Annotated in this window: 127 protein-coding genes and 4 tRNA genes (2 of these 131 cut by a window edge); 112 read left to right on the forward strand and 19 right to left on the reverse strand. The window is 53.9% G+C overall.

All coding sequences use genetic code 11. From position 1 onward, the window contains the following. The 10 genes from nifA to K6123_RS10020 all read left to right on the forward strand — a co-directional run. On the forward strand, positions 1 to 892 hold the 3' portion of the coding sequence (nifA, locus tag K6123_RS09975) for a nif-specific transcriptional activator NifA (protein ID WP_221797244.1). The gene continues 722 nt to the left of window position 1, outside the view; only the last 892 of its 1614 coding nucleotides appear in the window; its start codon lies beyond the left edge, outside the window; the stop codon is at positions 890 to 892. Between the two features lie 293 nt (positions 893 to 1185). Further along, entirely contained in the window at positions 1186 to 2691 is a 1506-nt protein-coding gene (gene nifB / locus K6123_RS09980; protein WP_221797246.1) for a nitrogenase cofactor biosynthesis protein NifB, read from the forward strand. An 11-nt stretch (positions 2692 to 2702) separates the two neighbouring features. After that, positions 2703 to 2981 (forward strand): 4Fe-4S binding protein, encoded by a 279-nt coding sequence (locus K6123_RS09985; RefSeq protein WP_221797248.1) that lies wholly within the window; start codon positions 2703 to 2705, stop codon positions 2979 to 2981. Positions 2982 to 2994: 13 nt separating this feature from the next. Beyond that, positions 2995 to 3474 (forward strand): ArsC/Spx/MgsR family protein, encoded by a 480-nt coding sequence (locus K6123_RS09990; RefSeq protein ID WP_221797250.1) that lies wholly within the window; start codon positions 2995 to 2997, stop codon positions 3472 to 3474. Next, positions 3471 to 4100 (forward strand): nitrogen fixation protein NifQ, encoded by a 630-nt coding sequence (locus K6123_RS09995; RefSeq protein ID WP_221797252.1) that lies wholly within the window; start codon positions 3471 to 3473, stop codon positions 4098 to 4100. The genes K6123_RS09990 and K6123_RS09995 overlap by 4 nt, the downstream gene beginning before the upstream one ends. A 30-nt stretch (positions 4101 to 4130) precedes the next feature. Continuing rightward, positions 4131 to 4913 (forward strand): rhodanese-like domain-containing protein, encoded by a 783-nt coding sequence (locus K6123_RS10000; RefSeq protein WP_221797254.1) that lies wholly within the window; start codon positions 4131 to 4133, stop codon positions 4911 to 4913. Between the two features lie 16 nt (positions 4914 to 4929). Beyond that, positions 4930 to 5262 carry a Grx4 family monothiol glutaredoxin gene (gene grxD / locus K6123_RS10005; RefSeq protein WP_221797256.1) on the forward strand — a complete coding sequence of 111 codons (333 nt, stop codon included), beginning with the start codon at positions 4930 to 4932 and terminating at the stop codon, positions 5260 to 5262. Beyond that, positions 5259 to 5525 (forward strand): BolA family protein, encoded by a 267-nt coding sequence (locus tag K6123_RS10010; protein WP_221797258.1) that lies wholly within the window; start codon positions 5259 to 5261, stop codon positions 5523 to 5525. Before grxD ends, K6123_RS10010 begins: the two co-directional genes overlap by 4 nt. Before the next feature lie 19 nt (positions 5526 to 5544). Next, a complete protein-coding gene (locus K6123_RS10015; protein WP_221797260.1) occupies positions 5545 to 6300 on the forward strand; it encodes a dinitrogenase iron-molybdenum cofactor biosynthesis protein in 756 nt (251 codons plus the stop codon). Positions 6301 to 6597: 297 nt separating this feature from the next. After that, on the forward strand, positions 6598 to 7161 hold the full coding sequence (locus K6123_RS10020; RefSeq protein WP_221797262.1) for a hypothetical protein: 564 nt from the start codon (positions 6598 to 6600) through the stop codon (positions 7159 to 7161). A 100-nt stretch (positions 7162 to 7261) separates the two neighbouring features. Here the strand turns inward: K6123_RS10020 and K6123_RS10025 are convergent, their stop codons facing one another. The 4 genes from K6123_RS10025 to K6123_RS10040 form a co-directional block, all read right to left on the reverse strand. After that, positions 7262 to 9016: a peptidoglycan-binding domain-containing protein gene (locus K6123_RS10025; protein WP_221797264.1), complete on the reverse strand. Its 1755-nt coding sequence runs from the start codon at positions 9014 to 9016 to the stop codon at positions 7262 to 7264. A gap of 22 nt (positions 9017 to 9038) precedes the next feature. Next, positions 9039 to 9377: a hypothetical protein gene (locus tag K6123_RS10030; RefSeq protein ID WP_221797266.1), complete on the reverse strand. Its 339-nt coding sequence runs from the start codon at positions 9375 to 9377 to the stop codon at positions 9039 to 9041. Positions 9378 to 9439: 62 nt separating this feature from the next. Next, positions 9440 to 10234 (reverse strand): lysozyme family protein, encoded by a 795-nt coding sequence (locus K6123_RS10035; protein ID WP_221797268.1) that lies wholly within the window; start codon positions 10232 to 10234, stop codon positions 9440 to 9442. Between the two features lie 253 nt (positions 10235 to 10487). Further along, complete coding sequence (locus K6123_RS10040) at positions 10488 to 11354, reverse strand: SIR2 family protein (RefSeq protein WP_221797270.1); 867 nt, start codon at positions 11352 to 11354, stop codon at positions 10488 to 10490. Positions 11355 to 11850: 496 nt separating this feature from the next. Here K6123_RS10040 and nifH point away from each other — a divergent pair, with 496 nt between their 5' ends. From nifH to K6123_RS10090, 10 genes are all read left to right on the forward strand, one after another. Further along, entirely contained in the window at positions 11851 to 12729 is an 879-nt protein-coding gene (nifH, locus tag K6123_RS10045) for a nitrogenase iron protein (RefSeq protein ID WP_221797272.1), read from the forward strand. A gap of 152 nt (positions 12730 to 12881) precedes the next feature. Further along, on the forward strand, positions 12882 to 14363 hold the full coding sequence (nifD, locus tag K6123_RS10050; protein ID WP_221797274.1) for a nitrogenase molybdenum-iron protein alpha chain: 1482 nt from the start codon (positions 12882 to 12884) through the stop codon (positions 14361 to 14363). A 109-nt stretch (positions 14364 to 14472) separates the two neighbouring features. Beyond that, entirely contained in the window at positions 14473 to 16044 is a 1572-nt protein-coding gene (gene nifK, locus K6123_RS10055; protein WP_221797276.1) for a nitrogenase molybdenum-iron protein subunit beta, read from the forward strand. Positions 16045 to 16280: 236 nt separating this feature from the next. Beyond that, complete coding sequence (gene nifT / locus K6123_RS10060) at positions 16281 to 16502, forward strand: putative nitrogen fixation protein NifT (protein WP_221797278.1); 222 nt, start codon at positions 16281 to 16283, stop codon at positions 16500 to 16502. 1 nt (position 16503) lies between these two features. Further along, entirely contained in the window at positions 16504 to 17214 is a 711-nt protein-coding gene (locus K6123_RS10065) for a NifB/NifX family molybdenum-iron cluster-binding protein (protein ID WP_221797280.1), read from the forward strand. Further along, positions 17211 to 17477 carry a hypothetical protein gene (locus K6123_RS10070; protein WP_221797282.1) on the forward strand — a complete coding sequence of 89 codons (267 nt, stop codon included), beginning with the start codon at positions 17211 to 17213 and terminating at the stop codon, positions 17475 to 17477. The genes K6123_RS10065 and K6123_RS10070 overlap by 4 nt, the downstream gene beginning before the upstream one ends. Positions 17478 to 17500: 23 nt before the next feature. After that, positions 17501 to 18244, forward strand: a complete 744-nt coding sequence (locus K6123_RS10075; RefSeq protein ID WP_221797285.1) for a 4Fe4S-binding leucine-rich repeat protein — start codon at positions 17501 to 17503, stop codon at positions 18242 to 18244. Next, on the forward strand, positions 18237 to 18626 hold the full coding sequence (locus K6123_RS10080; protein ID WP_221797287.1) for a NifB/NifX family molybdenum-iron cluster-binding protein: 390 nt from the start codon (positions 18237 to 18239) through the stop codon (positions 18624 to 18626). Before K6123_RS10075 ends, K6123_RS10080 begins: the two co-directional genes overlap by 8 nt. 53 nt (positions 18627 to 18679) lie before the next feature. Beyond that, a complete protein-coding gene (locus K6123_RS10085) occupies positions 18680 to 19096 on the forward strand; it encodes a hypothetical protein (RefSeq protein ID WP_221797289.1) in 417 nt (138 codons plus the stop codon). A 6-nt stretch (positions 19097 to 19102) separates the two neighbouring features. Further along, the gene (locus K6123_RS10090) at positions 19103 to 19609 is read left to right on the forward strand and encodes a hypothetical protein (RefSeq protein WP_221797290.1); all 507 of its coding nucleotides are present in this window, start codon (positions 19103 to 19105) and stop codon (positions 19607 to 19609) included. A 126-nt stretch (positions 19610 to 19735) separates the two neighbouring features. On the opposite strand, the gene K6123_RS10095 is transcribed toward K6123_RS10090, so the two are convergent. Continuing rightward, a complete protein-coding gene (locus K6123_RS10095; protein ID WP_221797292.1) occupies positions 19736 to 20218 on the reverse strand; it encodes a NifB/NifX family molybdenum-iron cluster-binding protein in 483 nt (160 codons plus the stop codon). A gap of 392 nt (positions 20219 to 20610) precedes the next feature. On the opposite strand from K6123_RS10095, the gene K6123_RS10100 reads away from it, so the two are divergent. Further along, the gene (locus tag K6123_RS10100; RefSeq protein ID WP_221797294.1) at positions 20611 to 21018 is read left to right on the forward strand and encodes a bacteriohemerythrin; all 408 of its coding nucleotides are present in this window, start codon (positions 20611 to 20613) and stop codon (positions 21016 to 21018) included. Continuing rightward, on the forward strand, positions 21015 to 21281 hold the full coding sequence (locus K6123_RS10105; RefSeq protein ID WP_221797295.1) for a hypothetical protein: 267 nt from the start codon (positions 21015 to 21017) through the stop codon (positions 21279 to 21281). Before K6123_RS10100 ends, K6123_RS10105 begins: the two co-directional genes overlap by 4 nt. Before the next feature lie 29 nt (positions 21282 to 21310). Here K6123_RS10105 and modC read toward each other — a convergent pair whose 3' ends face one another. Genes modC through K6123_RS10120 form a run of 3 tightly spaced genes read right to left on the reverse strand, consistent with a single transcriptional unit; the run spans position 21311 to position 23648 of the window. Continuing rightward, positions 21311 to 22474: a molybdenum ABC transporter ATP-binding protein gene (gene modC / locus K6123_RS10110; protein WP_246624726.1), complete on the reverse strand. Its 1164-nt coding sequence runs from the start codon at positions 22472 to 22474 to the stop codon at positions 21311 to 21313. Continuing rightward, positions 22465 to 23151 (reverse strand): molybdate ABC transporter permease subunit, encoded by a 687-nt coding sequence (modB, locus tag K6123_RS10115; protein ID WP_221797298.1) that lies wholly within the window; start codon positions 23149 to 23151, stop codon positions 22465 to 22467. The genes modC and modB overlap by 10 nt, the downstream gene beginning before the upstream one ends. A gap of 23 nt (positions 23152 to 23174) precedes the next feature. Then, positions 23175 to 23648, reverse strand: coding sequence for an ankyrin repeat domain-containing protein (locus K6123_RS10120; protein WP_221797300.1), 474 nt, complete (start codon positions 23646 to 23648; stop codon positions 23175 to 23177). Positions 23649 to 23930: 282 nt separating this feature from the next. On the opposite strand from K6123_RS10120, the gene K6123_RS10125 reads away from it, so the two are divergent. The 21 genes from K6123_RS10125 (at position 23931) to clpX (ending at position 41014) form a co-directional block, all read left to right on the forward strand. After that, complete coding sequence (locus K6123_RS10125; protein WP_221797302.1) at positions 23931 to 24185, forward strand: nitrogen fixation protein NifZ; 255 nt, start codon at positions 23931 to 23933, stop codon at positions 24183 to 24185. 58 nt (positions 24186 to 24243) lie between these two features. After that, complete coding sequence (locus K6123_RS10130; protein WP_221797304.1) at positions 24244 to 25848, forward strand: SagB/ThcOx family dehydrogenase; 1605 nt, start codon at positions 24244 to 24246, stop codon at positions 25846 to 25848. A 273-nt stretch (positions 25849 to 26121) separates the two neighbouring features. Further along, positions 26122 to 27594 carry a nitrogenase iron-molybdenum cofactor biosynthesis protein NifE gene (gene nifE / locus K6123_RS10135; RefSeq protein WP_221797306.1) on the forward strand — a complete coding sequence of 491 codons (1473 nt, stop codon included), beginning with the start codon at positions 26122 to 26124 and terminating at the stop codon, positions 27592 to 27594. Next, positions 27591 to 28985: a nitrogenase iron-molybdenum cofactor biosynthesis protein NifN gene (gene nifN, locus K6123_RS10140; protein ID WP_221797308.1), complete on the forward strand. Its 1395-nt coding sequence runs from the start codon at positions 27591 to 27593 to the stop codon at positions 28983 to 28985. The genes nifE and nifN overlap by 4 nt, the downstream gene beginning before the upstream one ends. Positions 28986 to 29007: 22 nt before the next feature. Then, a complete protein-coding gene (locus K6123_RS10145; protein WP_221797310.1) occupies positions 29008 to 29478 on the forward strand; it encodes a NifB/NifX family molybdenum-iron cluster-binding protein in 471 nt (156 codons plus the stop codon). A gap of 47 nt (positions 29479 to 29525) precedes the next feature. Further along, positions 29526 to 29990 (forward strand): NifX-associated nitrogen fixation protein, encoded by a 465-nt coding sequence (locus K6123_RS10150; protein WP_221797313.1) that lies wholly within the window; start codon positions 29526 to 29528, stop codon positions 29988 to 29990. Between the two features lie 57 nt (positions 29991 to 30047). Continuing rightward, complete coding sequence (locus tag K6123_RS10155; protein ID WP_221797314.1) at positions 30048 to 30266, forward strand: CCE_0567 family metalloprotein; 219 nt, start codon at positions 30048 to 30050, stop codon at positions 30264 to 30266. Positions 30267 to 30453: 187 nt separating this feature from the next. Beyond that, positions 30454 to 30762, forward strand: a complete 309-nt coding sequence (gene fdxB, locus K6123_RS10160; protein ID WP_221797317.1) for a ferredoxin III, nif-specific — start codon at positions 30454 to 30456, stop codon at positions 30760 to 30762. A gap of 5 nt (positions 30763 to 30767) precedes the next feature. Then, positions 30768 to 31094: a (2Fe-2S) ferredoxin domain-containing protein gene (locus K6123_RS10165; protein ID WP_221797319.1), complete on the forward strand. Its 327-nt coding sequence runs from the start codon at positions 30768 to 30770 to the stop codon at positions 31092 to 31094. Continuing rightward, entirely contained in the window at positions 31091 to 31453 is a 363-nt protein-coding gene (locus K6123_RS10170) for a hypothetical protein (RefSeq protein WP_221797321.1), read from the forward strand. Before K6123_RS10165 ends, K6123_RS10170 begins: the two co-directional genes overlap by 4 nt. A 23-nt stretch (positions 31454 to 31476) precedes the next feature. After that, on the forward strand, positions 31477 to 32304 hold the full coding sequence (locus tag K6123_RS10175) for a Rossmann-like domain-containing protein (protein ID WP_221797323.1): 828 nt from the start codon (positions 31477 to 31479) through the stop codon (positions 32302 to 32304). Between the two features lie 495 nt (positions 32305 to 32799). Beyond that, a complete protein-coding gene (locus tag K6123_RS10180) occupies positions 32800 to 33123 on the forward strand; it encodes a HesB/IscA family protein (protein WP_221797325.1) in 324 nt (107 codons plus the stop codon). Between the two features lie 59 nt (positions 33124 to 33182). Then, positions 33183 to 34103, forward strand: a complete 921-nt coding sequence (nifU, locus tag K6123_RS10185) for a Fe-S cluster assembly protein NifU (RefSeq protein ID WP_221797327.1) — start codon at positions 33183 to 33185, stop codon at positions 34101 to 34103. 2 nt (positions 34104 to 34105) lie between these two features. After that, on the forward strand, positions 34106 to 35323 hold the full coding sequence (gene nifS, locus K6123_RS10190) for a cysteine desulfurase NifS (RefSeq protein WP_221797329.1): 1218 nt from the start codon (positions 34106 to 34108) through the stop codon (positions 35321 to 35323). Between the two features lie 45 nt (positions 35324 to 35368). After that, on the forward strand, positions 35369 to 36535 hold the full coding sequence (nifV, locus tag K6123_RS10195; protein ID WP_221797331.1) for a homocitrate synthase: 1167 nt from the start codon (positions 35369 to 35371) through the stop codon (positions 36533 to 36535). Beyond that, on the forward strand, positions 36508 to 37278 hold the full coding sequence (gene cysE, locus K6123_RS10200) for a serine O-acetyltransferase (RefSeq protein WP_221797332.1): 771 nt from the start codon (positions 36508 to 36510) through the stop codon (positions 37276 to 37278). Before nifV ends, cysE begins: the two co-directional genes overlap by 28 nt. A 41-nt stretch (positions 37279 to 37319) precedes the next feature. Then, positions 37320 to 37844 carry a hypothetical protein gene (locus K6123_RS10205; RefSeq protein ID WP_221797334.1) on the forward strand — a complete coding sequence of 175 codons (525 nt, stop codon included), beginning with the start codon at positions 37320 to 37322 and terminating at the stop codon, positions 37842 to 37844. Between the two features lie 112 nt (positions 37845 to 37956). Then, a complete protein-coding gene (gene nifW / locus K6123_RS10210) occupies positions 37957 to 38289 on the forward strand; it encodes a nitrogenase-stabilizing/protective protein NifW (RefSeq protein ID WP_221797336.1) in 333 nt (110 codons plus the stop codon). 42 nt (positions 38290 to 38331) lie between these two features. Continuing rightward, entirely contained in the window at positions 38332 to 38784 is a 453-nt protein-coding gene (locus tag K6123_RS10215) for a nitrogen fixation protein NifZ (protein WP_221797338.1), read from the forward strand. Continuing rightward, positions 38781 to 39668 carry a nitrogen fixation protein NifM gene (nifM, locus tag K6123_RS10220; RefSeq protein ID WP_221797340.1) on the forward strand — a complete coding sequence of 296 codons (888 nt, stop codon included), beginning with the start codon at positions 38781 to 38783 and terminating at the stop codon, positions 39666 to 39668. The genes K6123_RS10215 and nifM overlap by 4 nt, the downstream gene beginning before the upstream one ends. Beyond that, complete coding sequence (gene clpX / locus K6123_RS10225; protein ID WP_221797342.1) at positions 39668 to 41014, forward strand: ATP-dependent Clp protease ATP-binding subunit ClpX; 1347 nt, start codon at positions 39668 to 39670, stop codon at positions 41012 to 41014. Before nifM ends, clpX begins: the two co-directional genes overlap by 1 nt. 583 nt (positions 41015 to 41597) lie before the next feature. On the opposite strand, the gene K6123_RS10230 is transcribed toward clpX, so the two are convergent. After that, positions 41598 to 42143: a flavodoxin gene (locus K6123_RS10230; protein ID WP_221797344.1), complete on the reverse strand. Its 546-nt coding sequence runs from the start codon at positions 42141 to 42143 to the stop codon at positions 41598 to 41600. A gap of 319 nt (positions 42144 to 42462) precedes the next feature. Between K6123_RS10230 and K6123_RS10235 the strand changes: the two genes are divergently transcribed. Continuing rightward, positions 42463 to 43284 carry a TOBE domain-containing protein gene (locus K6123_RS10235; RefSeq protein WP_221797346.1) on the forward strand — a complete coding sequence of 274 codons (822 nt, stop codon included), beginning with the start codon at positions 42463 to 42465 and terminating at the stop codon, positions 43282 to 43284. 28 nt (positions 43285 to 43312) lie between these two features. On the opposite strand, the gene modA is transcribed toward K6123_RS10235, so the two are convergent. Beyond that, positions 43313 to 44062, reverse strand: coding sequence for a molybdate ABC transporter substrate-binding protein (gene modA, locus K6123_RS10240; RefSeq protein WP_221797347.1), 750 nt, complete (start codon positions 44060 to 44062; stop codon positions 43313 to 43315). Between the two features lie 115 nt (positions 44063 to 44177). On the opposite strand from modA, the gene K6123_RS10245 reads away from it, so the two are divergent. Beyond that, positions 44178 to 45296, forward strand: a complete 1119-nt coding sequence (locus K6123_RS10245; RefSeq protein WP_221797349.1) for a porin — start codon at positions 44178 to 44180, stop codon at positions 45294 to 45296. A gap of 454 nt (positions 45297 to 45750) precedes the next feature. On the opposite strand, the gene K6123_RS10250 is transcribed toward K6123_RS10245, so the two are convergent. Then, on the reverse strand, positions 45751 to 46746 hold the full coding sequence (locus K6123_RS10250) for an adenosine kinase (protein WP_221797352.1): 996 nt from the start codon (positions 46744 to 46746) through the stop codon (positions 45751 to 45753). A gap of 104 nt (positions 46747 to 46850) precedes the next feature. Here K6123_RS10250 and K6123_RS10255 point away from each other — a divergent pair, with 104 nt between their 5' ends. The 10 genes from K6123_RS10255 (at position 46851) to K6123_RS10300 (ending at position 54365) form a co-directional block, all read left to right on the forward strand. After that, complete coding sequence (locus K6123_RS10255; protein WP_343223981.1) at positions 46851 to 48041, forward strand: potassium channel family protein; 1191 nt, start codon at positions 46851 to 46853, stop codon at positions 48039 to 48041. Between the two features lie 113 nt (positions 48042 to 48154). Next, entirely contained in the window at positions 48155 to 48394 is a 240-nt protein-coding gene (locus K6123_RS10260) for a hypothetical protein (protein WP_221797353.1), read from the forward strand. Between the two features lie 172 nt (positions 48395 to 48566). Further along, complete coding sequence (gene birA, locus K6123_RS10265; RefSeq protein ID WP_221797355.1) at positions 48567 to 49523, forward strand: bifunctional biotin--[acetyl-CoA-carboxylase] ligase/biotin operon repressor BirA; 957 nt, start codon at positions 48567 to 48569, stop codon at positions 49521 to 49523. Then, positions 49504 to 50217: a type III pantothenate kinase gene (locus tag K6123_RS10270; protein WP_221797358.1), complete on the forward strand. Its 714-nt coding sequence runs from the start codon at positions 49504 to 49506 to the stop codon at positions 50215 to 50217. Before birA ends, K6123_RS10270 begins: the two co-directional genes overlap by 20 nt. Beyond that, positions 50190 to 50843 carry an SPOR domain-containing protein gene (locus K6123_RS10275; protein WP_221797360.1) on the forward strand — a complete coding sequence of 218 codons (654 nt, stop codon included), beginning with the start codon at positions 50190 to 50192 and terminating at the stop codon, positions 50841 to 50843. The genes K6123_RS10270 and K6123_RS10275 overlap by 28 nt, the downstream gene beginning before the upstream one ends. A 194-nt stretch (positions 50844 to 51037) precedes the next feature. Then, a tRNA-Tyr gene (locus K6123_RS10280) sits at positions 51038 to 51121 on the forward strand. Positions 51122 to 51197: 76 nt separating this feature from the next. Next, positions 51198 to 51271: transfer RNA gene (locus tag K6123_RS10285), tRNA-Gly, on the forward strand. Positions 51272 to 51317: 46 nt separating this feature from the next. After that, a tRNA-Thr gene (locus K6123_RS10290) sits at positions 51318 to 51393 on the forward strand. A gap of 92 nt (positions 51394 to 51485) precedes the next feature. Further along, a complete protein-coding gene (gene tuf, locus K6123_RS10295; RefSeq protein ID WP_221797361.1) occupies positions 51486 to 52709 on the forward strand; it encodes an elongation factor Tu in 1224 nt (407 codons plus the stop codon). Positions 52710 to 52856: 147 nt separating this feature from the next. Beyond that, positions 52857 to 54365, forward strand: a complete 1509-nt coding sequence (locus tag K6123_RS10300; protein WP_221797363.1) for a lipid A-modifier LpxR family protein — start codon at positions 52857 to 52859, stop codon at positions 54363 to 54365. An 80-nt stretch (positions 54366 to 54445) separates the two neighbouring features. Here K6123_RS10300 and fusA (K6123_RS10305) read toward each other — a convergent pair whose 3' ends face one another. After that, complete coding sequence (fusA, locus tag K6123_RS10305; RefSeq protein WP_221797365.1) at positions 54446 to 56536, reverse strand: elongation factor G; 2091 nt, start codon at positions 56534 to 56536, stop codon at positions 54446 to 54448. Positions 56537 to 56895: 359 nt separating this feature from the next. Here fusA (K6123_RS10305) and K6123_RS10310 point away from each other — a divergent pair. From K6123_RS10310 to rplQ, 41 genes are all read left to right on the forward strand, one after another. Then, a tRNA-Trp gene (locus K6123_RS10310) sits at positions 56896 to 56971 on the forward strand. 52 nt (positions 56972 to 57023) lie between these two features. Then, entirely contained in the window at positions 57024 to 57392 is a 369-nt protein-coding gene (secE, locus tag K6123_RS10315) for a preprotein translocase subunit SecE (protein ID WP_221797367.1), read from the forward strand. A 7-nt stretch (positions 57393 to 57399) separates the two neighbouring features. Beyond that, entirely contained in the window at positions 57400 to 57936 is a 537-nt protein-coding gene (nusG, locus tag K6123_RS10320; RefSeq protein WP_221797369.1) for a transcription termination/antitermination protein NusG, read from the forward strand. Positions 57937 to 58005: 69 nt separating this feature from the next. After that, positions 58006 to 58440, forward strand: a complete 435-nt coding sequence (gene rplK, locus K6123_RS10325) for a 50S ribosomal protein L11 (protein WP_221797371.1) — start codon at positions 58006 to 58008, stop codon at positions 58438 to 58440. Next, positions 58440 to 59135, forward strand: coding sequence for a 50S ribosomal protein L1 (gene rplA / locus K6123_RS10330; protein WP_221797373.1), 696 nt, complete (start codon positions 58440 to 58442; stop codon positions 59133 to 59135). Before rplK ends, rplA begins: the two co-directional genes overlap by 1 nt. Before the next feature lie 190 nt (positions 59136 to 59325). Beyond that, positions 59326 to 59820 carry a 50S ribosomal protein L10 gene (gene rplJ, locus K6123_RS10335; protein WP_221797375.1) on the forward strand — a complete coding sequence of 165 codons (495 nt, stop codon included), beginning with the start codon at positions 59326 to 59328 and terminating at the stop codon, positions 59818 to 59820. Between the two features lie 63 nt (positions 59821 to 59883). Beyond that, positions 59884 to 60255, forward strand: coding sequence for a 50S ribosomal protein L7/L12 (gene rplL / locus K6123_RS10340; protein ID WP_221797377.1), 372 nt, complete (start codon positions 59884 to 59886; stop codon positions 60253 to 60255). Positions 60256 to 60453: 198 nt separating this feature from the next. Then, entirely contained in the window at positions 60454 to 64530 is a 4077-nt protein-coding gene (gene rpoB, locus K6123_RS10345) for a DNA-directed RNA polymerase subunit beta (RefSeq protein WP_221797379.1), read from the forward strand. Between the two features lie 76 nt (positions 64531 to 64606). Further along, positions 64607 to 68827, forward strand: a complete 4221-nt coding sequence (rpoC, locus tag K6123_RS10350; protein ID WP_221797381.1) for a DNA-directed RNA polymerase subunit beta' — start codon at positions 64607 to 64609, stop codon at positions 68825 to 68827. A 170-nt stretch (positions 68828 to 68997) separates the two neighbouring features. Then, a complete protein-coding gene (gene rpsL, locus K6123_RS10355; protein ID WP_221797383.1) occupies positions 68998 to 69372 on the forward strand; it encodes a 30S ribosomal protein S12 in 375 nt (124 codons plus the stop codon). Positions 69373 to 69484: 112 nt separating this feature from the next. Then, positions 69485 to 69955: a 30S ribosomal protein S7 gene (gene rpsG, locus K6123_RS10360; protein WP_221797385.1), complete on the forward strand. Its 471-nt coding sequence runs from the start codon at positions 69485 to 69487 to the stop codon at positions 69953 to 69955. 19 nt (positions 69956 to 69974) lie between these two features. Continuing rightward, positions 69975 to 72077 carry an elongation factor G gene (gene fusA / locus K6123_RS10365; protein ID WP_221797387.1) on the forward strand — a complete coding sequence of 701 codons (2103 nt, stop codon included), beginning with the start codon at positions 69975 to 69977 and terminating at the stop codon, positions 72075 to 72077. A gap of 29 nt (positions 72078 to 72106) precedes the next feature. Continuing rightward, positions 72107 to 73330, forward strand: coding sequence for an elongation factor Tu (gene tuf, locus K6123_RS10370; RefSeq protein ID WP_221797361.1), 1224 nt, complete (start codon positions 72107 to 72109; stop codon positions 73328 to 73330). A gap of 209 nt (positions 73331 to 73539) precedes the next feature. Continuing rightward, complete coding sequence (gene rpsJ, locus K6123_RS10375; RefSeq protein ID WP_036535225.1) at positions 73540 to 73848, forward strand: 30S ribosomal protein S10; 309 nt, start codon at positions 73540 to 73542, stop codon at positions 73846 to 73848. 106 nt (positions 73849 to 73954) lie between these two features. Then, positions 73955 to 74587, forward strand: a complete 633-nt coding sequence (gene rplC / locus K6123_RS10380) for a 50S ribosomal protein L3 (protein ID WP_221797389.1) — start codon at positions 73955 to 73957, stop codon at positions 74585 to 74587. Between the two features lie 3 nt (positions 74588 to 74590). After that, the gene (gene rplD, locus K6123_RS10385; protein ID WP_221797391.1) at positions 74591 to 75193 is read left to right on the forward strand and encodes a 50S ribosomal protein L4; all 603 of its coding nucleotides are present in this window, start codon (positions 74591 to 74593) and stop codon (positions 75191 to 75193) included. After that, complete coding sequence (gene rplW / locus K6123_RS10390; RefSeq protein ID WP_221797393.1) at positions 75190 to 75486, forward strand: 50S ribosomal protein L23; 297 nt, start codon at positions 75190 to 75192, stop codon at positions 75484 to 75486. Before rplD ends, rplW begins: the two co-directional genes overlap by 4 nt. Positions 75487 to 75498: 12 nt before the next feature. Continuing rightward, complete coding sequence (gene rplB, locus K6123_RS10395) at positions 75499 to 76326, forward strand: 50S ribosomal protein L2 (protein WP_221797395.1); 828 nt, start codon at positions 75499 to 75501, stop codon at positions 76324 to 76326. A gap of 17 nt (positions 76327 to 76343) precedes the next feature. After that, positions 76344 to 76619, forward strand: a complete 276-nt coding sequence (gene rpsS, locus K6123_RS10400; protein ID WP_221797397.1) for a 30S ribosomal protein S19 — start codon at positions 76344 to 76346, stop codon at positions 76617 to 76619. 14 nt (positions 76620 to 76633) lie between these two features. Continuing rightward, positions 76634 to 76969, forward strand: coding sequence for a 50S ribosomal protein L22 (gene rplV / locus K6123_RS10405; RefSeq protein WP_221797399.1), 336 nt, complete (start codon positions 76634 to 76636; stop codon positions 76967 to 76969). A gap of 11 nt (positions 76970 to 76980) precedes the next feature. Then, positions 76981 to 77673 carry a 30S ribosomal protein S3 gene (rpsC, locus tag K6123_RS10410; RefSeq protein WP_221797401.1) on the forward strand — a complete coding sequence of 231 codons (693 nt, stop codon included), beginning with the start codon at positions 76981 to 76983 and terminating at the stop codon, positions 77671 to 77673. 12 nt (positions 77674 to 77685) lie between these two features. Then, entirely contained in the window at positions 77686 to 78099 is a 414-nt protein-coding gene (rplP, locus tag K6123_RS10415; protein WP_221797403.1) for a 50S ribosomal protein L16, read from the forward strand. Then, on the forward strand, positions 78099 to 78290 hold the full coding sequence (rpmC, locus tag K6123_RS10420; RefSeq protein WP_221797405.1) for a 50S ribosomal protein L29: 192 nt from the start codon (positions 78099 to 78101) through the stop codon (positions 78288 to 78290). Before rplP ends, rpmC begins: the two co-directional genes overlap by 1 nt. A 2-nt stretch (positions 78291 to 78292) precedes the next feature. Further along, the gene (gene rpsQ, locus K6123_RS10425; protein WP_221797407.1) at positions 78293 to 78559 is read left to right on the forward strand and encodes a 30S ribosomal protein S17; all 267 of its coding nucleotides are present in this window, start codon (positions 78293 to 78295) and stop codon (positions 78557 to 78559) included. Positions 78560 to 78590: 31 nt separating this feature from the next. Beyond that, the gene (rplN, locus tag K6123_RS10430) at positions 78591 to 78959 is read left to right on the forward strand and encodes a 50S ribosomal protein L14 (protein ID WP_221797409.1); all 369 of its coding nucleotides are present in this window, start codon (positions 78591 to 78593) and stop codon (positions 78957 to 78959) included. 15 nt (positions 78960 to 78974) lie between these two features. Continuing rightward, entirely contained in the window at positions 78975 to 79289 is a 315-nt protein-coding gene (rplX, locus tag K6123_RS10435) for a 50S ribosomal protein L24 (protein WP_221797411.1), read from the forward strand. A gap of 18 nt (positions 79290 to 79307) precedes the next feature. Then, a complete protein-coding gene (gene rplE, locus K6123_RS10440) occupies positions 79308 to 79847 on the forward strand; it encodes a 50S ribosomal protein L5 (protein WP_221797413.1) in 540 nt (179 codons plus the stop codon). Between the two features lie 10 nt (positions 79848 to 79857). Beyond that, positions 79858 to 80163, forward strand: coding sequence for a 30S ribosomal protein S14 (rpsN, locus tag K6123_RS10445; RefSeq protein ID WP_221797416.1), 306 nt, complete (start codon positions 79858 to 79860; stop codon positions 80161 to 80163). 80 nt (positions 80164 to 80243) lie between these two features. After that, positions 80244 to 80636 (forward strand): 30S ribosomal protein S8, encoded by a 393-nt coding sequence (gene rpsH / locus K6123_RS10450; protein WP_221797418.1) that lies wholly within the window; start codon positions 80244 to 80246, stop codon positions 80634 to 80636. A 10-nt stretch (positions 80637 to 80646) separates the two neighbouring features. After that, positions 80647 to 81183, forward strand: a complete 537-nt coding sequence (gene rplF, locus K6123_RS10455) for a 50S ribosomal protein L6 (protein ID WP_221797420.1) — start codon at positions 80647 to 80649, stop codon at positions 81181 to 81183. A gap of 10 nt (positions 81184 to 81193) precedes the next feature. Then, a complete protein-coding gene (rplR, locus tag K6123_RS10460; protein WP_221797422.1) occupies positions 81194 to 81544 on the forward strand; it encodes a 50S ribosomal protein L18 in 351 nt (116 codons plus the stop codon). Positions 81545 to 81556: 12 nt separating this feature from the next. Then, the gene (gene rpsE, locus K6123_RS10465; RefSeq protein WP_221797424.1) at positions 81557 to 82081 is read left to right on the forward strand and encodes a 30S ribosomal protein S5; all 525 of its coding nucleotides are present in this window, start codon (positions 81557 to 81559) and stop codon (positions 82079 to 82081) included. A 5-nt stretch (positions 82082 to 82086) separates the two neighbouring features. Next, entirely contained in the window at positions 82087 to 82272 is a 186-nt protein-coding gene (gene rpmD, locus K6123_RS10470; protein ID WP_028293130.1) for a 50S ribosomal protein L30, read from the forward strand. 1 nt (position 82273) lies between these two features. Further along, positions 82274 to 82708, forward strand: a complete 435-nt coding sequence (gene rplO, locus K6123_RS10475) for a 50S ribosomal protein L15 (RefSeq protein WP_221797427.1) — start codon at positions 82274 to 82276, stop codon at positions 82706 to 82708. Further along, positions 82708 to 84033 carry a preprotein translocase subunit SecY gene (secY, locus tag K6123_RS10480; protein ID WP_221797428.1) on the forward strand — a complete coding sequence of 442 codons (1326 nt, stop codon included), beginning with the start codon at positions 82708 to 82710 and terminating at the stop codon, positions 84031 to 84033. Before rplO ends, secY begins: the two co-directional genes overlap by 1 nt. 20 nt (positions 84034 to 84053) lie before the next feature. Beyond that, on the forward strand, positions 84054 to 84167 hold the full coding sequence (gene rpmJ, locus K6123_RS10485) for a 50S ribosomal protein L36 (RefSeq protein WP_084644941.1): 114 nt from the start codon (positions 84054 to 84056) through the stop codon (positions 84165 to 84167). A 103-nt stretch (positions 84168 to 84270) separates the two neighbouring features. After that, on the forward strand, positions 84271 to 84627 hold the full coding sequence (gene rpsM / locus K6123_RS10490) for a 30S ribosomal protein S13 (protein ID WP_221797430.1): 357 nt from the start codon (positions 84271 to 84273) through the stop codon (positions 84625 to 84627). Between the two features lie 70 nt (positions 84628 to 84697). Beyond that, on the forward strand, positions 84698 to 85087 hold the full coding sequence (gene rpsK / locus K6123_RS10495) for a 30S ribosomal protein S11 (RefSeq protein ID WP_028293134.1): 390 nt from the start codon (positions 84698 to 84700) through the stop codon (positions 85085 to 85087). A gap of 13 nt (positions 85088 to 85100) precedes the next feature. Beyond that, positions 85101 to 85721: a 30S ribosomal protein S4 gene (gene rpsD / locus K6123_RS10500; RefSeq protein ID WP_221797432.1), complete on the forward strand. Its 621-nt coding sequence runs from the start codon at positions 85101 to 85103 to the stop codon at positions 85719 to 85721. Positions 85722 to 85742: 21 nt separating this feature from the next. Then, positions 85743 to 86744, forward strand: a complete 1002-nt coding sequence (locus K6123_RS10505; protein WP_221797435.1) for a DNA-directed RNA polymerase subunit alpha — start codon at positions 85743 to 85745, stop codon at positions 86742 to 86744. Between the two features lie 31 nt (positions 86745 to 86775). Next, positions 86776 to 87186, forward strand: coding sequence for a 50S ribosomal protein L17 (gene rplQ, locus K6123_RS10510; RefSeq protein WP_221797436.1), 411 nt, complete (start codon positions 86776 to 86778; stop codon positions 87184 to 87186). Positions 87187 to 87429: 243 nt separating this feature from the next. On the opposite strand, the gene K6123_RS10515 is transcribed toward rplQ, so the two are convergent. Continuing rightward, positions 87430 to 88791: a leucyl aminopeptidase family protein gene (locus K6123_RS10515; protein WP_221797438.1), complete on the reverse strand. Its 1362-nt coding sequence runs from the start codon at positions 88789 to 88791 to the stop codon at positions 87430 to 87432. A 243-nt stretch (positions 88792 to 89034) separates the two neighbouring features. Between K6123_RS10515 and K6123_RS10520 the strand changes: the two genes are divergently transcribed. The 3 genes from K6123_RS10520 to K6123_RS10530 all read left to right on the forward strand — a co-directional run bounded on the left by K6123_RS10520 (position 89035) and on the right by K6123_RS10530 (position 91655). Continuing rightward, entirely contained in the window at positions 89035 to 89448 is a 414-nt protein-coding gene (locus K6123_RS10520) for a YeeE/YedE family protein (RefSeq protein WP_221797440.1), read from the forward strand. After that, positions 89445 to 89876 carry a DUF6691 family protein gene (locus K6123_RS10525; protein WP_221797442.1) on the forward strand — a complete coding sequence of 144 codons (432 nt, stop codon included), beginning with the start codon at positions 89445 to 89447 and terminating at the stop codon, positions 89874 to 89876. The genes K6123_RS10520 and K6123_RS10525 overlap by 4 nt, the downstream gene beginning before the upstream one ends. Before the next feature lie 144 nt (positions 89877 to 90020). Further along, positions 90021 to 91655, forward strand: a complete 1635-nt coding sequence (locus K6123_RS10530; protein WP_221797444.1) for an alkaline phosphatase D family protein — start codon at positions 90021 to 90023, stop codon at positions 91653 to 91655. 14 nt (positions 91656 to 91669) lie between these two features. Here the strand turns inward: K6123_RS10530 and K6123_RS10535 are convergent, their stop codons facing one another. Beyond that, positions 91670 to 92584, reverse strand: a complete 915-nt coding sequence (locus tag K6123_RS10535; protein WP_221797446.1) for an alpha/beta fold hydrolase — start codon at positions 92582 to 92584, stop codon at positions 91670 to 91672. Between the two features lie 129 nt (positions 92585 to 92713). Here K6123_RS10535 and K6123_RS10540 point away from each other — a divergent pair, with 129 nt between their 5' ends. The 4 genes from K6123_RS10540 to K6123_RS10555 all read left to right on the forward strand — a co-directional run bounded on the left by K6123_RS10540 (position 92714) and on the right by K6123_RS10555 (position 96195). Then, complete coding sequence (locus K6123_RS10540; protein ID WP_221797447.1) at positions 92714 to 93652, forward strand: SPFH domain-containing protein; 939 nt, start codon at positions 92714 to 92716, stop codon at positions 93650 to 93652. An 81-nt stretch (positions 93653 to 93733) separates the two neighbouring features. Next, positions 93734 to 94189, forward strand: coding sequence for an NfeD family protein (locus K6123_RS10545; protein ID WP_221797449.1), 456 nt, complete (start codon positions 93734 to 93736; stop codon positions 94187 to 94189). After that, positions 94182 to 95183, forward strand: coding sequence for an RluA family pseudouridine synthase (locus K6123_RS10550; RefSeq protein WP_221797451.1), 1002 nt, complete (start codon positions 94182 to 94184; stop codon positions 95181 to 95183). The genes K6123_RS10545 and K6123_RS10550 overlap by 8 nt, the downstream gene beginning before the upstream one ends. Before the next feature lie 205 nt (positions 95184 to 95388). Further along, positions 95389 to 96195, forward strand: a complete 807-nt coding sequence (locus K6123_RS10555; protein ID WP_221797453.1) for a ComEA family DNA-binding protein — start codon at positions 95389 to 95391, stop codon at positions 96193 to 96195. Between the two features lie 80 nt (positions 96196 to 96275). Here the strand turns inward: K6123_RS10555 and K6123_RS10560 are convergent, their stop codons facing one another. Next, a complete protein-coding gene (locus K6123_RS10560; protein ID WP_221797455.1) occupies positions 96276 to 97271 on the reverse strand; it encodes a glutathione S-transferase family protein in 996 nt (331 codons plus the stop codon). 260 nt (positions 97272 to 97531) lie between these two features. Here K6123_RS10560 and K6123_RS23455 point away from each other — a divergent pair, with 260 nt between their 5' ends. From K6123_RS23455 to K6123_RS10580, 4 genes are read left to right on the forward strand one after another with little or no spacing between them, the layout of a single operon-like run. Further along, positions 97532 to 97771, forward strand: a complete 240-nt coding sequence (locus K6123_RS23455; RefSeq protein ID WP_221797457.1) for a DUF4266 domain-containing protein — start codon at positions 97532 to 97534, stop codon at positions 97769 to 97771. Continuing rightward, entirely contained in the window at positions 97762 to 98928 is a 1167-nt protein-coding gene (locus K6123_RS10570; protein ID WP_221797459.1) for a DUF3570 domain-containing protein, read from the forward strand. The genes K6123_RS23455 and K6123_RS10570 overlap by 10 nt, the downstream gene beginning before the upstream one ends. Positions 98929 to 98974: 46 nt before the next feature. Further along, positions 98975 to 99460 carry a TlpA family protein disulfide reductase gene (locus K6123_RS10575; protein ID WP_221797461.1) on the forward strand — a complete coding sequence of 162 codons (486 nt, stop codon included), beginning with the start codon at positions 98975 to 98977 and terminating at the stop codon, positions 99458 to 99460. After that, entirely contained in the window at positions 99457 to 100626 is a 1170-nt protein-coding gene (locus K6123_RS10580; protein WP_221797463.1) for an FAD:protein FMN transferase, read from the forward strand. Before K6123_RS10575 ends, K6123_RS10580 begins: the two co-directional genes overlap by 4 nt. 281 nt (positions 100627 to 100907) lie before the next feature. Here the strand turns inward: K6123_RS10580 and exaC are convergent, their stop codons facing one another. Further along, positions 100908 to 102428 carry an acetaldehyde dehydrogenase ExaC gene (exaC, locus tag K6123_RS10585; RefSeq protein ID WP_221797465.1) on the reverse strand — a complete coding sequence of 507 codons (1521 nt, stop codon included), beginning with the start codon at positions 102426 to 102428 and terminating at the stop codon, positions 100908 to 100910. A 372-nt stretch (positions 102429 to 102800) separates the two neighbouring features. On the opposite strand from exaC, the gene K6123_RS10590 reads away from it, so the two are divergent. From K6123_RS10590 to K6123_RS10610, 5 genes are all read left to right on the forward strand, one after another. Beyond that, positions 102801 to 103892, forward strand: a complete 1092-nt coding sequence (locus K6123_RS10590) for a type I glyceraldehyde-3-phosphate dehydrogenase (RefSeq protein WP_221797467.1) — start codon at positions 102801 to 102803, stop codon at positions 103890 to 103892. An 83-nt stretch (positions 103893 to 103975) separates the two neighbouring features. Then, on the forward strand, positions 103976 to 105136 hold the full coding sequence (locus K6123_RS10595; protein ID WP_221797469.1) for a phosphoglycerate kinase: 1161 nt from the start codon (positions 103976 to 103978) through the stop codon (positions 105134 to 105136). A gap of 75 nt (positions 105137 to 105211) precedes the next feature. Beyond that, positions 105212 to 106276 carry a class II fructose-bisphosphate aldolase gene (gene fba / locus K6123_RS10600; protein ID WP_221797471.1) on the forward strand — a complete coding sequence of 355 codons (1065 nt, stop codon included), beginning with the start codon at positions 105212 to 105214 and terminating at the stop codon, positions 106274 to 106276. A 196-nt stretch (positions 106277 to 106472) separates the two neighbouring features. Then, complete coding sequence (locus tag K6123_RS10605) at positions 106473 to 108326, forward strand: diguanylate cyclase (RefSeq protein ID WP_221797473.1); 1854 nt, start codon at positions 106473 to 106475, stop codon at positions 108324 to 108326. A gap of 117 nt (positions 108327 to 108443) precedes the next feature. Continuing rightward, the gene (locus K6123_RS10610) at positions 108444 to 109013 is read left to right on the forward strand and encodes a hypothetical protein (RefSeq protein WP_221797475.1); all 570 of its coding nucleotides are present in this window, start codon (positions 108444 to 108446) and stop codon (positions 109011 to 109013) included. Positions 109014 to 109112: 99 nt separating this feature from the next. Here the strand turns inward: K6123_RS10610 and K6123_RS10615 are convergent, their stop codons facing one another. The 3 genes from K6123_RS10615 to K6123_RS10625 form a co-directional block, all read right to left on the reverse strand. After that, entirely contained in the window at positions 109113 to 109541 is a 429-nt protein-coding gene (locus K6123_RS10615; protein WP_221797476.1) for a SufE family protein, read from the reverse strand. A 9-nt stretch (positions 109542 to 109550) separates the two neighbouring features. Continuing rightward, positions 109551 to 110768, reverse strand: a complete 1218-nt coding sequence (dapC, locus tag K6123_RS10620; protein WP_221797478.1) for a succinyldiaminopimelate transaminase — start codon at positions 110766 to 110768, stop codon at positions 109551 to 109553. 235 nt (positions 110769 to 111003) lie between these two features. After that, positions 111004 to 111067, reverse strand: the end of a protein-coding gene (locus tag K6123_RS10625; protein WP_221797480.1) for a Tim44 domain-containing protein. It continues 824 nt past the right edge of the window; 64 of the gene's 888 nt are visible here — the last part of the coding sequence; its start codon lies beyond the right edge, outside the window — the gene reads right to left on this strand; it ends in the stop codon at positions 111004 to 111006.

The raw sequence follows: 111067 nt of genomic DNA on the forward strand, positions 1-111067 counted from the left end.
CGGTACCGGTAAGGAACTGATCGCCAACGCCATTCACTACAACTCGCCGCGGGCACACCAGTCGTTTGTCTGTCTCAACTGTGCCTCGCTACCTGAGAACCTGCTGGAATCGGAACTGTTCGGCCATGAAAAAGGCGCTTTCACCAATGCCGTGAAACAACGCAAGGGCCGTTTCGAGCAGGCCAATGGTGGCACCCTGTTCCTCGACGAGATTGGTGAAATTTCACCACTGTTCCAGGCCAAGCTGCTGCGGGTCTTGCAGGAAGGCGAACTGGAGCGGGTCGGCGGTAGCCAGACTATCAAGGTCGATGTGCGGATTGTCGCGGCGACCAACCGTAACCTGGCTGACGAAGTGGAAAAGGGCAAGTTCCGCGAGGACTTGTACTACCGCCTCAACGTCATGGCGATTCGTTTGCCACCACTGCGTGAGCGACTGGTCGACGTGCCGGAATTGTCGAGCTTCCTGCTCAGCAATATCGCCAAGAGCCAGGGCCGAGACCTGCGTTTGACCGACAACGCCCTGCGGATGTTGATGGGGCACGACTGGCCGGGCAACGTACGGGAACTGGAAAACTGTCTCGAACGGGCAGCCGTAATGACCGAAGGTAACGTGATTGATACCGACGCCATTGCCCTGCCGGTGAGCCACAGATCCAACAACCCGCTGGCATCCCCGGCGGCAGCAGCCTCCACCATGAGCAGCAGCTCGGTGGCTCCGGCACCACAATCGATTGATCTGAATAACCCGGATATGGACGAACGTGAACGCCTGATCGCTGCGCTCGAACAAACCGGCTGGGTGCAGGCCAAGGCGGCCCGCTTGCTGGGCATGACGCCACGGCAGATTGCCTACCGGATCCAGACCATGAAGATCAACGTCCGCAAGCTGTAGAACTATCGTTGTCCTGACGTGTTGTCACGCTCCGGCGTGGCAACACGTCAACCCTGCCAGATCCCGCTCGCAAACTCTGCTCCGAATCCGCTTACAAGCCCCCTGACGACAAACCTGCCTTTGTCCCCTACATCACAAAAAGCCCCACGTTTGTGTTGTTTTAAACCCGACAATTAGTTGTAACATTTATAAAAAAGTCAATAAAAACAATGGCTTGTAAATAGGCACCGGCATTGCAACGGATGTTTGACCGTGACTAGAAGGGTACTCACCCGCAGCAGAGGAGCTGACCCATGGAACTCAACGTGATTGGACAAGACGACCATCAAGATACCGGAAGTAGCTGTTCTTCCGGTTCCTGTGGCAGCAGTAATGACCAGATGGGCCATTTGCCGCAAGAGATCAAGGACAAGGTAAAGAACCACCCTTGCTATTCGGAAGAAGCTCACCATTACTTCGCCCGCATGCACGTTGCTGTAGCGCCTGCCTGTAACATCCAGTGCCACTACTGCAACCGCAAGTACGACTGTTCAAACGAATCCCGTCCAGGTGTTGTTTCCGAACTGCTGACTCCGGAAGAAGCAGTCATGAAAACCAAGGCGGTAGCGGCCAACATTCCGCAAATGACCGTACTGGGCATTGCCGGTCCTGGTGACCCGCTGGCCAACCCGGAACGTACTTTCAGTACTTTCCGCATGCTCAGCGAGCAGGCTCCGGACATCAAACTGTGTGTGTCTACCAATGGTCTGGCGCTGCCGGATGCTGTCGAAGAACTGTCCAAGCACAACATCGATCACGTCACCATCACCATCAACACCGTTGATCCTGAAATTGGTGCCAAGATCTACCCATGGATCTACTGGAACAACAAGCGCATTCACGGTGTGAAAGGCGCCAAGATCCTCATCCAGCAACAGCAGAAAGGTCTCGAAATGCTGGTTGCCAAGGGCATTCTGGTGAAAGTGAACTCGGTGATGATTCCCGGTGTAAACGACGAGCACCTGAAAGAAGTGTCCCGCATTGTGAAGTCTAAAGGCGCTTTCCTGCACAACGTGATGCCACTGATCTCCGAAGCTGAACACGGCACTTTCTATGGTGTCATGGGACAGCGTGGTCCTGAGCCGGAAGAACTGCAGGATCTGCAGGACGCCTGTGCCGGTGACATGAACATGATGCGTCACTGCCGTCAGTGCCGTGCCGACGCCGTTGGCCTGCTGGGCGAAGACCGTGGTGAGGAATTCACCATGGACAAAATCGCCGCCATGGACATCGACTATGACGCTGCGATGAAAAAACGCGCCGTGATCCACCAGGGCATTCTCGAAGAGCTGGATGAAAAAGAAGCCAAGCGTGCCCGTCTGGCCAGTGCCTCTGTTCCGGCTGCTGCCAAGCCTGACACCCGTCCGGTACTGATGGCTGTGGCTACCAGTGGTGGTGGTCTGATCAACCAGCACTTTGGTCACGCCACCGAATTCCTGGTGTACGAAGTGTCACCAAACGGTGTGCGTTTCATCAGTCACCGCAAGGTTGACCAGTACTGCATCGGTGGCGACACCTGCGGCGAGAAAGAAAGTGCGCTGTCCGGCTCCATCCGTGCCCTCAAAGGCTGTGAAGCTGTGCTGTGTTCGAAGATTGGTTACGAGCCATGGTCACTGCTGGAAGACGCTGGAATCCAGCCAAACGGCGAGCATGCAATGGAGCCAATCGAAGAAGCCATCCTGGCTGTTTATGAAGAAATGCGTGTCGATGGTCGTCTGGATGCGACTCCGGCTCACGTTGCTGAACTGGCCAAGGCTTAAGGAGACTCACCATGGCGCTGTCAATTGTCGATTCTTGCGTGAACTGCTGGGCCTGTTACGACGTCTGCCCCAGCGAAGCGATTTACGAGAGCAAACCCCACTTCAAGATCAATGCCCGCAAGTGCACTGAGTGTGAGGGTGATTACGATCAGCCGCAGTGCGCCAGCATCTGCCCGATCGAAGAAGCCATTCTCGACGCCAGTGGCGCACCGATGAATGCTCTCGGCACGCTGACCGGCATTCCGCCGGAAAAAATGGCGGAAGCCATGCGCGAAATCCAGTCACGCTGAGAGTGAGATTGTGATGGAAAAGGTCATGTTTTTTGGCAAACCCGGATGCAAGACCAACCGTCGCCAGCGCGCCATTCTGCGGGATTCAGGCGTGGAGTTGCAGGAATTCGACCTGCTCACCACGTCCTGGACGCCATCCAAACTGAAGCCCTACCTGAAGGGGCTGGATGTCGCAGACTGGTTCAACCGGGCAGCTCCGGCTGTCCGGGATGGCGCGATCGACGTGGAGTCCTTGTCCCCCGCGGATGCCCTGAATCTGCTGTGTCTGCAACCCATCCTGATACACCGGCCACTGCTGCGTAGCGGCAGTTGGTACAGCTGTGGATTTGATCGCCAGCAACTCGAAACCGTGCTCGGTGTCGAGCTGGCAAACCCCGACGGCGAGCCTGATGAAGGCTGTCGCCACCCACTTCACGGGACCACAAGTGGTGGTCAAGGCCAGTGCGGCAGCAGTGCCGCCCGCAAGCAAACAGAGATGGAGGAATCGCTGTGAATGCTGTCGCCCAATTTCGTCACACCCTGTGGTCATTCAAACCCCTGGTAGCCGTAATGTCAGGCAAGAGCCATAGCGCCGAACAGTTCGGCCACAATCAGAACTGGTTTATGCAAATCCAGCGTAGCCAGCGCCGGGGCATTACCAGCCTGCCACACTTTCTTGGTCTTAAACCGGCTGAATTTCACTGGATGAGCCGTGGCCGTCACTATCGCATCAGCCATGAACTGGCCCATGACCAGCAGGCCGACCAGCAACTGATGGCCGACGACCTGCGCCAGCAATTGCTGCAGATGCGCGAAGACGAATGGCTGGAGCTGCGTAACCTGATGCTCAGTCATCGTGCTGGTGTCTGTGACAGCGAAGTCGTGATGGCCGACATCGTTGCCGCCGCCTGCCTCGGTGGTACGCACCTGTGGAAAGACCTTGGCATGTCTGATCGCCAGCAGCTCAACCTGCTGCTGAGTCGCAACTTCCCGTCGCTGGCGTCCCGTAACGACCGTGACATGAAGTGGAAAAAATTCTTTTACAAACAGCTTTGCGAGCTTGGCGGCGGTTACGTTTGCCGTGCCCCCAGCTGTGATGTCTGCAGCGCTTACAGCGACTGCTTTGGCCCTGAAGACTGATAACCGTTTGAGAGTGAGAGAGGTGACACCATGAAGTGGACCCAGGTATCGATTGAAGAAGCTGAACAGATGTTGGAAAACCACGACGTGTTGCTGCTGGATATGCGAGATCACCTCTCATACCTGGCTGGCCATCACCGTCGCGCCATTCATCTCAATGATATGAACCTGAAAGCGTTGCTGAAGCATACCGCCCGATCTGTGCCGGTGCTGATCTACTGCTACCACGGTCACCGTAGCCAGGATATGGCACAGCTGTTCAGTGATTTTGGTTTTACCAGCTGTTACAGCCTGAAGGGCGGTTACGAAGCCTGGTATCCAGAGTTCTGTATGGCCGAGCGTGAACTCAGTGATGAGCTGATCGAATGGCAGCTGTGGAATCACTTTGATCCGGAAAACCTCGATCACCGTGCGGATAACAACGAAACCGCGCTGATGCGGCTGTGCCGTGAAGGCAATGCCGACCTGGCGCTGGAGCTGGTCGAAGCCGGTGCCACGCTGCAACTGATCAATGAAGACGGCAACAATGCCCTATGGATGGCAGTGCAAAGTGGTAATGAACTGCTGGTGGAAGCACTGCTGCGCGCCGGTACGCCGATTGATCAGCAAAACGACAATGGTGCCACCGTGCTGATGCTGGCGATGACCATGGACATGCCGGTAATGGTGCGACTGCTGTTGGCTTCTGGAGCAAACACCGAACTGACCACGGTCGACGGTTTCCGCGCTGAAGATGCTGCGGTCAGCAAACGGGTACTGAATCAATTGAAAGGCTGGAACAGCTACCAGCCACAACAATCACGAGCCGCCTGAGGCCAGGGAGAGAGTCATGAACAAGCCAGATTTCGAGGCATTGATCCGCAAGCAAATCGCTGACAACGCCATCATCCTGTACATGAAAGGCGTTCCGGAAGCACCTGAGTGTGGTTTCTCTGCGGCAGCAGTGAAAGCCCTGGGCGCAGTGGGTGCCGAGTTTGCCTACGTTAATATCCTCGCCAACCCATCCATTCGTGAGCGTTTGCCAAAAGTCTCCGGCTGGCCGACTTTCCCGCAGCTGTTCATCAAGGGTGAACTGATTGGTGGTAGCGACATCGTTGTTAACATGGCGGCCGACGGTTCCCTTAAAACGGCCGTTGCCGAAGCGCAGGGAGCCAGTGCATGAACCCGCAAGACGTTCAGGAGCGCCTGTTGGGCGCTTTCCCGGATGCACAGGTTGAGATCGCCGGTGCTGACTGTAATTTTTCAGTGTCATTGGTGACCAGCCAGTTTGAAGGCTTGCGTCCGGTGCAGCGTCAGCAGCAGGTGCTGGCGTTGTTTCAACCAGAGCTGTCTGATGGTCGGTTGCATGCCCTCACCATCAGCGCCAGCACTCCTGCCGAACAAGCGGCCCGCCAAGCGCCGGCCGACGGCCTGATTCAACTTTAATCCGCACTGGAGGTGCCTTATGGAAGCTGCTCTTTCTCCAACCCCTGCAGCCCAGCCAGTTCCGTCGATCACTCGTGAAGCCGCCTTGCGTATTGCCATGGCGGCACGGGCGTTGCCGGAAGAAATCAGTGTTGGCCAGTTGCTGGAAATTCTGGCGCGCCGGATTGATGGCGAACTGAATGAAACTTCCCTGACCACGATTACCGTCACAGATCTGAAAACCGGTTTTGGCAGTGCTGACGGTGAAGAAGATGGTGAAGACATCAGCATGGGTCTGCCCGCCATCAAGGAAGCTGTGCGCATCCTGTGGGGCGAGGTCAATGACGACGATCTGCCGAAACCACGCCCTGAGCTGGCCGATATTCCGGGATCTATCCGGGTAGCTGTTGCTTCCAACCAGGCTGAACAGATCAATGGTCACTTTGGTTCCTGTGTCCGTTTTCTGGTTTACCAGCTGGCACCGGAAAGCTGCGAGCTGGTTGATATCCGTTCCGCGCTGGAAGCTGATTTGTCAGACGACCGTAATGCCTTCCGCGCCAACCTGATCAAGGATTGCCAGGTGATGTATGTGCAATCCATTGGTGGCCCGGCTGCCGCCAAGGTGGTCCGTACCGGTATCTATCCGATCAAGGTCAAGGAAGCTTGTGAAGCCCGTGAAGAACTGGCGCGCCTGCAAAGTGTGATGGGCACCAACCCGCCACCCTGGCTGGCCAAGATTCTCGGTGTGGAAACCGGCGTTAGCGCCCGTTTTGGTCAGCTGGTTGAAGAAGACTGATCACGATTGATCAAAAGCTTGATCTGAATCAGGGACCATCCGTTTGCTTGCCAGGCTGTTATGCCGGGGGAGCAGACCGATGGTCCTTGTCGTTTTGGCGACAATCACGAATTCGTCGCAATTGTCGCCAAAATGCCCCGCCAAAACTGTTGCAAAACCGACAAAATTCCCCGAAAAACCTCATGTTGAATTTCTAGCTCATTGAAATATAAAGGTTTTTTTAAATAAGCCGCTTGGGCTTGATTCTTGAAACAGTGATTTCAGCACGATGTTTTCAACCCAAGACAGGACTAAGCCATGCTGCTCAATACCTACAAAGAGAACCAAAAGCTGTTTTACATTAACTTCCTGGAGTCCACTCCATCAGGTAGCTCACTGGCTTACCGTGGTGACCTGGTACTGATCCAGGGTGAAGTGGGTGATGACAAGGGCCACCTGATGCCACCTAAAGCGGTAGTGCGTGAATCCGTGATTCTGGCAGGCGACAAGATCGACATGCTGATCGGTGGTCTGGACAAGATGGAACTGCTGCCACTGCTGCTGGACGCCTACAAGGCCGATTTCGCCGCTGACATGAAGAGCATTCTGTTTGTGGTGAACCTGACCAAGCCGGTACAGGTAGCTATTGAGGGTATCAACCTGATCCTGATCCCACTGGTTCAGGGTGTGCCATGGAACGAAGCGATGGAAGAACTGGCACTCGAAAAGAGTGATTTCAAAGGTCAGACTCCAGCTGAAAAACTGGAAACCATGCTGGCTGAACTGGCTGGCTACAAGCCAAAGAAATACGCCGAAGTCAGCCTCGAAGAAGCGCTGGGCATGACCAACAACGCCGTCCGCGAAACTCACGGCGCGCTGTAAGTCCTGATCCTGTTGGTGGTTGTGCGACACTCCTCCTCTGGCAGCGCCCGCTGTCAGTGGTCGCCAATCACCGGCTGCTGTTCCCTTCTGAAAACTCCGTTCAGCCAAAGATTTGCTGGTACAAATCACTTTCATCGGCCGCTAACAGGCCTTCAATTGCCAACACCTGATGACGAATCGTTGCAGCTTGTTCGGCCAGTCGTGTCAGGGCAAACATGCCCAACAGCCAGTTCGCAGTCAGCCAATTCGTCAATAGTTGACGAGTGATCTGCGCCAGCGCCGCGATAATACGGCAGCTGGCTTGATATAAACCGGACCACTGGCCAGCTTTTGCGATGGCTCGTTTATGTTGGGCGACGCTGGCATTGCCATCAAGCAGCTGGCATTGATCAAAATCGCTGCTCTGGAAATACCAGACGACCCCTGCGGTACTTTGAGGGCCAGCCTGTTGTGGGCCGGTCAGCAGCCAATAATCAACCGAACGCTGGATAATACGCATGGTGGCAGCAACGTAGCGGAATGCCTCACGGGCCCTGTTGGCAATATAACGAGCGGCATTTTTCAGATGTTGCAGCAATTGTTTGCCGCTGTTGCCAAGGCTGCGCCAAAGCCAGCCAGTCGCCCGTTTAATGCCGTCCCAGATACGGCTGGCTGTCGCCTTGATTGTGTCGCCCAGAGTTTGTAGCAGGCTGGGGTGTTGTTGTAGCTGTTGCTGTAGTTGTTGCTGCAATGACTCAGCTAGCGGCGGCTTGCCGGCCCCCTGTTTGGATGCCTGTTCGGAGGCCTGCTGAAAGGCAATAAACAACGACTGGTCGATTTTGCTGGATTGCTGCTGAGTAGCAGCTCTGCTGATCTTGTTGTTACAACTGTCGGTGAGGTTACGAAATTGCTGAATGGCAGACTGCAGCCGTTGGCGGACATCCAGATTGACCTGATTGGCGGCAGATCGCAGCCGCTGTTTGCCGTGGCCAATGGGCTTGCTGGTACGACCCGCTGGCGCCTGCGGCTCGAAAGGGTGCTCGCCGGGTTGGATATCGAGGCCATTCAGCCAAAGTTCGATCACAGCGACAGCACTGATGGGCCGGGTGAAGTCGCCGGTCGGATTCTGGTGACTGAAAAACCGGTCATCTTGCTGGCTCAGACGACGGGTAATGTCATCCTGACCAAACAGGGGCTTGAGAAAAAAACGGATCAACCAGAGATGCAGGCTGGCGGAATCGTTCCAGTCGGGTTCAGGTATTGGTATTCCCAGCGCTTGCAGGAACTGGCGGCCCTGACGCAGCGCCAGAACGGTGTTGGGTAGTTGCCTGAGATCGTGATTCCCTTGCATGCCAGACGGCAGTTTGCCTGGCCGTTGTGGTAATAATCCCAACGCAAACAGCCGTAATCGCAGCGCCCGTGATAACGCGGCATTGATCCATCGACCATCTTGTCGCAATTGCAACAAGGCGGGATGCCAGCAGGCCGGGTCCTGATCTGCCTCAAAGCTGACCAGTTGCTCCAGCAAGCCCCAGGTAATATCACCGGCCCAGCCATCCTCGACAATCCCGGCATCACGCTGGAAGGCCTTGACGGCTTTTTGCAGCAAATTTGCTGAGGCTGTTTCACCAGTTTGCGGTTTAGCTGTGGGCTGGTTGAGGTAACCGAGCAAAAACAGCCGGGTCCACAGGGTTTGCTGGTAGGAGGCCGTGTAGGATTGGTTACGCAAGCTGGCGAGCTGAGGCTGAAAAACACCCAGTAAGTGTTGTTTGTCTGGTAACAGTTGTTGCTCGACGGCCAGATCCAGACCGCCAAACAAACTGCTTGGCAGATTACCGGGCGAACTGCCGGACGAAGTCGACGGTGCAGTGGTCATGGCGGCAGGCTCCGGTTTCAGATCAGAGCTTGATACCAAACAGATTCACCAGCATTTCGATGGTTTCCTGACGATTGCTGTGAGCGATTTGTACCAGATCGTTGTGGGCTGCCAGATCGTTTTCAGCGACTTCGTCATCCATATAGGTAACGATATCGCCATCGGCATCCATTTTGGTGTAGGCCAGTACCCTGGCGTTGACACTGGCTGCAGCTTTGACTGCGGCCATCACCTCGTCGAGCGTTTGTGGCTGGTTGTCGCCGGTTAGCTCAATCGTGCCCTTGAAGGTGGCGACTTCAACGCTGCTGAGGTCGGAAATGCTGTTTTTGAGGTTTTCGAGTGCGGTCTGGAAACTGGACATAAGATTCTCTATTGGTGGCTGGAACAGGGTTGGGGACAGCGCTGTTGAGTGGTTGTCGTAAATCAAACATGAATCAGTTCGTCGTCGTGGTAGCTCTGGCCATTGCCACTGAGAATCATCGCGGCTTCAGCATCCCGCCGTTTCAGCAAGCCAGCCAGGCCGCGGCCAGCCCAAATACTTTTCATGGCGATAATCTGGGCGGCGATGCGGTCACAGTCCTGTTGCTGTACCAGTTCGCGAATCAGCGACATTTCCTCACGATTGTTACCTTCGAGCGCCGTGCCGCGGTTGTAGACCAACGACAGCAGGGCCGTTTGAGTTGCGGGCGGCAGCTGTTCAACGCCAGGATAAGTGGTCAGTAACAGGCGGCCGTAATGGGGAATGGAGGTGCGGGTGAAGACATCGACGGCGGCTTGCCACGGAATCTGCAGATGTTTGAGTTTGTTACGTTGCTGGCTGGCCTGACGGCCGGTCAACTGACAGCAAGATGCCAGTTGATCAAGGCTGTCGCTGTTCAGCCTGGTGCCCCAGTCGCGGCGTAAATCCGCTTCGTGGCAATAACCGATGTCGTAACCAATACCAATGGTGATGCCGGATTGGCCACCGGGCCAGGTGGGGGATTGCAGATAATGTTGGTAATACTCCCGGCTGCTGACTTCAAAGCCAATGAGAGTGTCGATACCGCTTTTGGTCAGGGTCAGTCCCAGCGTACCGGTAGTGGCCGCAGGTTGCAGGCGGCTGTTGATACCCAGTGCCTGATCAATGGCATCAAGGGTGATATGACCGAGTACGCCATCGGCTTCACAGTCCAGCGTGCTTTGAATTCGCTTGAGTCTTTCCTTGATTGAGCTGGCCATACAATCAATCCCCGATTGTGGTGGTTGTGACAATGGTTTGGTTGTCAGCTCATATGTTTGACGGATTTTGATGACAGGTAAATGTCCGTCTGGGCCATCGCCGCTGGATCGGCAGGGTTGAGACAAAATGATCTATTGGAAAGCAGTGGCGGCTCTGGGTTGTTTTAAAGGATTGTCTGGTGGCTGAACGAAATGGGCAGAGCGGGGGAGTGCGACAGGGAAGTGGCTTCCCTGTCGTGGTATGGCGTAAAGCTTACACTGCTTCAGCCATGGCAATTTCCATCAGATCGGCCCAGTCGGCATCGATCACTTCGAGGTTTTTCTTGGCGCAGAAACGCTTTTCCTTGTCGGTGGCGTCTGGCAGCAACACCCAGCCTGCGGGTTCGCCGGCGGCGTAGATAATGTCGCTCAGTACCATGCGTTCAGTGTCGCGGGTCATGCGCATGCCCATAAACAGGTACTGTTTGCCCTGGCGGTAGTCCTTCAGGAACGAAGGAATCGCAAAACCGCCCATCAGCTCGGTGATGTAGTCAACATAGTCGGCATCTGAGGCAATGTAGTTGGCTTCCGGCAGTGGTGAGCCCATTGGCTTGAACAGTACCGGCAGGCTGGCATCAGCGCTGGCAGCAGTTACTTCCTTGTAGCCTTCCGGATAACCGCTGCCATCGTATTGGTAGATGCGGTAGCGATAGTCGGTGCCGGAAATACGGGCAACACCACAAATCAGCAGGTGTGGTTTGTCGGCCCACAACAGCTGCATCTGGGTATCACGGTTGATATCAACCATGTAGGGAATCTCACGTTCACCCAGCCATTGGTGCAAACGCGACGGACTCCATTGCTTGCCCAGATAGGTTTCGGTAAGGAAGCGTTCGATGAATTTACGGCCTTTCTTGTTCTCCAGATTCATCGCTGCGCGAGGGAATTCATACATCAGTCGCGGTGCCATTGGCTTGCCGTCGTTCATCGCCAGAATCAGGCTGTCACTGTCTGCAGGTATCGGATTTCCCGAGACTTTTTCGGTTACGCCGGTCAGGGCACCAGGTCCCAGATAGGGCACGATAGTGCCACTTTCAATACCTTGTACCAGTGTTGCCAGCAGCTCTGAAGGTGCAGTCATTGTTGATCTCCCTGTGCTATCTAAAGCAGTTGAATCATGAATTGTTGGTGTCACCACCAGCATCATTGCTACAGGTCAATTTCAATATACGTGCCGTTCCTGTATGGCCGCTTCATTCTGCCTTTCACCAGCCTGACGCTGCTTATAAGGGCCGTTGCCCTGTCTGCCTGCTACGCCAATGCGACCGCTGTGATATTTGCGACAAAGGCTGCGGAGCCAATAACCATATTGTTGTTGTGTGTATGACAAAGTGCAGGAATTGTCGTACAGAAAACCCGGGTTTAGCCCGGTCGATACCGGTCGTTAAAATTAAAATTCTTTAAAAAACAATAACTTAAAATTTTCATGCCGCTCTGGCACAAGGTTCGCAGTAGCTATCTCGTTGTTGGTAGGTGTGCAAGGAGAGCTGCACACCGCAACCGGAGCAAGCGGTTACCCGGCAATGCCTGCACTCGGAGGCAAAGGTCCCAGCCCTAACAATTAGGAGATACAGACTATGGCTATGCGTCAATGCGCCATTTACGGCAAAGGCGGTATCGGTAAGTCCACAACCACTCAGAACCTGGTAGCTGCTCTGGCAGAAGCCGGCAAAAAGGTAATGATCGTAGGTTGTGACCCAAAAGCAGACTCTACTCGTCTGATTCTGCACTCAAAAGCCCAGAACACCATCATGGAAATGGCTGCTGAAGCCGGTACCGTTGAGGATCTGGAACTGGAAGATGTACTGAAATCCGGTTACGGCGACGTTCGTTGTGTTGAATCTGGCGGTCCAGAGCCCGGTGTTGGTTGTGCTGGCCGTGGTGTAATCACTGCGATCAACTTCCTGGAAGAAGAAGGCGCATACGAAGACGATCTGGACTTCGTATTCTATGACGTACTGGGTGACGTTGTGTGTGGTGGTTTCGCCATGCCAATTCGTGAAAACAAGGCTCAGGAAATCTACATCGTTGTATCTGGTGAGATGATGGCTATGTACGCTGCCAACAACATCTCCAAAGGTATCGTGAAGTACGCAAACTCTGGCGGTGTGCGTCTGGCTGGCCTGATCTGTAACTCTCGTAACACTGACCGTGAAGACGAGCTGATCATCGCCCTGGCTGAGAAAATCGGCACCCAGATGATCCACTTCGTTCCACGTGACAACGTGGTACAGCGCGCCGAGATCCGTCGTATGACTGTGATCGAGTACGATCCATCCGCCAAGCAGGCTGATGAGTACCGTACCCTGGCTCAAAAAGTTATGGCTAACACCAACCTGGTGATTCCAAAGCCTGTAACTATGGATGAGCTGGAAGAGCTGCTGATGGAATTCGGCATCATGGAAGAAGAAGACGAATCAGTAGTTGGCAAGACCGCTGCTGAACTCGAAGGCTGATTTTAATCAGTCGGCGAGTTTGCCTCGCCACCGGATTTGTATCCTGGTGATGCGGATCCTGCTCGGGACGGGGTGGATTGACCCCGTCGGAATCCGGGGCCGTCCCCTCTGGCCCCGGTCTGCTACCCGTCAAAATTTGAAGGAGGCCCAAAATGGCCATGTCACGCGATGAAGTGGAATCGTTGATTCAGGAAGTGCTCGAGGTTTATCCGGAGAAAGCCCAGAAAAACCGTGAAAAGCACTTGACTCCAAACGATCCTGAATTGGAACAATCCAAGAAGTGCATCACTTCCAACAAAAAGTCCCTGCCAGGTGTTATGACCATTCGTGGTTGTGCCTACGCTGGTTCCAAGGGTGTGGTTTGGGGTCCTATCAAGGACATGATCCACATCTCTCACGGTCCGGTTGGTTGTGGCCAATACAGCCGCGCAGGTCGTCGTAACTACTACATCGGTACTACCGGTGTGAACACCTTCGTTACCATGAACTTTACTTCTGACTTCCAGGAGAAAGACATTGTATTCGGCGGTGACAAGAAGCTGGCTACCCTGATCGACGAAATCGAAACCCTGTTCCCGCTGAACAAGGGCATCTCCATTCAGTCCGAATGTCCAATCGGTCTGATCGGTGACGATATCGAAGCCGTTTCCAAGAAAAAATCTGCTGAGCACGGCAAGGTTGTAGTTCCGGTTCGTTGTGAAGGTTTCCGCGGCGTTTCCCAGTCTCTGGGTCACCACATTGCCAACGATGCTATCCGTGACTGGACTCTGGGCGCTCGTGACGACGACAACAGCTTCCCACAAACCGATTACGACGTAGCCATCATTGGTGACTACAACATCGGTGGTGACGCCTGGTCTTCCCGTATCCTGCTGGAAGAAATGGGTCTGCGTGTTGTTGCTCAATGGTCCGGTGACGGCACCATTGCTGAAATGGAACTGACTCCAAAGGTCAAGCTGAACCTGGTTCACTGCTACCGTTCCATGAACTACATCTCCCGTCACATGGAAGAGAAGTACAAGATTCCCTGGATGGAATACAACTTCTTCGGTCCAACCAAGACTGCTGAATCCCTGCGTGCAATCGCTGCCAAGTTTGACGAAAGCATCCAGGCCAAGTGTGAAGAAGTTATCGCCAAGTACCAGCCTGAATGGGAAGCCGTGGTTGCCAAGTACCGTCCACGTCTGGAAGGCAAGCGCGTAATGCTTTACATCGGCGGTCTGCGTCCACGTCACGTGATCGGCGCATACGAAGATCTGGGCATGGAAGTAGTTGGTACCGGTTATGAATTCGGTCACAACGATGACTACGACCGTACCCTGAAAGAAATGGGCGACGCTACCCTGCTGTACGATGACGTGACTGGCTACGAATTCGAAGAATTCGTTAAACGCGTCAAGCCTGACCTGATCGGTTCCGGCATCAAGGAAAAGTACATCTTCCAGAAAATGGGTGTGCCTTTCCGTCAGATGCACTCCTGGGATTATTCAGGCCCATACCATGGCTTCGATGGTTTCGCCATCTTCGCCCGCGATATGGACATGACCCTGAACAACCCATGCTGGGGACTCCTGCAGGCTCCATGGAAGAAGTCTACCGAAGCTGCTGATGAAGCAGTGGCGGCTTCTGCCTGATCCCGCACTGTTCCAGTAATGCAAGGACCTGGGTGCGCCTGATGGCGCACCCACAACCAAGCCAATTACCCGTCGGCCGCAGATGAGCGGGGCGGGAGGAGAGAGAACTATGAGCCAGTCAGTAGACAACATCATGCCAAGCTATCCTTTGTTTCGTGAAGACGAATACAAAGACATGCTGGCCAAGAAAAAGGCTGATTTCGAAGAAGCCCACACCCAGGAAAAAATCGACGAGACTTTCCTGTGGACCACTACTGAAGAGTACAAGGAGCTGAACTTCAAGCGTGAAGCTCTGACTGTTAACCCAGCCAAGGCCTGTCAGCCTCTGGGTGCCGTACTGTGCTCTCTGGGTTTCGAAAAAACCATGCCATACGTGCACGGTTCCCAGGGTTGTGTTGCTTACTTCCGTACCTACTTCAACCGTCACTTCAAGGAGCCGATCGCTTGTGTATCTGACTCCATGACTGAAGACGCTGCGGTATTCGGTGGTCAGCAAAACATGAAGGACGGTCTGGAAAACTGTAAGGCTATCTACAAGCCAGACATGATCGCGGTATCCACTACCTGTATGGCAGAGGTTATCGGTGACGACTTGAACGCCTTCATCAACAACTCCAAGAAAGAAGGTCATATTCCTCAGGAATATCCAACTCCTTTCGCCCACACGCCATCTTTCGTGGGTTCCCACGTAACTGGTTGGGACAACATGTTTGAGGGTATCGCGCGTTACTTCACCCTCAACTTCATGGAAGACAAGGTAGTTGGTTCCAACGGCAAGCTGAACCTGGTTCCTGGTTTTGAAACCTACCTGGGCAACTACCGTGTTATCAAGCGCATGATGAAGGAAATGGATGTTGACTTCACCCTGCTGTCTGACCCTGAAGAAATTCTGGATACCCCAGCTGACGGTACTTTCCGCATGTACGCTGGTGGTACTACCCAGGATGAAATCAAGGACGCGCCAAACGCCCTGAACACCATCCTGCTGCAACCAAACCAGCTGGTTAAGACCGAAAAATTCGCCAAGAACGTCTGGAAACACGAAGTTCCAAAGAACAAGATCCCAATGGGTCTGGCCTGGACCGACGAATTCCTGATGACTGTCAGCGAAATCACTGGCAAGCCAATTCCTGCCAGCCTGGAAAAAGAACGTGGTCGTCTGGTTGACATGATCACCGACTCCCACACCTGGCTGCACGGCAAGAAGTTTGCTCTGTGGGGCGACCCGGACTACGTGGAAGGTATGACCAAGTTCCTGCTGGAACTGGGTTGTGAGCCTACTCACATCCTTTCCAACAACGCCAACAAGCGTTGGAAGAAAATGATGGACGCCATGCTGGCCGAATACCCACAAGGTGCAGATTGTGAAGTTCACATTGGTAAAGACCTGTGGCACATGCGTTCCCTGGTATTCACCAACAAGCCTGACTTCATGATTGGTAACAGCTACGGCAAGTTCATCCAGCGTGACACCCTGTACAAAGGCAAAGAATTCGAAGTACCGCTGATCCGTATCGGCTTCCCGATCTTTGACCGTCACCACATGCATCGTCAAACCACTCTGGGTTACGAAGGTGCCATGCAGATCGTAACCACTCTGGTTAACTCTGTACTGGAACGCCTGGATGACGAGACTCGTGGCATGCAGACCACTGACTATAACTACGACCTGGTTCGCTAAGGCTTACCAAGGGGTTCAGCCAGTGATGGCGAAGGCCCTGACCGTGCTGGTAACGACACAGTTACCAGCACAGTCACAGTAGTTATTGAAACCGCGAGTCGCCACAAGCGCTCGTGGTTTTGTGGTTTCTGGAGGCTCTCCAGAGTTCATTGCCGGATCTGCAGGCAGTGAACTCTGGCCAGCCTGTGCCCGATTCAGGACGGCAACAACTTACTCACAGAAAAGAGGGATACCCCATGCCAAGCGTCATGCTGCGTGAAAACGACAAGGGCGAACTGACCCTGTATGTACCAAAGAAAGACCAGGAAGACGTTATCGCTTCCATCGAATTTGATACAGAGGATGCCTGGGGTGGTGAGCTGACCCTCGGCGATGGTTCCAGCTTTGTGATCGACAAGATGCCGGGCAAACCAGATCTGCCAATCACAGTACGAGCCAAACGCGGCGCCGAGGCCTGATATGAATCGGGTCCGCCCTCTCACTGACGATATGGCCCTGCGCATAGGCATGGCCCATCGATGCCTGCCGGGCGTGGAGCTGGATGAGTGGGTGGCTGTGGTGATTCGGGCGGTGGGGGTTCCCCTCAGCCCGGAGCGGGTCAAGCGCCTGCGACTCAAACGCTTGCGGCAGGCCGGTCGGCTGGTATTACGCAACCTGACCGATGATCAGCTGCGCAATGCCATGTCCAGTCTGCGTGGTCACGGGGTTGATCTGCGGGCAACCCTGCCGGCTGTAGAACCTTATCAGGACGGCGATATGCCAGGTTCGCTGCGGGCGGCCTGCGCTTCCAATCGTGGTGACCGCATTGATGCGCCGTTTGGCAATTGTGACCGTTTTTTGATCTATCAGGTGTCCGTACAGGAAATCCGCCTGATCGAGATCCGCGAAGTATCCGAACACTTGCGCGGCCATAGTCCACGCGAACGTTACGATGCCCGCACCGATATGCTGGCCGACTGCCAGCTGGTCTGCTCACTGACGCTGGGGGCTACCGCCGGTGCCAGCGTGGTCAGGGCCGGACTGCACCCGATCCGCACAGTGGCACCCAGACCAGCGCCGGAATTGTTGGCCGAGCTGCAGGAAGTCATGGCGGACAATCCGCCACCATGGATGGATAACCTCATGCGCGGTCAGACGCGCGAGCGAATCAAACAGGAGTCATGGGTATGATCAAATCAGACGATATTCTGGCCATGTGTGAGCTGGCCGATGAGATGGGCCTGAGTGAGCAGTTGATCAGCAAGCTGCGTGAAATCTATCCGGGCAAGGGCCTGACCTGGTGTTCGGAAGACGACATCAACCATGGCAAGCCCTACCTGGAACGCGACAAATACCTGGTGTACCTGGTCGATTCCAGAGATCACTGTTCAATTTTGACCAACGATGAAGAGATCGCCACCGGGGTGGTGTTTGCGGAATTGTATGAAGACTGAATTCCTGTGGCGGGAGGCCCAGCATGACTGATGATGTCGATCTCACTCCGGTAGGTAATTGCCGTACCTGTCGTTATCGCAGCAGCCTGCTGTTGTCCGGCCGCTGTGTCCCGGGCGATGTCTGCATTGCGGTGGACAGCGGTCGCCAGATGGACCGCTTCCTGAAGTTCAACCCGGAGCTGGCGGTGCAGTACCTTAACGACGGATTCTGGGAGCGTCGCGCCATTGCCGTGCGTTATTCGCCGCCGCAGGCGTTGGCCAGCATGATCCGTGATCCGGATGAAGCGGTGCGGCGGGCGGTTGCCTACCGGCTGCCACGGGAATCACTGGCATCGTTGATGAAGGACCCGGACCGGGAAGTGCGTATTACCGTCGCTGACCGCTTGCCGGTCGACCAGCTCGAACAGATGGCCGACGACCCTGACTATCTGGTACGCACCTATGTTGTTACCCGCTTGCCCGGTGGTCGGCTATTCCGCTTTATGCGTGACCGTGATCGTCAGGTGCGCAAACGGGTAGCCGAGCGGTTGCCGGAAGAAAGCCTGGTACTGATGGCTCACGACCCGGAACCGGAAGTCCGCCGCATTGTTGCCTCACGGCTCGAAGGCGACGACGTTATGGTGATGCTGAAAGACCCGGACTGGACCGTGCGTTTGTCAGCGGTGGAAAACGCTCCGCGTTCGGCCTTGCCTGGCTTGCTCAATGACGAAGACAGCGAAGTCCGTGAAGCGGCCGCGCGTTTGCTGGAAGATGCCGACAATGAGTGAGGCTGCCACTGACGCCGAACAGGGTGTGTTGGTAGCTATCTCCAGCAAGGACGGCATTGCCATTAACCAGCACTTTGGTCACGCCCGCGAATTTCGCATCTTCCGCTTGCTGGCCGACGGCTTCGAATACATCGACAAGCGCGAAGTGGCGCTTTATTGCGGTGGTCCGGGCAACGACAGTAAAGCGGCGATGGCGGATATTCTGACCACCATCAAGGATTGTGATCTGCTGCTGACGGCCAAGGCGGGTGATGGCCCGAAAGCCAAACTGGCCGCGATTGGCGTGACCGTGCTGGAAGACTTCGCCTACGAAGCCATCGACGATGGGATGCAGGCACTGTTGCAACGCTATCAGGCTGGCGAACTGGTCAGCGGATGCTGACCGTTCTGAATCAGTTGAAGTAAAACGTCGCAGTGACGGGGAAGGCAGGCAATATGACGACAGCAACCGCAATTCAGACCGATAGTGACGTGACTGCCCGGGTTCAACAGGTGCAGCACTGGCTGGAGCAGCAAACCCTCAGCCCGCCTGAGGTTGATTGTGCTACCGCCGTGATGCTGAAGATCCTCGATGGCAAATGCAAAATGGTCGAGGCGGAAAAGCCGATCATGGCCGAGCTTTATCAGCAGGTGCGTGAGTTGGCGGGGGTGCATCTGGGGGATGATATTCACCAGCGCATCGCTGCGGCCTTGCGGTTACAGCAGCTGGCCGAACTCGACGAGGCCATTCGTATGGAAATCTATGAAACCCGGGTACTGGCGGAAACCGCTATTTCCCGCCCGGTGATGAAAGGCTTCAAGGCGCGCTTGCGCAAAACCGGACTGTTGCCTCCCAAAACCTCTGCCGAGTAACACATCATGATCGTCAAAGACCTGTTTGCCGATGCGCCGCTGCCTGCGGACAAGGTTACCTCCATGGCGCTACAGCAATTGCTGCGGGAGCCCATCAACGTCAATGATGACTGGCAACGGGCTGAAAACCTGTTATTGCAGGTCGACCAGGCACTCGGCGGCCGTCTCGAAACCAAGGTGGCGCTCTACAAAATGTACGCCTACAGCAATCGTTTTGAACAGTCGTTCGAACTGATTCATCAGGTGTTGCAACAGGGTGGCGCAGCGATTGACTGGCCAGCCGACTGGCGTCAGCTGCCAGATCAGGCGGTTGATCGGGCGTTGATCAAAGGGCCATTGCGGCTGTATCTCTACAGCATGAAAGCACTCGGATTTGTGTCGCTGCGCAGTGGCCAGATCGAACAGGCGGTTGAAGTACTGAACAAGCTTGAGCTGCTGGACCCGGCCGATGAGGTGGGTGGCAGCGTGGTGCGTGGCATGGCGGAAAGCCTGCTTGAGGCGGAGCAGGACTAACAGCGCCAGGGAGTGCGGGCGTCCCACCCGCAGAAAGGCCATTATGCAGGCGGGACGCCTGCTCTCCTGATTCGGATACCTCGTATCCGGTATGGCAGGACCTGGTAATTGCTCAGTGTTGCTGCCTTAATCCCAGTTTTCTTCTTCCCAGGCTTCTTCAGCCATATCTTCAAAGCGTGATTCGCTGTTGTTGGCATTTTTGCCACGCATGATACGGGCCAGCCAGGGCTCGGCTTCGCCCTGTAATTGCGCCTGCAAGGCTTCAAGCAGCTCATCGACATCCGGGCCGCCACTCACCTTGATCGGGTTAATCCCCAGTGATACCAGCTGACGGGTAGCAGAGCCGCCAATCGAGCCACAATAGACCACGTCGGCACCGACCAGAAAGGCCATCTTCGGTTTCAGCTTGTCTTCGTTACCGTCTTTCTTCTCGTAGCCGAAGGATTTCTGGGCAATCAGCTCGGCCGAATCCGCCGTCACGGCGTATACAAAAAAAGCCTCTGCAGAACCAAAGTGCTGGTCCACCATATCGCCTTCCATCGAGGCGAACGCGACTTTGAGAGAAAGCGGTGACGCTTCCGCCTCGGCGATACAGGCAACATCATTCATAAACTGGCTCCCGGGAATTGATGATCAAACCGGGATGTTGCAAGTGGCGAACCAGATTGATTTCACTTTTGTCGCCTGTGGCGGCTTGCAGAAAATTATAAAAACCTTTTTTGTTTCAATAGCTTGTAAGAATTTAGCGGGTTTATTCCGGAGTCGTTGGCGAACAGCCGGAAAATTGTCGCAAGGCGCGGAGAGCAGATTGTCGGTTTTCTGTAATGTTTACGACAAATTATCTGGCTGGCCAGACCGGCTTTTTTAACCTTACGAATATCTGAAAGTAACCATATGATTTTTAAGGTTATTTGTGGCTGCTGCTAAATACAGGCAGGCGGCTGGTGCGTGCACGCTACTTGCAACCAGCAGTGCAGATATCCAGTAACGGGAAAACAAGAATGACTTCAACCACAGTGGTGGTGCCGCAACCCCTGACTGACGTAATTGCCCTGGGGCACGCTGATATTGATGGCGACCATGCTGAATTCAGCCGTTTGATCGAAGCCATCCGCAACGCGGACAATGCCGGTTTCAAGGAATTGTTCCTGGAATTGACCGAACATACGCTGGCCCATTTCGAACTCGAAAACCGGCTTATGGAAGCGGCCGGTTATCCTGCCCTGGGCGAGCATCGCGGCAATCATAACCGCGTTGCCGGTGAACTGACCCAGATGGCCGAGCGCGCCAGCAAGGGCCGGGTGATGTTCTGTCGCGCCTATGCGCTGGAGCAGTTACCGGAATGGTTCAACCTGCATATCCGTACCATGGATGCCGCCATGGTGAAATGGCTGGAGCAGCATTCATGAGCCAGCCTGCTGCCGACAGTTTGCATTACATCACCTTGCTGGAAGGCCGCTTGCAAGCGGCTGTGGAATTACGGCCGACACCGCTGGATGAACAATGGCTGTTACTGGTGAAACTGGTGTACGACGGTGATCCGGCCGGTACCGCCAGCTTTACCTTACATGGCCATACTCGCGAAGAAGCCGAGCACGTTGCTCGTCATATTGCCGACAATGATTATCTGATGAAGGAAATCGACGAATTTCTCTGGGGTGAAAGCGACTGACGAGTGTCAGTCGCCCGGTGGTGGCTGGTTTAGACCAACGCCGCTGATTTTACCTGCGCCCACACCTGTTTGCCGGGATGCAATTGCAGGTGGTCTACCGAACGGCGGGTCATCCGTGACAGCAGTGGGGTATCACCGGCTCGTACCCGCACCAGTGCCAGTCCTTCGTGTTTGTCGGTGTGGATGCTTTCCACCACCACCGGCCAGGCGTTGAGAATACTGGTGTCTTCATGACGGCTGTTAGAGAGACTGACATCGCGGGCCAGAATACGCGCCCGAATGGCGGCACCGAGCGGCTTGTCGTTATCCCGTAACCAAATATCGTGCTGCTCGGCAACACGGATGCAGGCCAGCTGCCATTGGCTGTCACGCTGTTCAATCACGCCTTCCAGTACCACCCCGGCTTCCTCACCCAGTTGCAGCGGAAAGTGCGGGTCAGCGAGGGTTTCTGCCAGCGTACCGTGGGCAACTGCCTGGCCCTGGTCCATCGCTACCAGATAGTCTGCCAGTCGCGCTACTTCCTGAATGGAGTGGGTGACGTACACCACTGGCAGGGCCAGCCCGGATTTCAGCCGTTCGAGATAGGGCAGAATCTCCTGCTTGCGTTGCTCGTCGAGCGATGCAAGCGGTTCATCCATTAACAGCAGTGATGGCTGGCTCAACAAGGCGCGGGCAATTGCCACCCGCTGACGCTCGCCGCCAGACAACTGCTGGGGATAACGTTTGAGGGTATGGCCGATGCCGAGCATCTCGATGATGTCGTCTTCAACCAGTAACGGCTTGCCGGAGTTTTGCAGCTGCCGCTGGTTCACCCGTTTAATGGCAAAGTCGAGGTTGCCGCGGGCGGTCAGGTGCTCGAATAAACTGGCTTCCTGAAACACGTAGGCCAGCGGCCGTTTATGGGTTGGCAGCCACTGGCGGCCTTGCTGCCAGATCTGCTCACCAAATTTCACTTCACCATCGGCTCGTTCAAGGCCAGCCAGACAACGCAGCAGGGTGGTTTTGCCCGAACCTGAGTGGCCAAACAGTACGCTGACACCCTGTGCTGGCAGGTTGAGTTTAACGTCGAGACAGAACTCGGCCCGTTGCAGTTGCAGCGCCAAAGACAGGCCGGGAGCGGATGGTGACGGTCTGCTCAGGCGCTGTTCCCGTGAGGCAGCAGCGACGCTGGACATTGGCATAATCAGGTCCATGAGCGACCTCCGGCAGGTTGGCGGATACCGTACAACAGCAGTAGGACCACAAATGAGAAACCGACCATCAAGGCCGACAGAATATGTGCCTGGGTGTAGTCGAGTGCTTCAACATGGTCGTAAATCTGCAGCGAAATCACCCGTGTCTCGTCCGGAATATTGCCGCCGATCATCAGTACCACGCCAAATTCGCCAACCGTATGAGCGAAGCCCAGTACCGCAGCGGTCAGAAAGCCGGACCGCGCCAGCGGCAGGGTGACCCGGAAAAAGGTGTCGAGCGGGCTGGCTCCCAGTGTGGCAGCGACTTCAGCCGGGCGGTTGCCCAGTGCTGCCAGGGCGTTCTGGATTGGCTGTACAACAAAAGGTAATGAATAGATCACCGAAGCCACCACCAGACCAGCAAAGGTAAACGGCAAGGTGCCGAGGCCAATCGACTCGGTGAATTTGCCAAGCGGGCCATGAGGGCCCATCGCAATCAGCAAATAAAAGCCCAACACGCTGGGCGGTAACACCAGTGGCAACGCCACGACGGCGTTGATAAAAGGGCGTGCACGACTGTTACTGCGTACCAGCCACAGCGCAATCGGCGTGGAGATCACCAGCAGGATCAGGGTCACCAGACTCGCCAGCTCCAGTGTCAGCCAGATAGCCGTAAAATCGGCTTCAGACAGTTCCATTCGCGAGGTCTCCCTTGAACAAATCAGCGGGCTGCTTTTAACAGCTTGAGACAATGGATATTAGCGGCCAGATCCAGTGCCGTGAAGCCATCGAGGGTTTCGGCCGAACTGTCAGCACCCGCTTCCAGCAGATATTGCACCCAGGGTGCCTTGCCAGAAGACGAGGCGTACATCAGTACTGAAGCGCCATTGTCGTTGAGATTGTCGATATCAATACCGGCCGCCAGTAATTGCTCGGCAACGTCCAGACTGTTGGCCACTACGGCAGCCCAGAGGGCATTGGTGCCATCCATATTTCGATGGTTGAGCGCGCAGGCCTGCGGTCCCAGCGCCAGTAATTCCAGCGTGATGGTGGCATCGCCGTTGCGGGCTGCACGGATCAGCGGGGTGTCCTGATACTGGCCGGTAGCGGCGGGCTGGTCGGGATTAAAACCCCATTCAATCATCCACTGGCGAGTGGCGTCTGACAGGGCGGTTGCTGCAGTTGCGGTATCCATAAAGCCTCCTGACTGGCAAAAGTTTTGCTCTGCATAGAGTGTTCCCGGCTGAAAATGGCTCGGGCGACACCAGCCAGAATCCATCAGGATTACCTTGGGTTTTGTCTAACTGTTTGTTTTATATGAAAAAATATAGGGCCCACAATTGTTGGATATACGACAAGGCAAAAATGCCGGGTTGTGGGTTGAAACCACCTCGCCAGACAATACCGTGCTTTTGTCGTGATCATGACAAGCCCGGCTGACGGCAGGCCCAGATGGATTTACCAGGAGAAATACCCGATGAGCAGACTGGAAAAAGGCGACGCCGTATTTGCCACTACCACCATCGTCAACGATGGTTCTGTACCCGGTTATCCGGAGCAACATGTGTTTGCCGAAGCGGGCAGCATGGGCATGCTGGTCAACACTGGCCACCTTGAAGAAGACCCGAACCAGGAAGTCTTGCTGGTGGCTTTTACAGACGCCGCCGGTAACCCGGCTCTGGTGACCTGCCTGCCTGATGAGGTCAGCGGCGAGCCAGTGGCAACCCACTAGTAGCCCACTACTGATAGCAGCTCACGACAGAACGAATCCATCACTGAAAGGATGCGTCATGACTTTTGTGCAGGACTACCACACGCTCAGCAAACACCGTTCAGACGGCTATGCGAAAGGGCCGGAAACCCTCGACTGGGACAGTCAGCCAGACCCGTTCCGCAGTTATGACGGTGCAGATCTGCGGCTGATGCCGTTACACAAGCAGCCTGGTGCGTTGCGTTGGCAGGACCTGTGGCAGGCCAACAAACCGGGGCAGCGCTCGCTCACCAGCCTGGCGGATCTGAGTGAACTGTTGCAGTGGTCACTGGCGTTGTCGGCCTGGAAACAATTCGGCAATGCCCGCTGGTCGCTGCGAGTGAATCCTTCCAGTGGCAACTTGCATCCCACTGAAAGCTGGCTGTTGCTGGCCAATATCGACGGTCTGGCCGACGGCATTTATCACTATCGGCCAGATTGCCATGGACTCGAATGGCGCTGTGGTTTCCGTACCCCGATGACCAGCAATGAGCCGCAGATTTTGATGGCCTTCAGTTCGGTGTTGTGGCGCGAAGGCTGGAAATACGGCGAGCGGGCCTGGCGTTATTGTCAGCACGATGTTGGTCATGCACTGGCAGCTGTGAATCTGGCGCTGGCAGCCATGGGCGCTGATCGTTCCGCCCTGCAACCGGTAGCGATTGCTGACGCGGAACTGGCCAGCCTGCTGGGACTTGATAGGCTGGAGGAGTTTCCCAGGGTTCATGAATACGAACATCCCGATTGTCTGGTCGCGCTGACAGTCGCCGATGTGGACGAATTTATCCAGCGAGCGGCGGCGGGCCAATGGCAGGGCAAGGCCAATGTGCTGGACCCCAAACCCATGTATCAGTGGCCTGTGCTGCAGCAAATGGCGGCCGCAGCGGAAGTTACAACGGCGGATTTACCCGCCTGGCTGGCAACCGTCGAGCCGGCGGTATGGCCCGCAGCCATGCCTGCCAGTGGTGCTTTGGCTGATGAGCCAGCCTCCAGCTTGCTGTTACAACGGCGTTCGGCCCAGCAATTCGACCCGCAGGGAATGATGCAGCAAACGGATTTTTTCACCTTGCTGGATCACCTGCTGTTACGGCCACAGCTGCCACCCTGGCAGTTGCTGCCGCTGCAACAGGGCGTTGAACTGGTGTTGTTTGTTCATCAGGTGGAGGGCCTGCCGTCCGGCCTCTATCTGCTGACTCGCGATCCTGCCAACCAGGCTGGTTTGCAGGCTTCGATGCGCGACCAGTTTGAATGGCAGAAGGTGGAATCCGCACCGGATCACCTGCCACTGTATCGTTTGCTGGCTGCTGGTACCCGCCGCACTGCAGCGCGCCTCAACTGTCAGCAAACGATTGGAGGCGACAGCTGTTTTACCGTTTCCATGTTGGCCAATTGTACGAATATCGACAAACAGCCCTGGCGTTATCGTCAACTGTATTGGCAGGCTGGCGCAATTGGCCAGCAGCTCTACCTGGAAGCGGAAGCCGCTGGCTTGCGAGGCACCGGCATCGGCTGCTTCTTTGACGACCCGGCACTTGAGTTACTGGGTTTGCCAGCTGATGGCGGCTGGCAGGTGTTGTATGGCTTCACTGTTGGTCTGCCGCTGATCGACCACCGCATTACCAGCTGGCGGCCCTACCAGAATCGTTGAGGGAATCGGGAGCAGGTTGGGCCGCGCAAGCTCGGATGTTGGAGGTAGGTTGGGCCGCGCCCAACATTTGCTGGGCATGGCCCAGCCTACAATAATATTTCCGTCTCCCTCCTGCTTTTTTGCAATTGTCATATCCCCTCCAAATCCCGCCGCTTGTCGGGTCTGCTACAAGTCTTTTTTCAATAAAATATAAATAAATCAATGGTTTGGGTGCTGGTATCGGTTTTGCCTTGGTTCTGTAACAAGACCGCAAATCAAGCCAAGGGGAAGCACATGAAGGCCAAAGACATTGCCGAGTTGATGGACGAGCCAGCCTGCAGCCACAACAAAAAGGAGAAATCCGGTTGTGCCAAGCCGACCCCGGGCGCTACTGACGGTGGCTGTGCCTTTGACGGTGCCCAGATTGCGCTGTTGCCAATCGCTGATGTCGCCCACGTTGTGCATGGTCCGATTGCCTGTGCCGGCAGCTCCTGGGATAACCGCGGTACCCGTTCCAGCGGCCCAACCCTTTACCGTATCGGTATGACCACTGACCTGACCGAACAGGACGTGATCATGGGCCGTGGTGAAAAACGACTGTTTCACTCCATCAAGCAAACCATCGAAACCCACAATCCGGCCGCCGTATTTGTTTACAACACCTGCGTGCCTGCGCTGATCGGCGATGACGTCGATGCGGTATGCAAGGCTGCTGAAGAGCGTTGGGGTGTACCCATAGTGCCGGTGGACGCGGCTGGTTTCTACGGCACCAAAAACCTGGGCAATCGCATTGCGGGTGAAGCCATGGTCAAGTACGTGATTGGCAGTCGTGAGCCAGAGCCACTGAAGCCTGAGTTGCTCAATCAGGGCAAAAAGATTCACGACGTTAACCTGATTGGCGAATACAACATTGCCGGTGAATTCTGGAACGTACTGCCACTGCTGGACGAGCTCGGTATCCGGGTGTTGTGCACCCTCTCCGGTGACGCCCGTTTCCACGAAGTGCAAACCATGCACCGCGCTGAAGTGAACATGATGGTGTGTTCGAAGGCGATGCTGAACGTTGCCCGCAAGCTGCAGGAGCGTTATGGCACACCGTGGTTTGAAGGCAGTTTCTACGGCATTACCGATACTTCCCAGGCACTGCGTGACTTTGCCCGGCTGATCAATGATGCGGATCTGACCGAACGCACTGAAGCCCTGATCACCCGTGAAGAAGCCCGCGTGCGAGTGCAGCTGGAGCCATGGCGCGAACGTCTGAATGGCAAGCGGGTGCTGCTGTATACCGGTGGTGTGAAGTCCTGGTCAGTGGTGTCTGCACTGCAGGATCTCGGCATGAAAGTGGTTGCCACCGGCACCAAGAAGTCCACCGAGGAAGATAAGGCACGGATTCGCGAAATCATGGGCGACGACGTCAAGATGCTGGATGGCGGCAGCCCCAAAGTGCTGCTGCAAACCGTTGCCGATTATCAGGCCGATATCCTGATTGCCGGTGGCCGCAACATGTACACCGCCCTGAAAGCCCGTATTCCTTTCCTCGATATCAACCAGGAACGTGAATTCGGCTACGCCGGTTATGTCGGCATGCTGGAGCTGGTGAAGCAGCTGGCATTGACACTGGAAAGCCCGGTCTGGCCAGCAGTACGCAAGTCCGCCCCATGGGAAACCGCGACGTCAGCCAAAGCGGTAGCTCTGACCGCGGTGGTTAACACCGACGAGGCCAGCGCCAATACTGACGAAGCTGATGACGTACGGGAGGCAGTATGAGCCAACAGGTCAAACGTCGCGCCAAGGCGCTGTCTGTCAGCCCGCTGAAAACCAGCCAGACCATAGGGGCCACCCTGGCATTTCTGGGGGTTAAACACGCGGTTCCGCTGATGCACGGATCGCAGGGCTGTACCGCGTTCGCCAAGGTGTTTTTTGTTCGTCACTTCCGTGAGCCTGTGCCGCTGCAAACCACGGCGATGGATCAGATTTCCTCCGTGATGGGTGCTGACGACAACATTGTCGAAGCACTCAAGATCATGTGTGAAAAGACCAGCCCAAAACTGATCGGGGTGGCCACCACGGGCCTGGCAGAAACCCAGGGCGCTGATATCAAGCAGGCGTTACATCGTTTCCGCAGCCAGTTCCCGCAGTACGACACCACCAAAGTGGTGATGGTTAACACCCCGGATTTTGCCGGCAGCTTTGAAAGTGGTTTCGCACTGGCAGTCAAAGGTTTGCTCGACACCATGGTGCCAACCGAACAGGCCCGCCCGGGCAGCCGCAAGCGCCAGGTTACCGTGCTCTGTGGTGCCAACCTGACCCCGGGTGATCTTGAATACCTGCACGACAGCATCAGCGCCTTTGGTTTACGGCCGCTGTTGGTGCCGGATCTGTCCGGCTCCCTCGATGGCCATCTGGATGATGGCAGTTTCAGCCCGGTGACCACTGGCGGTGTCAGCCTGGATGAACTGGCTGCTGCCGGTGACAGCTGCGCGGTGCTGGCTGTTGGTGAAAGTTTGCATGAAACCGCCAGCCATTTTGCCGAACGGGTCGGGTTGCCAGTCCATTGTTTTGGTCACCTGATTGGCCTGGATAGCGTCGACGAGTGGTTGATGACGCTGTCGCAACTGAGCGGTGAAAGTGTGCCTGAACGCTACCAGCGCCATCGCCGTCAGCTCCAGGACGCCATGCTCGACAGCCATTTCATGATTGGTTTTACCCGTGTGGCGGTTGCCGGTGACGGCGATCTGATTGCTGGTTTCAGCCGTTTGCTGCTGGGCATGGGCGCCGACGTCGTGACGGCTGTAGCGCCGGCCAACAATGCTGCGCTGAAGTCACTGGCGCACATCAATCCGATCATCGGCGACTTTGAAGAAGTCGAAAAAAGTGCCCTGGAAGGTAAGGCCCAGATACTGATCAGTAACAGTCATGGGGTCGAGAGCGCTCATCGTCTGGGTGTACCGATTCTGCGTGCCGGTTTCCCCCAATACGACATTCTGGGCGGTTTCCAGCGCTGCTGGTTTGGTTATCAGGGTACTTCCCAGGCCTTGTTTGATCTGGCCAATCTGAAATTGAGTGAGCACGAGGATGTGCAGCCGTACCACTCGATTTATTCCCAGAAACAGGATCAACCGGCACACGGTGCAGTGGCTGGCGCAGCGAGCCACTGAACACTGGCTGCAGGAGTTACTTATGACAATCACCCGCCAGCTCAAGGTGGTTGATGACCGGCCGGAACCAATTATCCGGGTGGCGTTTGCCAGCTCAGACCGTGTGGTGGTCGACCAGCACTTTGGCTCGGCGACGGCATTTGTATTTTACGGCCTTGATTTCGAGAAGGCCTGGTTGTTGCGGATTGCTGAATTCGAGCAGCCGGATATGGACAGCAACGAAGACAAGCTGGCCGACAAGATCGCCATGCTCGATGACTGCATTGCGGTCTACTGCCGCGCCTGTGGGGCTTCAGCAGTACGTCAGCTGATCAGCCACGGTGTGCAGCCGGTAAAAGTGTCTAACGATAGTGAGATTGCCGATCTGCTCGACAGCCTGTTGCAGGAGCTGCGCAGTGGCCCGGCGGGCTGGCTGGCGAAGGCCATGCGCAGCCGCACCTTGCCGATAGTGTCGCGTTTTGACGACATGGAAGCGGAAGGCTGGAGTGAATAATTCACCACGAACCCAGGTTCGTACAAGCAATTAAAAGAGAGCACAACATGACTGAAGAAACTCTTGTGGAAGCGCCAGTGAAGTCTTCCGAAATCGTATCTCAGATTGTGGTTCAGCTGCGTGCGATGGACAGCTACGGCACCTACGACACCTGGACCGACGAGAAAGTACTGTCGCCGATGATCCTGACCAAGGCTCAGCGTCGCGAAATCCCGGTGGTGGGTGATCCGGATGAAACCATCGTTTCCCGCATCAAGGCTTACTACAACGCTGTATCCACGCTGATTGAAAAAGAGTGTGGCCTGATGGCGGTGCCTATGATCAACCTGACTCACGAAGGTTTTGGCCGCGCCATTATCTGTGTTGGCAAGCTGATCGTGGTCGACAAAACCCTCCGTGACGTACACCGCTTCGGTTTTGACTCACTGGAAAAACTGGAAGAAGAAGTAACCAAGATGACTGACAAGGCGGTTGGCCTGGTTACCAGCTATCGCGAAGTTGCAACTCTGTAAGTCTTGCAGCCGGTCCCTTGCGGGACCGCGCCACCCAGCCAGCAACAGGAGCAAATCATGACCCCGGAAGAGCTGAAAACACTGAAGAAAAATGCCAGTGCCAAAAAGCGTATGGCCACCGAAGTGGCTTCGATGATCCACGATGTGGTGGAAGACACCTACTGGACTGATTACAACAAGTTGCCGGAAATGGCCCAGCAGGCAATTGAAGCCTGTGAAGCCTGGAAGGCGGCGCAAGCAGAATACGATCAGGCAGCCGCTGAAGAGACTGCCTGATTCATAACAGCACAGGCCCGGGCAAGGCACTGAGCAGCGCAGTGACCGGACGGGGAATCACCCGTCTGGCATTTATAAGGGGCAACAGACCCCGGCGCGACCGGTGTCGAACAGCAGTTCGACACCACCCCAACACCGTGAATGAACAGCGGCCAGCAGTACTGGCCTAATGAAGGAGAGATCGGCCATGGCTGACAGCATCACCGGCCGTACCCGTGGTGGTACGGAATGGACCCCTGAATTTGTAACTGCAATCAACCCAATGACCTGCATTGGTTGTGGCCGTTGTTACAAGGTTTGCCCGCGCGACGTATTCGATCTGGTTGATCGTGCCGACGTTATTGACGCGGAAGACGACGATGATTTTTACGATGACGACGACGAAATGAAGGTCATGACCATTGCCAACGCAGACGACTGCATTGGTTGTGTGTCTTGTGCCCGCGTTTGTCCGAAAAACTGTCACACCCATGAAGCCATGCCAGTAGCGGGGTAATCACCATGCCTAAACCAGAGATCCACGTATTCGCCTGTAGCCAGCAGCGTCCTGCCGGTCACCCACGTTCAAGCTGCGGTGAGAAAGGTGCTGGCGCCATGATGCAGGCGCTGTCTGAAAAACTGATTCAGAAAGGCCTGTTCAACAAGGTATCGCTGGTACCAACCGGTTGCCTGGGCCCTTGTCGCGCCGGTTCCAACCTGCTGGTGTATCCAGGTGGTACCCTCTACATGCAGGTCGGCGTGGAGGATCTGGACCAGATCATCGACCAGCACCTGATTGGTGGTGAGCCGGTAGTGGAAAAAATGGCACCGGATGAGGTGTGGATGTGAGCGCCGTGATTGAGCTCAGCAAGACCTTTCAGCGTCGCGCTGAGCGGGTACGCGACCAGCTCATTCAACCGGTGCAGGACATCGGCCTGGCACTCAAGGGCATTGATATGCCCTTTGCCGAAACGGAAGAACGGCGCGATCCGTACGACGGTAGCATTACCACCTACGGCTTCTGGCGGGATGCCAATGGTCAGCTGCTCGGGACGGTGCAAATCGACCAGAGCGGCCGGGTGTTTGCGGAATACGATGTGATTGCCAACCATCCGAACAAGGCTGGCTGGTTTATCGCCTCCGTCAGTGTTTGGGGTGGTGATGACAAACTGCAATCCGAACTGCAACTGATTCGTTTGCCTGAATGAGATTCGCATGACTGAGGTAACCCATGGCTGACCATCAAACTCTCTATCGGCTGATTCAGCAACGTGCTGAAGCCGTTGCAGACGGCTACTGTTTGCAGCAGGTGATGCAGGGTTTGAGTTGGAGCTATGTGGCCCTCAATCCAGTGGATCAACTATCGAGTGGGCCCGGTTTGGGTCTGTCGATGGCGCCCGCTCAGGTTGGATTGTGTTTCAGTGCCAGTCAGGCACCGCGCAATCTGCCCTGGCCGGGTAAACTCAGCGGCCGCAAGGCGGTTGAAATCCTGCCCTGGTTACAGGGCTGGAACCCCTGCGAAACGGTTATTAGTCTGGCAACCGCCAATGCCTTGTTGCAAATCGACAGCCCGGCACTGGCCGCCAGCAGCCCGATTACTGCCCATATCGAGCGTGCGATTCCAGGCAATCTGGCGGTCTTCGCCCATTTTGCGCCACAGTTGCAAGACGCCAATGTGGTGGTGATTGGTCGCTACCCCGGCATGAAGGTGTTTGCTGACCAGTTCAGCTATCACTGCATTGAACAGAATCCCAATGATGGTGAGCTGCCAGCCGCAGCGGCAGCAGAGTATTTGCCGGCTGCCGACTGGGTGTTTCTGACTGCCAGTTCTTTGGCCAACAAAACCTTGCCAACGCTGTTGTCGTATTGTCGTAATGCCAACACGGTGTTGTTGGGTCCCAGCCTGCCGTGGTTGCAGGAGTGGGCGGACTTTGGGGTGGATTACCTGGCCGGTGTGGTGGTGGAGGATTTCCCACAACTGCAAACCATTGTTGCGGAAGGTGGTGGCACCGGTATTTTTGAGCAGGCTGTCAGCTATCGGGTGGTTAAATTCAGCTAGATTTCAAAGCCGCTTATTTCAGGTCTTCCCGGCTCCGGCTTCCGACACTAACCAATCAATTTGTTGTAGGCTGGGCCTTGCCCGGCAAATGTTGGGCGCGGCCCAACCTACTTCCGATCTCCATGTAGTGGTTCAATAATCCCAACCCCTCGACTGAATTATCCCGCCTGCTGATCTGTCCCCAGCCCATTTGCCAACGTTTTTGAGCGCTGCCTGGTTTACTTCCGGACCCTTGTCCGATTGCTGTCACTGATACGACATTAGCCTTCGTTGCGGCCCCGGATGGTTTGTCGCAACTGCGACAAATTGACTCCAATCAGTCTCTTTCCTGACACCCCGACAGTGTGGCCAAAGGCTGTCAAGTAACTGAAATATATAGGAAAAATTTTGGCTCGAAGCGTGGCATATGGGTTGCAAAAACAGTCTCAGGGTAACACGCAGACGCCGTTTCAAAATGGCGCAGAACGATCGCAGTCGAGGCCAGAGGAGGCAGACATGATCAATCTAACAGATAGCGCAGTCAGCGCAGTTCGTCGCTTTATGGATAGCACCGCCACCCCGATGGCGGGTTTGCGTATCAAGGTTGAAGGGGGCGGCTGCTCAGGATTTCAGTATGGCATGAAGCTGGAAGAGCAAATCGCCGACGACGACCAGGTCGTTGAGTTTGATGGCCTGAAAGTGTTGCTGGACGTCAACAGTGCACCACTGCTGGAAGGCGTGACCGTCGATTTCCTCGATGGCCTGGAAGGCAGCGGTTTCAAATTTGAAAACCCGAACGCCAGCAATAGCTGCGGTTGTGGCAAGTCTTTCTCTTGTTAACCGCGACAGTCGATCAAAACCAAAACAGCAGCCAGCCGATTAGCACGAGGTAGAAAATCATGTGGGATTACTCAGAAAAGGTTACCGAACATTTTTACAACCCAAGAAACGCAGGCGCTGTTGATCAGGCCAACGCGGTGGGTGACGTTGGTTCCATCAGCTGTGGTGACGCCCTGCGTCTGACCCTGAAAGTGGATCCGGAAACTGACGTGATTCTGGACGCCGGTTTCCAGACATTCGGCTGCGGTTCTGCCATTGCCTCGTCTTCCGCTCTGACTGAAATGATCAAGGGCATGACTGTTGATGAAGCTCTGAAAATCAGCAACCAGGACATCGCCGATTACCTGGACGGCCTGCCACCGGAAAAAATGCACTGCTCTGTAATGGGTCGTGAAGCCCTGCAGGCGGCGGTTGCCAACTACCGTGGCGAAGAGTGGGTTGATGATCACGAAGAAGGTGCGCTGATTTGTAAGTGTTTCGCCATCGACGACGTGATGATTCGAGACACCATCCGTGCCAACAACCTCAGCACCGTTGAAGACGTGACCAACTACACCAAGGCCGGTGGCGGTTGTTCCTCTTGCCACGAAGGTATCGAGAACATCCTCAAGGAAGAAATGGAAGCTCGCGGTGAAGTCTTTATGCCAGGAGCCATTGGCAAGAAAGCCAAGGCCAAACCGGCAGCGGCTGCAACTGCTGAAGCCAAACCGGCTGGCAGCATGACTGCGGTACAACGCATTCTGAAAATCCAGCAGGTACTCGAAGGTCTGCGTCCAGCCCTGCAGGCAGACGGCGGCGACGTTGAGCTGATGGACATCGAAGGCAAGAACATCTACGTCAAGCTGGTTGGTGCCTGTAACGGTTGTCAGATGGCCGCCATGACACTGGGTGGCGTACAGCAGAAGCTGATCGAAGAACTGGGAGAATTCGTCAAGGTAATTCCTCATACCGAACGTCAACTGGTTGAGCTGGGAGTCTGATCATGAGCGAGCTGAAAGATATCTATCTGGATAACAACGCCACCACCCGTGTTGATCCTGCGGTTGTGGAAGCCATGCTGCCATTTTTCACCGAGCAGTTCGGCAACCCGTCTTCCATGCACAGCTTTGGTAACAAGGTGGGTCTGGCGCTGAAAAAAGCCCGTCAGCAGGTGCAGAACCTGTTGGGTGCCGAGCACGATTCAGAAATCGTCTTCACTTCCTGTGGTTCCGAGTCTGATTCCACCGCCATTCTGTCTGCCCTCAAGGCCCAGCCAGAGCGCAAGGAGATCATCACGACTGTGGTGGAACACCCGGCGGTTCTGAACCTGTGTGACTACCTGGAAACCGAAGGCTACACAGTGCATCGTCTGAAAGTCGACAAACAAGGTCGCCTCAACATGGACGAGTACAAGGCACTGTTGTCCGACAACGTTGCCGTGGTCAGTGTGATGTGGGCCAACAACGAAACCGGCACCATCTTCCCAGTACTGGAAATGGCGGAACTGGCTGATGAAGCCGGCATCCTGTTCCATACCGATGCGGTACAGGCGGTTGGCAAGATTCCAATGAATCTGCAGGACACCAGCATCCACATGCTGTCGCTGTCGGGCCACAAACTGCATGCACCTAAAGGTGTAGGCGTGCTGTATCTGCGTCGTGGGGTACGTTTCCGTCCACTGCTGCGTGGTGGACACCAGGAACGTGGTCGTCGTGCCGGTACTGAAAACGTTACCAGCATCATTGGTTTGGGTCTGGCCTGCGAACAAGCCATGCAGCACATGGAATACGAAAACACTGTGGTAGCCCAGCTGCGTGATCGACTGCAGGAAGGCATCCTGGCCAAGGTTCCGCACGCGTTTGCGACCGGTGACCTGACCAACCGTCTGCCGAACACCCTCAACATTGCTTTCGAATACATCGAAGGTGAGGCCATCCTGTTGTTGCTGAACAAGGCCGGTATCGCTGCTTCCAGTGGTTCTGCCTGTACTTCCGGCTCACTGGAACCTTCTCACGTGATGAAAGCGATGGGCATTCCTTATACCGCTGCCCACGGCACCATTCGTCTGTCTCTCAGCCGTTATACCACAGCTGAAGAAATCGAACGGGTGATCGAAGCCGTACCGCCAATCATTGAGAAGCTGCGCACGCTGTCTCCTTATTGGGGTGAGAACGGTCCGATCGAAAATCCGGAAGAAGCATTTGCGCCGGTATATGCCTGATCGTTTAGGGGCGAACAGGTATTGAACAGTGGCAGGAGTCGGGCGATGGCAGGCTTTGTAACGGTAAATGACACAACCTTGCGTGATGGTGAACAGAGCGCCGGGGTTGCTTTCAATCTGGAAGAAAAACTGGCGATTGCCAGTCAGCTTTCTGCCATGGGGGTACCCGAACTGGAAGTGGGTATTCCCGCCATGGGCAGTGAAGAGCAGGAAGTCATTCAGGAAATTGCCGCACTCAAGTTACCAAGCCAGTTGATGGCCTGGTGCCGGATGTCGCAGGACGACTTGCTGGCTGCTGCCAGCTTGCCGATCCCGCTGCTCGACCTGTCATTGCCGGTGTCTGACCAGCAATTGCAAAGCAAACTTGGCAAGGATCGCCAATGGGCCCTGCAGCAGGCGGACTGGACGATCCGCCGGGCGCTGGATATGGGCTTTGAAGTCTGTGTGGGTATGGAAGATGCCTCGCGGGCTGATATGGACTTTATTGCCCGACTGGCGGATGTCGCTGGCAAGGCTGGAGCCCGTCGGCTGCGCTTCGCCGACACGGTCGGCATCATGGAACCGTTCAGCATGCTGCAGAAAATGCAGTTGCTGCGCAGCCACACCAGCCTTGAGCTGGAAATGCATGCCCATGATGATTACGGCCTGGCGACGGCCAATACCCTGGCTGCCGTGGTCGGTGGTGCTACCCATATCAACACCACGGTGAATGGTCTGGGTGAGCGCGCCGGTAATGCGCCACTGGAAGAGTGTGTACTCGCTTTAAAGAATCTGCATGGCATCGAAACCGGTGTGGACACCTGTTCGATGGCAGCCATATCCCATCAGGTTGAGCTGGCCTCGGGACGTCATGTGAGCTGGAACAAAAGCATTGTGGGTGAAGGCGTGTTCACCCACGAAGCCGGTATCCATGTTGACGGCTTGTTGAAAGACCAGCGCAACTATCAGGGCCTGGACCCTGAACAGCTGGGGCGTCATCACTCGCTGGTACTGGGCAAACATTCCGGTAGCCAGGGACTGATTCGGGCCTATCAGGCGATTGGTATTGAACTGCAACCCTGGCAATTGCCGTTGCTGTTATCGCAGCTGCGGCAGTGGGTGACCCGTACCAAATGCAGCCCGAACGCACAGGAGCTTGAAGCCCTGTATGCCCAGCTGGAACACCTAGAAGGAGGCTATACCTCATGTCGAGCCCAGAGTCTCAGCGCCTGAACACCGGTTTCTGGCGTCAGTGTGCCGATGATATCAACAGCGTATTTGAACGCGATCCGGCTGCCCGTAACTGGCTGGAAGTGCTGCTGACCTATCCCGGTGTTCACGCGGTGCTGTTCTACCGTGTCAGCCACTGGTTATGGATCCGTAACTGGCGTTTCACTGCTCGCTGGCTGTCGTTCATGGCACGTATGTTCAGCAACGTTGATATCCATCCGGGGGCCCAGATCGGTTGCCGTTTCTTTATCGACCACGGCGCCTGTGTGGTGATTGGCGAAACCGCCGTGGTTGGTGATGACGTCACGCTTTATCACGGTGTCACCCTCGGTGGTACCAGCTGGAACAAGGGCAAGCGTCACCCGACCCTGGGGAATGGTGTGATGGTCGGAGCCGGTGCCAAGATCCTCGGCAACATTACTGTCAACGATGGTGCCCGTGTTGGAGCCAACTCGGTGGTGGTGGAAGACGTGCCGGAAGGCTGCACTGTGGTGGGCATTCCCGGCAAGGTAGTGCGGCTGCGCGAAGCAGGCAAGCTCAACCCGTACGGTATCGACCTGGATCACCATCTGATTCCTGACCCGGTTGGCAAGGCCATCAGCTGCATGCTCGAACGTATCGATGCACTGGAAGCCATGGTTACCCAACAGTCTGCTGAAGAACGCTACCGCGACTGCGAAGTGGATAACGACGTCTGTGAGAAGGAATGTCCGGGCGCTCGTATCGCCTCGGTAGTCAATCGATAAGTACAGGTGCCCTGTAGTTATGGGGCGGGGGTAGTGCCGGGATGGATTTACAGGATTTCAAGGGCCAGGACATGTACTTCGACGAGCCAATGGCGGCCGACGTTGAAGTCCTGCTGGATCTGGCGTCGAGCCTGTATGGCGACGGTGGTGCCGAGCAGCCACTGTTGCAGGCCCGCCAACTGGCGCCGGGCAACATGACCGTGCTGGTGGCCCTGTACCGTTTTTATTATTACCAGCACCGTCTGGCGGAATCCCTGATTGTCGCCCACGAGGTGATGAACCGGATTGCACCGGAAATCGGTTTTCCTGACCACTGGCGTGACCTCAGTGAGGAACACCTGGTTGAAGGGCTCGACAAGGCGTTCACCACAGTGCGGTTTTACCTGCTGGCGCTCAAGGGAGCGGCCTTCCTGAACCTGCGAATGGGTAATCGCCATGAGGCGGTGGGGATGCTCAACAAGCTGGTGCAGTTTGACAGCAAGGATCGCCTCGGTGCCCGTTCGTTATTGCAGATGGTTGGGCCAACCCTGGTGACCGAAGACGGCGCAGTTGCCGCGCTGCGCTAGCCAGTGTGAAGAATTACACAACAGCAAGACTCTGAAGCAACACCCAGTGACAACAGTCTGCTCCGCTTGAGCAGCAGTTGAAGTGCAAGATGACCTGATGAGGAAGAGAGCCATGACCGAAGATTTGACCCTGGATGAAGCGCTGGACGAACTGGTTTCGGCGGAAGATTTCCTCGAATACTTTGCCATTCCTTTTGATGCTGCCGTGGTACATGTGAACCGTTTGCACATCATGCAACGCTTCCATGACTACCTCAGCCAGAGCGGTGACTCGCTGGCGGAGTATGAAGATAACGAGGAATCCCTCAAGTCGGTTTACCAGGCTTTGTTGACCCGTGCCTATCAGGACTTTGTTGAGTCTGATGCGCTGACCGAAAAGGTCTTCAAGGTGTTCAAGATGCACGAACCACAGACCACCTTTGTGCCACTGGAATCACTCCTCTGAGTGAATGATGTTGACGGTCGCAAACGGAAGGAGAGCTAGCGCATGAAACCAGCCTATGAATATGGTGACGAAGTTCGGCTGATTCGTAACGTTCGCAACGATGGTACCTATCCGGGCAAGGATGTGGGCGAGCTGTTGATGCGCCGGGGAGCGGTCGGTGTCGTGTACGACGTTGGCACCTACCTGCAGGATCAGATGATTTACCGGGTGCATTTCCTCGACCACAACAAAACCGTTGGTTGTCGCGAAGAAGAGTTGATTCCGGCAGCGACGGTGTGGGTCGATAACCGCTACGAATTCCGCGAGAAAGTGGTATCACGAATTCCTCTGGCAGTGGCCGGTGAAGTTGTGGTGACAGCCGGAACCGAAGGCGAGATCGAAAAGGTCGTACGGGACAACACCAATGTGATGTACCACGTGCGCTTTGCAGGTCGTACTTTCCAGGTGCCGGAAGCGGCCCTTGGTGATGCCACCTCAGAGGAGGCACAAGCATGAATACTGTCGCACAACAAAGCAGCCCGGCTGTCAGTGGTTATCGGTTCCTGCGCATTGCCAGTGAAAAGTTTGGCTCTGCGCCGGAAGCCCTGTCAGCCCAGCAGCAACAGGAAGTTGCCCGTATTGCTGCCCATGAGCAGCAAATCGAAGCTGTGGTACTGGGTAGCCAGGAATCCCGTCAGGTGGTGATTCCGGCCAGCCAGGTTGAACTGGCGATGCAGCAGATTCGTGATCGTTATGAATCTGACGAAGCCTATGAGGATGCATTGGCGGCCATGGGCATGGAGCCGGATGATCTGCGCTACGAATTGGAGCGCAGCCTGCGGGTTGACGGCGTGCTGGAGCTGGTGGCCAGCAAAGCTGTGACTGTTGGTGAAACCGATGCCAAGCTCTACTACTACATGCATCAGGATCGTTTTGCGCGGCCAGAACGGCGCATTGCGCGGCATATTTTGCTGACGGTGAATCCGGATTTTGAAAACGGTGACGAAGCAACCGTTAGAAGCCGTGCCACAGAAATTTCAGAGCGTCTGCAACGCAAGCCGGAGCGTTTCGGTGAGCAGGCTCTCAAACATTCCGAATGCCCAACCAGTCTCAATGATGGAATTCTGGGTAATATTCCTCGTGGAGTGCTGTACGCCGAGCTGGAAAGCTGCCTGTTTGCCATGCAGGCTGGTGAAATTTCCGCGCCGGTACGTACCGAGCTGGGCTGGCATGTGCTGTATTGTGAATCCATTGAGGCCGCCGACATCATTCCGCTCCACGAAGCCTTGCCTGCCCTGACGGAAAAGCTGCAGCAACAGCAAAGCCGTCGGGCCCAGCGCCAATGGGTCGCCGAGCGCCTGCAGCAAACCCAGTCACGGACCCGACAGGAGAATCACTAATGACAATAACCACCAATGAAGTGCCTACCTGTTCCTTTTGTGGGGTAGAGAAATCCCCCCAGGTGCCACTGATTGCCGGTAACAATGGTCATATCTGCCAGCAGTGTGTGAAGCTGGCCTTTCAGGTTGTCAGCAGCTGGGGCCAACCGCAAACCTTGTCCGAGCCGGATCTGAAAACCCCGGTAGCGATCAAGGACTTCCTCGACAAATACATCATTGGTCAGGATGACGCCAAACGCACGTTGGCAGTCGCTGTGTTTAACCATTACCTGCGGCTGCGGATTCAGGGCAAAAGTGCCGATCTGACACTGGCCGCCGCCGACGATTCGGTTGAGCTGGAAAAATCCAACATCCTGATGGTAGGACCATCCGGTACCGGTAAAACCCTGCTGGTTAAAACCCTCGCCCGTATCATTGGCGTGCCCTTTATTGTCGGTGATGCCACCACGCTGACCCAGGCGGGTTACGTCGGCGAAGACGTTGACACCCTCTTGAAGCGTTTGCTGGATGCCGCCGAAGGCAATGTTGAAGCGGCCCAGTGGGGCATTATCTACATCGACGAAATCGACAAGCTGGCCAAGCGTGGCGGTGGCAACGTCGGAGTGCGTGATGTCTCCGGTGAAGGTGTACAGCAAGCCTTGCTGAAAATGGTTGAAGGCAGTGAATTCCGGGTTTCCCGTGGTGGCCGTCGTGAAGGCGGTGATGAAGTTACCGTTGATACACGTAACATCCTGTTCATGGTTGGCGGTGCTTTCCCGGGTCTGCAGGAACTGGTTGAACGCCGGCTGCATCCGCCGCGTACCGGCATTGGTTTTAACGCCGAGGTGAAAGAAGACGACAAGGGTTCTTCCACCAGTCAGCTGCTGGAAGCGCTGCAACCGGATGATTTGCTGCAGTTTGGCCTGATCCCTGAGTTTATCGGTCGTTTCCCGGTGATTACCTTCCTCAAGGACCTCGACGTCGAAAGCCTCAAACGCATTCTGCAGGAACCGCGCAACGCCCTGACCCGTCAGTACCGCCAATTGTTTGAGTACCAGAACGTCAGTCTCGACTTTACCGATGATGCGTTGACTCACATTGCTGAAGAAGCCGTCAAGCGTGGCACCGGTGCCCGTGGTCTGCGTGCCATGCTGGAGTCGCTATTGTTACCAACCATGTTTGAATTGCCATCTCAGCAAGGTTTGAAATCCTGCACCGTAACCCTCAAGGGCGAAGGTGACCAGGCTGCTATTGCCGTTGAAACCGAGGTGGATGAAAGCCTGACCGGCGAAAACGCTGCAGCAACTGACGGTGAACAAGCCAGTGAATCCAGCCCGGCGAAGGCTGATCTCAGCGCCAGTGTCTGAGTCAGACAGCTAAACTTCTTTCCTTCCGTGGGGGCTTCGGCCCCCTTTTTTTATGGCAGGCGTTTTGTAGCAATAATCATTGGGTAAAGGATTTTTCCAGGTGAATAGCTTTCGGGCTGAAAAGATAAGTGGTATTCAGTCTTTAAATTTTACCGGCGAATGGAGTTTATAATTCTGGTTTGAATCTGAATTTAAGCGGACGTGATACAAGTCAGTGAAAATCTGCCTTTTGTATTTTATTGCTGGATATAAATAGAAATTAATTGGTAAAAATTTTCAATTAAATGTCTGGCTTTTGAATTTATATGTTTTTTGAAAGGGTTTGGCTTGTGGTTGATAATTTGGTTGCCGCAGGTGTAAATAGTTAAAGCAATACGCCGTTAAATGAAAAAGTGGTTTAGAGAGGCAAGCGTTTTAACGATAAGTGCCAAAGACAGGAATATGCACAAACGCAAGAAAGCGATGTCCGACTTGAATGCAGGAAAGAAAATCAGTGGATAACAATCGCAAGGCAAAAAGAAAAAGGGCGTGCCCGGGGGAGGATCACGCCAAGCGAGGAGTCTACGGAGAAACGGTTACCTGATCAGGCAGGCAGGCCGAATTCACCGGCAATCATGGACAGCCATACGTTCAGGCGTTCTTCAGTCATGCCGGACTGGTTGTCCAGGTCGAGTGCAAGACCAACGAACTTGCCGTCTTCGCCAATGGCTTCGGAGTGTTCGAATTCGTAGCCTTCAGTTGGCCATGCGCCAATAACCTTGGCACCGCGCTCAGTAAAAAATTCGTGCAGTTCGCCCATGGCATCAAGGAATTCATCCGGGTAGCCAACCTGGTCACCCAGGCCATAGATGGCGATGGTTTTGCCGTCAAAACTGGCATCTTCCAGCTTCGGTAGAAATTCTTCCCAGCTTTCAGCGTCACAGTCAGAAGACAGGCCTGGCAGTTCACCTTCACCCAGGGTTGGGGTACCGATGATCAGGTATTCATAAGCCATGAAATCTTCTGCGCTGATGCGATTGACGTTCAGTGGTGCAGCGACCAATTCGTCGTCGTACTTCTTCTTGATCATCTTGGCCACTTTACGGGTTTTGCCAGTGTTGCTACCAAAGAAAAGTCCGATCTTTGCCATGGGTAATCTCCTTGCGACAGCGTTTGTTACATCAAACGGCCGATTTAGCTTGATTGAGTTGCTGGTTTAGCTAGTGCATGAGGCATGCCTATGGCGGATTGTTTGTAACTAATTGATTTTTATTGGATTTATTTTTTATGCCACGATTTTGTCGTGAATCGGACAGACATTTTCCGGGCTCAGTAATGCCGCTGTCGGGTTTGCTACAGGAATAAGAAGGGCATCAGACTGACATAGATAAAGGACTTTCCATGACATCTTTGCTCGACAGCGTCGGCGCATTTGGCAATAGTCAGGGGCAGTTAAAGAGGAAGCCAATATGACAGCAATAACAGAGCAGCCAGAGACCGCCAGTGAGCTGAAAGGCCAACTGTGGCTGGGCGAGCTGGGCAAGCGTGGACTGGCGGCAGAACAGATAGACCTGTTACAGGCGATTGAATCCACCGGCTCTATTTCAGCGGCTGCCAAGGCGGTTGGTATCAGCTACAAGACAGCCTGGGAGCGGGTCGACACCATGAACAACATGTCGCGTCAGCCGCTGGTGAGCCGAGCGGTGGGCGGTGCCAGGGGCGGTGGTACCGCGCTGACAGACTTTGGCCAGCAGATTGTCGCCGGCTTTGTTTCCTTGCAGGCAGCCCATCAGGAATTTCTGCAGCAACTCGGGCGCAAGGTGCAATCACTTAATGATGTGGCAGGATTTATGAGCAAGGGTTATCTGAAGACCAGCATTCGCAACCAGTTTCGTGGTGAAGTGGTGCGAGTTATCCAGGGTGCAGTTAACAACGAAGTGCACGTGAAGATTTCTCGTCATGACGACATGGTGGCCATCATCAGTGATGAAAGCTGTACGCTGCTGGGGTTGCAGCCGGGCGTTGAAGTTATGCTGTTGATTGAGCCGGGCAACATAATGTTGTCGCCGGACACCGCTGTGAAGGTCAGTGCCCGCAACCGTTTGACGGGGTGTGTCGCCCGTATCGTCAAGGGGGCGGTGAACAGTGATGTGGTGCTGGAGCTGGGTGATACCAAAACCCTGACAGTATCGGTAAGTAACGGCAGCCTGGCCGATCTGGCATTTGAAACTGGCCAGCTGGTAGCGGCCTTTTTCAAGGCCTCTAACGTTGTGCTGCTGACCGAAGGCTGACGTCAGATCAGCAGCAACAGAGCCTGGCTCAGCTGTCGAGGCTGTAGCCAAAGGCCAGAATTTGCTGTTTGGCAACTTCTGAACGGAGGTATTGCAACAGCCGTTTGGCGGCTGGTTTGTCCGCCGCAGATTTCAGCAATACGGCGTCCTGACGGATCGGGCTGTACATTGTTTCCGGCACCACCCAGCTGCTGCCGCTGATAATTTTACCGTCCTGCATGATTTGCGACATGGCCACAAAACCCAGTTGGGCGTTGCCGCTGGCGACGTATTGCCAGGCTTGATTGATGTTTTCACCCATCACCCAGCTACCCTTGCTGCCATTAAGCCCCAGTTTGTCCATCACTTCGGTGGCTGCTTCGCCATAAGGTGCCAGTCGAGGGTTGGCCAGCGACAGCTTGCTGTAGTCTGATTGCTTCAGTTTTTCTTCCACATTGACGCCGTTATCGGCAGACCAGAGCACCAGAGTGCCCTTAGCGTAGGTGAAGCGACTGCCGCTAACGGCATCACCGGACTCTTCCAGCGCAATCGGCTTTTTCTGATCGGCAGATAGGAAAATATCAAACGGTGCGCCATTACGGATTTGCGCCAGTAATTTGCCAGAAGAGCCGAATGACACTTTCACTTCATCACCGGTTTCCTGTTGATATTGCTCAACAATACGTTTCATGGGTGCTGTGAAATTGGCAGCTACAGCAACCATCAACTCGTCAGCCTGACTGATTGTGGCAGTACTGGCCAATATCAGGGTGGTTAATAGTTTTGTCCATTTTGTCATGAGTTAAAGCCCCTTAATCATGTGTGGGATTGACAGTGCTAACCGTTAGCATGTTCGCTATATATTACGGTATATAGCGAAATATACCCATATTTTTTAAATGGAGAAATTACCAATGCATTTATCCACTTTGGCCACTGTCACTTCCCTGGCCCTGGTTACTTTGGTTCCACAGCAAGCACAGGCACTTAAACTGCACGGCGATGAGCTGGAACTTTACGGCACCTTCCACATATCGGCGGACTATATGGATTCCGGCGTCAGTTCGGATGAGGTTAATACCGACAGCAAACTGACCGATGGCAGTCTGTCGATTTCATCCAACTCCTCGCATATTGGCCTGCGCGGCAAAATCGCCAGCACCCTGGAAGGCATTGATCTGATCTGGCAGCTGGAACAGAACCTGACGCTGGATGGCTCGTCGTCTGACACCTTCACCACCCGTAACAGTTACGCTGGTTTGGCCGGAGCCGACTGGTCAGTCAAGGCCGGTCGCTATGACACCCTGGCGAAGCGCATGTTTGTCGAGAACTCGATTTTCAAACACACGGTGGCGGACTACGGCATGATTCTGGGTGCTGCGTCTGGCAAGGGCGGCCTGATGAACAAACGGGCCGAGAACATGGTGCTGGGCGAATATCGCTTTGGCCTGGCGGATGGATCAATGCTGACACGCGCCATGTACTCGTCCGATGCTGACAAGTCATCCGGTACCACCGATGACAACGCCAACAAGATGCTGTCTGCCAGTTTGCAGTGGAGCAACAAGCAAACCCTGGTTGGGCTGGCCTGGGATCACTGGGGCGACTTGTCTGGCACCATGGGACCTGTGTCTCTCTGGCGTGCTGCTATCCGGCAGGATTTTGGCACACTGCGGGCTGTCGCCTTGCTGGAAAAAATCAGCGTTGACGAAGTGACTGACACTAACCGCATGCTGGACCGTGATGCCCGCGGCATTCAGCTGTCCTGGAAGCCGGGTGACTGGCAACTGATGGCACAATGGCTGAGTGCTTCCAGCTACAGCGGCAGCAGTGATACCGGCGCTCAGGCCTGGTCTGTGGGTGCTGTCTATCCAATCGCCAAAAAGAGCAACCTGTATCTGATGGCAACCAAAACTGATAACGAGGATGCAGCGACCTATCAGGGTGTTGATGGTACCCATGGCGATGAGTTGTCAGCGCTGGCGGGTGGTCAACCTAAAGCGGTCTCAGCGGGCTTTGTAGTTACCTTCTGATGGTTCTTTCTGAACCGTCGAACGGGCTGTGCACAGTGTGAGCTGTGCATAACTTGGCCTGTTTTGCCCCGGTGGAAAACTTCAGGGAAGTGGTCACGGCGTTCCGATTGGCATCTGAAAGTTGTCCTCAAGGATGAGGTGATGCTGCGGGGGACAATTCAGCTTTTTCCAAGTAATCAAACACTTGCCTGTCATCGTCTGAATAACCCGATGGCCAGATCAGAGGCAGTGGCAATGGCTGGTCTACATAACCAAATCATCTTTGTTGGCCGTGGACTTATTTTCAACCGTTGTATGAAGTTTCAATGACCGACTATCCACAGATTTTGTGGATAACTTTGGGTGTAAGCTGAAGAAAAAGTTCGTCGACCCAATAGCGGTACAGTGGTTTGTTTGTTTGGTTAAAAAATGATCAATCTCGCAGTGGTTGCCACTGCGAGACCAAATAGCGGGATCAGCCGTTCAGGTGTTGCTTCAGCGGTTCGTGCTGCTCAGCTTCCAGACGTGGGCCAAACTGGCTGACAATCTGGGCAGAGGCGGCAGAAGCCAAACGGCCGGCGGCGGCAAAATCATGACCATGGGTAATGGCGTAAAGAAATGCACCCGCAAACATGTCGCCAGCGCCGTTGGTGTCGCGGGCGGTCACTGCGTGTGGGGCAATCTGGTGCAAGGTGCTGCCATCCCAGGCAACTGCACCATCACTGCCACAGGTAATGGCGAAGTTGGCCGCTTTCTGTTTCAGGGCTTCCACGGCCTCTTCAACACTGGCCGTTTCGGTCAGCAGCATGGCTTCCTGTTCATTACAGAACAGCAGGTCAACGCCTTCGCCGAGGATTTCCAGAATGCCGTCGCGGAAGTATTGAACCATCGCCGGGTCGGAGCAGGTCATGGCAACCTTGACGTTGTGCTTGCGGGCCAGTTCACGTACCTGGATGGCGGCGGCGCGCGAGGTATCGCCGGTAACCAGATAACCTTCTATATAGACGTATTCAGAAGCGGCAATGGCGTCTTCGTGAATATGGCCTTCATGCAGCTCTGAAGTAATACCGAGGAAAGTGTTCATGGTGCGTTCGGCGTCGGGGGTGACCATTACCAGACATTTGCCAGTGGTTCCTTCTTCACGGTCGGCGCCCAGGTTGGTGGCAACACCGGCGGCCTGCAGGTCGCTGGCATAAAAATCACCAGACTCATCGTTGGCGACGTTACAGGTGTAGAAGGTTTTGGCGCCAAAATAGCTGGCACCAATAATGGTGTTGGCAGCACTGCCTCCACAGGCGCGCTTTTTCAGACCGTATTCATCCATTAACAGCGCCAGCAGTTGCTGCTGCTTTTCTTCATCGATCAGGGTCATCACACCTTTTTCGATACCGGCCTTCTCGAAGAAGGTGTCTTCTACTTCAAATTCCTTGTCGACCAGTGCGTTGCCGATGCCAAAAATGTGATAACCCATAATATGTCTCTTGCGGTTGGTGAATCGTGAGTGGCCAGTGTAACAAATTCAGCGGCCGGGGCATCGCCGCCAAATGGACAGCTCTGTGCCAGGATCCGACGCTGGTGGCTGAAATCATTTCGTCGGCGGGGGCTTGTGTATATCATGCCGCGATGAATTCTGTATCCCGCTTCATCAAGCATCATCAGCGTACCCGGCATGCGGTCTATCAGACCGAAGCCAACATTATCCGTTCGCTCAAGCGTACCGCTATGACGCTGGCCGGGCTGGTGCTGGTGCATACTGCTGCCATGGTGTGGCTGGAAGGACTGGGCTGGTGGCCAGCGTTCTGGCTCACCATGACGACGCTGACGACGGTGGGTTATGGTGACTTGTCGGCGCAGACACCGGCAGGCCAGCTGGCCACCATTCTGTTGATATACGGTGCCGGTATCACACTGATGACCTTTTTGGTCAGTGATTATGTTGATTACCGCATTGCCCGCCGGGAACGCATTCGCACAGGACACTGGGACTGGAACATGGCCGATCACATCCTCATCATCAATGCTCCCAAATACAACCGGGAAGCCTATTTCTGGCGCATGATCAGCCAGATACGCCAGAGCAAGGAATACGCCGATACGCCGATCATGTTGCTCAATGAAGAGTTCGCCGACGGTTTGCCCGACAGTCTGCGGCGCCTGGGCGTGGTGCATGTGAATGGACTGGCCAGTCGGCCGGATGATCTCAAGCGCGCCGGAGCCGAGCGTGCTTGCCACATCGTGGTGCTGGCGCGAGACGAATATTCCTCTGACAGTGACAGTTATACCTTTGATGTGTGTTACCGGTTGTTTGAACGCCATTTGGGGCCACGGGTGATTGCGGAGGTAGTGGAAGACGAGAACCGCGAGCGGCTGCGCGATCTGAAAATCAAAACCATGTTGCGGCCCATCCGTTCCTATCCGGAAATCATTGTGCGCTCAATGGTTGCTCCCGGTGTCGAACTGATTATTGAAGACATGTTTACCCACGCCAACGACCACACGGTGCGTTATCCGGTATGGCTGGAAGGTGAGCGCTGGGCAGACGTGGTCAACGCTGTGGTGCAGAGCAATCTCGGCACGCCGCTGGCGTATGTCAGCAAGGACGGTGTGGTTGCGCCGCATCCGGATGGTGATGATCGGGTGCACGCCCAGTCGATTCTGGTATTGGTACATACCGAAAAGGTGCCGTCGATCCGGGATATCCAGAGCGCCATCGAAATCCACTTCAACATGCGGCTGGCCGATATCGACAAGGATGAGCAGCCGTAACGATTGCTGGCTTTTGTTGGCAAGCTGACTTTCAGGCAGCTTTAACCGCTGTACCGCTTCCCGCCAGGCGTTACCCTGAGGATTGATCCACAGCGGCTGGCGGGGGATAGTCTATGGCACGTTATCGACGCACTTCCTTGGGGGCTCTGTGGATTGGCTTGCTGGTGGTTGTCGTGGCGAGTATTCACTCCCTGCAACAATCCTTGTTGGGCCCAGGCACGGTCGCTGCCTGTGATATTTGTATGGCGGCCGCTGAGCCGCCAGCCTGGATGCCGTTGTCGGTGATTGCGCTGGTCGCCTGGTTGCTGGATCTGTGGCCACAGATGTTGCTGCCGTTCTGGTTGACGCCTTGAGGAAGCCGCCTTGCTTATCTGGCTGGCGCCAGACAGCCACTGCTCATCACCGAATCAACATCCTCACTGCGGTTTGAATCCTGCCTTGCTGAACCGCAGTTTTTATTCACAACATTCGTGCCTTACGCCGCATCTGCTATAGTCGCCAGGTTATATACCCGGAGGCGAGTGGATGCTCAGTCAGTTACTGGCATTATTATCAGATGGTCGTTTTCATTCCGGTGATGATCTGGGCGAAGCCCTGGGCGTCAGTCGGGCGGCTGTCTGGAAGCACATGAAAAAGCTGGATGATCTGGATATCCCGTATTCATCCGTAAAAGGCAAAGGCTATCGCTTGCACGATGCTATCGAGTTGCTCGATGCCGAACGCATTGGTGCTGAACTCACTCACTCCATTGACTGCCTCGACATTCTGCTGGATGTGGATTCCACCAACAGCTGGCTGTTCGAACGGGCGCCAGATCATCTCGGCAAACGCTATGCGGTGTTGGCCGAGAAACAGAATCAGGGTAGAGGTCGTCGTGGGCGCCAGTGGGTCAGTCCGTTCGGCAAGAACATCTACCTGTCGTTTCTGGTGACGCTGCCGGGTAGCTTGCAGGACCAGGAAGGCCTGAGCCTGATGGTAGCGATTGCGGTCGAGCGGGCGCTGACCAAACTGGGTCTTGCTGGTATTGGTCTGAAGTGGCCCAACGATGTCTATCTGGATGGCAAAAAAGTCGCTGGTATCCTGCTTGAAGGACGTCAGACCCAGCCGGATTTTTGCCAGATTGTCGTAGGTATCGGCCTTAACGTGATGCTCAGTGAGCGCGATGCCGAACGCATTGATCAGCCGTGGGCAGCTTTGCGCCAATACCAGCCGCAAGTTTCGCGTAATCGGATTGCCGGTGTGCTGATTGATCAGCTCAACAGCATGGTGGACGATTTTAAACGTGACGGTTTTGAGCCCTGGGTTAAATACTGGGCTGATCGGGATGTTTTCTATCGCCGTGAAGTGTTGCTGTCCGGTGGTAATGAACACCGGGTCGGGGTGGTGAAGGGCGTTAATCGCAAGGGTGAGCTGTTGCTGCAAACCGAGCGTGGTATGGAAGTGGTAGTGGCTGGAGAGTTAAGTGTCCGTCCTGTTGATTGATGCCGGCAATAGCCGTATTAAATGGCGTTATCAGGATTCTGATGGCACCCGTGTGCTGGGCGGCTGTGACCACGCTGACGTGATCGAGCAATCCTGGCCGGAAGTTGCCCGGGTACTGGTTTCCAGCGTGCATGACAATCCCTGGCTGCGGGCGCAGCTGGAGCAGCAGTTTGGCAACTGCCTGGTTTGGTTGTCGCGGGCGCTGGAAGACTATCCGGATTTCGAACATTGTTACCCGCAACCGGGGCGACTCGGAGTGGATCGCTGGCTGGCTATGCTGGGCGCGCGTCAGCATCGTGATGGCAACCTGCTGGTGATTGATTCCGGTACGGCATTGACCATTGACCTGCTGTCCGACAGTAACCGCCATCTGGGCGGATATATTGTGCCGGGTCTCACACTGGCACAGCAGTCGCTCTGGCAAAATACCGAACGGGTTCGTCCCTATGCTGATGAAGTGCGCAGTGAGCACTTGCAGCCAGGTACGGATACGGTTGGCTGCGTCAGTGCCGGAGTGCGTTGCCAGCAAGTGGCGTTTGTCAGTCATGTCATTTCCAGTCACAGTCAATATCAGCCGTTTTTTACCGGCGGCGATGGCGAATGGCTGGCCAAAAACCTTGGCCACAGTTATTGGCCTGAACTTATCTTCGATGGATTGGATGCTCTATGCGCTGGATATTTTTCTGTCTGGTAGTGCTGAATCTGGCAGTCTTGCTGTTCTACTGGAATCAGTCAGAGGTTGCAGTGGTAACGGATCAGCCGTTGGAGCTGGCCAGTGGTCAGCGGCTGACGCTGATTTCTGAAGCGGCAGTGAGCCTGCCAAAGCGCAGCCAGCAAGTGGTCACAGAACAGAAGCAACAGCTCTGTTTTCTGCTCGGACCCTATCAGGATCAACTGGATGCCAATTATGCCCGCGCCCGGGCAACCTCACTGGGCATCGCTGGTGATACCGTGATCACGGAATTGCCAACCGATACGGCCAAGGAGTTTTGGGTCTACGTACCTCCCAGGGCCAGTCGGGAAGAAGCTCGCAAGGTCTTGCGTGAATTGCAGCAACGCAAGGTTGATAGTTACATCATCAATACCGGTGAGCTGGCTGACGGGATTTCACTGGGGCTGTTCCGCCAGCGTGAGTCAGCTGACCTGGTTGCCAGCAAGGTACGCAGCTTTAATATCCCGGTAGAAGTAAAAGCCAAGAACGAAATGCAGCAGGAGTTCTGGCTGCAGGTTGTTAACAAGCCGGACTTTGGAGACAAGCTGCGTGAGCGTATCAAGGCTGATGATGATGTTAGCTGGCAAATGACCGACTGCCTGCGTTGATTAACTGATTTTGCTATAGAAGAAGGAATAACCTTCTGGTTGGCTGTTATTTAACCAAAATGAAGTAAAAGCGCTAAGTTCATAAAAAATATAAAAAAAGTGTTGACGACCAAGGGTCTGAAACATATAGTACGCGCCATCAAAGCCGCAGCGGCAACGGCCAGCAGCTATAAACGTGGTTTTGAAAACAATTAGGTGGGGTTCCCGAGCGGCCAAAGGGATCAGACTGTAAATCTGACGCGAAAGCTTCGCTGGTTCGAATCCAGCCCCCACCACCATATTCAGAGTCATCGCCAGGGCGGTGTCTTCGGAGCGAGGCAAAAGCCTGCTGTTCCGGCGAAAGCCAAAAGGTTCGCGGGTATAGTTCAATGGTAGAACCTTAGCCTTCCAAGCTAATGATGCGGGTTCGATTCCCGCTACCCGCTCCAGAAAATTCAGTACTGCGGTAGTAAGGCTGAATTCAAAAGGTGTTTAGCTGATGTAGCTCAGTCGGTAGAGCGCATCCTTGGTAAGGATGAGGTCGGCAGTTCGATTCTGCCCATCAGCACCATTATTTTAAAGTGACAAAAAGGTAGGCATTAGGCCTGCCTTTTTGTGTATGTGTCGGTCTGAAATCTACCACCACGTAAGAGAGAGAAGGTCATGGCTAAGGAAACGTTTGAGCGTTCCAAACCCCACGTAAACGTAGGTACTATCGGTCACGTTGACCATGGTAAAACCACTCTGACAGCAGCGCTGACTCGCGTGTGCTCCGAAGTTTGGGGTGGCGCTGCCGTTGCTTTCGACGGTATCGACAATGCTCCAGAAGAGCGTGAGCGTGGTATCACCATCTCAACCTCTCACGTTGAGTACGAATCTCCAGTCCGTCACTACGCCCACGTAGACTGCCCAGGACACGCTGACTATGTAAAAAACATGATCACCGGTGCTGCTCAGATGGACGGCGCGATCCTGGTATGTGGCTCTACTGACGGCCCAATGCCTCAGACTCGTGAACACATCCTGCTGTCCCGTCAGGTAGGTGTACCTTACATCGTTGTATTCCTGAACAAGGCTGACCTGCTGGCTGAAGACTGCGGTGGTGCAGACACTGAAGAATACGCAGAGATGCTGGAACTGGTGGAAATGGAACTGCGTGACCTGCTGTCCGAATACGACTTCCCAGGCGACGACACTCCAATCATCCCAGGTTCTGCCCTGATGGCTCTGAACGGTGAAGACGAGAACGAAATGGGTACTACCGCTGTTAAGAAGCTGGTAGAAACCCTGGATAGCTACATCCCAGAACCAGAGCGTGCGATCGACGGTGCATTCATTATGCCTATCGAAGACGTATTCTCCATTCAGGGTCGTGGTACCGTTGTTACCGGTCGTGTTGAGCGCGGTATCGTTAAGACTGGTGAAGAAGTTGCGATCATCGGTATCAAAGACACCATCAAGACTACCTGTACCGGTGTTGAGATGTTCCGTAAGATTCTGGACGAAGGCCGTGCCGGTGAGAACGTTGGTGTTCTGCTGCGTGGTACCAAGCGTGACGAAGTAGAGCGTGGTCAGGTTCTGGCGAAGCCAGGTTCTATCACTCCTCACACCAAGTTCGAATCAGAAGTCTACGTACTGGGTAAAGATGAAGGTGGCCGTCATACTCCATTCTTCAAAGGTTACCGTCCACAGTTCTACTTCCGTACTACCGACGTAACTGGTGCGGTTGAGCTGCCAGAAGGCGTTGAGATGGTAATGCCAGGTGACAACGTTCAGCTGACTGTTACCCTGATCGCTCCAATCGCGATGGACGAAGGTCTGCGCTTCGCGATTCGTGAAGGTGGTCGTACCGTTGGCGCTGGCGTTGTAGCCAAAATCATCGAGTAATCTTTTGATTATTTGAGATTGCCTCAGAAAAAACCCGCTTCGGCGGGTTTTTTTGTGCCTGTTTGACGGCTTTTCGTATCTCTCTAATTGTTCTGAAATGTGCTCAAGATATCATTTTTGATCTTTTGATTTTTAAAGGATTAAAAATTGAGATCTTTTCTACTGTTACTTCTGTTTTTTTCTGATTTTGCAATTTCATTGGACGACAGTTATTCACTGTTGGGGTTGCTGGTAAAGGATGGCAACTTTGAGCGACGCTATGTGGATGATGTACCAAAGGTTTGGCAGAGCAGTATCCAGAATGATGCCCTGACAGGTGACAACATAACTGACCAGTATTTTACCAATGCCATTCAGCTGTCGGGCTATTCCAGCTTGCGCGAGGGCTTTCTGTATCAGTCCGGGCGTTTGTATGGCTTTCGCTGTGGGCCGGATGATGGCTCGGCGGACGACTATGCCGATTGTGATGATGCCCCTCGCAGCGGCTTGCAGAATCGCGATCTGAAGCTGGTTCGCTATGGCTATACCATGGCCCATGAGCTGTACACGCCCTATCAGGATGCAGGTGTCGGCAAGGTGGAGCACGAAGGTTACGAGCATATTGAAAATGCCGCCTATTATGATCGGCCTTTTGCGGCGTGGGCTTATTGGGGGCGTACCTTGCGGCTCGATGGCGTGGATGGCTATGACGACCATCAGTTGACCGTCGGGGTGGTTGGGCCGGCAGCCGCTGGTCGTTGGGTACAGGAAACGGCGCATCAATACCCATTCTCGGGTGCCTATCCGATTACGGGTTGGGAAACCCAGGTTGATAATCGCCTTGCGCTGCAATATTCCGGCAAGTTTGCAGCGCACTGGATTCATCAGGAGGGTCGTTTTGGCGAAGCCTATGTGAGTCATTTTCCATTTGTGGAGGCGGGTAGCATCATTAATCGGCTGGGCTACGGCGTTGAAGCGAGCTTGCTGGTGAGTGAGGGGCATGAATGCCGCCGTTATCGTTCCGGTGATCTGTTCTACATCAATACGCTGGCGCAGTCTTATGTTGCCTTGGACGACAAGCTGGCGGCTTATGCAGAGCAGTTGCGCGGTTACCTGGCGGCCAATCGAGTATCAGATTCAGTGCTCAAACACATGTTGGTGCTGGTTGATCGTATCGAGGCTTTTATCGCTGTCGATCATCCTCTGGCGGATGTTTATAGCGAGCTTGATGAGGTTCAGCATCAATTGGCGTTGTTAAATCAGCAGATGTCGGCAAGGGTTGTGAGTGCCTGTTTTCCGGCGGGCTGGTATAGCCGTCTGACGGCCAGTGTAACCGGGCACTATGTGATTAGTAATTATTTGCTGGAGGGTGGTATTCATATCCCGGCTGATACTGACCCGGACAGTGATCTGCAGATTATGCGTGAGGGTGGTACTCGCAATGTGCACCTGAAGCGCTGGATTGCATCGGCTTCTGTGGGGGTGATGGCGGGGTGGCAGGATCATTTTGGTATCGGTGCTCGCTATCACTATCGGACTGAAGAGACGCTGGAGCAGGTTGAGCAGCACCGCTGGGCGGAGTTTGTGATCGAGGGGAAGAGCAATTGGGCGGCGGCTTTTATTCCGTTGCTGATTGGTGGTCTGGCGCTTGCCAGAATGGACGAGTGGCCTGATTAGGTAGTTACGAACAGATATAAAAAAACCGCCCGAGGGCGGTTTTTTTATTGGGATGAGATTTCCATCCCGGGCAGACGATCTTACTTCTCGGCTGCTTTCTTGGCTTTGACGTCAGCGATGACCTTGTCAGCTACCTGTTGTGGGCATGGCAGGTAGTGAGAGAATTCCATCGAGAACTGGCCGCGACCAGAGGTAATGGTACGCAGGTGGCCGATGTAACCGAACATTTCAGACAGTGGTACGTCTGCCTTGACGCGGATACCGGTAGCACCACGTTCCTGGTCCTTGATCATGCCGCGACGACGGTTCAGGTCGCCGATTACGTCGCCCACGTTGTCCTCTGGGGAGAACACGTCAACTTTCATGATAGGTTCCAGCAGCTGGGCGCCAGCTTTTGGAATGGACTGACGGAAAGCACCTTTGGCAGCGATTTCGAAGGCAATCGCAGAGGAGTCAACCGCGTGGTAAGAACCGTCGAACAGTTCTACTTCAACGTCCAGTACCGGGAAGCCAGCCAGAACACCTTCGCCCATCATGGACTTGAAGCCTTTCTCAACGGCAGGCCAGAATTCTTTTGGTACGTTACCGCCCACAACGGAGGAGGTGAACTTGAAGCCAGTACCTGGCTCGGCAGGACGGATGCGGTAATCGATCTTACCGTACTGACCGGAACCACCAGACTGTTTCTTGTGGGTGTAGCTGTCTTCGACGGGCTTGGTGATGGTTTCACGGTAGGCAACCTGTGGCTGACCTACGATCAGTTCAACACCGTAGGTACGCTTCAGGATGTCTACCTTGATGTCCAGGTGCAGTTCGCCCATGCCTTTCAGGATGGTTTCACCAGAGTCTTCGTCGGTTTCAACCTGGAAGGTTGGATCTTCTGCAACCATCTTGCCGATGGCGATACCCATCTTGTCAACGCCGCCCTTGTCTTTAGGCTGAACAGCGATGGAGATAACTGGCTCAGGGAACACCATGGCTTCCAGGGTGCATGGGTTCTTTGGATCACACAGGGTATGACCGGTCTGAACGTTTTTCATGCCCACAATTGCCAGAATGTCACCGGCCTGAGCTGAGGTCAGTTCAGTTTTGTCATCCGCCTGCATCTCAACCATACGGCCGATACGCTCAGTTTTACCGGTGAAGCTGTTCAGGATGGTGTCACCCTTGTTCAGTTTGCCGGAGTAGATGCGGATAAAGGTCAGGGCGCCGAAACGGTCGTCCATGATCTTGAAGGCCAGGGCGCGGAAAGGCTCATCAGCTGAAACGATGGCTTTCTCGCCAGTTGGGTTGCCTTCTTCGTCGGTCAGATCCTGTGGATCGACTTCGGTTGGGTCTGGCAGATAGTCAACAACGGCGTCCAGTACCAGCTGAACACCCTTGTTCTTGAAGGCGGAGCCACAGTAGGTCGGGAAGAACGCCAGAGTGCGGGTGCCTTCACGGATGCAACGCTTGATGTCTTCAATGGAAGGTTCGGTACCTTCTTCCAGATATTCCATCAGCAGGTCTTCGTCCATCTCCAGAGCGGTTTCGATCAGCTCCTGACGGTACATCTCTGCATCGTCAACCATGTCGGCCGGGATGTCTTTAACTTCGTAGTTTTCTGGCAGGCCGGAATCATCCCATACGTAGGCTTTCTGGCTCAGCAGGTCAACAACACCAACAAATTCATCTTCACGACCGATTGGCAATACCATTACCAGTGGGCGTGCTGCCAGGACGTTTTTCACCTGGTCAACAACGCGGAAGAAGTCAGCACCCAGGCGGTCCAGCTTGTTGACGAAGATGATGCGGGATACTTCAGAGTCGTTCGCGTAGCGCCAGTTGGTCTCGGACTGAGGCTCAACACCGCCGGAACCACAGAATACGCCGATACCACCGTCCAATACTTTCAGGGAGCGGTAAACTTCTACGGTGAAGTCAACGTGTCCTGGGGTGTCAATTACGTTCAGGCGGTGGTTCTTCCACTCACAGGTTACGGCCGCAGACTGAATGGTGATGCCGCGCTCGGCTTCCTGTTCCATGAAGTCAGTGGTGGATTCACCGTCGTGTACCTCACCGGTCTTGTGGATTTTACCGGTGAGTTTGAGGATACGCTCGGTAGTTGTGGTTTTACCGGCGTCCACGTGGGCGAAGATGCCGATGTTACGGTATTTGGATAAGTCAGTCATAACTCACTCGATAAGCTAAGTGGAAAAACGGCCGGTAATTTACAGGTTTTTCACTCGTTTTTGATCACCCTGAGGACAGAAAACTGAAGAAAAGTTGGAAAATAGGCGGTTTTTTTTGCTATTTGGATAAATCTGCCCTGTAAATGTGTAGCCATATAAAGAAGAAACAGCATTAACAAAAACTTTTTTAAAATTTTCTGGCATTTATAAAAAGGTCTGTGTAATATCCGTTCCCGCTTGAGAGAGCAACTCCGCACAGCTGATTTCAAAGGTTGTCGTTTAGGGCGGAGAAAGTTTAGACAAAAGAGTTGAAACTGTCTCTGAATGCTGTATAGTGCAGCGCCCTTATAAAGTGTTATAGGCCAGTAGTTCAATTGGTAGAGCGTCGGTCTCCAAAACCGAAAGTTGGGGGTTCGAGTCCCTCCTGGCCTGCCAAATATCCTGGTGGCAGCTTCGGCTGCCATTTTTGGCTTCAGGGAAATAATTGATGAGCTCCGAAAGCAAAGCTGCAAGTTCTCCTGTGGACGTTCTCAAATGGCTGGTTGCTGTTGTGTTTCTGGCGGCGGCAGTCGTTGGTAACTACATGTATGCCGATATGCCATTGCTGTACCGCGTCCTGGCTGTGACCGTATTGATGTTGTGTGGTGCAGGTGCTGCATTGACAACCGCTCAGGGTAAGGCGTTTCGGGTGCTTCTTAAGGAAGCAAACGTAGAACGTCGTAAGGTCGTTTGGCCAACTCGTCAGGAAACTACACAAACAACCCTGATGATTCTGATTGTGGTTGTTGTTATGGGCCTGGCGCTGTGGGGGCTTGATTCCCTGCTGGGTTGGGCTGTTTCTGCACTGATTGGGTGAGGCAATTATGGCAATGCGTTGGTATGTGGTTCACGCCTATTCCGGTTACGAGAAGCGTGTCCAGTCAGCCCTGAAAGAGCGTATTGAGCGTCTTGGTATGCAGGATCAGTTCGGCGACGTGCTGGTGCCTACCGAGGAAGTGGTTGAGGTGCGCGACGGTAAGAAGCGCAAGAGTCAGCGTCGTTTCTATCCTGGCTATGTGCTGGTGCAGATGGAAATGAACGACGATACCTGGCATCTGGTCAAGCAAACTGATCGGGTGATGGGTTTTATCGGCGGTACTGCTGACAAGCCTGCTCCAATTACTGAAAAAGAAGCTGATGCCATTCTGCGTCGTGTTGAGGAAGGTGCTGATCGCCCAACTCACAAGACTATCTACGAACCGGGTGAAGTGGTTCGTGTTACAGATGGTCCGTTTGCTGACTTTAACGGCACGGTTGAGAGTGTGGACTACGAAAAGTCCCGTCTGCAGGTGGCTGTAACGATTTTTGGTCGCTCGACACCAGTCGAACTGGAATTTACCCAGGTCGAAAAGGCGAGTTAATACGAGTGCCCCGACCCTGGGTCGGGGCGGGGAGCCCGTCAGGGCGCTATTTACCCATTGGAGTAAATCATGGCTAAGAAAATTGAAGCCTATATCAAGTTGCAGGTTGCAGCTGGTAAAGCAAACCCAAGCCCCCCGGTAGGTCCGGCTCTGGGTCAAAAAGGTCTGAACATCATGGAATTCTGTAAAGCGTTTAACGCCCAGACTTCCCACCTGGAACCAGGTGCGCCAGTACCAGTTGTTATTACTGCGTACAGCGATCGTTCATTCACCTTCGAAATGAAGACTCCACCAGCTTCTTTCCTGCTGAAAAAAGCTGCTGGCATCACTTCTGGTTCTCCTCGTCCAAACACCCAGAAAGTGGGTACTGTGACTCGTGCACAGCTGGAAGAGATCGCTACCGCCAAAGCTCCTGACCTGACTGCTGCCGATATGGACGCAGCGGTACGTACTATCGCGGGTTCTGCTCGTGCTATGGGTCTGAACGTGGAAGGAGTTGAGTAATGGCCAAGTTGACCAAGCGTCAGAAGCTGATTGCTGAAAAAATTGATGCTCGCAAGGTTTACTCCTTTGCAGAGGCTGTTGCTGTGCTGGCTTCCCTGCCTGCAGCAAAATTCCGTGAGTCTGTAGACGTAGCGGTAAACCTGGGTATCGACGCACGTAAATCTGACCAGAACGTTCGTAGCTCTACTGTGCTGCCAAACGGTACTGGCAAGACCATGCGTGTTGCTGTGTTCACTCAGGGTGCCAACGCTGAAGCTGCCAAGGCAGCTGGTGCAGACGAAGTTGGTATGGAAGATCTGGCTGAAAAGATCAAGGGTGGCGATTTGGCGTTTGACGTTGTGATTGCTTCTCCAGACGCGATGCGCGTTGTTGGTCAGCTGGGTCAGGTGCTGGGTCCACGTGGCCTGATGCCAAACCCGAAAGTTGGTACTGTAACTCCAGATGTAGCCACTGCCGTGAAGAACGCCAAGGCTGGTCAGGTTCGTTACCGTAACGACAAGAACGGTATCATCCATACCACTATCGGTAAGGTTGATTTTGAAGCTGTTGCGCTGCAGGAAAACCTGACAGCTCTGCTGGCCGATTTGAAAAAAGCCAAGCCATCTTCCGCCAAGGGCGTTTACATGAAGAAGGTTACCATCTCTACCACGATGGGACCTGGCTTGGTTGTTGATCACTCCGCTCTGGATTTCTGATCAACATAAAAGTTCTTTGGGGCGGTGCGCCATTGGCGCGCGGCTATCAAAGACCGCAGGAGTGGAGTCTGGCTTGCCAGTCTCCACTTAATATTTCCTGCGTAGATGGTGAGTGGCCCCTTCAGATTTTCTGAATTGTCACTCCGAGAAGTGCTCTTTTGAGCATAACTTAACTTGTTAGGAGTTAATCGTGGCCTTAGGACTCGAAGATAAAAAAGCGATTGTCGCTGAAGTCCAGGAAGCGGCTCAAAGCGCTCTGTCTGCTGTTGTTGCGGATTCCCGCGGCGTAACAGTAGGCGCCATGACCTCTCTGCGTAAAGAAGCGCGTGCTGCTGGTGTATGGATGAAAGTCGTCCGTAACACCCTGGCCAAGCGTGCTGTTGAAGGTTCCAGCTTTGAGTGTCTGACTGACACCATGGTTGGTCCTACCCTGATTGCATTCTCTAACGAACACCCAGGTGCGGCTGCCCGTATCTTCAAAGAGTTCGCGAAGAAGAACGACAAGTTCGAAATCAAGGGTGGTGCCTTCGAAGGCAACGTGGTTTCCGTAGATATGCTGGCAACACTGCCGACCTACGACGAAGCCATCGCCAAGCTGATGAGCGTCATGAAAGAAGCTGCCGCTGGCAAACTGGTTCGTACTATTGCTGCAGTACGCGACCAGAAAGAACAAGAAGCCGCCTGATCGTTTCAGGCTGGCGACATCGATTTAACGAGCATTTAGCTCACATAATTCAGGAAAAGTCTCATGTCTCTGACAAAAGAAGATATCATCAACGCGATCGCTGAAATGTCTGTAATGGACGTTGTAGAACTGGTTTCTGCAATGGAAGAAAAATTCGGCGTTTCTGCAGCTGCAGCTGTAGTTGCTGGTCCAGCTGCTGGCGGCGACGCTGCTGCTGAAGTTCAGACTGAATTCGACGTAATTCTGTCTGGCGCTGGCGACAAGAAAGTTAACGTAATCAAGGCAGTACGTGAACTGACCGGTCTGGGCCTGAAAGAAGCCAAGGCTATGGTTGACGGTGCTCCTGCTACTGTTAAAGAAGGCGTTTCCAAAGAAGACGCTGACGCAGCTAAAGCCAAGCTGGAAGAAGCTGGTGCTATCGTCGAGATCAAGTAATCAGGATCTCTGCTTTACGCTGCTGCCGAAACTATCTACAGTTTTGGCACAGGGCTGACGGGAGAAATCTCGTCGGCCTTTTTCGCGTTATGGAAAACGTGGCTAAACTGGCATAACGCCAGGTTTCAACTTGCAAGGCAAGGCCTTGAACATCGGATCAACATCGATCTGGTCGAGGAAACAGTCCGGGGATAACTGATGGCTTACTCATATACTGAGAAAAAACGTATCCGTAAGGATTTCGGCAAGCTGCCGAACGTAATGGATGTGCCTTATTTGCTGGCCATTCAAATCGATTCTTACCAAAAGTTCCTGCAAAAGGGAAACAACGCTGAAGACCGCCTCGATGTAGGTCTGCATGCGGCATTCAAATCTGTATTTCCTATCATCAGCTATTCCGGAAATGCGGCTCTGGAATACGTAAGCTATCGCCTGGGTACCCCAACCTTCGACGAAAAAGAATGTATGCTGCGTGGCGTAACATACGCTGCGCCGCTGCGGGTCAAGGTGCGCCTGATCGTTTACGATAAAGAATCGTCTACCAAAGCGATCAAAGACATCAAAGAGCAAGAAGTTTACATGGGCGAAATGCCGCTGATGACCGATAACGGTACTTTTATCGTTAACGGTACCGAGCGTGTAATCGTGTCCCAGTTGCACCGTTCACCTGGTGTATTCTTCGACCATGACAAGGGTAAGACGCACTCTTCAGGCAAGCTGTTGTATAACGCTCGCGTGATTCCTTACCGTGGCTCATGGCTGGACTTCGAATTCGATCCAAAGGATCTGGTGTACGTTCGTATCGACCGTCGCCGCAAGCTGCCAGCATCTATTCTGCTGCGCGCGCTGGGTTACAGCACTGCTGAAATCCTCGAAACCTTCTTTGATAACGACGACTACCGCATTGTTGGCGGCGCTCTGAAGCTGAAGCTGATTCCATCACGCCTGCGTGGTGAAACTGCCCAGTTCGATATTCTCGACAATGACGGCAACGTGATTGTAGAAGCGGCTCGTCGTATCACTGCCCGTCATATTCGTCAGCTCGAAAAAGCCAACGTTCAGGATCTGGACGTACCGACTGAATACGTACTGGGCAAGGCCGTTGCCAAAGACATCATCGACTCCCGTACCGGTGAAGTACTGGCGACTGCCAACGCTGAAATCACAGCTGAATTGCTGGGTAAAATGGCGACTGCAGGCATTGAAAGCTTCCAGACCATTTACACCAACGAAATCGACTGCGGTTCTTTCCTGTCTGACACTCTGCGTATCGACCCAACCAGCAACCAGCTGGAATCCCTGGTCGAAATCTACCGTATGATGCGTCCTGGTGAGCCACCAACCAAGGAAAGCGCTGAAGCCCTGTTTGAAAACCTGTTCTTTACCGAAGAGCGTTACGACCTGTCTGCGGTTGGTCGTATGAAGTTCAACCGTCGTATCGGTCGTGAAGAGATTGTTGGTTCAGGCGTGCTGGATCGTGGCGATATCGTTGAGGTACTGCGTACCCTGATCGACATCCGTAACGGTAAAGGCATTGTCGACGACATCGACCACCTGGGTAACCGTCGTATCCGTTCTGTTGGCGAAATGGCCGAAAACCAGTTCCGCGTAGGTCTGGTGCGTGTTGAACGAGCAGTACGTGAGCGTCTGTCAATGGCAGAATCCGAAGGTCTGATGCCGCAGGATCTGATCAACGCCAAACCGGTTGCCGCTGCGGTGAAAGAATTCTTTGGTTCTTCCCAGCTGTCCCAGTTTATGGACCAGAACAACCCGCTGTCTGAGGTGACTCACAAGCGTCGTATTTCTGCCCTTGGCCCTGGCGGTTTGACCCGTGAACGTGCCGGCTTCGAAGTGCGTGACGTTCACGCCACTCACTACGGTCGTGTATGTCCAATTGAAACGCCTGAAGGTCCAAACATTGGTCTGATCAACTCACTGGCTTCCTATGCCCGTACCAACGAATACGGCTTCCTGGAATCGCCATACCGTATCGTTCAGGACGGTATTGTGACTGATGAGATCATTTACGTTTCTGCGATTGAAGAAGCGGATTACGTCATTGCACAGGCATCTGTTCCGACTGACGAAAACGGCCGTCTGCAGGGCGACCTGATTTCCGTTCGTCACAAGAACGAATTCACCATGATGTCGCCAGACAACGTAACCCTGCAGGATGTATCTCCGCAGCAGGTTGTGTCGATTGCGGCCTCGCTGATTCCGTTCCTCGAACACGATGACGCCAACCGCGCATTGATGGGTTCCAACATGCAGCGTCAGGCGGTTCCAACCCTGCGCTCCGAGAAGCCTCTGGTGGGTACCGGTATCGAACGTGCGGTAGCCGCTGACTCCGGTGTGTGTGTGGTTGCCAAGCGTGGTGGTGTGATCGATTCGGTTGATGCCGGTCGTATCGTTGTGAAGGTTAACGATGAAGAAACCGTTGCTGGTGAAGCCGGTGTAGATATCTACAACCTGACCAAATACACCCGTTCCAACCAGAACACCTGTATCAACCAGCGTCCGCTGGTGAAAGCCGGTGACATGGTTAACCGTGGCGACATCATGGCTGACGGTCCTTCCGTTGACCTTGGTGAGCTGGCACTGGGCCAGAACTTCCGTATCGCCTTCATGCCGTGGAACGGTTACAACTACGAAGACTCGATCCTGCTGTCCGAACGTGTTTCCCAGGAAGATCGTCTGACCACTATCCACATTCAGGAACTGACCTGTGTGGCACGTGACACCAAGCTGGGTGCGGAAGAGATCACTTCCGATATTCCAAACGTCGGTGAAGCGGCGCTGGCCAAGCTGGATGAGAGCGGTATCGTTTATATCGGTGCTGAAGTGAAGCCGGGCGACATTCTGGTCGGCAAGGTAACACCGAAAGGTGAAACCCAGCTGACTCCGGAAGAAAAACTGTTGCGTGCCATTTTCGGTGAGAAAGCTTCTGACGTTAAGGATACTTCCCTGCGCGTGAAGACCGGTACTACCGGTACGGTTATCGACGTTCAGGTATTCACCCGTGACGGCGTTGAGAAAGATCAGCGCGCCAAGGACATCGAGCGTCAGCAGCTGGATCAGGTTCGCAAGGACCTCAACGAAGAAATGCGTATCGTCCGCGGTGCGACTTTCGAGCGTCTGACTCGTGCGCTGTCTGGCCAGGCCGTTAACGTGGCTCCTGGTCTGAAGAAAGGCGACGTGCTGGCGGAAGACTACCTGGCTGGCCTGAGCGAGCAGGACTGGTGGCGTATCATCCCGCAGGATGAAACCCTGGCAGATATGCTGGAGAAAGCCGAGCAGTCGCTGATCGAACGCCAGAAAGAAGTTGATGCCAAGTTCGAAGACAAGAAACGCAAGCTGCAGACCGGTGATGACCTGGCTCCTGGCGTTCTGAAGATCGTCAAGGTGTACCTGGCTATCAAGCGTAAGATCCAGCCTGGTGACAAGATGGCTGGTCGTCACGGTAACAAAGGTGTTATCTCCGCGATCAAGCCAATCGAAGATATGCCATACGACGAAAACGGCGTAACGGTTGATATCTGTCTGAACCCGCTGGGTGTTCCGTCCCGTATGAACGTGGGTCAGATCATGGAGATCCACCTGGGTATGGCGGCCAAGGGTCTGGGTGACAAGATCAACGAAATGCTGCAGCAGCAGCGTGAAATCGCCAAGCTGCGTGAGTTGCTGAACGAGATCTACAACGGCGGCGATGCCGGTCGTATCGAAGATCTGGACGGCATGTCTGACGACGAAATCATGGAGCTGGCACGTAACCTGCGCAACGGTGTGCCAATGGCAACACCAGCGTTCGATGGTGCCAAGGAAACCGAGATCAAGCGTATGCTGAATCTGGCCGGTATTCCTGAATCCGGTCAGGTCACTCTGTACGACGGCCGTACTGGTGAAGCCTTCGACCGTAAGGTAACCGTGGGTTACATGTACATGCTGAAGCTGAACCACCTGGTAGACGACAAGATGCACGCCCGTTCTACCGGCTCCTACAGCCTGGTTACCCAGCAGCCGCTGGGTGGTAAGGCTCAGTTTGGTGGTCAGCGCTTCGGTGAGATGGAGGTGTGGGCACTGGAAGCTTACGGTGCTGCATACACCCTGCAGGAAATGCTGACTGTGAAGTCCGACGACGTGGCCGGCCGTACCAAGATGTACAAGAACATCGTGGATGGCGATCACCGGATGGAAGCAGGCATGCCGGAATCCTTCAACGTATTGGTGAAGGAAATCCGTTCCCTGGGTATCGACATCGAACTGGAAAACGAATAATCGGTCTAGCTGAGAGACCAGTCAGTCGGGACGGCTGGCTGGTTTCCTCGCTCACGCCAAGTGGAGCAATTTCTCTATGAAAGACTTAGTCAATTTTCTGCGTAGCCAGAATAATGCCGACGAGTTCGATGCCATCCGTATCGGTCTTGCCTCGCCGGACATGATTCGCTCCTGGTCCTATGGTGAAGTAAAAAAGCCAGAGACCATTAACTACCGTACTTTCAAACCAGAACGTGATGGTTTGTTCTGTGCCCGTATCTTTGGTCCTATCAAGGACTACGAATGCTTGTGTGGCAAATACAAGCGTCTGAAGCACCGCGGCGTTATCTGTGAAAAATGTGGCGTTGAAGTAACTCAGGCCAAAGTGCGTCGTGAACGCATGGGTCACATTGAGCTGGCTTCTCCGGTTGCGCACATCTGGTTCCTGAAGTCACTGCCATCCCGTATCGGTTTGATGCTGGATATGACCCTGCGTGATATCGAGCGAATCCTGTATTACGAATCCTTCGTGGTTACTGAGCCAGGCATGACGACTCTGGAACAGGGTCAGCTGCTGTCTGATGAACAGTACTACGAAGCAATCGAAGAATTTGGTGACGAATTCGAAGCCAAGATGGGTGCTGAAGCCATCCAGGCTTTGCTGGGCCACATTGAACTGGAAGAAGAAGTTCAGCGTCTGCGTGAAGAAATTCCTGCGACCAACTCTGAAACCAAGATCAAGAAGCTGTCCAAGCGTCTGAAGATTCTTGAGGCATTCTTCCAGTCCGGCAATGATCCCAAGTGGATGATCATGTCTGTGCTGCCAGTACTGCCACCGGATCTGCGTCCTCTGGTGCCGCTGGACGGCGGTCGTTTTGCGACTTCCGACCTCAACGACCTGTACCGTCGCGTGATCAACCGTAACAACCGTCTGAAGCGTCTGCTGGAGCTGAACGCACCTGACATCATCGTCCGCAACGAAAAGCGTATGCTGCAGGAAGCGGTTGATGCCTTGCTGGATAACGGTCGTCGCGGTCGCGCCATCACTGGTTCCAACAAGCGTCCTCTGAAATCCCTGGCCGACATGATCAAGGGTAAGCAGGGTCGTTTCCGTCAGAACCTGTTGGGTAAACGTGTTGACTACTCCGGTCGTTCCGTAATTACCGTAGGCCCACAGCTGCGTCTGCACCAGTGTGGTCTGCCGAAGAAGATGGCTCTGGAGCTGTTCAAGCCGTTCATCTTCTCCAAGCTGGAACACCGTGGTCTGGCTACGACCATCAAAGCTGCGAAGAAGATGGTAGAGCGCGAAACTCCGGAAGTGTGGGATATCCTCGCTGACGTGATTCGTGAACACCCGGTGATGCTGAACCGTGCGCCAACCCTGCACCGTTTGGGTATCCAGGCGTTCGAACCTCAGTTGATCGAAGGTAAGGCAATCCAGTTGCACCCATTGGTGTGTGCGGCTTACAACGCCGACTTCGACGGTGACCAGATGGCCGTTCACGTGCCGCTGACCATCGAAGCCCAGCTGGAAGCACGTGCGCTGATGATGGCAACCAACAACGTGTTGTCTCCAGCCAACGGTGAGCCAATCATCGTACCTTCCCAGGACGTGGTACTGGGTCTGTATTGGATGACCCGTGAGCGTGTAAACGCCACTGGTGAAGGCATGGTATTCGCTGATCTGGACGAAGTTCAGCGCGCTTACCAGACCGGTTCTGCGCACCTGCAGGCTCGCGTCAAGGTACGTATCAACCAGACTGTGGTTGATGAAGATGGCAACAGTGAAAGCAGCACCCTGGTGGTTGATACCACTGTTGGTCGTGCGCTGCTGTTCCGTATCGTACCAAAAGGTCTGCCATTCGAGCTGGTGAACCAGCCGATGAAGAAGAAGGCGATTTCCCGTCTGATCAACACTGCGTACCGTCGTGTGGGTCTTAAGGATACCGTTATCTTCGCTGACCAGGTGATGTACACCGGCTTCCAGTACGCAACCAAGTCCGGTTCCTCCATTGGTGTGAACGACTTTGAAATTCCGGCCGCCAAGGCAGACATCATTGCCAACGCGGATGCTGAAGTTAAGGAAATCGAAAGCCAGTTTGCTTCTGGTCTGGTGACCCACGGCGAGAAGTACAACAAGGTGATCGACATTTGGTCCCGTGCCAACGAACTGGTTGCCAAGGCGATGATGGAAAACCTGGGTAAAGAACCGGTAATTGACCGTGAGGGCAATGAGGTTCAACAGGAATCCTTCAACTCTGTCTACATGATGGCTGACTCCGGTGCTCGTGGTAGCCCGGCGCAGATTCGTCAGTTGGCTGGTATGCGTGGTCTGATGGCCAAGCCTGACGGCTCCATCATTGAGACGCCGATTGTGGCGAACTTCCGTGAAGGTCTGAACGTACTGCAGTACTTCACCTCCACTCACGGTGCTCGTAAGGGTCTGGCGGATACCGCCTTGAAGACTGCGAACTCCGGTTACCTGACTCGTCGTCTGGTTGACGTTGCGCAGGATCTGGTAGTTACCGAAAACGACTGTGGCACCACTGAAGGTCTGGTGATGACGCCGCTGATCGAAGGCGGTGACGTTGTGGTTGGTCTGGGTGACCGTATTCTGGGTCGTGTGATCGCAGAAGACGTATACCAGCCAAACACCCTGGAACTGGTTGTTCCTGCCGGTACCCTGGTTGACGAAAAGTGGGTCAAGCATATCGAAGCGGAAGGTGTGGACGAGGTGATTGTACGCTCGGCCATTACCTGTGAATCCCGTACCGGTATCTGTTCCTGCTGCTACGGTCGTGACCTCGGTCGCGGTCACCTGGTGAACGTCGGTGAAGCAGTTGGTGTTATCGCTGCCCAGTCGATCGGTGAGCCGGGTACTCAGCTGACCATGCGTACGTTCCACATTGGTGGTGCGGCATCCCGTTCTTCTGCCGCTGATAGCGTGCAGGTGAAAAATGCCGGTACCGTGCGTCTGCACAACCTGAAGACAGTTACCCGTGCTGACGGCAACCTAGTGGCGGTTTCCCGTTCCGGTTCGATCGCCATTGCGGATGAACATGGCCGTGAGCGTGAGCTGTACAAGCTGCCATACGGTGCTGTGATCAGTGTTAACGACGGTACCAAGGTTGAAGCCGGTCAGAAGGTTGCTACCTGGGATCCACACACTCACCCAATCGTTACCGAAGTGGCGGGTCGTATCGAATTCGTTGGCATGGACGAAGGCATAACCATCAAGCGTCAAACTGACGAATTGACCGGCCTGTCCAACATCGAAGTAATTGATCCGAAGGATCGTCCAGCGGCCGGTAAAGACATTCGTCCAATGGTTAAGCTGGTTGATGCCAGCGGCAATGACGTACTGCTGGCAGGTACTACCTCTCCAGCCCAGTACATGCTGCCGCCGAATGCGTTGGTGAACAACGAGAACGGTACTGAAGTGCAGGTGGGTGACGTTATCGCACGTATTCCTCAGGAAACGTCTGGTAACAAGGACATCACCGGTGGTCTGCCACGCGTTGCTGACCTGTTCGAAGCCCGTAAGCCGAAAGAGCCTGCCATTCTGGCGGAAATCTCCGGTACTGTTAGCTTCGGCAAGGAAACCAAAGGCAAGAAGCGTCTGGTAATCACTCCGAAGGATGGTGGCGAAGCTTATGAAGAGCTGATCCACAAGTGGCGTCACCTGAACGTGTTCGAAGGTGAACACGTTGAGAAGGGTGAAATCATTTCCGACGGTCCGCTGAACCCGCACGATATTCTGCGTCTGAAGACTGTTGGCGACCTGGCGATGTACATCACCAACGAAGTGCAGGAAGTTTACCGACTGCAGGGCGTAGGCATCGATGACAAGCACATCGAAGTTATCGTGCGTCAGATGCTGCGCAAGGTGTTGATCCATGACGCCGGCGATACCACCTTCATTCCAGGTGACCAGGTTGAATATGCAGCCTTCCTGGAAGAGAACGAGCGTGCTAACGCGGCTGGCCGTATCCTGGCTACCGGCGAACGTGTGCTGCTGGGTATCACCAAGGCCTCGCTGGCAACCGAATCCTTCATCTCGGCGGCTTCCTTCCAGGAAACCACCCGGGTTCTGACCGAAGGTGCGGTAACTGGCAAAGTCGACAGCCTGCGCGGTCTTAAAGAGAACGTGGTCGTGGGTCGTCTGATTCCTGCGGGTACCGGTTTGGCTTACCACGCAGAACGCAAGCGCAAGCGTCAGGTTCGTGAAAACGAACGTCATCGCTCCATGCCTGAAGTTCTGAGTGTGTCTGCAGAAGATATGGAAGCCAAGCTGAGCGAAGCGTTCAGCGACAAGTAATTGTCAGGCTTCTGAGGCAAAGGGGAGGCCTGAAGGTCTCCCTTTTGTTTATTGGTGGGGTGGTGCTGATTAATACTTGATCTGACTTGATTCGGGGATTATTATCTCCGCCCCTTTTATTGTGCCCATCTTGTATGAGCACGTTGTTAGTAATAGTTGGAGTTTGCTAAATGGCTACAATCAACCAGTTGGTTCGTAAGCCTCGTAAGCGCAAAGTGGCTAAGAGCGACGTACCTGCATTGCAGGCTTGTCCTCAGCGTCGTGGCGTGTGCACCCGTGTATACACCACTACCCCTAAAAAGCCTAACTCAGCACTGCGTAAAGTATGCCGTGTGCGTCTGACGAATGGTTTCGAAGTAACTTCTTATATCGGCGGTGAAGGTCACAACCTGCAAGAGCACAGTGTTGTTCTGATCCGTGGCGGTCGTGTGAAGGACTTGCCAGGTGTGCGTTATCACACCGTTCGTGGTTCTCTGGATACCTCTGGTGTTGCGAACCGTAAACAAGCACGTTCTAAGTACGGTGCCAAGCGTCCTAAGGGTTAATCCTTTCCGATTAACTCTGGGAACCGCTCTATCGTTTTAGATAAGAGTAAGGCTGAGCTCCCTGTTTGTTGATAGATGCTCAGACTCACCTGAAGACCTATGAGGGCTTATCATGCCAAGAAGACGCGTCGCTGCGAAACGCGAAGTGCTGCCAGATCCGAAGTTCGGAAACGTAACTCTGGCCAAATTTATGAACCACGTGATGGTTTCCGGTAAAAAATCCGTAGCTGAAAAAATCGTTTACGGTGCACTGGATATCATGACCGCAAAGCAGGGCGGTGACGCACTGGAGCTGTTCGAAAAAGCTCTGGAAGCTATCCAGCCTATGGTTGAGGTTAAGAGCCGTCGTGTGGGTGGTGCCACTTACCAGGTGCCAGTTGAAGTTCGTCCATCCCGTCGTACTGCCCTGGCTATGCGCTGGTTGGTAGATGCCTCTCGCTCCCGTGGTGAAAAGTCCATGGCTCAGCGTCTGGCTAACGAGATGATGGATGCCGCCGAAGGTAAAGGTTCAGCGGTCAAGAAGCGTGAAGACGTGCACCGTATGGCAGAAGCCAACAAAGCATTCTCTCACTATCGCTTTTAATTGATCTGAGGACGACACAGTGGCACGCACAACTCCTATCGAACGTTACCGTAATATCGGTATCTGCGCTCACGTAGATGCTGGTAAGACGACAACGACCGAGCGTGTGCTTTTCTACACCGGTGTATCTCACAAGATTGGTGAGGTGCATGATGGTGCAGCAACGATGGACTGGATGGAGCAGGAGCAGGAACGGGGGATTACGATCACCTCGGCCGCGACTACTTGTTTCTGGTCTGGTATGGCGCAGCAATTTGAGCAGCACCGTATCAACATCATTGATACTCCTGGACACGTAGACTTCACCATTGAGGTGGAACGTTCCCTGCGTGTGCTGGATGGTACTGTTGTCGTCCTTTGTGGCTCATCTGGTGTGCAGCCACAAACCGAAACCGTATGGCGTCAGGCCAATAAATATGAAGTTCCGCGCATGGTGTTCGTCAACAAGATGGACCGTGCCGGGGCCGACTATTTTATGGTCGTTGAACAGCTGAAAAAGCGTTTGGGCGCTAATGCGGTTCCGATCCAGATCAATATCGGTGCTGAAGATACCTTCAAGGGTGTTGTCGACCTGATCAAGATGAAAGCCATCATGTGGAATGAGGCTGATCAGGGTATGACCTTTACCTATGAAGATATTCCTGCTGACTTGCAGGACAAGGCTGAGGAAATGCGCGAGCACATGCTCGAAGCAGCGGCTGAAGCCAACGATGAATTAATGGACAAGTACCTTGAAGAAGGTGACTTGTCAGAAGAAGACCTGAAGGCCGGCTTGCGAGCCCGTACCCTGGCGAACGAAATTGTACTCGTTACCTGTGGTTCGGCGTTCAAGAACAAGGGTGTTCAGGCCGTGCTGGATGCGGTGATCGAATTCCTGCCATCACCTACCGAGGTGAAGGCGATTGAAGGTCACCTCAATGACGCCGCAGAGACGCTGGCGGTGCGTCATTCTGCTGATGAAGAGCCGTTTGCTGCATTGGCGTTCAAAATCGCTACAGATCCATTCGTAGGAACGCTGACGTTTATTCGTGTGTATTCCGGGGTGTTGAATTCTGGCGATGGCGTTTATAACGCAGTTAAGGGACGTCGCGAACGTGTTGGTCGTATGGTGCAGATGCACGCCAACAGTCGTGAAGAGATCAAGGAAGTACGCGCTGGTGATATTGCTGCGCTGATTGGTCTCAAGGATGTCACTACAGGGGATACCCTCTGTGACATGAATGACGTTATTACGCTGGAGCGTATGGAGTTCCCGGACCCGGTTATCTCGGTTGCGGTTGAACCTCGTTCCAAGGCAGATCAGGAAAAGATGGGTGTTGCACTGGGCAAGCTGGCTCAGGAAGATCCGTCTTTCCGGGTAGAAACAGACGAAGAAACTGGCCAGACCATTATCTCCGGCATGGGTGAGTTACACCTGGATATCATCGTTGACCGTATGCGTCGCGAGTTCAAGGTGGAATGTAACGTTGGTAAGCCACAGGTGGCCTATCGCGAGAAGATCACTGCTTCCGTTGAGATTAACCACAAGTACGCCAAGCAGTCTGGTGGTCGTGGTCAATATGGTCATGTTGTGGTTCGTTTTGAACCTGCAGAAGATGAAAACGCCGATCAGCTCGTCTTTGTTAACGAAGTGGTGGGTGGTGCAATTCCTCGTGAATACATCCCGGCTGTACAGAAGGGGATCGAGGAACAGATGAAAAACGGGGTATTGGCTGGCTACCCGTTGCTGGGCCTCAAGGCAACCTTGTTCGATGGCTCATTCCATGACGTTGACTCTAACGAGATGGCGTTTAAAATTGCCGCCTCACAAGCAACCAAACAGCTTTCAGAAAAGGGCAGTGCAGTACTGCTTGAGCCTTTGATGAAGGTTGAAGTTGTAACACCCGAAGATTATATGGGTGATGTGGTTGGCGACCTTAACCGTCGCCGAGGTCTGATTTCAGGAATGGATGATTCTCCATCAGGCAAGGTGGTGAACGCGTCTGTGCCGCTTGCAGAAATGTTTGGTTATGCAACTGACCTGCGTTCTGCTTCTCAGGGGCGCGCGACATATTCCATGGAATTTGAGAAGTATGCGGAAGCGCCTGCAAGTGTTGCCGAAGCAGTAATCAGAAAAGCTTAATCAGTTAAAGATATTGAACGAGGTGTTCTATGGCTAAGGAAACGTTTGAGCGTTCCAAACCCCACGTAAACGTAGGTACTATCGGTCACGTTGACCATGGTAAAACCACTCTGACAGCAGCGCTGACTCGCGTGTGCTCCGAAGTTTGGGGTGGCGCTGCCGTTGCTTTCGACGGTATCGACAATGCTCCAGAAGAGCGTGAGCGTGGTATCACCATCTCAACCTCTCACGTTGAGTACGAATCTCCAGTCCGTCACTACGCCCACGTAGACTGCCCAGGACACGCTGACTATGTAAAAAACATGATCACCGGTGCTGCTCAGATGGACGGCGCGATCCTGGTATGTGGCTCTACTGACGGCCCAATGCCTCAGACTCGTGAACACATCCTGCTGTCCCGTCAGGTAGGTGTACCTTACATCGTTGTATTCCTGAACAAGGCTGACCTGCTGGCTGAAGACTGCGGTGGTGCAGACACTGAAGAATACGCAGAGATGCTGGAACTGGTGGAAATGGAACTGCGTGACCTGCTGTCCGAATACGACTTCCCAGGCGACGACACTCCAATCATCCCAGGTTCTGCCCTGATGGCTCTGAACGGTGAAGACGAGAACGAAATGGGTACTACCGCTGTTAAGAAGCTGGTAGAAACCCTGGATAGCTACATCCCAGAACCAGAGCGTGCGATCGACGGTGCATTCATTATGCCTATCGAAGACGTATTCTCCATTCAGGGTCGTGGTACCGTTGTTACCGGTCGTGTTGAGCGCGGTATCGTTAAGACTGGTGAAGAAGTTGCGATCATCGGTATCAAAGACACCATCAAGACTACCTGTACCGGTGTTGAGATGTTCCGTAAGATTCTGGACGAAGGCCGTGCCGGTGAGAACGTTGGTGTTCTGCTGCGTGGTACCAAGCGTGACGAAGTAGAGCGTGGTCAGGTTCTGGCGAAGCCAGGTTCTATCACTCCTCACACCAAGTTCGAATCAGAAGTATACGTACTGGGTAAAGATGAAGGTGGTCGTCACACGCCATTCTTCAAAGGTTACCGTCCACAGTTCTACTTCCGTACTACTGACGTTACTGGTGCCGTTGAGCTGCCAGAAGGCGTTGAGATGGTAATGCCAGGTGACAACGTTCAGCTGACTGTTACCCTGATCGCTCCAATCGCGATGGACGAAGGTCTGCGCTTCGCGATTCGTGAAGGTGGTCGTACTGTTGGTGCTGGCGTTGTGGCCAAAATCATCGAGTAATCGATCCCTTGGCTGATTCGCCTGAATTGGCCACCAAAAACCCCGGATTCTCCGGGGTTTTTGTTTCCCTTCCGTGGAATCCTGTCTTTCCCACAGCTTTGTGGCATTTTTATTTTTGTAGGTTGACACTTTTTGTACAGCCGCATACAATTCGCGTCCCCTTGAATCAGGGGGGAACGAGCTCTGGCACATAAAATTGGAGTTTGGTAATGAACCAACGAATCCGTATCCGTTTAAAGGCGTTCGACCATCGCCTGATCGATACTTCGACTCAGGAAATTGTTGATACTGCTAAACGTACGGGCGCTCAGGTACGTGGTCCTATCCCACTGCCTACTCGTAAAGAGCGTTTTACCGTCCTGGTTTCTCCGCACGTCAATAAAGACGCGCGCGACCAGTACGAAATCCGTACGCACAAGCGCATGCTCGACATTGTTGAGCCAACAGAAAAAACTGTTGATGCGCTGATGAAGCTGGATCTGGCTGCTGGTGTAGAAGTCCAGATCAGTCTTGGTTAAGAACCTGAGCAGTCTTAATCGTAACAAGTGCTCTGTGTAACGCCCGTATCTAGAAAATAAGGGCGGCCATAGTGGGTATCAGCCCCGTACACGAGAGGTATATAAAATGGCAATTGGTATCGTCGGTAAGAAAGCGGGCATGACTCGCGTATTTACCGAAGCTGGTCAATCTGTTGCTGTTACTGTCCTGGAAATGACGCCTAACCGCGTTAGCCAGGTAAAGACCGTTGATACTGACGGTTACAGTGCAATTCAGGTTACCTTTGGCGCGAAGAAAGCATCTCGCGTTTCTAAGCCGGAAGCAGGTCACTTCGCCAAGGCGAATGTTGAAGCTGGTCGCGGCGTAATCGAGTTCCGTACTGAAGAAGCTTTCACTACTGGACAAGAACTGACTGTTGAACAGTTCGAAGCTGGTCAGAAAGTTGATGTTACCGGTACTACCAAGGGTAAAGGTTTCCAGGGTGGCGTTAAGCGCTGGAACTTCCGTACCCAGGATGCTACTCACGGTAACTCCCTGTCTCACCGTGCGCCAGGCTCCATCGGTCAATGTCAAACTCCAGGCCGTGTCTGGAAAGGCAAGAAAATGGCCGGTCACATGGGTGCTGAACAGCAGACTACCCAAGGTCTGGAAATTGTGCGCGTTGACGCGGAAAACAACCTGTTGCTGATCAAAGGTGCAGTTCCTGGTGCTCCAGGTTCCGACATTATTGTGAAGCCAGCTGTCAAGGCGAAGGGGTAAGCGATGGAACTGAAAACTAACGCAGGTGCTGCGGTAGCTGTTTCTGACGCTACTTTCGGCCGTGAATTTAATGAGTCTCTGGTTCACCAAGTGGTAACTGCCTATATGGCAGCTGGCCGTCAGGGTACCAAAGCTCAAAAGACCCGTTCTGAAGTTACCGGCGGTGGCATCAAGCCATGGCGTCAGAAAGGTACTGGTCGTGCTCGTTCAGGTACATCCAACAGCCCAATCTGGCGTTCTGGTGGTGTAACTTTCGCAGCCAAGCCACGTAGCTTCGAACAGAAAGTAAACAAAAAGATGTACCGTGCAGCAATGCAGGCCATCTTGTCTGAGCTGGTTCGTCAAGACCGCCTGGTAGTTGCTGATTCTTTTGCTGTGGAAAGCCACAAGACCAAAGAATTTGTTGCCAAGCTGAAAGAACTGGAACTGGACAACGTTCTGATCATCTCCGAAGAGATCGATGAGAAACTGTACCTGGCAGCACGCAACGTTCCTCACGTTGGTGTTACCGAAGCAGGTTCTATCGATCCAGTAAGCCTGATCGCTTTCGAGAAGGTATTGGTGACTGTGCCAGCCCTGAAGCAGCTTGAGGAGGCTTACGCATGATCCGTGAACGCATTTACAAGGTGCTGTTGGCACCTCAGATCTCTGAAAAGGCAACCTGGGTTGCTGAGAAGCACGGCCAATACGTTTTCCGTGTTGCTGCTGACGCTACCAAGCCAGAGATCAAAGAAGCCGTTGAAGCTCTGTTCGAAGTGAAAGTTCAATCCGTTCAGACTGTCAATATCAAAGGCAAAACCAAACGTACTGCTCGCGGCATGGGCAAGCGCAACGATGTGCGTAAAGCATACGTTCGCCTGGTAGCCGGTCAGGACATCGACTTCGCTGACGCGGAATAAGGAGCTTTAGTCATGGCATTGGTGAAAACTAAACCGACTTCTGCTGGCCGTCGTCACCTGGTAAAAGTCGTTAATGCTGAACTGCACAAAGGCAAGCCTTTCGCAGCTCTGCTGGAAAAGAAAAGCAAGACTGGTGGTCGTAACAACAACGGTCGCATCACTACCCGTCATATCGGTGGTGGTCACAAGCATCATTACCGTGTTGTTGATTTCAAGCGTAACAAGGACGGCATCCCAGCTGTTGTTGAGCGTCTGGAATACGATCCAAACCGTAGCGCCAACATCGCTCTGCTGAAATATGCTGACGGTGAGCGTCGTTACATCCTGGCCCCTAAAGGCCTGAGCGCTGGTGATGAAGTGATTTCCGGTGAACACGCGCCTATCAAGGTAGGTTCTGCGATGTCACTGCGCAACATTCCAGTGGGTTCCGTTATTCATAACGTCGAACTGAAGCCAGGCAAAGGCGGCCAGATCGCTCGTTCAGCTGGTACTTCTGCTCAGCTGGTTGCTCGTGAAGGTACTTATGCGACCCTGCGTCTGCGCTCTGGCGAGATGCGTAAGGTTCTGTGTGACTGTCGCGCAACTCTGGGTGAAGTCGGTAACTCTGAGCACGCTCTGCGTGAACTGGGTAAAGCCGGTGCTACCCGCTGGCGCGGTGTTCGTCCAACCGTTCGCGGTGTGGTAATGAACCCGGTTGACCACCCACACGGTGGTGGTGAAGGTCGTACCTCAGGTGGTCGTCATCCTGTTACTCCATGGGGTGTTCCAACCAAGGGTTATAAGACTCGTAAGAATAAGCGTACCGATAAGTTGATCGTACGTCGTCGTTCTGCGAAATAATTAGAGAGGATTGAACTGTGCCACGTTCATTGAAAAAAGGTCCATTTATTGACCATCACTTGATGAAGAAGGTAGAGGCCGCTCTTGAGAAGAACGACAAGCGTCCGATCAAGACCTGGTCTCGCCGCTCCACAATCTTCCCGGATTTCGTGGGGCTGACCATCGCTGTTCATAACGGCAAACAACACGTGCCTGTTTTCGTAACTGAAGACATGGTTGGTCATAAACTCGGCGAATTCGCTTTGACCCGTACCTACAAGGGTCACGTAGCGGATAAGAAAGCCAAGCGATAAGTAAGGGGTGAAATATGTCTGAAGTAGCCGCTGTATTGCGTGGTGCTCGCTTGTCCGCTCAGAAAGCGCGTCTGGTTGCTGACCAGATCCGTGGTAAGAAAGTGGATGAAGCTCTGGATATCCTGTCCTTCAGCACCAAAAAAGGCGCTGATCTGGTCAAGAAAGTACTGGAGTCTGCCATCGCCAACGCTGAGCACAATGATGGCGCCGACGTTGATGAGCTGAAAGTCAGCACCATCTTCGTTGATGAAGGTATGACGATGAAGCGCATTCGCCCTCGTGCGAAAGGCCGCGCCGATCGCATCATGAAGCGCACTTGTCACATCACTGTGAAAGTTTCAGAAAAATAGGAGTTGGTCAGATGGGTCAGAAAGTTCATCCAACCGGTATCCGCCTGGGTATTACCAAAGACCACAATTCTGTGTGGTATGCCGGTAAGGACAAGTATGCAGACAACCTGCTGACTGACATTGCTGTTCGTTCTTTGATCGAAAAGCGCCTGGAAAAGGCTTCAGTAAGCAAAGTTGTTATTGAGCGTCCTGCTCAAAACGCCAAAGTTACCATCCACACTGCCCGTCCAGGCATCGTGATTGGTAAAAAAGGTGAAGATGTTGAGGTTCTGCGCAAGGACCTGAGCGAAGTGATGGGTATTCCGGTACACATCAACATTGAAGAAGTTCGTAAGCCTGATCTGGATGCCAAACTGGTAGCCCAGAGCGTAGCTAGCCAGCTGGAGCGTCGTGTGATGTTCCGTCGTGCTATGAAGCGCGCTGTTCAGAACGCCATGCGTGGTGGTGCTGAAGGTATCAAGATCCAGGTGAGCGGTCGTCTGGGTGGTGCTGAGATTGCTCGTGCCGAGTGGTATCGTGAAGGTCGTGTGCCTCTGCACACACTGCGTGCCGATATCGACTACGCAACTTACGAAGCACACACTACTTACGGTGTTATTGGCGTGAAGGTGTGGATCTTCAAGGGCGAAATCCTTGGTGGTATCCAGGAAGTTCGCGAGCGCGCCAAAAACCAGGGCAAGAAAAAGCCCGGCGGTCGTTCATAAGGGGATTGAGTTATGTTGTTACCAAAACGTACCAAATTCCGCAAAGTCCAGACCGGTCGTAACCGTGGCCTGGCCATTCGTGGCTCCAAGGTCAGCTTCGGTGAGTATGCTCTGAAAGCTACTGGCCGTGGCCGTCTGACTTCGCGTCAAATTGAAGCAGCACGTCGTGCGATGACTCGTAAGATCAAGCGTGGCGGTAAAATCTGGATCCGTGTCTTCCCTGACAAGCCAATTACCGAGAAGCCTCTTGAGGTTCGTATGGGTAAAGGTAAGGGTTCCGTTGAATACTGGGTATGCCAGATTCAGCCGGGCAAGGTTCTGTATGAGATGGAAGGTGTTTCAGAGGAGCTGGCTCGCGAAGCTTTCGCACTGGCCGCCGCTAAACTGCCTTTCGAAACTGTAGTCGTTAAGCGGACGGTGCTGTGATGAAAGCAAGTGAACTGAAAGAAAAATCAGTGGCTGAGCTGAAATCTCAGCTGATTGAACTGTTGAGCGAACAATTCAAGTTGCGTATGCAAAAGGCAACAGGCCAGTTGGGTCAGACTCACCTCGTGGGTCAAACCCGTCGCGACATCGCTCGCGTTAAAACTGCGCTGGCACAGAAGGCAGGTGAATGATCATGACTGAGAACACAAAGACCGTTCGTACCCTGAGTGGCAAGGTCGTGAGCAACAAGATGGACAAGTCCGTCACTGTGCTGATTGAACGTTTCGTTAAGCACCCGATCTACAAAAAGTTCGTCAAGAAGTCCACCAAGGTGATGGCTCATGACGAAAACAACGAATGTCAGATCGGTGATATCGTAACAGTTAAAGAGTCGCGTCCGCTGTCCAAGAACAAGACATGGGCGCTGGTATCAATCGACGAGCGCGCCGCCAAGGTTTAATACCGGGCGCAGTTAGTTAGGAGCGAAGAGCATGATCCAGACACAAACCATGCTGGACGTTGCCGACAACAGCGGCGCGAAGCGCGTACAGTGCATCAAGGTACTGGGCGGTTCTCATCGTCGTTATGCCGGCATCGGTGATTTGATCAAGGTATCCGTGAAGGAAGCAATTCCACGCGGTAAAGTTAAGAAAGGCCAGGTTATGAACGCCGTGGTTGTACGTACCAAAAAAGGTATTCGTCGCCCGGACGGTTCCATCATCCGTTTTGACGTCAACTCTGCCGTTCTTCTGAACGCGTCTTTGTCGCCAATCGGTACTCGTATCTTTGGCCCTGTGACTCGTGAACTGCGTTCAGAGAAGTTCATGAAGATCATTTCCCTGGCACCTGAAGTGCTGTAAGGGGAGGGACAGAATATGCTGAAAATTCGTAGCAAAGACGAAGTAGTAGTTATCGCAGGTAAAGACAAGGGCAAGCGTGGTTCAGTACAAAAAGTACTGGCTGACGGTCGCCTGATCGTAACCGGTGTTAACATGGTGAAAAAACACCAGAAGCCAAACCCGTACCTGCAGCAGCCAGGTGGTATCATTGAGAAAGAAGTCGGCATTCAGGCTTCCAATGTTGCTATCTGGAACCCTAAGACCGAGAAAGCTGACCGCGTTGGCTTCAAGGTTGAAGGCGACAAGAAGGTACGTATCTTCAAATCCACTGGCGACGTCATCGACGCCTGATAGGAGCTGGATACTGCTATGTCACGTTTAGAACAACTGTACAAAAACGAAGTAGTAGCCAAGCTGAAAGAAGAGTTTGGTTACAACAACATTATGGAAGTGCCTAAAATCACCAAAATCACCCTGAACATGGGTGTTGGTGAAGCACTGGGTGACAAAAAGCTGCTGGACAACGCCGTTGCTGATATGGAAGCAATTGCAGGCCAGAAAGCAGTTGTTACCAAGGCACGCAAATCAGTCGCGGGCTTCAAGGTTCGTGAAGGTTGGCCAATTGGCTGTAAAGTGACCCTGCGTCGTGATCGCATGTGGGAATTCCTCGATCGTCTGATCGATATTTCCCTGCCTCGCGTACGTGACTTCCGTGGTATTAACGGCAAGTCATTCGACGGTCGCGGTAACTACAGCATGGGTGTTAAAGAGCAGATCATCTTCCCTGAAATTGACTACGATAAAGTAGACAAGGTTCGCGGTATGGATGTGACTATTTGCACCACAGCCAAAACGAACGAAGAAGGCCGTGCTTTGCTGAAAGCGCTGCAGTTCCCGTTCCGTAACTGAGGAGTAAGTCATGGCTAAAATTAGCATGAAGCAGCGCGAAGCCAAGCGTGAGCAACTGGTAGAAAAATTCGCTGCCAAGCGCGCTGAGCTGAAAGCAATCATCAAGAATCCAGAATCTTCTGATGAAGATCGTTGGAACGCACAGATGGCACTGCAAAAGCTGCCTCGCGATTCTTCCGCGAGCCGCCTGCAGCGTCGCTGTCAAATGACTGGCCGTCCACACGGCGTATACCGCAAGTTCAAGCTGTCGCGTATCAAACTGCGTGAAGAAGGCATGAAAGGTAACGTCCCAGGCCTGAAAAAAGCTAGTTGGTAAGCATTCCCACAGCGCATCACCGGGGCTAACCAGTCCCGGTTTTGTCGTCGTGGCCGCTGTACAACAGAGGTATATATAAAATGAGTATGCAAGATACGTTGGCGGACATGTTCACCCGCATTCGTAATGCCCAGCAAGCTGGTCATACGTCTGTGAGCATGCCGTCTTCTAAAATCAAGGCATCTGTTGCCCAGGTTCTGGAAGCAGAAGGCTACATCGGTGGTTATTCCGTAGACGAGGCTGTCAAGCCAACTCTGACCATCGAACTGAAGTACTACGAAGGCAAGCCTGTTATTGAACGTATCCAGCGCGTTTCCCGCCCTGGTCTGCGTCAGTACAAGGGCGTTTCAGAACTGCCGAAAGTTGAAGCAGGTCTGGGCGTGGCTATCGTTTCCACCTCGAAAGGCGTTATGACCGATCGCGCTGCCCGTGCTGCGGGTGTGGGCGGTGAAGTTATCGCCACAGTATTCTAAGGGGGATTCCATGTCTCGCGTTGCTAAGGCTCCTGTACAGATTCCAGCTGGCGTTGAAGTCAAGCTGGCTGAAGGCAAGATCGCTGTGAAGGGCAAGCAGGGTTCTCTGGAACTGGATGTACACTCTTACGTGTCCATCAGCCAGGAAGAAAACGTCCTGAAGTTTGCTCCGACCAATGAGAACGACAAAAAAGCCAATGCTATGGCCGGTACTTTCCGTGCCCTGGTAAACAACATGGTTACCGGTGTTAGTGTTGGTTTTGAAAAGAAACTGGTTTTGCAAGGTGTTGGTTATCGTGCCAAAGCCACCGGCAATACCCTGAATTTGAACCTGGGCTTCTCTCACCCGATCGATTACCAACTGCCTGAAGGTGTTTCTGTTGAAACTCCAAGCCAGACAGAAATCCTGATCAAGGGTATCGACAAGCAAGCTGTAGGTCAGGTTGCTGCAGAGATCCGCGGTTACCGTCCGCCTGAGCCATACAAAGGCAAGGGTGTTCGCTACGCTGACGAAAATGTTCGTCGTAAAGAAGCCAAGAAAAAGTAAGGTCTAGGCCATGAATGAGAAGAAAAAAGCTCGTCTGCGCCGTGCCCAGAAAACCCGGATTAACATCCGTGAAAAAAGCGCGGTCCGTCTGTGTGTACACCGTACACCACGACACATTTATGCTCAGATCATCTCTGCCAATGGCGCTAGCGTCCTGGCAACGGCTTCTACAGTAGAAGCAGATCTGCGTAACGAAACAACTGGTAACGTAAGTGCCGCTACCAAGGTCGGTCAGCTGATTGCTGAGCGCGCCAAAGCTGCTGGTATTACCAAGGTCGCTTTCGATCGTTCCGGTTTTAAATACCATGGTCGTGTTAAAGCTCTGGCTGACGCGGCTCGTGAAAACGGCCTCGAATTCTAAGGGTGATTGATCATGGCAAATAACGAACGTAACAACGATCGCAACAATGATCGTAACGAAAGTGAATTCCAGGAAAAGCTGGTTCAGGTTAACCGCGTAGCCAAAGTGGTAAAAGGTGGTCGTATTTTCGCCTTTACCGCGCTGACAGTAGTTGGTGATGGCAACGGTCGTGTTGGCTTCGGTCGTGGCAAGTCCCGTGAAGTTCCAACTGCCATTCAAAAGGCAATGGAACAGGCCAAGCGCAACATGATCAGCGTACAGCTGGATGGCAACACCCTGCAGTACCCTGTAAAAGCTCGTCATTCTGGTTCCCGTATCTACATGCAGCCTGCATCTGAAGGTACCGGTATCATCGCTGGCGGTGCAATGCGTGCGGTTCTGGAAATGGTTGGCGTCAAGAACGTACTGGCCAAGTGCTACGGTTCTACCAACCCGAACAACGTGGTTCGTGCAACCTTTAACGGTCTGGCGCAAATGCAGTCTCCTGAACAGGTAGCTGCCAAGCGCGGTAAGTCCGTCGAAGATATTCTGGGGTAATTGAAATGGCTGATAAAACTATCAAAGTTACCCAGACTCGCAGCACTATTGGCAAACTGCCAAAGCACCGCGAAACCATGAAAGGTCTGGGCCTGCGTCGCATTGGTCACACTGTTGAGCTGGAAGACACTCCTTCCGTTCGCGGTATGATCAACCAAGTTCAATACATGGTTAAGGTAGAAGGGGAGTAATATGCGTCTCAATGAATTGAGCCCAGCTCCTGGCTCCAAGGCAACCCGCAAGCGCGTTGGTCGTGGTATCGGTTCCGGTCTGGGTAAGACTGGTGGCCGCGGTCACAAGGGTATGAAATCCCGCTCTGGCGGTGGTGTAGCTCCAGGCTTCGAAGGCGGTCAAATGCCGTTGCACCGTCGTCTGCCTAAGTTTGGCTTCGTTTCCCGCAAGGCTCAGTACGTTGCAGAGATCCGTCTGAACGAACTGACTTTGGTTGAAGGTGACGTGGTTGATCTGGCAGCGCTGAAAGCCGCTGACGTGATTGGTGAGAAGATCAAAACTGCTCGCGTAATCCTGTCTGGCGAAATCGGCAAAGCGGTGACCGTTAAAGGACTGAAAGTTACTAAAGGCGCCAAGGCTGCCATTGAAGCAGCAGGCGGTAAGGTCGAAGACTAATGGCTACCCAAGGCTCACTACCACAGGGTATGAACAAGGGTCTGAGCGAATTGTTCGCTCGGATCCGCTTCGTACTTCTGGCAATTGTTGTATATCGGATTGGTACCCATATTCCGGTACCAGGGATTAACCCGGACGCACTGGCCCGTTTGTTCGAACAGAATCAGGGAACCATCCTTGAAATGTTCAACATGTTTTCGGGCGGTGCTCTCGAGCGCATGAGTATTCTTGCTCTCGGTATCATGCCGTACATCTCTGCATCCATTATCATGCAGTTGCTGACGGCGGTGAGCCCGCAGCTTGAGCAGCTTAAGAAAGAAGGTGAGTCGGGTCGTCGCAAGATTACCCAGTACACCCGGTATGGCACCGTGCTGTTGGCCTCTGTGCAGGCTTTCGGTGTCTCGGCTGGCCTTGCCGGCCAGGGTGTCACCTTCTCTACTGGCATCGACTTCTACATCGCTGCTGTGCCTTCTTTCGTAGCAGGTGCGGTATTCATGATGTGGTTGGGTGAGCAGGTAACCGAGCGTGGTATTGGTAACGGTATTTCAATCCTGATTTTTGCGGGTATTGTTGCCGGTTTGCCAAATGCAATCGGCCAGGCTTTCGAGTCTGCCCGTCAAGGTGACCTGAACATTCTGTTGTTGTTGGTGATCGCTGCTCTGGCTGTTGCTGTGATTGCGTTTGTTGTGTTCGTAGAGCGCGGCCAGCGTCGTATCACAATTAACTATGCCAAGCGTCAGATGGGCAACCGTCAGATGATGGCAGCACAGACCAGCCATTTGCCTCTGAAGCTTAATATGGCGGGTGTTATCCCGGCGATTTTCGCTTCGTCGCTGCTGCTGTTCCCGGCTTCTCTGGGTCAGTGGTTCGGCAAGGGTGAAGGTATGGAATGGCTGCAAGATGTCAGTCTGGCTCTGGCCCCAAGCCAACCGCTATACATCGTTTTGTTTGCTGCCGGGATTATTTTCTTCTGTTACTTCTACACGGCGTTAATGTTTAACCCGAAAGACGTTGCAGAAAATCTCAAGAAGTCCGGCGCTTTTATCCCAGGTATTCGTCCAGGGATCCAAACTGCCAAGTACATTGATGGTGTATTGGGACGTCTGACTCTGTTCGGATCCCTGTATATCGCCGCTGTATGTTTGCTGCCTCAGTTCCTGGTGGTGGCTGCCGATGTTCCTTTTTACTTCGGCGGTACCTCCCTGTTGATTGTGGTCGTGGTGGTCATGGATTTCATGGCTCAGGTGCAATCTCACCTGATGTCCCATCAGTACGAATCCCTGATGAAAAAAGCAAACCTCAAGAATATGGGCTCAACGCGTTGAGCCCATTTTAGGAGACAGTCATGAAAGTACGTGCGTCTGTTAAAAAAATGTGCCGTGAATGTAAAATCATTCGTCGCAACGGCAGTGTGCGTGTGATCTGTACAGATCCCAAGCACAAACAACGTCAGGGTTAATTACCCGGACAAGGCGGGTGTGAGAACACAATGCTTGCTTTTTTAAAAAGCAACTTGTAGTATCTCGCGCCCTTTCATCAAGTAAAGTGTAACGGAGTTAGACATGGCCCGTATTGCCGGTGTCAACATTCCTGACAACAAGCATGCAGTAATTTCTCTGACCTACGTATATGGCGTTGGTAAGACTACTGCCAAGCAGATCTGTGCCTCTACCGGCATCGCTGAGACTACCAAGATTGGTACCCTGAGCGAAGATCAGCTTGACCTTATCCGTAATGAAGTTGCCAAGTATACAGTTGAAGGTGACCTGCGTCGTGAAGTGCAAATGAACATCAAGCGTTTGATGGACATGGCTTGCTTCCGCGGTATCCGTCATCGTCGTAGCCTGCCTCTTCGCGGTCAGCGTACTAAAACGAATGCTCGTACCCGTAAGGGTCCGCGCAAGCCAATCCGCAAGTAATTGCTGGTTGGTCTTTTAGTGTAGCTGCATTCACTTGTTGCAGTGTTGATATTAAAAGCAGGATTTAAAAATGGCTAAGCCACAACGAACAACCAAGAAAAAGGTTAAAAAGCAGGTAGTGGACGGCATCGCCCACATCCATGCCTCTTTTAACAACACCATTGTGACCATCACCGACCGTCAGGGTAATGCTCTCTCATGGGCGACTGCCGGTGGTTCTGGTTTCCGTGGTTCCCGTAAGAGCACTCCTTTCGCCGCTCAGGTAGCTGCAGAGCGTGCTGGTGAAGCTGCCAAAGAGTATGGTCTGAAGAACCTGGACGTTGAAGTAAAGGGTCCTGGTCCAGGCCGTGAATCTGCTGTTCGCGCACTGAATGCTTGTGGTTACAAAATCACAAACATCACAGACGTAACACCGATTCCTCATAACGGCTGTCGTCCACCTAAGAAGCGTCGCGTATAAGGAGGCAGAATAAATGGCACGTTATATTGGTCCAAAGTGTAAACTGTCTCGTCGTGAAGGAACTGACCTGTTCCTGAAGAGTGGCATTCGTGCACTTGAAACAAAATGTAAGATAGAAACCAAACCTGGCGTTCATGGCGCTGGTCGTGGCCGTCTGTCTGACTATGGTTTGCAGCTGCGTGAAAAGCAGAAAGTTCGTCGTCTGTACGGCATTCTGGAAAAGCAATTCCGTAGCTACTACAAAGAAGCAGCACGCCGTAAGGGTGCTACTGGTGAAAACCTGCTGCAACTGCTGGAATCCCGTCTGGATAACGTTGTTTATCGCATGGGCTTCGGTTCCACTCGCGCGGAATCCCGTCAGTTGGTTTCTCACAAAGCAGTAACCGTTAATGGTCGCACTGTAAACATTCCGTCTTACCAGGTTCAGGCTGGCGATGTTGTCGCTATCCGTGAAAAGGCCAAGAACCAGGACCGTATCAAGTCTGCTCTCGAGCTGGCTGGTCAGCGTCCTGACTGTGGCTGGATCAATGTGGACTCCAGCAAGATGGAAGGAACTTACACCAACGTTCCGGAACGCGCTGATCTCCCTGCAGAGATCAACGAAAACCTGATCGTGGAACTTTACTCCAAGTAATAGAGGAGCTTAGGGGCAGCTATGCAGCGTGCAGTTAACGAATTCTTGACACCTCGAAACATCCAGGTAGACGAAGTTAGCGCTACCCACGCCAAGGTCACCCTTGAGCCTCTGGAGCGCGGCTTTGGTCACACTCTGGGCGCAGCCCTGCGCCGTATCCTGCTGTCTTCCATGCCGGGTGCGGCCATCGTCGAGTGTGAAATCGACGGTGTTTTGCATGAATACAGTGCAATTGAGGGCGTTCAACAGGATGTCATTGAGATCCTGCTGAACCTGAAGGGTGTTGCAGTCAAACTGCATGAGCGCGATGAAGCGAGTCTGACCCTCACTAAAGTGGGTCCGGCTACAGTGACAGCTGCTGACATTCAACTGGATCATGGTGTTGATATCGCCAACCCGGATCACTTCATTGCTGAATTGGGTGAAGGTGCAGAACTGAAGATGACCATCAAGGTCGCTTCAGGTCGTGGTTATGAAACCGTTGAAGCCCGTTACCAGAGCGATGAAGAGACCAAGGCAATTGGCAAACTCCAGCTCGATGCCACTTATAGCCCGGTCAAGCGTGTTTCCTACAGCGTAGATTCTGCGCGTGTAGAACAACGTACTGACCTGGACAAGCTGGTTATTGATCTGGAAACCAATGGCACTATTGATCCAGAAGAAGCGATCCGTCGTTCCGCGACCATCTTGCAACAGCAGTTGGCCATCTTCGTTAACCTTGAAAATGACGAAGTGGTTGAGCAGGTACGTGAAGAAGAGGAAATTGATCCGATTCTGTTGCGTCCTGTAGACGATCTGGAACTGACTGTACGTTCCGCCAACTGTCTGAAGGCTGAAAACATTTACTACATTGGTGATCTGATCCAGCGTACAGAAGTAGAGCTGTTGAAGACGCCTAACCTGGGTAAAAAGTCTCTGACTGAAATCAAAGACGTTCTTGCTTCTCGTGGCCTGTCGTTGGGCATGCATTTGGAGAACTGGCCACCAGCCAGCCTCCGTAACGACGACAAAGTGCTGGCTTGATCAGAGCGTTCAGTTAGTAAGGAATTAAACCATGCGTCATCGTAAAAGTGGTCGTCACTTCAATCGTACCAGCGCGCACCGTCAAGCCATGTTGAAAAACATGGCCGTGAGCCTGTTCGAGCATGAAGTAATCAAGACGACTTTGCCAAAGGCAAAAGAACTGCGTCGCGTCGCTGAGCCACTGATCACTCTGGCTAAAGAGGATTCAGTAGCAAACCGTCGTCTGGCGTTCTCCCGTACTCGCAGCAAAGAAGCTGTTGGTAAACTGTTCAACGAACTGGGCCCACGCTACCAAGCGCGTCCAGGCGGCTATATTCGTATCCTGAAGTGCGGTTTCCGCTCTGGTGATGCGGCTCCTATGGCCTACGTTGAATTGGTTGACCGTCCAGTGACTGTCGCTGATGAAGACGTTGTTGAAGTTCAGGATGATGCAGCTGAATAAGCTGTCCTGATAGTTCAACATAAAGAAACCCGCTTCGGCGGGTTTTTTTATGTCTATAAAACCTTGTTTAACAGACATAAAAAAAGCGAACCAAAAGGTTCGCTTGCAAAGGAAGTACTCATCCCTGAGTGACGATCATGATGTGACCTGAGCCACACAGATCCACTCTAGATGACCAGCAGGTCAGATACTTGCAGGTGTTGTAAGGAATTGTCACTACCGGAATTGTTTAGCGGCACTGATTTAACCATAACGTCGCTGCAGATATTCATAAACAGCACGCATGCCCATGGCTTCACCACCCAAGGGCCGTCCCGGCAGTTTGCGATTGTTCCAGGCCATGATGTCGAAGTGCACCCAAGGCGATTCACCAACAAACTCCTGCAGGTAGAGTGCAGCAGTGATGGCACCACCAAACGGGCTGGCTGCACTATTCACCAGATCGGCGATATCACTTTTCATCATGTCAGCATACGGCTTGTGTAACGGCAATTGCCATACCGGGTCTGATACGCTTTCACCTGCAGCCATCAGATCGAAGGCGACCTGACGATCATTACTGAAGAAGCCGGGCAGCTCAGTACCAAGGGCGACGCGACAAGCGCCAGTGAGGGTGGCAAAGTCGATGATAATTTCGGGTGCATCGTCAACGGCTTCAGCCAGTGCATCACACAGCACCAGACGGCCTTCGGCATCGGTATTGTCGATTTCAACAGTCAGCCCCTTACGGGTTGGCAGAACGTCTCCCGGGCGGAAAGCATTGCCAGCAACGGCGTTTTCAGCGGCCGGTACCAGCACTCGTAGTTGGACGTTCAGGCCGCTGGCCATGATCAGGCGTGCGAGTCCCAGTGCATGAGCAGAGCCGCCCATATCTTTCTTCATTTGCCGCATGAAGTTGCCTGGTTTGAGATTCAGGCCACCAGTGTCGAAGCAGATGCCTTTGCCAACCAGGGTTACCTTTGGAGCGTCAGCTTTGCCCCAGCGCAGGTCGATCAGGCGCGGCGCATGTTCGCTGGCGCGGCCGACGGCGTGGATCATCGGATAATTCAGATCCAGCAGATCATCACCAATTACTTCGTTGAGCTGGCCGCCGAACTCTTCAACCAGTTGCGCAGCCGTAGCCGCGAGGTCTTGCGGCATCATGTCCTGTGCCGGAGTGTTGATCAGATCCCGTACCAGCGCGGTAGCGTTAATGAAACGGTTTACTTCGTCAACCAGCGCCTCATCGCCTAAAAGTAGTTGCGCCTGTGGCTTGTCATTGGCCTTATAGCGGGTGAAGCGATAACCACCGAGTCCCCAGCCGAGGGCGATATTAAATTGTTCCTGGCGACTGCGTTCGTTTGCCAGCAGGTAGTCACTGGCAGGTAATTGGGCTGACAGATCGCCGCAGACAAATACGTCGTTAAAGTCATTGGCCACAAACAGGGCTTGAAGGCTGCCATCGGAGCCAGGCAGCAGTTGCAGACCTTTGCCTTCATAGCGGTTGGCGGCTAGCCAGGATTGATATTGTGGGTTTTGTTCACACCAGCTGGCGTATTCATCGGTGGTAAGCAGAGTCAGCGAGGTTGCAGACTGGTCGGGCTTGGTAGCTGAAATAATCGACATGGCAATTGTCCAATACAGATGACAGTGATGAGACTAACGGGTCTGTGGACGGATTTCGAGAGACAAACACACACTGCTGATCTCTCTGCCAAGTGCGGTATGTCAATAACGACGATGAGCCGGCTTTGGCAGTCTGTATGTCGCCAGTGAATTTCATTGATCCATATTGCAATGCTCGGGCTGCGGGTCATCCAGTGGTAACATAGACCACTTGTTCAGACAGGAAATATCCGGAGAAACTGGTTGATCGCTGAAATTTTAGGGGGCGCACTGATTGGCGGTGCGGCTGCCTTGCTGTGGCTGGCCAATGGCCGTATCAGTGGCATGACGGGTGTCGTATCGAGCTGTTTTGGCTGGATCTATGAAGGCTCTCGCCAGCGTTTGTGGGCGGTTTTTTTCCTGGTCGGGCTGGTGTTGGCCAATCCGGTTTTACAGGCATTGGGTTTTCAGCCGGATCCGATCGAAATCACAGCCAGTCACTGGCTGGTGATCGCCGCTGGCTTACTGGTGGGTATTGGTACCTATCTGGGCAATGGCTGTACCAGCGGCCACGGTGTTTGCGGTATGGGACGACTCTCGGTTCGTTCGATCATGGCGACTATGGTGTTTATGGCGGCAGGTATTGTGACGGTTACTGTGATGGAGGTGCTGCTGTGAAGCGTTTCTGGTTATCCCAGCTGACTGCCTTGTTGAGCGGCCTGATATTCGGTGCCGGTTTGCTGGTTGCGGGTATGCACAATCCGGCCAAGGTACGTGGCTTCCTTGATCTGTTTGGTGATTGGCAACCGGCTTTGATTGCCGTGATGGGGACGGCGGTGCCTGTGTTTGCACTGTTTTTCTGGCTCTCCAAACGTCGCCCAGCGCCATGGTTTGGCGACAGCTTCCATACCCCAACCCTGGCTGGCATCGACTGGCGTTTGCTGAGTGGGGCAATCCTGTTTGGTATTGGCTGGGGACTGGTGGGCCTGTGTCCTGGCCCGGCGCTGGTTGATATCGCCACCTTGAATGGTCAGGTTTTGTTGTTCGTGGCTGCTCTGTTAGTCGGCAACCGGGCTGCTCATATGCTGTTTGGGCCCGCCAAATAGTGATCTGAATCCGCTTGCTGTCAGGTAAGTCAGGCTGTCACCAGAGTGACACCAAACAGCAACCGGAACTTCAATTGCGCGCAATGGCAGTGTCATGCCATTGCCGCTTAATCGGCACATCTCCACAGTCTGCCTGTATGTGCCATGCCCCTGACTCGCCGGGAATTTCTGCTGGATAGTGCCGGAACGACCTTGTTTGCCTCAACGGGCAGGGGGCGGAAACCGGCCGCTTCGCAACTGTTTCGTCATGGTGTTGCCAGTGGCGATCCGTTGACTGACAAAGTCATTCTCTGGACCCGTCTGACAGTGAGCGACTCCCGCTTTTGGCAATCTTATCGCTGGGTGGTCGCCACCGATCCGTCGCTGGAGCAAATTGTCTGCAGTGGTCGTGGTGAAACCAGTCGTCAACGGGACTTTACCGTCAAGGTTGATGTTGACGGCCTGCAATCCAACCGCAGTTATTATTACGCCTTTGAATCTGAAGGCCAGTGGTCGGACGTCGGCCGTACCAAAACCTTGCCTGTGGGCCGGGTCGAGCACCTGCGCATCGCCTATACCTCCTGTTCCAACTATGCCCGTGGTTATTTCAACGTTTACAAGGAACTGGCGCAGCGCAGCGATCTGGACGTTGTGCTGCATCTGGGCGACTACATCTACGAATACGCGGATCTCGAAGCTTGCGTGGCGACTGGCCGAATCAATGTACCGTTACATGAAACCGTATCGCTGGATGACTATCGTGCCCGTCATGCGTGTTACAAGACGGATCGTGACTTGCAGGAAGTGCATCGCCAGCATCCTTTCATGGTGATCTGGGACGATCACGAGGTGGCCAATAACGCCTGGACTGGCGGTGCCGACAACCACAATGACGGCGAGGGAGACTGGCAGACCCGTCTCAGTGGAGCCGTACAGGCTTATCTGGAGTGGATGCCGATTCGTGAACCATCCTCTGTTGATCAAGGCATTTATCGCAGCTTCCGTTTTGGTGACCTGCTTGATCTCAGCATGCTGGATACCCGGTTGGCCGGGCGTGATGCCCAGGCGGACAACACGGATGAGCGTAATCGTGCCGACCGCACCTTATTGGGTTATCAACAGGAAAGCTGGTATCACAGCAATCTGGTGGTGGCCCAGCAAGAGGGTATTATCTGGAAACTGGCGGGCCAGCAGGTCATGGTTGGCCAGCTCGGCACCAATGAAATGCCATTTAACTACGACCAGTGGGATGGCTATCCCGCTGCCCGTCAGCGTTTGTTTGAGACGGTTGAGCAAGCCGGGGTGGATAACTGGGTGGTTCTGACCGGTGATATCCACTCTTCCTGGGCGCTGGAGCTGTATCAGGATCCGTTTGCTGAACAGCCGGGTAAGGCCCTGGGAGTGGAATTTGTTACCCCGGCGGTAACCTCGCCAGGCATTGAAAGCCGTTTGCAGGCAGATATGGCAGCCAGCTCGCTGGAGTCCCTGTTACCGCACCTGAACTTTGTAGACTTCTATTACCGTGGTTATGTGCTGCTGGATATCACTCGCGAACGCTTGCAAGCTGAATGGTGGGTGGTGGATAACATCGAATCACATCGTTATGCTACTGACTGTTTGCGGGCTCTGCAGGTGAAAGCCGGGGAATCCCGTTTATTACCAGCCGAGCATATCAGCAGCAGCCGCCAGGCAGCGGCTGCAGCACCAGGCTTTGCCCCGGATCTGGCCTTTCTGCGTCACTGGCGGCCAGAACCGATAGCGAATCCGGGCCAATACGTGGCTTCTCGTAATCAGCCCTGACGTGCCTGGGCTTATCAGAGCAGAAAATCGCGACAGTCATTGGCGCTCTGCGCAGCACATTCTTCCATCGGCAGATGGCCACAGTGGGGATAAATCTTCAGCTGGCTGTCGGTAATCAGGCGGGCAAAGTCATGACCATGCTGTGGTGGCATCCAGGGATCATTGTCTCCCCACAGAATCAGGGTCGGTTGGGTGACGTTACCGAGCAGGTTGGTGGCAAAGCCCATTTGATCGCGGATATAACGCATCACCCGGGCGGCACCAACGCGGTTACCGCTGCGCATCAACATGTCGTAATACAGGCTGACCCGTTCATCGGTCACCAGGTCCTGATGGAAAAAAACGTCCGAGAGCAGTTCGCTGATGGTCTCCCGGGCAATGCGGCTGCGGGAATACAGCCAGCCGCCGCCAGGCATCGACAGATTGACCATAAACGTGGGCGGCACAAAAAAGAAACCGGCGCTGTCGATCAATACCAGCTTATCGACCCGATGAGGGAAACGCACGGCTAATTCCCACGCCATCCAGCCGCCCAGCGAGTTTCCGGCGACGTGACAGTGATCAATTCCGAGACTAGTGATAAACCCGTCAAGGAAATCACTGTACAGGTGTTTTACCATGCCGCGCGGATGCGGGCCGGTCAAACCGAAGTTGGGAAGATCAAGGCTGATCACCCGGAAATCCTCGGCCAGAGAGGCTGTCCAGGGAATCCAGGTATGTAGTGACGCGAACAGGCCATGTAACAGCAGCAGCACGGGTTTGTTTTCATCACCGCTGTCGCGGTAGTGAACTTCCATGCCGTCGAGGTTGATAAACTGGCTGTCAGGTAAACTCCAGCGTTCACGTACCAGCCCGGCAGGCACTGCATCGACTTCCTCTTGCCAGTTGTTCATCAGGCTGACTGGATTAAAGACCCACGGATTCCACATGGTGTTTACCTCGGGATAGATGGATGATCGGGTTATTGGCCTGGCTACTCGAACGGTTGTCAGCAGGCTGCATCAAAAACAATTATTAACGTCCACAACAACGGACGCTACCTTACAAGGAGTCTCTCTATGGATCAGATTTTATCACTGGTGTTCTCAGTCGAATTCGTCGCACTGGTATTTGTGATTGTACTGGTGCGTAGCAGCATCAAGTTTGTACCGCAGAATCAGGCCTGGCTGATCGAACGTTTTGGAAAATATCATTCAACCAAGGAAGCTGGTTTGAACTTCATCGTGCCTTTTATCGATCGGGTTGCAGCGGACCGTAGCCTGAAAGAACAGGCGGTTGATGTACCAAGCCAGTCTGCGATTACCCGCGACAACATCACCCTGAGTGTTGATGGCGTACTGTATTTCCGCGTCCTGGATCCGTACAAGGCGAGCTACGGTGTCGACAACTATGTGTTTGCAGTGACCCAGCTGGCGCAAACCACCATGCGCTCCGAACTGGGCAAAATGGAACTCGACCGCACCTTTGAAGAGCGCAGCCAGCTTAATACCAACATCGTTACTTCGATCAATGAAGCATCAGAGCCGTGGGGCATTCAGGTGCTGCGTTACGAGATCAAGGACATTGTTCCACCACAATCCGTGATGGTGGCAATGGAAGCCCAGATGAAAGCCGAACGGGTCAAACGGGCGCAGATTCTGGAGTCTGAAGGTGATCGCCAGTCCGCGATTAACGTCGCCGAAGGTCAAAAGCAGGCGCGGGTTCTGGCTGCTGAAGCAGACAAGGCCGAGCAGGTTCTCAAGGCAGAAGGTGAGGCGCAGGCAATCGTCGCCGTGGCCCAGGCGCAGGCGGATGCGCTGCGACTGGTGGGTGAAGCGGCCAATACCGAAGATGGCCAAAGTGCAGTACAACTCGATCTGGCCACCAGAGCCATTGCCGCCAAACAAGCCATCGCCAAGGAATCGTCTGTGGTCTTGCTGCCTGAAAATGGTACCGATGCCAGCAGCATGGTGGCGTCAGCGACCTCGATTATCCAGACGCTTAACCGTCATAAATAAACGCGGCTGTTAACCCCGGCCTTGGCATTGGTCGAGCCCGCTGGTGTATGCTGGCGGGCTTCCATAACAAGAGTAAAACAAATGGAATTGCTGCAAACTCATATGCCCCAGGGGCTGATAGTGCTGGGGATTCTGGCATTGATCGTTGAAGTGGCGCTGCTGGGATTCAGCTCAATCGTGCTGTTCTTTGCCGGTATTTCTCTGTGTATTAGTGGTGGTCTGATGTTGCTGGGACTACTGCCGGAAACCCTTGCAGCGGCCCTATGGAGCAACGCACTGCTGACTGGCCTGCTGGCGCTGGTGTTATGGAAGCCGTTTCGTAAGCTGCAGAAGTCCCAGGTTCCACAAAAACTCGATTCTGATTTTGCCCGTGACAGCTTTGTGATCAGTGTCGATGTCGATCTCAATGGTCAGGCGACTCACAAATACTCAGGTATTGTCTGGAAACTCAAAAGTGAACAACCCATCAAGGCGGGCACCCGGGTAAGGGTTGAACGCACGGATGTCGGCGTGATGTGGGTGACGCCGGTTGAGTGAAGCAGTGCGTCCGGGCTATTGGCTCAGCGGGCAAAATTTTACCTCTCAACCGCTGGCTGAACTCTGGCAGCACTGGCATCTGAAAGTTGAAAGCCACGACTTCACCCATGCATTAGCGCAAGGCTGGGTAGAAGTGCTGGAGTACCAACAACGTCTTAAGCTAACGATCGATAGTCAGATTCTGCCGGGTCAGTATTATCGCTTCTGGATGCCCGATCATGCGGAAGCCGACACAGACACCGGCTGGAAGCTGTTGTGGCAGCATCCTGAATTAATGGCTGTGCACAAGCCCGCCGATTTGCCGGTCAGTCGTACTACCCGGAACCTGTTTGATACCCTCATCAGCCGGGTGCGACGGGAAACCCCATACAGCGACGCCCATCTGTTACATCGGCTGGATGCCGAAACCTCCGGCATTATGCTGTTGGCCAACGAAAGCCATTACGACCGCAAATGGAAAAAACGTCTCGAGCGACTGTTAGCTCGCAAAATCTATCTGGCCCTGGTTGATGGCCAACCGCATTGGCAGCAGCTGGACTATCGCTGCTGGCTGGCTGAACGCAGCGGCAGTGCCATTCGTTCGAAGGTTTATGTCGTAGGCGAAGGCGAACAACCGCCGCAAGACGACGATCTGATCAAGCCCAAATCGGCCCAGACGATATTTACGGTATTGGCCAAACAGGGTGCTCAAGCGTTGATCGCCTGCGAGTTGAAAACCGGTCGACGCCATCAGATTCGTGCCCAGCTGGCTCATCTTGGTCTGCCTATTGTTGGCGATAAAACCTATCACCATAACGGTCTCTATTATCTCAAGCGCATTGGCGCTGAACTGGGTCCTGCAGACTGGGCGGTTTTACACAGCCGTCATCAGCTGTTACATGCCTGGCAAATTGAACTCGATCTTTATGGCGAAGCGATCAGGTTGGCTGATCCGTATTTGTCCGAGCAATGGCCAGAATGGGTCAAAAATCATATTGGTGATATTCATTTATAAATCATCTGGCAATGAGCGGATCACTATTTTTCATTTTGTATTTTTTGAATAAATATTGATCAAATGTTCTGATTTTGGTGCATTCAAAGAGTGCAAAAATCGCCAAAAACAAGCCCTAAAATAGTGCGCAAAAATTAATCAAAAGTTATTTTTATTCTTCAAAATGCAACGATATAGTGCGCGTGTCTTACAGGGGAGGAAAGATATGTTCATTACCGAAAAAGAAGTATTTGTTGCAGAAGAACAGGGTCTGGCTTTGCTGGGTTCCTGTGCCTACCGAATTGAAAACAACCAGGTTGTTGTGTCCGTCGAACAGATCAACAATGACCGTCATGACAATAATCTCAGTGGCACCTTGATGCTGCAATTACGTGCCAGCCGGGCAGGTGAAGCGGATCAGGTGCTGGCGCAAACCACCTTGGGAGAACTGGCCGGCCAGTATTTCCTGCCTGCCTGTGACTACATTCTGGACTTCGTAGAACCAGCTGCAGGCCTGTGGACCTTGTCGCTGCAACTGCGTGAGTGGGATGGTGAAGACTACAGCCTGCGAGACTCTATGGTGTTTGATCTGCCGTATCTGGTTGAAGGCAAACTGGAGCTGGTTGACGCAGTTTCCAACGTGATTGAAGCCGATTTCTCTCCACGCGACACTGATTCTGCGCCAGTTGAATCGACGATTGAGACTGCTGAAGTGGCTGTCGAGGCCAAGGCAGTTGTTGAAGCGGTTAAAGCACCTAAAGCGGCAGAGAAAAAGACCGCTGGTAAGAAAGTCGTCGCTAAAAAAGCCGACGCTAAAAAGTCAGCTGCAAAAGCCGTTGAGCCAAAACCGGTTAAGGTGGTGAACGTGAATACTGCCACGGTTGCCGAGCTGGCTGCCATCAAGGGCATTTCCCACAGCCTGGCAGAAGCCATCACGGCGGATCGTCCGTACAAAAACCTGAAAGAGCTGCTGAAGGTTCGTGGTATGGGGGCCAGAACCCTGGCCAAGCTGGAAAGCGAGCTGAGCCTGTAGGCTATCGTTTGTCTAACGAGGGTTAGTAGCAGTGCGGTGCTAACCCTCGTTTTTATTTATGCTCCTGAATATCTGAAGACTCAAAACTGCTCGGTCAGAAAATCCAGCTCTGGCCCCGCTGGTACAATACGGGTCGGATTGATCATATCGTGGCTGTAATAGTAATGCCGTTTGATATGGTCGATATTGACGGTTTCAGCAATCCCCGGGTGTTGGTACAAACGCTTCAGATAAGCCGAGATCGCCGGGTAATCGGCTATACGGCGAATATTGCATTTGAAGTGGCCCACATAGACGGCATCAAAGCGCACCAGCGTCGTGAACAAACGCCAGTCTGCTTCAGTGATTATCCCCTGACCATGGTCATTGGCGACCAGAAAATCCTGCTGTTGCAAAATGCTTTCAACCCGGTCGAGGGCTTTGAATAATTGGGTAACGGCTGTCAGGTATTGGTCTGGGCGGGTAGCAAAGCCGGATTTATACACGCCATTGTTAATATCGTGATAGACCCACTGATTCACTTCATCAATACGGCTGCGCAAGGCGGCTGGGTAATAGTCATCGTCATTACCGGTCAGATAGTCAAAGGCCGAATTGAACATCCGAATGATTTCAGACGACTCATTGCTGACAATACACTGCTGCTGTTTGTCCCACAGTACCGGTACGGTGACCCGGCCGCTGTAGTCCGCCTTGTTGCGGGTATAAACCTGGTGCATGTAGTCAAAGTCGAACAGTGCATCACCGCTGCTTCGGAAACGACTGTCGGGATGGTGACGGTCAAACTCCCAGCCGTTCGATAACATGTCAGGGGATACCACTGACACATCAATGTGATTTTCCAATTGCTTCAGGGTGCGGAAAATCAGCGTCCGGTGTGCCCATGGGCAAGCCAGTGAAACATACAGGTGATAACGACCGGATTCGGCCTTGAAGCCATCCCTGCCGGATGGCCCGGCGCTGCCATCGGCAGTGATCCAGTTACGTAATTGGGCGTCTTCTCGTTCGAACGCGCCATTGGATTTTTCAGTGTCGTACCATTGGTCATGCCATTGGCCGTTAACCAGCAGTCCCATGGACAGCCCTCAGTCAGTTCGTATAACGACCAGTGTAGAGGACTAAAGAAACGAAAAAAGCGGAAATTTCAGCCAGATCCATTCGATTTTACTGAAACTTGGCTGAAGCCGATTGTTGACCGATCAATCCCGAATCAAGCAGAAGCCTTGAGATGTCGATAACAGCGGGCCCTTTGTATGCAATTAAGCGGAGGATGTCATACAAGTGTCCCTGTCTACCTGTTAGCCTTCACGGCTATTCAGAATTCCGAGGTCTGCTTGTGTTAACCAGCAAACGTTTATCCGTACGCGTGCTGTCGCTGGCGCTGCTGGTGACAGCCATTGGCCTGAGTGGCTGCAGTACGACCCGCTTTAACGAGCGTGAGACACTTTCCCGTGCCGATATGCAATTCGACAGCGTGCCGTTACAGGCCGAGCTGGAGAGCCATATCTATTCATCTCGTGAAGGTTCTGCCGGAGCCTTTGCCAGTGGTGGCGGAGGTGGCTGCGGGTGTTACTGAAATCATGGCTGAAAATCGGCTATCTGCTGGTGATGATCGTTTTTGCCAGTCAGGTGAAGGCGGCGACTCCGAGCAACGCCGAACTGGACGATCTGTTTGCCGTGCGTGGGATCAGTTACCAGCAGGACGACCAACGTGGCGGCAAGGGCGGTAATCCCCATTTACGTGAAGCTGCGACTATCTACGAAGGTATTCTGCTGTATCGCCACCGGGTGAATGACAACAACGCGGTGCAAGGCAAGCTGGTGGGCGACAAGGTGACCGCGGCTTCCTACGACGACGCCAAGGACAAGGCTGAAATTGTCTCCGGTGCTACCGGCAATAACCCCGGTCGTTATGAACTGCAGGCTGGCTGGATTCAGCAGCATGACAACTGGGGCTGGAATGCGTCCATCGCTGAAAGCCGTGAATACGCCTATATCTCTGACAGCCTGTCACTGGGCTGGAATGGTTCCTTTGCTGAACAGGCGACCCAGCTCAGTCTGCAGCTGACCATGTTCGACGACTGGGTGCGAATGATTCGTTACGACGGTACGCACGGTGATGATGACGTGCGTCGCACCGTGACGCTGAACATGGGCTGGGTACAAAGCCTGACGCCCGAATCTGCGGTGCAGTTTGGCTGGTCTCACACCCATCAGGAAGGTTTCCTCGCCACTACTTTTAATACCGTGCTGGTCGAGTCCAGTGTCGGTGATGCTGACGTTGAGTGGTTCGACTTCGAACGGTTGCCAGACCGTCGGCGTCGTGATGCCTTGTCGGTACGTTATAAACAAGCCGTGGCTGATGATTCCTGGCAGCTGGGTTACAGCTATTATCTCGACAGCTGGGATTTACAGGGCCATACCCTCGAAGCCCGCTATTTTGCCCATTTCAATCAGGGCCGGATGCAGCTGGAGCCTGTTTATCGTTATTACCGCCAGCAGGCGGCGCGGTATTTTTCAACCACAGTGGCAGCTCCGCGTACTTATCAGACCATGGACTCCGACCTCGGCAAGTTTGATGGCCACTCAACCGGTTTGACGGCTTCCTTCGCCGCCGCGACACCAGGGTTGTCCCATGACAGCTGGTACGATATCGGCGTGCAGTATTACAACCGCAGTGACGATATCAATTTTTACTGGTTCACCGTTGGCTGGCGTTATCCGCGTCAGTAAGCTGGTTGCGGCTATCTGAATATCTGGTGCTGTCAAGGAGAAACGGATGTTGCAGGATTATGTATTGATACGGCGCTGGTCGGCTATTTGGCTGGCCGTTGTGATCTTGTTGCAGGCGCATAGTGCCGCTGCAGACAGCCAGCAATTTCACTTTGCAGGCCAGTCACTCAGCGAGCAGCCAATGGTGTTTCAGGCTGATGCCAGCAAACCGACGCTGGTGCTGTTCTGGGCCTCCTGGTGTGCCATTTGTATGTCAGAAGTACCTGACATCAAACAGGCGTTTGAGCAGCGTTCAGACCAACTCAACTTTGTTGGCGTCAATCTTGATCGTACCGTGGCTAACGGCTTGCAGGTGCAGCAGCAACGAGGTTTACCGTATGACTCCGTGCAGGATGGTGAGCTGACAATTGCCGATGCTTATGGCGTGCGTGGCACCCCAACCCTGTTTGTGGTGAGTAAAACCGGTGAGCTGCTGTACCGTACCAATCGGCTGCACAAGGCGCTGGATTGGCTGGATCAACAATCTTTGTGAAGCGCTGTGGCAACTTCCAGACTTGTAAACCCCGCCAGCTGGCCTTGCTGATCTCGCTGGCGTTCTCTTTGCCAGCGTCTCTGGCTGTGGCGGCAGCCTCTCCAGCAATTGACCAGACGACGGCTCAAGCCGCTGTTCCTGCAGCTAGTCGACCAGCGACCCAATTCCTCCGTCAGACCGGCCAACGGCCGTCCGTCAGTCGGGAAGTTTCACTGATGACCACCAAAGTCAGCTTTGAAATCCTGTTGGCGGCGGAACAGCAAACGGCGGCTGGCAAGTTGCAGGCTGAACAGGCGATCGACGCGGCTATTGCCGAGTTTGAGCGTATTACCTCGGTGATGTCGGAATGGCAGCCAGGCACTGAAGTTTCCCGTCTGAATGCGCAGGCGGGTGGCGCAGCCATGGAGATCAGTCTCGAACTCTATCGGCTGTTGGTTGCGGCGCAGCAGGTGTCTGAACTCAGCCACGGCGCCTTTGATATCAGCTTTCGCAGCGCCGGAAAATTGTGGGATTTTCGTCGCGCAGAAGTGCCATCCGAGGCGCAGATAGCACAGGCGATTCAGCATATCGACTATCATCGGCTGGTACTGACTGCTCCTGTAAATAATGCTGAAGCGGGTGTTAGTCAGCCGCCAATGGCGAGAATCACCGATGCCCATACCAGTATCGGGTTGGGCGCTATTGCCAAGGGCTATGCCATTGACCGGGCCGTGCAGATTTTCCGCTCAGCAGGCTACCAGGCATTTGCCATTAATGCCGGTGGCGACCTCTACGTTGCCGGTCAACATGGTGAACGCTTGTGGAACGTCGGTATCCAGCATCCGCGCCAGCCGCAACAGCTGCTGGCCAATTTGCCGGGCAGCAATCTGGCAGTCGCCACTTCCGGGGATTACGAACGCTTTTTTATCCACAACGGCAAACGCTACAGTCATATCATCAACCCCAAAACCGGCTATCCGGCCGACAGTACCCAGAGCGTGACCATTATTTCCAGCCGGGCTTTCTGGGCTGATGCGCTGGCCACGGCTGTCAGTGTGTTGGGGCCGATCGATGGCATGGCGCTGGTGGAATCACTGGATGGCGTTGAAGCGCTGGTGGTGGATGCCGAAGGCGAAACCGGTTTGTCGTCCGGCTTTCAACAACGGGCTGGCATAGAGGTCAGATAGTGGCCCGTCAGGAGTAGCAACAGGCGGCTGGAAAGCGAATAAAAAAACAGGGGCCGAAGCCCCTGAAAGGTGGACCGGAGACCCCGGTCCTTGCTTATACCAGTGCAAAATGGTGTTCAGCGGTACTTATGCTTTGCTTGGCAGGCCGTTGATTTTCTATCTGCGTTGCCACTGCGGTGTTGAAAACAGGCTCAAATCGGTCATTTATCACGCATAAACTCCCTCTTTTCGCCTGTTTTTGCCTTGCATTGACGGCCTCGAAAACGAAAATCAATAGCCTGTTAGAAGAAGCCCAGTGGATCAGTGCTATAGCTGACCAGCAGGTTCTTGGTCTGCTGGTAGTGATCCAGCATCATCTTGTGGGTTTCACGGCCAACACCAGACTTCTTGTAACCACCGAAGGCAGCGTGAGCCGGGTACGCGTGGTAGCAGTTGGTCCATACACGGCCAGCTTCAATACCACGGCCCATGCGGTAGGCACGGTTCATGTCACGAGACCATACACCGGCACCCAGACCAAACTCGGTGTCGTTGGCAATCGCCAGCGCTTCTGCTTCGTCTTTGAATGTAGTCACTGCGACCACTGGGCCGAAGATCTCTTCCTGGAACACACGCATGCTGTTGCTGCCTTTCAGCAGGGTCGGCTGGATGTAGTAGCCAGTGCCGAGGTCGCCAGCCAGTGATTCCTTGTCACCACCGGTGAGGACTTCAGCGCCTTCGTCACGACCAATCTGCAGATAGCTCATGATCTTGTCGAACTGCTGCTGGGAAGCCTGTGCACCGACCATGGTGTCGGTGTCGAGCGGGTTGCCACGCTTGATCTGGGCGATACGCTCGATTACCAGACCAATGAATTTTTCGTACATGCTTTCCTGAATCAGCAGACGGGAAGGACAGGTACAAACTTCGCCCTGGTTGAAGAATGCCAGTACGGTACCTTCAACGGCTTTGCTGAGGAAACTGTCTTCGTGGTTCATCACGTCTTCGAAGTAGATGTTTGGCGACTTGCCACCCAGCTCTACCGTGGAAGGAATGATGTTTTCGGCCGCACACTTCATAATGTGTGAACCAACCGGGGTAGAACCGGTGAAGGCGATTTTGGCGATACGGGTAGATGTCGCCAGCGCTTCACCTGCTTCACGACCAACGCCGTTAACGATGTTCAGTACGCCTGGTGGCAGCAGGTCTTGGATACACTCCATCAGAACCAGAATGGAAACCGGAGTCTGCTCGGCAGGCTTCATCACGATACAGTTACCGGCAGCCAGGGCAGGAGCCAGTTTCCAGGCTGCCATCAGCAATGGGAAGTTCCATGGAATGATCTGGCCAACAACGCCCAGTGGCTCGTGGAAGTGGTAGGCAACGGTGTTTTCGTCGATTTCACCGATAGAACCTTCCTGCGCACGGATACAGCCTGCGAAGTAACGGAAGTGGTCGGCAGACAGAGGTACGTCAGCCGCCAGGGTTTCACGAACGGCTTTACCGTTGTCCCAGGTTTCGGCGACTGCCAGCTTTTCCAGGTTTTCGTCGATGCGGTCAGCAATCTTCAGCAGGATGTTGGAGCGAGCCTGCACCGAAGTTTTGCCCCAGGCGGCTTTGGCGGCGTGGGCTGCATCGAGTGCCTTGTTGATATCGTCGGCATCAGAACGGGGAACCTGACAGAACACCTGACCGTTAACCGGGCTGATGTTGTCCATGTAACGACCGTTTACGGGTTCTACCCATTGGCCGCCAATGAAGTTGCCGTAACGTTCCTTGAAGCTGACGACTGAGCCTGGTTGGCCTGGATTTGCGTAGATCATGTTGGTTCTCCGGATAATTATTGTTATCGCAAACAGAGTCAATTGAGCGGGACAGGTCCGCATCAATAGCGAGTCCGTCCAGTTTGCTGGAAGCTTTGCGACCCGGTCATTTGGCATCCGTGTTTAAATTCGCGGAACCTTGGTCGTAGTACCAAAGGAGTAGAAAAGAGCCTATATCTGACCTGCGTCAAACGGGTCTGGCCATCATGGCCAGATGTGGCAATCCGGGTCATATCGGAAAGTGCCGCAAAGATGCGCTCCCAGAGGCTGAAAAATGCTTTTGAAAGGCCCTGATAACGGGATTATTTGCTACCGATTGGCATTTACCGGACAATAGGCGGTTTTCGAACACTGGCCGGATTTTCCGCTGATATGAGCTCATCTGCAGGGACCTTTAGTGGCGGGATCACCCGCGTCGCCATCAACGGTTTTGGCCGCATCGGCCGCTCGGTATTGCGGGCGTTGTACGAGAACGGCTATCGCGACAAATTGCAGGTAGTCGCGATTAATGAACTGGCCGACATCGACTCCATCAGTTACATGCTGCGTTACGACAGCACCCATGGCCGTTTCCACGGTGATGTGTTTGTGCAGTCGCCCGGTTTGCTGTCGGTTAACGGCGATCTGATTCACTGCTATCACGAACAGGATCTGGCGGCGCTTGACTGGTCGGCCGATCGGGTTGATCTGGTGCTGGAGTGCAGTGGCCAGATCACCAACCGTGAAGACGCTGAGCGTCACCTGCAGGCTGGCGCCCGCCGGGTATTGATTTCCAACCCGGCCGACAGCGCGGTCGACAACACCATTATTTACGGTATCAACGAAACCAGCCTGACCGCCGAACAGCACATCGTTTCCAACGGTTCCTGTTCAACCAACTGCCTGGTGCCGGTGCTGACTCTGCTGCATGAAACCTGGGGCATTGAACGTGGCGTGACGACCACCATTCACTCCTCGATGAATGACCAGCCGGTAATTGATGCCTATTCCTCGGATTTGCGCCGCACCCGTTCTGCCTTCCAGAGCATTATTCCGGTCGATACCGGCCTGCCCAAAGGCATTGCCCGCTTGATGCCGGAGCTGGACGGCAAGCTCGAAAGCCTGCATGTGCGGGTGCCAACCATCAATGTATCGGTGCTGGATGTAAGCCTGCAGCTGGCCCGTGAAACGACGGTTGCTGAAGTGAATCATCTGCTTGATGAAGCCGCCCGTGGCCGCTTCAAGGGGCTGGTGGGCGTCAGTTATGAGCCCCACGCCTCAACCGATTTTAACCATGATCCCCGTTCGGCGATTGTTGACGCTACCCAGACCCGTGTCAGTGCCGGCTCAATGCTGAAACTGCTGGTCTGGTTCGATAACGAATGGGGATTTGCCAACCGCATGCTGGACACGGCCCGCTCCATGAGTGCGATTGCCGAGGCTGCCAAACATGCCAGTCAAAACGACGCTGGTAACAATCAGTAACAGTTGGCGTTTACACTGATTCCCGATTAACAATAAGCGACAGCGGCCAGCCCCAAACTGGCCTGATTACGAAGGAGACAACCATGTCTGTGATCAAAATGACCGATCTCGATCTCAAAGGAAAGCGCGTTCTGATCCGTGAAGATCTCAACGTCCCGGTCAAGGATGGCAAGGTAACCTCGGACGCCCGTATCCGTGCTTCCCTGCCAACGATTCAACATGCGCTGGAAGCAGGCGCCAAAGTCATCGTGATGTCTCACCTGGGCCGTCCGGAAGAAGGCGTTTACGACGAAGAGTCCTCCATGAAGCCTGTAGCGGCTCACCTGGCAGGCCTGCTGGGCCGCGATGTGCCAGTGATCAAGGATTTCGAAAACGGTGTTGACGTCGCCGAAGGCGAGCTGGTGCTGCTGGAAAACGTACGTTTCAACAAGGGCGAAAAGAAAGACGGCGAAGAGTTGTCAAAAGCCTACGCCGCGCTGTGTGATGTGTTCGTGATGGACGCTTTTGGTACTGCTCACCGCGCCCAGGCTTCTACCCATGGTGTTGCCAAATTTGCCCCGGTCGCCTGTGCAGGCCCATTGCTGGCGGCAGAACTGGAAGCGCTCGGCAAGGCACTGGCGACGCCAGCCCGTCCGCTGGTGGCGATTGTGGGTGGCTCCAAGGTGTCGACCAAGCTGGAAGTTCTGGAAAGCCTGTCCGACATCTGTGACCAGATCATTGTAGGTGGCGGTATCGCCAACACCTTCCTGGCTGCTGCTGGCAAGCCGGTTGGCAAGTCGCTGTACGAAGCTGATCTGATTCCTGCTGCCAAGGCACTGATGGAAAAAGTGTCCATTCCGGTACCAACCGATGTGGTGTGTGGCAAGGAATTCTCCGAGACTGCTGCAGCGACCCTGAAGGCTGCTTCCGATGTGGCTGAAGATGACATGATTTTCGACATCGGCCCGGATTCCGCCGCGGCACTGGCTGCTCAGCTGAAAGAAGCCAAAACCATTATTTGGAATGGCCCGGTCGGCGTGTTTGAATTCGACCAGTTCGGTGAAGGCACCAAGGCGCTGTCGCTGGCGATTGCCGAGTCTGACGCTTTCTCCATTGCTGGCGGTGGCGACACCCTGGCTGCGGTCGATAAGTACGACATCGCCGACAAGGTTTCCTACATCTCTACCGGCGGTGGTGCTTTCCTGGAGTTCGTGGAAGGCAAAACCCTGCCAGCGGTTGCGGTTCTGGAAGAACGCGCCAAATAAACAACTTTAATTGCGTCCGGCGTTGCTCGTCGGACGTCGACGCAATCCAATTTTGAAATCAAGCGAGGGATTCAAATGGCATTAATCAGCATGCGTCAGATGCTGGATCACGCGGCCGAATTTGGCTACGGCGTGCCAGCGTTTAACGTTAACAACCTGGAACAGATGCGCGCCATCATGATGGCCGCAGACAAGACCGATTCTCCCGTGATCGTGCAGGCTTCTGCCGGTGCCCGCAAATACGCTGGCGCACCATTCCTGCGTCACCTGATCCTGGCGGCGATTGAAGAATTCCCGCACATTCCTGTGTGTATGCACCAGGACCACGGTACCTCACCGGACGTGTGTCAGCGTTCTATCCAGCTGGGCTTCAGCTCAGTGATGATGGACGGCTCACTGGGTGAAGACGGCAAGACCCCAACCAGCTACGAATACAACGTTGACGTCACCCGTCGCACCGTACAAATGGCTCACGCCTGTGGTGTGTCTGTAGAAGGCGAGCTGGGTTGCCTGGGTTCACTGGAAACCGGTGAAGCCGGTGAAGAAGACGGTATCGGTGCAGCCGGCAAGCTGTCTCACGACCAGATGCTGACTGACCCGGAAGAAGCTGCTGACTTCGTCAAGCAGACCGGCGTGGATGCCCTGGCGATTGCCTGTGGTACTTCCCACGGTGCCTACAAGTTCACCCGTCCACCCACTGGTGACATCCTGGCGATTGATCGCATCAAGGAAATCCACAAGCGTATCCCGAACACCCACCTGGTGATGCACGGTTCTTCTTCTGTACCGCAGGAGTGGCTGGCGGTGATCAACGAATTTGGCGGTGCGATTCCGGAAACCTACGGTGTGCCGGTTGAACAGATCGTTGAAGGCATCAAGCACGGTGTACGCAAGGTCAACATCGATACTGACCTGCGTCTGGCATCTACTGGTGCAACCCGTCGCTTCCTGGCGGAACACCCAAGCGAATTCGACCCTCGCAAGTTCCTCGCCAAGACAGTCGACGCCATGGTTGATATCTGTGTCGCCCGTTACGAAGCCTTTGGTACTGCCGGTAACGCCAGCAAGATCAAGGTGGTGTCACTGGATGACATGTACGTTCGTTACCTGTCTGGTGAGCTGAATCCAAAGATCGGCTGATCCTGCCTGGTGATATAAAAGAACCCGCTACGGCGGGTTTTTTTATGTCTGTCAGATCGGGCTGGAGAACTATTTTTCGGCGACCTACACCGTCCGCTGCAGGTTTCTTGGTTGGTTTGGTGGCCGCTGGCGAAGCCTGAACTATGCTGATGGGGTATCGGTTTTTACGCGTCGTATTCGGGCTATGGTTGTTTTGTTGTTATTGCTGATCTGCGTTTTTCCATGGCTGGCCGAAGCGGCTGCAGGGCCAATAGACCAAACCGGGCGATCAAATCAGCTACAGGCAGCCAGTGGTCAACAACGGGTTGAAATAACCTCCGTTCTGATTGATCCCGAGGCTCCCAAAACCACACAGCAGCGGCTACCGGCAGTGGTACAAACGGGTAACTGGCTGGCATTCAGTGAGGCGCCGGATCTGGTAAACCGGATCGGTGGGTCATTCTGGTTTCACAGCCGGATTGAGTGGGACCAACCGCTACCCACGGCGCGTTTGTTGACCATCGACTGGTGGTACTTCGAGCATCTGGCAGTCTACATCTGTCGGGATGGCTGTGACGGAGAGGCGCCTACCCGGCTGCCCGCGACGGGACGTTTTGGCACGACCATCCCCTACGTGTTTGAGCTGGCGCCTGCGGGCAGCCGTTCCGTAGATATCTACATGCAGCTGACGTCTGGCGCCAAGTTGGTAATGCCGCTGACAGTCTGGACTGAGCACGAATTTCTGGAGCACAACAGCCAGCGCCTGCTGGTACTCGGCGCCATGCTTGGCATCATGGTGGTGATGATGCTCTACAACGCCATCTTGGCGGGTTACCTGCGCGATCCGGTTTACGCCATTTATGTGCTGTATATCCTGTCGGTGATTATCTATTCATTGTCGATGTCCGGCCTTGGACATGCGTGGATCTGGGGCAATGCCAGCTGGAGCATGGGACGCTTGATCGGACCGGCTTCCAGTGTGGCGTTTGCGCTGCCTTTGCTGTTTTTCTACCGGTTGCTGAATGTTGCCAGTTGGCCGGGCCTCACGCCGGTGATCTGTCGTGCCATGTTGGTGATCTGGGTGCTGCTATTTGTGGCCCTGCTGTTGCTGGATCCGGGTATGGCGACGGAAGTGGAAGACGTGATGGCGCTGGTCAGTTTTCCGCTGTTGTTGGGAATCGCGCTGCGGGCGTGGATCTCAGGTAATCGCATTGGCATGTACCTGTTTATCGGCTGGTTACTGGTCAATTCCGCCGGAGCCCTGGTGATGCTGTCGTTATCCGGGGTTATTGACTGGAATAACTGGTATCTGGCATTGCAGATTCTGGGGTTTACCGTCGAGCTGCTGGTGTTTTCGGTGGCGCTGGCAGAACGCATTCACCGCGAGCGGCAAGAGCGGGATCATGCCCAGCAGATGTCATTGCAGTATTTGCAGGAAGCTGCGTTGGCGCGGGATCTGGCTTATCAGGTGGAGCGTGATGCCAAGCTCCGGCTGGAAGATGAAGTCAGTGCGCGTACCAGTGAATTGCAGGAGGCGATGCTGACGCTGGAGGAGTTGAACGAGCAGCTGGATTATCGCAGCAAGCATGACAGCCTCACCGGACTGGCCAATCGGCGCTATTTCGATACCTGCCTGAGCGAATGCTGGTCCGAGCTGCGGGCTGGCGAATCCCTCTGTGTGATCATGGGGGATATCGATCACTTCAAATTACTCAACGATAACTACGGCCACCCCGCTGGAGATTATTGCCTGGTCGAGGTCGCCCAGCTATGGCAGCGCTGGCTGGCGCAGCACGCCCGGCTGGTCGCGCGTTATGGCGGCGAGGAATTTATTGCCATTGTGGTGGGGCGCGATGAAGACTTCTGCAATGGCCTGGCTGAGCAGCTGCGATCAGCGATTGAATCTGCCCGTTATCGTTACGACGGTCAGACCATTCATATTACCTGTAGCCTGGGATTAGCCAGCTCGGCACAGCATCCACAGGGTGTGGTGGATATTCTCAAGGCCGCCGACGATGCCTTGTACGCCGCAAAGACGGGTGGCCGCAATCAGGTGCGGCGGGCGGCATGACGTCAGATCAGCTATTTCAGGCCCGGTATTTCAGGCCAGATGTTTGGCAATGACTGGCAAGTGTCATGGTTTCGGATCAGTATTGGCTCAAAATTGATCGCATAAAGGGACTTTGCCATGAAAATTCCAACGCTGTTGGTTGTTTCCTCGCTGTTGCTGACGGGCTGTGCGCTGACAGCAACCAAACCTGCATTACCGCCACAAGCATTGGTGGCCGATGCCAACGGCTGTGTTGGCAGCACAGAACTGCCAGCGATGCTGGCGGGCAAACTGACTCCAGCAAGCAACGATGACTTGTTGCAGCAAGCTCTGGGTGAACCCGGTAAGGGCGGTTTGTGCAAGGCGGCGGTGTATCAGGTAACCGAAGCTTTCACACTCTATCGAGCCTGGAACAGCACCTATAGCGGCAGTCGTTTAGGCAGCTGGTGGGCATACCAACAACCCGCCGGGTTGGTGGCAGGGTATCGGGAAAACTACGAGATCTGTTATCAGTGGTCGCCGATCGACAAGCTGGTGCGCTGCACCATCAAGGCTGGTACTCAGGTGGTGATTGGCCCGGGTCAGAGCGCCACTTGTTCGGAATATTTCAGCTACGGCGTGTCGCCCTATCAGCAGGTGTTCCTGACCACCGCCGCAGACGCCATGGTCGATTGTGACGACTTTGACGGCGTGATGTCCTGGCAATAGTCCAAAGCTGGTAAGCCAGATAAACAAAATCCCGCCGTAGCGGGATTTTGTCATTAGCCGTCGTTCAGGACGACCGTCAGCAAAAGGCAGTGGAAATTATCAGCCCGCTGCCAGTTCCCGAATCCGCTGCACCATGGCACGAATGCCGTTGCCACGGGTTGGGCTGAGGTGTTTGATCAGGTCGATCTCGGCGAAATAACCTTCGATATCAAACGCCAGTGCATCGGCGGGTGTCTTGCCGTTGTAGGCGGTCAGGACCATACCCAGCAGACCCTTGACGATCTGGGCGTCGGAATCGGCTTCCAGCACCAGCTTGCCATCGACAATCGTGGAGTCGATCCACACCTGGCTCTGGCAGCCGCGAATCAGATACTGCTCGGTCTTTTTCTCCTCCGGCATCGCAGGCAGTTGTTTGCCCAGGTCGATGATGTACTTGTAGCGTTCTTCCCAGTCGTCGAAAAAACCAAGCGTGTCGAGCACGTCTTCAACGGTGATGTCTGTACCGAATGGGTTGGGCGTCAGCGCCATAACGATTCCTCAGGCCTGTTGAGCCAGTTCTGCATTCAATTTTTCGACGAAGGCGCGGATGCGCAGCGCTGCTTCGCGACATTCATCAACGCTGGCAACCAGCGCCATACGGACCCGGTTGGCCCCCGGATTGACACCGTTGACGGTGCGGGACACATAGGAACCCGGCAGTACGGTGATGTGCTGTTCTTCAAACAGCCGCTGGGCGAACAGGTCGTCGGCGATTGGTGTTTTGGGCCAGAGATAGAAACTGGCGTCGGTCTGTTCGATGTCCATCACTGGCTGCAGGATTTCCAGGAAGGTCTTGAACTTCTCGGTGTACAGACGACGGTTTTCTTCCACATGGGCTTCGTCTTCCCAGGCGGCAATGGCGGCCAGCTGGGTCATGATCGGCTGGGCGCAGCCGTGGTAGGTGCGGTACAGCAGGAAGGGCTTCAGCAGTTTGGCGTCGCCGGCGATAAAGCCGGAACGCAGGCCGGGCAGGTTGGAGCGTTTCGACAGCGAATGGAACACCACACACTTGTCGTAGTCGTCACGGCCCAGTTCGGCACAGGCTTGCAGCAGGCCAACCGGAGCTTCCTTGCCTTCGACCCAGAGTTCGGAATAACACTCGTCGGAGGCAATAATAAAGTTGTACTGGTCCGCCAGCTGGATCAGTTTCTTGTAGTCGTCCAGCGTGAGGGTTGAACCACTAGGGTTACCCGGAGAACAGACAAACAGCAGCTGGCAGTCCTGCCACACGTCTGCGGGTACGGAATCGTAGTCAGCGTTAAACCCGGTTGCTTCCAGACATGGCAGGAAGTACGGCGTGGCACCGGCCAGATAGGCCGCACCTTCATAGATCTGATAGAAAGGGTTTGGGCTCAGTACCAGCGGGTTGCTGGCGCTGCGGTCAACAGCGGCCTGGGCAAAGGCAAAAATCGCTTCGCGGGTGCCGTTTACCGGAATCACCTGACTGACCGGATCAATCTTGTTGAGCTTGAAACGACGCTGCAACCAGTTGCCACAGGCGGCGCTCAGTTCAGGCAAACCCTTGGTCGATGGATAGTTTTCCAGCGTCTGGATATTGTCGATCATGGCCTGCTGAACAAACGCCGGGGACGGGTGCTTGGGTTCACCAATCGACAGCGAAATATGTTCCAGTGCGGCGTTGGGCGTTACCGCCGATTTGAGTTTGGCGAGCTTTTCAAACGGGTAGGGTTGCAGCTTGGTCAGATCGGGATTCATGTCACACCAGTCAACGGGTCAGTCGGGGCTGAATTGAAATCGCCCATGGAGTTTGCGGCGATTATAACCACTGGGGCGACAAAGTTCAGAGGATTCTGACAATTGATGTGTTGCTCGCGGCTTTCAACAGTACAAATAGCGCACTGAATCGCTGTGACCAAGCAGATCGATGATAGCAGAAACAAACAGGCCACCGCGAGGGTGGCCTGTCATAAGAATTGGCTCAAGGCGCAGATTATTCTGCCTCGATACCAACAACCAGCCAGGGTGCGTTGTCGACGGACATATCACGCTCCAGG

The sequence above is a fragment of the Oceanobacter mangrovi genome, assembly GCF_019740315.1.
GTDB classification, from domain to species: Bacteria; Pseudomonadota; Gammaproteobacteria; order Pseudomonadales; family Oceanobacteraceae; genus Oceanobacter; species Oceanobacter mangrovi.

What these genes read in the sequence shown, in the direction of transcription:
- nifK (WP_221797276.1), top strand. Translation starts at nt 14,473, where the DNA reads ATGAGCCAGTCAGTAGACAACATCATGCCAAGCTATCCTTTGTTTCGT.
- K6123_RS10080 (WP_221797287.1), top strand. Translation starts at nt 18,237, where the DNA reads ATGAGTGAGGCTGCCACTGACGCCGAACAGGGTGTGTTGGTAGCTATC.
- rplN (WP_221797409.1), top strand. Translation starts at nt 78,591, where the DNA reads ATGATCCAGACACAAACCATGCTGGACGTTGCCGACAACAGCGGCGCG.
- K6123_RS10540 (WP_221797447.1), top strand. Translation starts at nt 92,714, where the DNA reads ATGGATCAGATTTTATCACTGGTGTTCTCAGTCGAATTCGTCGCACTG.
- K6123_RS10025 (WP_221797264.1), bottom strand. Translation starts at nt 9,016, where the DNA reads ATGACCACTGCACCGTCGACTTCGTCCGGCAGTTCGCCCGGTAATCTG.
- K6123_RS10245 (WP_221797349.1), top strand. Translation starts at nt 44,178, where the DNA reads ATGCATTTATCCACTTTGGCCACTGTCACTTCCCTGGCCCTGGTTACT.
- K6123_RS10555 (WP_221797453.1), top strand. Translation starts at nt 95,389, where the DNA reads ATGTTCATTACCGAAAAAGAAGTATTTGTTGCAGAAGAACAGGGTCTG.
- rplA (WP_221797373.1), top strand. Translation starts at nt 58,440, where the DNA reads ATGGCCAAGTTGACCAAGCGTCAGAAGCTGATTGCTGAAAAAATTGAT.
- K6123_RS10120 (WP_221797300.1), bottom strand. Translation starts at nt 23,648, where the DNA reads ATGGATACCGCAACTGCAGCAACCGCCCTGTCAGACGCCACTCGCCAG.
- rplP (WP_221797403.1), top strand. Translation starts at nt 77,686, where the DNA reads ATGTTGTTACCAAAACGTACCAAATTCCGCAAAGTCCAGACCGGTCGT.
- K6123_RS10030 (WP_221797266.1), bottom strand. Translation starts at nt 9,377, where the DNA reads ATGTCCAGTTTCCAGACCGCACTCGAAAACCTCAAAAACAGCATTTCC.
- rpsN (WP_221797416.1), top strand. Translation starts at nt 79,858, where the DNA reads ATGGCTAAAATTAGCATGAAGCAGCGCGAAGCCAAGCGTGAGCAACTG.
- K6123_RS10590 (WP_221797467.1), top strand. Translation starts at nt 102,801, where the DNA reads ATGAGCTCATCTGCAGGGACCTTTAGTGGCGGGATCACCCGCGTCGCC.
- nifT (WP_221797278.1), top strand. Translation starts at nt 16,281, where the DNA reads ATGCCAAGCGTCATGCTGCGTGAAAACGACAAGGGCGAACTGACCCTG.
- nifS (WP_221797329.1), top strand. Translation starts at nt 34,106, where the DNA reads ATGAGCGAGCTGAAAGATATCTATCTGGATAACAACGCCACCACCCGT.
- rpsK (WP_028293134.1), top strand. Translation starts at nt 84,698, where the DNA reads ATGGCTAAGCCACAACGAACAACCAAGAAAAAGGTTAAAAAGCAGGTA.
- tuf (WP_221797361.1), top strand. Translation starts at nt 72,107, where the DNA reads ATGGCTAAGGAAACGTTTGAGCGTTCCAAACCCCACGTAAACGTAGGT.
- K6123_RS10215 (WP_221797338.1), top strand. Translation starts at nt 38,332, where the DNA reads ATGAAACCAGCCTATGAATATGGTGACGAAGTTCGGCTGATTCGTAAC.
- rpoC (WP_221797381.1), top strand. Translation starts at nt 64,607, where the DNA reads ATGAAAGACTTAGTCAATTTTCTGCGTAGCCAGAATAATGCCGACGAG.
- K6123_RS10560 (WP_221797455.1), bottom strand. Translation starts at nt 97,271, where the DNA reads ATGGGACTGCTGGTTAACGGCCAATGGCATGACCAATGGTACGACACT.
- K6123_RS10575 (WP_221797461.1), top strand. Translation starts at nt 98,975, where the DNA reads ATGTTGCAGGATTATGTATTGATACGGCGCTGGTCGGCTATTTGGCTG.
- K6123_RS10610 (WP_221797475.1), top strand. Translation starts at nt 108,444, where the DNA reads ATGAAAATTCCAACGCTGTTGGTTGTTTCCTCGCTGTTGCTGACGGGC.
- grxD (WP_221797256.1), top strand. Translation starts at nt 4,930, where the DNA reads ATGAACAAGCCAGATTTCGAGGCATTGATCCGCAAGCAAATCGCTGAC.
- clpX (WP_221797342.1), top strand. Translation starts at nt 39,668, where the DNA reads ATGACAATAACCACCAATGAAGTGCCTACCTGTTCCTTTTGTGGGGTA.
- K6123_RS09985 (WP_221797248.1), top strand. Translation starts at nt 2,703, where the DNA reads ATGGCGCTGTCAATTGTCGATTCTTGCGTGAACTGCTGGGCCTGTTAC.
- birA (WP_221797355.1), top strand. Translation starts at nt 48,567, where the DNA reads ATGCTCAGTCAGTTACTGGCATTATTATCAGATGGTCGTTTTCATTCC.
- K6123_RS10070 (WP_221797282.1), top strand. Translation starts at nt 17,211, where the DNA reads ATGATCAAATCAGACGATATTCTGGCCATGTGTGAGCTGGCCGATGAG.
- K6123_RS09990 (WP_221797250.1), top strand. Translation starts at nt 2,995, where the DNA reads ATGGAAAAGGTCATGTTTTTTGGCAAACCCGGATGCAAGACCAACCGT.
- nusG (WP_221797369.1), top strand. Translation starts at nt 57,400, where the DNA reads ATGGCAATGCGTTGGTATGTGGTTCACGCCTATTCCGGTTACGAGAAG.
- K6123_RS10180 (WP_221797325.1), top strand. Translation starts at nt 32,800, where the DNA reads ATGATCAATCTAACAGATAGCGCAGTCAGCGCAGTTCGTCGCTTTATG.
- K6123_RS10010 (WP_221797258.1), top strand. Translation starts at nt 5,259, where the DNA reads ATGAACCCGCAAGACGTTCAGGAGCGCCTGTTGGGCGCTTTCCCGGAT.
- rplQ (WP_221797436.1), top strand. Translation starts at nt 86,776, where the DNA reads ATGCGTCATCGTAAAAGTGGTCGTCACTTCAATCGTACCAGCGCGCAC.
- fusA (WP_221797365.1), bottom strand. Translation starts at nt 56,536, where the DNA reads ATGACTGACTTATCCAAATACCGTAACATCGGCATCTTCGCCCACGTG.
- K6123_RS10100 (WP_221797294.1), top strand. Translation starts at nt 20,611, where the DNA reads ATGACTTCAACCACAGTGGTGGTGCCGCAACCCCTGACTGACGTAATT.
- K6123_RS10095 (WP_221797292.1), bottom strand. Translation starts at nt 20,218, where the DNA reads ATGAATGATGTTGCCTGTATCGCCGAGGCGGAAGCGTCACCGCTTTCT.
- K6123_RS10000 (WP_221797254.1), top strand. Translation starts at nt 4,131, where the DNA reads ATGAAGTGGACCCAGGTATCGATTGAAGAAGCTGAACAGATGTTGGAA.
- K6123_RS10065 (WP_221797280.1), top strand. Translation starts at nt 16,504, where the DNA reads ATGAATCGGGTCCGCCCTCTCACTGACGATATGGCCCTGCGCATAGGC.
- K6123_RS10175 (WP_221797323.1), top strand. Translation starts at nt 31,477, where the DNA reads ATGGCTGACCATCAAACTCTCTATCGGCTGATTCAGCAACGTGCTGAA.
- rpoB (WP_221797379.1), top strand. Translation starts at nt 60,454, where the DNA reads ATGGCTTACTCATATACTGAGAAAAAACGTATCCGTAAGGATTTCGGC.
- rplB (WP_221797395.1), top strand. Translation starts at nt 75,499, where the DNA reads ATGGCATTGGTGAAAACTAAACCGACTTCTGCTGGCCGTCGTCACCTG.
- K6123_RS10125 (WP_221797302.1), top strand. Translation starts at nt 23,931, where the DNA reads ATGAGCAGACTGGAAAAAGGCGACGCCGTATTTGCCACTACCACCATC.
- K6123_RS10530 (WP_221797444.1), top strand. Translation starts at nt 90,021, where the DNA reads ATGCCCCTGACTCGCCGGGAATTTCTGCTGGATAGTGCCGGAACGACC.
- nifU (WP_221797327.1), top strand. Translation starts at nt 33,183, where the DNA reads ATGTGGGATTACTCAGAAAAGGTTACCGAACATTTTTACAACCCAAGA.
- rplO (WP_221797427.1), top strand. Translation starts at nt 82,274, where the DNA reads ATGCGTCTCAATGAATTGAGCCCAGCTCCTGGCTCCAAGGCAACCCGC.
- K6123_RS10535 (WP_221797446.1), bottom strand. Translation starts at nt 92,584, where the DNA reads ATGTGGAATCCGTGGGTCTTTAATCCAGTCAGCCTGATGAACAACTGG.
- nifE (WP_221797306.1), top strand. Translation starts at nt 26,122, where the DNA reads ATGAAGGCCAAAGACATTGCCGAGTTGATGGACGAGCCAGCCTGCAGC.
- nifH (WP_221797272.1), top strand. Translation starts at nt 11,851, where the DNA reads ATGGCTATGCGTCAATGCGCCATTTACGGCAAAGGCGGTATCGGTAAG.
- K6123_RS10035 (WP_221797268.1), bottom strand. Translation starts at nt 10,234, where the DNA reads ATGGCCAGCTCAATCAAGGAAAGACTCAAGCGAATTCAAAGCACGCTG.
- K6123_RS10015 (WP_221797260.1), top strand. Translation starts at nt 5,545, where the DNA reads ATGGAAGCTGCTCTTTCTCCAACCCCTGCAGCCCAGCCAGTTCCGTCG.
- K6123_RS10615 (WP_221797476.1), bottom strand. Translation starts at nt 109,541, where the DNA reads ATGGCGCTGACGCCCAACCCATTCGGTACAGACATCACCGTTGAAGAC.
- rpsM (WP_221797430.1), top strand. Translation starts at nt 84,271, where the DNA reads ATGGCCCGTATTGCCGGTGTCAACATTCCTGACAACAAGCATGCAGTA.
- K6123_RS10105 (WP_221797295.1), top strand. Translation starts at nt 21,015, where the DNA reads ATGAGCCAGCCTGCTGCCGACAGTTTGCATTACATCACCTTGCTGGAA.
- rplX (WP_221797411.1), top strand. Translation starts at nt 78,975, where the DNA reads ATGCTGAAAATTCGTAGCAAAGACGAAGTAGTAGTTATCGCAGGTAAA.
- secY (WP_221797428.1), top strand. Translation starts at nt 82,708, where the DNA reads ATGGCTACCCAAGGCTCACTACCACAGGGTATGAACAAGGGTCTGAGC.
- K6123_RS10250 (WP_221797352.1), bottom strand. Translation starts at nt 46,746, where the DNA reads ATGGGTTATCACATTTTTGGCATCGGCAACGCACTGGTCGACAAGGAA.
- rplV (WP_221797399.1), top strand. Translation starts at nt 76,634, where the DNA reads ATGTCTGAAGTAGCCGCTGTATTGCGTGGTGCTCGCTTGTCCGCTCAG.
- rpsD (WP_221797432.1), top strand. Translation starts at nt 85,101, where the DNA reads ATGGCACGTTATATTGGTCCAAAGTGTAAACTGTCTCGTCGTGAAGGA.
- K6123_RS10020 (WP_221797262.1), top strand. Translation starts at nt 6,598, where the DNA reads ATGCTGCTCAATACCTACAAAGAGAACCAAAAGCTGTTTTACATTAAC.
- rplF (WP_221797420.1), top strand. Translation starts at nt 80,647, where the DNA reads ATGTCTCGCGTTGCTAAGGCTCCTGTACAGATTCCAGCTGGCGTTGAA.
- K6123_RS10205 (WP_221797334.1), top strand. Translation starts at nt 37,320, where the DNA reads ATGGATTTACAGGATTTCAAGGGCCAGGACATGTACTTCGACGAGCCA.
- K6123_RS10155 (WP_221797314.1), top strand. Translation starts at nt 30,048, where the DNA reads ATGACCCCGGAAGAGCTGAAAACACTGAAGAAAAATGCCAGTGCCAAA.
- nifN (WP_221797308.1), top strand. Translation starts at nt 27,591, where the DNA reads ATGAGCCAACAGGTCAAACGTCGCGCCAAGGCGCTGTCTGTCAGCCCG.
- K6123_RS10075 (WP_221797285.1), top strand. Translation starts at nt 17,501, where the DNA reads ATGACTGATGATGTCGATCTCACTCCGGTAGGTAATTGCCGTACCTGT.
- rpsH (WP_221797418.1), top strand. Translation starts at nt 80,244, where the DNA reads ATGAGTATGCAAGATACGTTGGCGGACATGTTCACCCGCATTCGTAAT.
- nifV (WP_221797331.1), top strand. Translation starts at nt 35,369, where the DNA reads ATGGCAGGCTTTGTAACGGTAAATGACACAACCTTGCGTGATGGTGAA.
- rplD (WP_221797391.1), top strand. Translation starts at nt 74,591, where the DNA reads ATGGAACTGAAAACTAACGCAGGTGCTGCGGTAGCTGTTTCTGACGCT.
- rplW (WP_221797393.1), top strand. Translation starts at nt 75,190, where the DNA reads ATGATCCGTGAACGCATTTACAAGGTGCTGTTGGCACCTCAGATCTCT.
- rplR (WP_221797422.1), top strand. Translation starts at nt 81,194, where the DNA reads ATGAATGAGAAGAAAAAAGCTCGTCTGCGCCGTGCCCAGAAAACCCGG.
- rplC (WP_221797389.1), top strand. Translation starts at nt 73,955, where the DNA reads ATGGCAATTGGTATCGTCGGTAAGAAAGCGGGCATGACTCGCGTATTT.
- nifD (WP_221797274.1), top strand. Translation starts at nt 12,882, where the DNA reads ATGGCCATGTCACGCGATGAAGTGGAATCGTTGATTCAGGAAGTGCTC.
- rpsE (WP_221797424.1), top strand. Translation starts at nt 81,557, where the DNA reads ATGGCAAATAACGAACGTAACAACGATCGCAACAATGATCGTAACGAA.
- rpmC (WP_221797405.1), top strand. Translation starts at nt 78,099, where the DNA reads ATGAAAGCAAGTGAACTGAAAGAAAAATCAGTGGCTGAGCTGAAATCT.
- modA (WP_221797347.1), bottom strand. Translation starts at nt 44,062, where the DNA reads ATGACAAAATGGACAAAACTATTAACCACCCTGATATTGGCCAGTACT.
- rpsJ (WP_036535225.1), top strand. Translation starts at nt 73,540, where the DNA reads ATGAACCAACGAATCCGTATCCGTTTAAAGGCGTTCGACCATCGCCTG.
- rpsL (WP_221797383.1), top strand. Translation starts at nt 68,998, where the DNA reads ATGGCTACAATCAACCAGTTGGTTCGTAAGCCTCGTAAGCGCAAAGTG.
- modB (WP_221797298.1), bottom strand. Translation starts at nt 23,151, where the DNA reads ATGGAACTGTCTGAAGCCGATTTTACGGCTATCTGGCTGACACTGGAG.
- secE (WP_221797367.1), top strand. Translation starts at nt 57,024, where the DNA reads ATGAGCTCCGAAAGCAAAGCTGCAAGTTCTCCTGTGGACGTTCTCAAA.
- rpsQ (WP_221797407.1), top strand. Translation starts at nt 78,293, where the DNA reads ATGACTGAGAACACAAAGACCGTTCGTACCCTGAGTGGCAAGGTCGTG.
- rpsG (WP_221797385.1), top strand. Translation starts at nt 69,485, where the DNA reads ATGCCAAGAAGACGCGTCGCTGCGAAACGCGAAGTGCTGCCAGATCCG.
- K6123_RS10130 (WP_221797304.1), top strand. Translation starts at nt 24,244, where the DNA reads ATGACTTTTGTGCAGGACTACCACACGCTCAGCAAACACCGTTCAGAC.
- rplE (WP_221797413.1), top strand. Translation starts at nt 79,308, where the DNA reads ATGTCACGTTTAGAACAACTGTACAAAAACGAAGTAGTAGCCAAGCTG.
- K6123_RS10260 (WP_221797353.1), top strand. Translation starts at nt 48,155, where the DNA reads ATGGCACGTTATCGACGCACTTCCTTGGGGGCTCTGTGGATTGGCTTG.
- rplK (WP_221797371.1), top strand. Translation starts at nt 58,006, where the DNA reads ATGGCTAAGAAAATTGAAGCCTATATCAAGTTGCAGGTTGCAGCTGGT.
- rplL (WP_221797377.1), top strand. Translation starts at nt 59,884, where the DNA reads ATGTCTCTGACAAAAGAAGATATCATCAACGCGATCGCTGAAATGTCT.
- fba (WP_221797471.1), top strand. Translation starts at nt 105,212, where the DNA reads ATGGCATTAATCAGCATGCGTCAGATGCTGGATCACGCGGCCGAATTT.
- K6123_RS10040 (WP_221797270.1), bottom strand. Translation starts at nt 11,354, where the DNA reads ATGACTGCACCTTCAGAGCTGCTGGCAACACTGGTACAAGGTATTGAA.
- K6123_RS10515 (WP_221797438.1), bottom strand. Translation starts at nt 88,791, where the DNA reads ATGTCGATTATTTCAGCTACCAAGCCCGACCAGTCTGCAACCTCGCTG.
- K6123_RS10085 (WP_221797289.1), top strand. Translation starts at nt 18,680, where the DNA reads ATGACGACAGCAACCGCAATTCAGACCGATAGTGACGTGACTGCCCGG.
- dapC (WP_221797478.1), bottom strand. Translation starts at nt 110,768, where the DNA reads ATGAATCCCGATCTGACCAAGCTGCAACCCTACCCGTTTGAAAAGCTC.
- rpsC (WP_221797401.1), top strand. Translation starts at nt 76,981, where the DNA reads ATGGGTCAGAAAGTTCATCCAACCGGTATCCGCCTGGGTATTACCAAA.
- nifW (WP_221797336.1), top strand. Translation starts at nt 37,957, where the DNA reads ATGACCGAAGATTTGACCCTGGATGAAGCGCTGGACGAACTGGTTTCG.
- K6123_RS10090 (WP_221797290.1), top strand. Translation starts at nt 19,103, where the DNA reads ATGATCGTCAAAGACCTGTTTGCCGATGCGCCGCTGCCTGCGGACAAG.
- K6123_RS10230 (WP_221797344.1), bottom strand. Translation starts at nt 42,143, where the DNA reads ATGGCAAAGATCGGACTTTTCTTTGGTAGCAACACTGGCAAAACCCGT.
- tuf (WP_221797361.1), top strand. Translation starts at nt 51,486, where the DNA reads ATGGCTAAGGAAACGTTTGAGCGTTCCAAACCCCACGTAAACGTAGGT.
- nifB (WP_221797246.1), top strand. Translation starts at nt 1,186, where the DNA reads ATGGAACTCAACGTGATTGGACAAGACGACCATCAAGATACCGGAAGT.
- cysE (WP_221797332.1), top strand. Translation starts at nt 36,508, where the DNA reads ATGTCGAGCCCAGAGTCTCAGCGCCTGAACACCGGTTTCTGGCGTCAG.
- K6123_RS10150 (WP_221797313.1), top strand. Translation starts at nt 29,526, where the DNA reads ATGACTGAAGAAACTCTTGTGGAAGCGCCAGTGAAGTCTTCCGAAATC.
- rpmJ (WP_084644941.1), top strand. Translation starts at nt 84,054, where the DNA reads ATGAAAGTACGTGCGTCTGTTAAAAAAATGTGCCGTGAATGTAAAATC.
- rpmD (WP_028293130.1), top strand. Translation starts at nt 82,087, where the DNA reads ATGGCTGATAAAACTATCAAAGTTACCCAGACTCGCAGCACTATTGGC.
- nifM (WP_221797340.1), top strand. Translation starts at nt 38,781, where the DNA reads ATGAATACTGTCGCACAACAAAGCAGCCCGGCTGTCAGTGGTTATCGG.
- exaC (WP_221797465.1), bottom strand. Translation starts at nt 102,428, where the DNA reads ATGATCTACGCAAATCCAGGCCAACCAGGCTCAGTCGTCAGCTTCAAG.
- K6123_RS10275 (WP_221797360.1), top strand. Translation starts at nt 50,190, where the DNA reads ATGCGCTGGATATTTTTCTGTCTGGTAGTGCTGAATCTGGCAGTCTTG.
- K6123_RS10145 (WP_221797310.1), top strand. Translation starts at nt 29,008, where the DNA reads ATGACAATCACCCGCCAGCTCAAGGTGGTTGATGACCGGCCGGAACCA.
- K6123_RS10545 (WP_221797449.1), top strand. Translation starts at nt 93,734, where the DNA reads ATGGAATTGCTGCAAACTCATATGCCCCAGGGGCTGATAGTGCTGGGG.
- fdxB (WP_221797317.1), top strand. Translation starts at nt 30,454, where the DNA reads ATGGCTGACAGCATCACCGGCCGTACCCGTGGTGGTACGGAATGGACC.
- K6123_RS10165 (WP_221797319.1), top strand. Translation starts at nt 30,768, where the DNA reads ATGCCTAAACCAGAGATCCACGTATTCGCCTGTAGCCAGCAGCGTCCT.
- K6123_RS10235 (WP_221797346.1), top strand. Translation starts at nt 42,463, where the DNA reads ATGACAGCAATAACAGAGCAGCCAGAGACCGCCAGTGAGCTGAAAGGC.
- K6123_RS10505 (WP_221797435.1), top strand. Translation starts at nt 85,743, where the DNA reads ATGCAGCGTGCAGTTAACGAATTCTTGACACCTCGAAACATCCAGGTA.
- modC (WP_246624726.1), bottom strand. Translation starts at nt 22,474, where the DNA reads ATGGACCTGATTATGCCAATGTCCAGCGTCGCTGCTGCCTCACGGGAA.
- K6123_RS10595 (WP_221797469.1), top strand. Translation starts at nt 103,976, where the DNA reads ATGTCTGTGATCAAAATGACCGATCTCGATCTCAAAGGAAAGCGCGTT.